Raw genomic sequence first — 112,904 nt, forward strand, 5'->3', positions numbered from 1 at the left:
GCTGAATCAAGTTTACATTTAGAATCCAAAGAACGACGAGCGCTCTTCAAAAATAAATCGGTGCCTTCTCGACGAGCCAATTTACATTTAGGGCCAATATAACGTGCCATGTTTCAATCACTCCTTTAAATACGACGTTTTTTAGGCGGACGGCAACCGTTATGAGGCAACGGAGTAACGTCGGTAATACTGGTAATTTTAAAACCAAGAGCGTTGAGTGCACGTACAGAAGACTCTCGACCGGGACCAGGGCCTTTTATACGAACTTCTAAATTTTTAACGCCATATTCTTGGGCAACTTTACCAGCTGCTTCTGCAGCCACTTGAGCTGCAAACGGTGTACTTTTACGAGAACCTTTAAAACCAGCGCCGCCAGAGGTAGCCCAAGACAATGCATTGCCTTGACGGTCAGTGATTGTAATGATGGTATTGTTGAAAGAAGCATGTACATGCACAATACCTTCGCTTACGGTTTTACGTACTTTTTTACGTACACGCGAAGCTGTGTTTGCTTTAGCCATTAATAAAATTCCTTAAAAATTATTTTTTACCAGCAATCGCTTTACGCGGACCTTTGCGGGTACGAGCGTTTGTGCGAGTGCGTTGACCACGACAAGGCAAACCTCGACGATGACGGAAACCACGGTAACAACCCATGTCCATCAATCGTTTGATGCTCATCGTTACCTCACGGCGCAAATCGCCTTCCACTTCATACTTGGCAACTTGTTCACGCAAAGCGTCTAATTGAGCCTCGTCCAAATCTTTTGCTTTTGTAGTGGGAGCAATATTTGCTGCCTCGCAAATTAATTTAGCACGAGTAGCACCGATACCATAAATAGCCTGCAAGCCAATTACGATATGTGCATTATTAGGGATATTTACCCCTGCAATACGAGCCATATTTTTTCCTTTAAACGGCAAAGTTCGTCACTATACCACAAAGTCTTGCTAAAAGAAAAGTTCCCTTAACCTTGACGCTGTTTGTGACGAGGATCAGTACAAATTACACGAACCACTCGATTACGACGGATAATCTTACAGTTGCGGCAAATTTTCTTTACAGACGGTTGTACACGCATTATCTTTCCTTATATCGTTTTATCTAGCTCGGAAGACAATCCGAGCTCGAGTTAAATCATAAGGTGTCAGTTCTACCGTCACCTTATCCCCAGGAGAAATCCGGATATAGTGCATACGCATTTTCCCGGAAATATGACCTAATACAATATGGTCATTCTCAAGCTTTACTTTAAAAGTTGCGTTAGGTAGAGTTTCAAGAATCTCCCCCTGCATTTGTATGGTATCTTCTTTAGCCATAATTCTACTTACGTGATAAAGATTTCATATCAAGACCGCTCATTAAACTCTCATATTGCTGAGTCATGCGGTAAGAGTTAATTTGGGTACTAAAGTCCATTGTCACCACGACTAAAATCAGTAAAGATGTACCACCCAAATAAAAAGGAACATTCAAAGCTGTTGTCAAAAATTCTGGAATTAAACAAATAGTTGTAATATATAATGCACCAAACAAAGTGAGGCGCAATACAACCTGCTCCAGATACTGAGAGGTTTGCTTACCAGGTCGAATTCCCGGCACAAAAGCACCGCTTTTCTTCAAATTCTCTGCCATTTCTTTTGGACTAAAAACCAAGGCTGTATAAAAATAGCAGAAGAAAATAATTGTCATTGTAAATAACAAAATATATAAAGCTTGCCCATGCTGAAGCAAACCAGCAATTTTATGCAACAAACTACCGGTATCATTAGAACCAAACCAGCTTAACAACGTGGATGGAAACAAAATAATACTTGACGCAAAAATAGGAGGAATGACGCCTGCCATATTCAACTTAAAGGGCATATGTGTATTAGAACCTTGCATTACACCACTACCAACTTGGCGTTTCGCATAATGCACGGGAACTTTACGCTGTGCACTTTCAAAATATACAACAATATAAATTAATAGCAATGCACCAATAACGATTGACACAGCCGTAGGCATACCAATTGATCCTTGACTCGTTAAAGCTAATAATCTTGCTATACCGGAAGGAATACCGGCAGCGATACCAGCAGTAATAATCAAGGAAATGCCATTCCCAATCCCACGCTCCGTAATCTGCTCACCTAACCACATCAGGAACATTGTACCTGTGACTAAGCTCACTACCGTAGAAATATGGAACTCCAAAGAATTAGTGACAACCACACCTTGCTGGAATACAAAGGTAGCTACACCAAAACTCTGTAAGATGGCTAATAGCACTGTACCGTATCTTGTATATTTTGTAATAACTTTTCGACCTGCCTCCCCTTCCTTTTTTAATGCCTTTAAAGAAGGAATAATTTCAGAGGCCAACTGAACAATTATTGATGCTGAAATATATGGCATTATGCCAATTGCGAATATACTAAAGCGCTCTAACGAACCACCAGAAAACATGTTCAACATGCCTAGTATGCCGTTCCCAGCGCTTTCGTATAATTTAGCTAAAGCAACAGCATCTACGCCAGGTACAGGGATATGGGCACCAATACGAAAAACAATTAACGCCCCTAAAAGAAACGTTAGACGTTTTTTCAAATCTCCAAATTTGGACAAGCCTGATAAAGATTGTTGATTAGCCACTATAATGCAAGCCTTATTCTTCCACTTTACCACCAGCAGCTTCAATTGCTGCTTTAGCCCCTTTAGTGGCTTTAATGCCCCTCAGGACAACAGCTTTTGAAAGCACACCAGAGGCAATAACTTTCACATTGGAAACAGTTGTAGGAACCAACTCGGCTTGCTTGAGAACTAATACATCAATCTCATTCACAGCGAGCAAGTTCAATTCACTCAAACGAATCTCAGCATTAGCAGCAGCAGTCAATGACTTAAAACCACGTTTTGGCAGGCGACGTTGTAAAGGCATTTGACCGCCTTCAAAACCTACTTTATGAAAACCACCAGAACGGCTTTTTTGACCTTTATGGCCACGGCCACCGGTTTTACCTAAACCGCTACCAATACCACGACCCACACGACGACGAGCGTGAGTAGCCCCCTCAGCAGGTTGAATAGAATTTAGAAACATATCAAGACTCCACTTTCAACAAGTAGCTGATTTTGTTAATCATACCACGGTTTTCAGGGGTATCTAAAACCTCTACTGTATGCTCACGATGGCGTAAACCTAAACCACGAGCACATGCACGATGAGATTCAATTGTACCAATCAGGCTCTTCACCAATGTAACTTTAATCTTTTTTTGCTCAGTCATGGTTTGCTCCCAAAATGTCTTCTACTGTTAGGCCACGTTTAGCAGCGATATCAGCAGGTGTATATAACTTAGACAAGCCATCTAATGTAGCTCGTACAATGTTATAAGGGTTTGTAGAACCATGCACTTTAGCAGAAATGTTATGAATACCCATAGCATCAAAAACTAAGCGCATAGGACCACCTGCCTTTACACCACTACCTTCTTTAGCGGGTTGCATAAAGACTTTAGTAGCGCCATGACGTCCAATAACCTCATGATGAATCGTACCATTTTTTAGAGGTACTTTAATCATAGAGCGACGAGCCTGATCCATTGCTTTTTGAACAGCTACCGGCACTTCTTTTGACTTACCTTTACCCATACCAATACGACCATCCCCATCACCAACAACAGTTAGCGCAGAGAAAGCCATGATACGACCACCTTTAACTACTTTAGTTACGCGATTAACTGCGACCATTTTTTCAATCAGGCCGTCACCACGTTCTTCAATTTCATGTTTTGCCATCTGAAAGTCTCCAATTATTAGAAGCTTAAACCATTTTCACGTGCAGCTTCAGCCAAAGCTTTCACTCGACCGTGATATTGGAAACCTGAACGATCAAAAGCAACTTTTTCTACGCCTACTGCTTTAGCTTTCTCAGCAATGCGCTTTCCTACTACTGCAGCCGCCTCGACGTTGCCACCAGATTTCAGACTACCACGCACTTCAGCTTCCAATGTAGAGGCTTGAGCCAATACTTTATCACCTTCAGCACTAATTACTTGAGCATAAATATGATTATTGCTACGGAACACACATAATCTTACCATTTTCAAGTCCGCAATACGTGCACGGGTTTTGCGTGCACGACGGAGTCGGGTTGTATGTTTATCCATTAGTGAACCTCAATTATTTTTTCTTGGCTTCTTTCATCACTACCACTTCACCTACATAACGAACACCCTTACCTTTATAAGGCTCAGGAGAACGGAATGCACGAATTTCAGCAGCGACTTGACCAACTACTTGTTTATCTGCACCAGTCAAAACGATCTCTGTTTGGCTAGGAGTTTGAACAGAAACACCTTCAGGCATTTCATATACGATTGGATGAGAAAAACCCAAAGACAAATTCAAAACTTTACCTTGAGCTTGAGCACGGTAACCCACACCAATCAATTGTAGTTTTTTCTCAAAACCTTCTGAAACACCTTTAACCATATTATTAACTAATGCACGAGCAGTACCTGACATAGCATTTGCCTGCTTACTGTCATTTTTTGCAGCAAAAGTTAATTTACCATCGTTTAATTCAATGGCGACATCAGAATGCAAAGGAAAGACCAACTCGCCATTCTTACCCTTGATAACCAATGCTTCTGTTCCAAATTTTACTTCTACACCAGCAGGAACAGTCACTGGGTTTTTTGCGACACGTGACATTTACTTTTCTCCACTAGGCTACGATGCACAACAACTCACCACCGACGCCCTCAGAGCGAGCCTTGCGGTCAGTCATCACACCTTTAGAAGTACTAACAATAGCGATACCCAATCCATTCATAACATTAGGAATTTCGCTAGAAGCTTTGTAAATACGCAAACCTGGACGTGAAACACGTTTAATTTGCTCAATCACAGGACGGCCTGCATAATATTTCAATTGAATTTCCAATACCGGCTTCGCATCAGCAGAAACCGAAAAATCCTCGATATAACCTTCTTCTTTCAAGACTTTTGCAATTGCACACTTTAATTTAGAGGAAGGCATGGCAACTGCTACCTTATTGGCACGTTGCGCATTACGAATACGAGTCAACATATCGGAAATAGGATCATGCATACTCATTATTAATACTCCTATTACCAGCTAGCTTTAACAACACCGGGAATCTCGCCACGCATAGCGATTTCACGGATTTTAATACGACCCAAACCGAATTTACGGAAAGTACCACGAGGACGACCTGTCAAAGCACAACGACGGCGTTGACGTACAGGAGCTGCATTACGCGGAATGGATTGGAATTTCAGACGAGCTTCAAAGCGCTCCTCTTCAGTTGCATTCGCATCATTAATAACAGCAAAAATTGCCTCACGTTTGGCTGCAAACTTTTTCGCCAGAGCTTGACGTTTCAGTTCACGATTAATAAGTGCTTTCTTAGCCATGATTATCCTTTAAACGGAAACTTGAATAGTGACAATAAAGCTTTAGCTTCCTCATCAGTTTTTGCAGTAGTTGTAATAGTAATATTCAAACCACGCAAAGCATCAATTTTATCGTATTCAATTTCCGGGAAAATGATTTGCTCGCGAACACCCATGTTGTAATTACCACGACCATCAAATGATTTGCCACTTACACCACGGAAGTCACGTACACGAGGTAATGCAATAGTAATCAAACGATCCAGGAATTCAAACATTTGATCACGGCGCAATGTTACTTTGCAACCGACAGGATAATTATCGCGAATCTTAAAACCTGCGATAGATTTACGAGCAACAGTAACGACTGGTTTTTGACCAGCAATTTTCTCTAAGTCAGATACCGCATGCTCCATAACTTTTTTATCAGCAACAGCTTCTCCGACACCCATATTTAAAGTAATTTTTTCAATACGGGGAACTTCCATTACTGACTTGTAACCAAATTGTTTAATCAGTTCAGGAACAACTGTATCTTTATAAAACTCTCTCAAACGAGCCATGTTATCTCCTTATGCTCCAATAACAGAGCCATTTGATTTGAAGAAACGAACGCGCTTAACTTTGCCTTCATTCTCAATCAGTTTAATACCAACACGGTCTGCTTTATTAGTTTCCGGATTCAGGATTGCGACATTAGAAATATCCAACGGCATTTCTTTGGAAACAATACCACCCTCAATACCACGCATCGGATTAGGTTTTTGGTGACGTTTTACAACGTTAATACCTTCAACAACAACTTTACCACCCAATACGCGAACTACTTGACCTTGCTTACCTTTATCCTTACCAGTGATCACAACAACTTGGTCACCTTTAATGATTTTATTCATCGCGCTATTCCTTATAACACTTCAGGCGCCAATGAAACGATTTTCATAAATCGCTCAGTACGCAACTCGCGGGTTACCGGACCAAAAATACGGGTACCCAGAGGTTCAAGTTTATTGTTTAACAACACGGCGGCATTGTTATCGAATTTAATCAACGCACCATCAGGACGACGCACACCTTTAGCAGTACGAACAACAACTGCATTGTATACATCACCTTTTTTAACACGACCACGCGGGGCCGCATCTTTAACTGCGACTTTAATAATATCGCCAACAGAAGCGTAGCGACGCTTAGATCCGCCCAACACTTTGATGCACATCACACGACGCGCACCAGAGTTATCAGCCACATCTAAGATGGTCTGCATTTGAATCATATTAGTACCTTTAAATTAACCAACTTAATTTACCATTTTCATATAACTCGCCCACTTATTTCAATTGAGCTAACTAAATGAAACCATCACGGTTCTAGTAAACCAGTCTTGGATCCCGAGGGGAAGAAACTTCCAGAAGAAACTGAAAGATAAGAAACGAAGTTTACACGCAAATTCACTTTGGCGCAACACTTCGTTTCTTATTAAAGCTAACTGTCTTAAATTTTAAACAGTACGTGCTTTCTCAACCAGTTCTTTAACAACCCAAGATTTGGTTTTTGACAGTGGACGAGATTCCGCAATTACTACAACATCGCCAATTCCATATTGATTATTTTCATCATGGGCATGGATTTTAGTTGATAAACGGATAATTTTACCGTACAGAGGATGTTTTACTTTACGCTCAACCAATACTGTCACAGTTTTGTCCATTTTGTCGCTTACCACTTTGCCTTGCAAAGTACGAACATTTTTATTTTCGCTCATTACTTAGCACCTTTTTCAGTTAAAATGGTTTTAATACGAGCAATATCGCGACGTACACGTTTTAATTCGCTTGGCTTACCCAATTGACCAGTTGCGTTTTGCATACGTAAGCCAAACTGAGCTTTCAACAAGTCCAACAAATCTGCATTTAATTGCTCAATAGATTTGTCTTTCAATTCATTTGCTTTCATTATTGACCTACCTGTCTTACTACAAAGGTCGTAGGAATAGGCAATTTGGCAGCAGCTAATTCAAATGCTTCACGAGCCAAAGCCTCTGGAACACCGTCCATCTCATACAACACTTTGCCTGGTTTGATTTCGGCAATGTAATATTCCACGTTACCTTTACCGCCACCCATACGAACTTGAATAGGTTTTTCAGTAATTGGTTTATCAGGGAATACACGAATCCAAATACGACCACCACGTTTAATGTGGCGAGTCATTGTACGACGAGCAGCTTCGATTTGGCGGGCAGTCAAACGACCGCGACCAACGGCTTTCAAACCGAACTCACCGAAACTTACTTTGTTACCGCGGGTAGCAATACCAGTATTGCGACCTTTTTGTTGCTTGCGGTATTTCAGTCTAGTTGGCTGCAGCATTACGTCCACCTGCCTTTCTTTGTTTCTTTTCATGCTCAGGTTTAGCTGAAGTCTTTACATTACCTTCAGTATAGACCCAAACTTTCAGACCCAGCACGCCATAAGTAGTATGAGCTTCGCTAGTTGCATAATCTACGTTTGCGCGCAAAGTATGCAGAGGTACTCGACCTTCACGATACCATTCGCTACGAGCAATATCTGCACCATTCAGACGACCTGAGGTCATAATCTTGATACCTTTTGCTCCTGAACGCATAGCATTTTGCATAGCGCGTTTCATAGCACGGCGGAATTGAACGCGTTTTTCCAATTGCTGAGCAATACCATCAGCAATAATTTGTGCATCCAATTCAGGTTTACGGATTTCTTCGATATTCACATGAACAGGCACGCCCATCAAGGCTTGCAAATCACGTTTCAGAACTTCGATATCCTCACCTTTTTTACCAATTACTACGCCTGGACGGGCAGAGTGGATGGTAATGCGTGCAGATTTTGCAGGACGTTCAATAACTACGCGACCAACAGAAGCATTCGCCAATTTTTTACGCAGGTAGTTACGAACATCAATGTCTTGTTTCAAAACAGCAGAAAAGTCGGTGCTTTTAGCAAACCATTTTGAAGCCCAGTCTTTAGTTACCGCCAGGCGAAAGCCTGTAGGGTTAATCTTTTGTCCCATAGCTTTTCCTTAGTTGCCCACTGTCACATTGATATGACAAGTTTGTTTTTCAATGCGGTTACCGCGACCTTTGGCACGAGCTTGGAAACGTTTCAAGCTTGGACCTTTGTCAACAAAGATAGTGACCACTTTCAACTCATCAATGTCGGCACCGTTATTGTGCTCGGCATTAGCAATAGCTGATTCCAATACTTTCTTAATTAACTCAGCACCTTTTTTAGGACTGAAAGTCAAAATATTCAAAGCTTGGGCAACGTCTTTACCGCGAATCAAATCAGCTACCAAACGAGCTTTTTGAGCTGAAATACGGGCATTTTTATGTTGTGCATTTACTCTCATGATTCACCTTATTTCTTTTTAGCCTTTTTATCAGCCAAGTGGCCTTTAAAGGTACGGGTCAATGAGAATTCGCCTAATTTATGACCAACCATGTTATCGCTGATAAACACGGGCACATGGGTGCGGCCGTTGTGTACAGCAATGGTCAGACCGATAAAATCAGGCAGAATGGTAGAACGACGAGACCAAGTTTTAATCGGGCGCTTGTCGTTGCTTGCACGAGCAGCATCTACTTTTTTCAGCAAATGCAGGTCTACATATGGGCCTTTTTTCAATGAACGAGCCATACTAATTAACCTTTATTTGAGTAACGACGACGAACAATCATGTTATCCGTGCGTTTGTTATTACGAGTGCGGTAGCCTTTAGCAGGAGTACCCCATGGGCTAACCGGTTCGCGAGCTTCACCGGTACGACCTTCACCACCACCATGCGGGTGATCGACAGGGTTCATGACAACACCACGAACGGTCGGACGAATACCGCGCCAACGATTGGCACCGGCCTTACCGATTTTCTTCAGGCTTTGCTCTTCGTTACCGACTTCACCGATGGTTGCACGGCAATCTACGTTGATTTTACGAACTTCGCCAGAGCGCAGACGGACTTGAGCGTATGCGCCTTCTTTAGCCAACAATACCGCAGAAGCGCCGGCAGAACGTGCAATTTGCGCACCTTTACCAGGTTTCATTTCGATACAGTGGATAGTCGTACCAACGGGAATGTTGCGGATCGGCAGGGTGTTACCTACTTTGATGGCAGCTTCAGCACCGGAAACCAATACAGCACCGGCTTGAATACCGCGAGGAGCGATGATGTAGCGACGCTCACCGTCTGCATAGCACAACAGCGCAATGAAGGCAGTACGGTTAGGATCGTATTCAATACGCTCTACTTTTGCAGGGATACCGTCTTTGTTACGTTTAAAGTCTACAACACGGTAATGGTGTTTATGACCGCCGCCTTTGTGACGGGTGGTGATATGACCATTATTGTTACGACCGGCAGTAGAATTTTTCTTTTCGAGCAAAGGTGCATAAGGCGCACCTTTGTGCAAACCTTCTGTTACCACGCGAACCATGCCGCGACGGCCTGCAGAAGTTGGCTTCATTTTAACAATTGCCATTTTGTTTATTCCTTATCTGCAGCTGCAGCAGCGGCTTCCAAATCCAACTCTTGACCGGCAGCCAAGCTTACATAAGCTTTTTTAACATTGCTGCGGCGGCCCAAAGTACGACCAAAACGCTTAGTTTTACCTTTAGTGGTAACGGTAGTTACAGAAGCAACTTGAACACCGAACAGCAGCTCAACAGCCGCTTTGATTTCAGGTTTGGTTGCATTTGCCAAAACTTTAAACGTCATTTGGTTGCGTTTTTCAGCCAATACGTTGCTTTTTTCAGAAACGATAGGTGCCAAAATCACTTGAGTCAAACGTTGTTGATTCATACCCATTGCTCCTCTAATTGTGCAACTGCATCTTTAGTGATGATTACTTTTTTGTAACGCAGCAAGCTGTAAGGATCAACTTGTTGAGCTTCCAAAACCAACACGTTTGGCAAGTTGCGTGAAGCCAAGTAAACATTCTCATCGAGCTGTTTGGTTACAAACAGCACTTGCTCCAGACCCAGATTTTTCACTTGTTCAGCAAAAACTTTGGTTTTAGGAGTTTCAGCAGTCAACGCTTCGATCGCAAACAAACGTTCGTCACGGGCCAATTGGGACAGGATAGTCGCCATACCGGCACGGTACATTTTACGGTTTACTTTTTGAGTAAAGTTTTCGTCGGGTTTGTTCGGGAACGCACGACCACCTTTACGCCACAGCGGAGAAGAAGTCATACCGGAACGGGCACGGCCGGTACCTTTTTGACGCCATGGTTTTTTGGTTGAGTGTTTTACTTCGGCGCGGGTTTTTTGAGCACGGTTGCCAGAGCGGGCGTTTGCTAGGTAGGCATTTACCAGCTGATGAACCAACGCTTCATTGTATTCGCGAGCGAACAAAGCATCAGAAACAGACAGACTGCCTGAAACTTGTCCTTTAGCGTCAATTACTTTCAATTCCATTACGCACCTACTTTCACGCTAGGACGAACTACAACATCGCTGTTGACCGCACCCGGAACAGCACCCTTAACCAACAGCAGTTGGCGTTCTGCATCAACACGTACAACTTCCAGTTTTTGGACAGTTGCTTTGGTGTTACCGTATTGACCGGCCATGCGTTTACCGGGGAACACGCGACCTGGGTCTTGCGCCATACCGATAGAACCTGGAACACGGTGAGAACGGGAGTTACCGTGGGAAGTACGTTGGGCACCGAAATTATGACGTTTGATCGTACCGGAGAAACCTTTACCTTTAGAGGTACCGGTTACATCGACCAATTGACCGACTTCAAACATGGAAACGGTGATTTCGTCACCGGCTTTCAATTCAGCCAGTTTTTCTTCAGTCAAAGCAAACTCGATCAAACCGCGACCGGCTTCAACACCTGCTTTTGCAAAGTGCCCAGCTTCGGCTTTATTGACACGGTTAGCTTTTTTCTGACCAAAGGTAACTTGAACGGCAGTATAGCCGTCAGCATCTTTGGATTTTACTTGTGTAACGCGGTTGGCAGACATATCCAAAACGGTTACCGGAACAGAAACACCCTGTTCGTCGAACACGCGGGTCATACCAACTTTGCGTCCAACCAGACCTAAAGTCATGATTATTTTCCTTTTAAAGTAAAGGGGCGGGCTACGATTGGCCTGCCTTCGGACAATGATAAAACTTGGCACAAATGCACCAAGTCCGCCATTATAATCGACAAATCAAGCAAATACCAATATTTTTTTAACACAGGGGCTTACTCGTGCTTTTTATCTCTATAAATTGATATTTCGCCGTCTATATACTCCAGGGAAGTGGCGTGTTGTTTACACACAAATCACCTTCCATATTTAACAAAAGGTCGTCTGAAAACCACAATCACAGGTTTTCAGACGACCTTTTTATCCTACCGATACATTCAAACGGCGGATTGCTTCGCTTTATCTCCGTTCCAAGGTGCAACTTTAAACAGCAGCAACATGCCCGGAATTCCCAACATGAAACACAGCCAGAAGAAATTGACGTAGCCCATCGCTTCAATCAGAAACCCTGCTGTCGCATTCATAAACGTACGCGGTACGGCGGATAGGCTGGACAGCAGCGCAAACTGCGTGGCGGTAAATGCGGTATTGGTTTGTTGCGCCATATACGACACAAATGCTACCGTACCTAAGCCCACACCCACTGCCTCGGCAGCAATGACGACTGCCAACATGGTTCGTTCTGATGCACCCACATGCTCGAAATGTCCGAAACTTGCCAGCCACGCAAAACCTAAAATCGTAACCCATTGCACCAAACCAAACAGCCACAATGCACGGTTCACGCCTAATTTGTTTACCCAAATGCCGCCGATAATCCCGAAAATCACCGCCGGCCACAACCCCGCATTTTTCGCAATCAAGCCGATGTCAGTTGCTGAGAAACCCATATCGATATAAAACGCGGGTGCCAGCGCAGTTGCCATGCTGTCGCCCAGTTTATACAGCACGATAAAAGCCAAAATAATCAACGCCTGTTTAACGCTTTGACGGGTAAAGAAATCGCGGAACGGCTCAACAACGGTATCTTTAAACCCTTTTGCACCTACGGGTTGTTGTGCCGGTTCTCGCGCCACGAATAAAGTGGCAAGCAACCCCGGAATCATGAATAGCGCGGTAATGATGAAGACGGACGACCAAGGCATCCTATCGGCTAAAATCAGACTTAATGAAGCGGGAATCAACGAGGAAATACGATAGGCATTCACATACAGCGAGTTACCTAAAACCAACTCTTCATCGGATAACACTTCGCGACGGAAAGCGTCGATCACAATATCCTGACTGGCAGAAAAAAACGCCACTACCAAAGACAGTCCCAAAATAATCGACAAATGTTCTTGCGGGCGGACAAACGCATAGGCAGCCAAAAGCAGCAAAAGCGCGATCTGCATCACCAGCATCCAACCGCGCCGCAAACCTAAAAACGGCAGGCGTACAGAGTCTAGAAGCGGAGACCAGATAAATTTCCAAGTATAGGGAAAACCAATCAGGGCAAACAGGCCTATGGTCTTCAAATCAATTTTTTCGAGGCGCAGCCACGCCGGAATCAGGCTGTATAGGAAATAAAGCGGCAACCCCGATGTGAAGCCCGTAAAAATACAGATCAGCATATTGCGCGAAAAAATCCGCTGCATCGTGCTTGGTTGGGAGTCAGTCATAATGGGAGAACAACATCAAAAAGAAAGGCGCATTGTAACAAATCCTGTTCAAACAAACTTTAAACTATGCATAATAATCAAAAAGGTCGTCTGAAAACCGTTTTTCCGTTTTCAGACGACCTGTCTTGGTTGCGTCAGCGGTTTACGCCGCTTTCTTTTCGCGTATCGGCAGGTTTAGCAAAGCCGCCGTCCCCGCCAACACCGCGTCGGCATACCACATCCAGCCGTAATCGTTGAACCGGTAAATCACGATGCCGCCGATATACGAGCCTAAAAAACCGCCGATTTGGTGGCTCAACATCGTCAGCCCGAACAGCGTCGCTAAATAGCGCGTGCCGAACAGTTTGCCCGTAATCGCAGCAGTCGGGGCGACGGTAGCGAGCCAAGTGAAGCCCAGCGCGGCGGCGAAAATGTAGAAATTGACGTCGGTTCTCGGGGCGGCAAGGTAGATCAGCACCATCGCCACGCGCGAGGCGTAGAGTCCGAACAAAACGTATTTGCCCAAAAACCGCCCCGTACACCAGCCCGAAAAAATGCAGCCCGCGATGTTCGCCAAACCGATAATCGCAATCGAAGTCGAAGCGACCGAAGCGGGCAGGCCGCAGAGCGCGATTTCGTTGGGCAGGTGGGTCACTAAAAACGCAATGTGGAAACCGCAGGTAAAAAAGCCTAAGTGCAGCAGGATGTAGCTGCGGTCTTTAAACGCCGCTTTGACTGCCTGCCCCAGCGATTGCCCGTTTTCAGACGACGTGTGGTGCGTGGCGACAGCGTTTTTGCCGCCCGCCAGCCACCATGAAACCGGCAGGATTAAAAGCGCGATCCCGCCCCAAACATAAAACGTCCCCGTCCAGCCGACGGCGGGCAACACCAGCAAACCCTGCACCAGCGGCGCAAACAGAAACTGCCCCGCCGAACCGCCCGCGTTGACCAGCCCCGAAGCCAAACCGCGTTTGTGCGGCGGCACTTTCGCCGCGACCTGCCCCATGATGATGGAGAAACCGCCCGCTCCCGTTCCGAATGCAAAAAGCAGCCCGATTGCCAGCATCAGCCCCCAATAAGTCGGCATCTGCGGCGCCATCAGGCAGGCACAAACCAACAGCAACGCGCCGCCGCCCAAAACCTTAAACGCGCCGAAGCGGTCGGCAAGCGCGCCGGAAAGCGGCTGGGACACGCCCCACATCAACTGGAAAACGGCAATAATCAGGCTGAACTCTTGGATACTCAGCCCGGTAGAGTCGACGACGGGACGGACAAACAGTCCCAAAGTCATGCGCATGCCGATGGTAATCAGCAGGATGGCGGCGGCAGCGGCGATTACCAGCCAAAGGTTGGGGGATTTTTGCTGTGTGTGGGTCATGGTTATTGTCTGTTTCTATTAAAAAATGCCGTCCAATCAAACGGCAGAATGACGGATTCTAGCAAATTAGGTTGATATCGACTAAATAACGCCTGATGCTTTGGATATAGCTAAAATCTCTATCCGCGAGACTTTGTCCGTTTTTTCTATCTGCGCGGCAAAGTATGGAATAAGAGTCAGGATAACCATATATGAAAAAACGTCGTCTGAAAACCTGAAACCTTATTTTCAGACGACCTTCGACCGCAAACACCTAACCAATCCGTGCCTTCGGCTCGAAATAACGTTCTCGGACAGTTGATTAAGGAGAAGCAGCATGAAAATAATCAGGGATATTGCAATATGGATAGCGATAACGGTTTGGATTAATTTTTATCCCGACCGTTACCGCTACGACACCGTTCCGCAAGGACGGCACGGATACTGGCACATCGATCATCCTTGGTATCCCTATGCCCGTTTTTTGTTGCCGCTGCTTCTTGCTGTCTGGATTGCCTATAAACATTGTCAAAAAAGAAAATAGGTTGGACTGCATACAAAAGGTCGTCTGAAACCGGATTTAGGGTTTCAGACGACCTTTTTGTCGATTCGGGCATCTTAACGATGCCCTCTTCTTTCAGCCTTCAGTCTTTGCGCGTTTCCACCAAAACCATTTCGGCGGCGGCGACGGGTTCGGCTTCGACTTTCGGCACATCCGCGCGGCGCAGGCCGGATTCGGGTTCGGGCTGAACCTGTTTGGCAAAGGCGGCGACGGCTTCGGGATTGGTTTCGACGAACACCAAACCGCCTAAGTCGGGCATCGCGGCAACGGCAGGGACAGTTTCTTCCGGCTCGGTCGCTTCCGCTTGGCCTGCTTCCGGCGCAGTTTGCGGCTCGGATTCCGTTGCTTGGGCGGCTGCTGCGGCTGCGGCGGCAAGGGCTTCGATGGCGGCGGCGGCTTCGCGTTCGGCTTTCCAAACGACCAGCTCTTCCTCCATTTCGGCGACGGCTTCGGCTTCACCTTCGGCAGGGACGGCGGTCATCGGTTGGTAGCCGTCTTCGGTTTCGATGGCGAACACGGAGGTCGGGGTTTCTTCAACGCTGCCGATGGCGGAGTCGATGATGCTGCATTCGTCGTCGGTGCTGTCTTCGATCAGGATGCCGCTGTCCGCTTCTTCGCCTTCGATGGAGAACACGAAGGCTTCTTCAGTGGCCGCAACGGGTTCGGAAACGACGACAACCAAAGGCTCGGCACTATCCTCGGGAGCGGGGATGGTTACGGCAAACGGTTCTTCTTCGACAGGCTCGCCCATGACATGCGCGGCGGCGAAGCGGACTTTGTCGGCGGTATCGTGAATATTCAGGTACTGCTCGATTTTGGCGGCAGACGGAATATTGCGTTTTTTACCGTTTTGACGGCGGTCGCGCTGATTGTTGCGTTCGCGGCGGTCGCGTTGGTTGTTGCGATCGCGTTGGCGGCGTTCGTTGCCTTTCGGTGCATCGTTATCGGCGGTTTGTACGCCCTCTTCCGCTGCGTTGTCCACTGCTTCGGACAAGGTTTCTTCCGCACGGATTTCCGCTTGTTCGCGGTTGCGTTCGTTGCGGTTGTTGTTGCGGCGGCGTTTGCTGCCTTGCGCCTGTTCGCCCGAACGGGATTCGTTTTCAGACGACGTTGCGGCGGGAAGTGCTTGGACTTCGAGGTTTTCGGCATCCGCTGCGGCGTTGCGCTCGTTTTGGCGGTTGCGGCTGCGGCGGTTGTCTTTGGCGTTGCGGGTTTCGTTTTCCGCCGCCTGATTGTCCGCTGCTTTGTCTTTGAAGTCCGCCACTTCGCGCACTTCTACCTTGCTGCCGTCGTGCCTATTGTTACGACGCGGGTTTTGGCGGCGGTTGTTTGCGCGGCGGTTGCCGGAATTGCCGTTGCGGTTGTTGCCGTTTGAAGTGCGTTTTTCCGCCACTTCGGCAACAGGCGCGGTTTCGGCTGCGGTATTGCCGCCGAAAATGCGTTTGAGCCATGCTTTGAAGGTATCCCACCATGAACCGCTTTTCTGCTCGGATACGGTCGGGGCAGGCTGGGTATGGCGCACACCTTTGACGGCGGGTTCGGGACGGGCGGCTTTGGCTCTTTCGCTGCCGAAAGGTTTGGCGGATTCGTCTTCTTCCGGCTCGGCAACGCGTTTGTAGCTCGGTTCGCCGTCTTCTTCTACGTCGTCGATGCGGATGCGGTTGATTTCGTAGTGCGGATTTTCCAAGTGGATATTCGGAATCAGGACGACGTTGACGTCCAAACGCTCTTCCATCGCAAACAGCTCGGCGCGTTTTTCGTTCAGCAGGAAGGTAGCAACATCGACGGGCACTTGGGCGTGCACTTCGCCGGTATTGTCTTTCATCGCTTCTTCTTGAATGATGCGCAAAACGTGCAGGGCGGTCGATTCGATGCCGCGGATGACGCCGGTACCGGCGCAGCGCGGGCAGGCGACATGGCTGCTTTCGCCCAAGGCGGGTTTCAGGCGTTGGCGGCTCAATTCCAAGAGGCCGAAGCGGGAAAGTTTGCCCATTTGCACACGGGCGCGGTCTTTTTTGAGCGCGTCGCGCAGGACGTTTTCAACATCGCGCTGGTGCTTGGGGTTTTCCATGTCGATAAAGTCGATGACGACCAAACCGCCCAAGTCGCGCAGGCGCATTTGGCGGGCGACTTCTTCGGCGGCTTCCATATTGGTTTTGAACGCAGTGTCTTCGATGTCCGCGCCGCGTGTCGCTCGGGCGGAGTTGACGTCAATGGAAACGAGGGCTTCGGTGTGGTCGATCACAATCGCGCCGCCGGAAGGCAGGCTGACGCTGCGGGCAAACGCGCTTTCGATTTGGTGTTCGATTTGGAAGCGGGAGAACAGCGGCGTGTGGTCTTCATAGAGTTTCAGACGACCTACGTTGCTCGGCATGACGTAGCTCATAAACTCGGCAACTTGGTCATAAACCTCTTGATTGTCCACCAGAATTTCGCCGATGTCGGGACGGAAATAGTCGCGGATGGCGCGGATGAGCAGCGAGCTTTCCATGAAGAGGAGGTAGGGTTCGTGGTGCGCCTTACCGGCTTCTTCGATGGCCTGCCAAAGCTGTTTGAGGTAGTTCAAATCCCATTCCAACTCTTCCGCGCTGCGGCCGATGCCGGCGGTGCGGGCGATGATGCTCATGCCGTTCGGAATGTCGAGTTCTGCCATAGCGGCTTTGAGTTCTTGGCGCTCTTCGCCTTCGATACGGCGGGATACGCCGCCGCCGCGCGGGTTGTTGGGCATCAATACCAGATAGCGTCCGGCCAGGCTGATGAAGGTGGTCAGCGCCGCGCCTTTGTTGCCGCGTTCGTCTTTTTCGACTTGGACGATGACTTCCATGCCTTCTTTGAGCACGTCTTGAATGCGCGCCCTGCCGCCTTCGTAATCTTGGAAATACGAACGCGATACTTCCTTAAACGGCAAAAAGCCGTGGCGGTCGGTTCCGTAATCTACGAAACACGCTTCCAGCGACGGCTCGATGCGGGTGATGATACCCTTATAAATATTACCTTTGCGCTGCTCTTTACCCAGCGTTTCGATGTCCAAATCCAAAAGGTTTTGCCCATCGACAATGGCAACGCGCAGCTCTTCGGCCTGCGTTGCATTGAACAACATTCTTTTCATAATCATTACCTCGCACAGGCGGGCAGCCTTTTCAGACGACCTGCCTGCTCTTTGTCAGACACTCTGCGAGGCGGGCGGGATTAGGCATAGCCCGCGCCCCTTTTCGGCGCGGGATGCAGAAACCCGGATGAGCAATCAGTTTTTGAATTGAAGTCCGCAAGGTTGCACGCCGCCCAAAACAATGCGGCCGTGTGCGGAAGGATACGGATAAAGAAGGCAATAAAGAACAATGCGGCGGAACACTCCGTCCGCCGCCGAAGTCCGGACGGTACAGGCCCGGCTTGGAAAACAGGTAGCCGACATCTTCTTATTATCGTTATGCCGGAAGTTTCGAACGGTGCGGCGCGGCAGGTTTGTCAAACACCCGCCCCTCGTCTTATGCCCGGTCAAATCGGCAAAATCAAATCAAACTTAATCACGCTCCTGCGTTTACGGGCTTTGGCATAAACGCAGGGAAAATGCTTTGCAGAGTGCGTTTTTAATATAAAATCTCGTTTTAACAATACCATCCGTCCCATACGGCCTGTTTGTACAGGTTTCTGCCGAAACGGATGTTCGGGATTATAGATGAAAACGCACGCAATAAGCAAAGATTCAGTCAGCCTGATTACCGTCGCCGAACACGAAGCCGGACAACGCCTTGACAACTATCTGATAAAAATCCTCAAAGGCGTACCCAAAAGCCATATCCACCGCATTATCCGCGCCGGCGAAGTGCGCCTGAACAAAAAACGCTGCAAGCCCGACAGCCGCATCCAAACAGGCGACCTGCTCCGCATCCCGCCCGTGCGCACCGCCGAAAAACAAAGGTCGTCTGAAAACCGCGCCCAAGCCGTACCCGCGCGCGAATTTACCATCATCTACGAAGACGACGCATTGCTCGTCATCGACAAACCCGCAGGCACCGCCGTCCACGGCGGCAGCGGCGTGAGCTTCGGCGTCATCGAACAAATCCGCCGCGCCCGACCCGAAACCCGCTATCTCGAACTCGTCCACCGCCTTGACAAAGACACCAGCGGCCTCCTGATGATCGCCAAAAAACGCAGCGCGCTCGTCAAACTGCACGAAGCCATCCGCAACGACCACCCCAAAAAAATCTACCTCGCGCTGGGCGTAGGCAAACTGCCGAATGACAGCTTCCACGTCAAACTGCCCCTGTTCAAATACACTGGCGCACAAGGCGAAAAAATGGTGCGCGTCAGCGAAGACGGACAATCCGCGCACACCATCTTCCGCGTGCTCAACCGCTTTTCAGACGACCTCCTGCACCAAGTCGGCCTCTCGCAGCTCACCCTCGTGCAAGCCACCCTGAAAACCGGCCGCACCCACCAAATCCGCGTCCACCTCCAATCACAGCACTGCCCCATCGCCGGCGACGAACGCTACGGCGACTACCAAGCCAACAAACGCCTCCAGAAACTCGGTTTGAAACGGATGTTCCTGCACGCCGCCGAGCTGCACCTCGACCACCCGCTGACAGGCGAAAAACTCATCTTAAAAGCCCCGCTGCCGCAAGATTTGGCACAATTCGTCCTGATGCTGGAAAACGCAGGGAAGGTCGTCTGAAACTTGTAGCGTGGGCTTTGCCCGCGACATGAGTGCAAAAACAACGGACGGATTCGGATTGCCAGACCACAAGTTTCGCGGGCATAGCCCACGCTACAACTCGCTCAAAAAATTAAATACCAACCGCTCCTCGAAAACACCCAAAGGTCGTCTGAAACCCGCAGCGTGGGCTTTGCCCGCGACATGAGTGTAAAGACGACAGACAGATTCGGATTGTCAGGCAGCAAGTTTCGTGGGCGTAGCCCACGCTACAACTCGCTCAATTAAATACCAACCGCTCCTCAAGAAACACCCAAAGGTCGTCTGAAACCCGTAGCGTGGGCTTTGCCCACGACATGAGTGCAAAGACACGGATGGATTCAGATTATCAGGCGGCAAGTTTCGCGGGCATAGCCCACGCTACAACTCGCCGTCCCGACAACCTTATCCCCGCCCGCCCACGCCTTTCAGACGACCTTTTTTTCCGCTACCATAACGCCCGACACAAACACGGACAAACACCATGACCCCGACACAGCAACTCCAATCAGGCATACAGGCATTAGGTTTGGACCTATCCGCAGAACAACAAACCCTGCTGCTCGCCTATACCGGTCTGCTCAAAAAGTGGAACAAGACCTACAACCTCACCGCCCTGCGCGACGAAGCGCAAATGGTCAGCCACCACCTGCTCGACAGCCTGACCCTGCTTCCCTACCTCCAAGGCGCGCAGACCATGCTGGATGTCGGCTCCGGCGGCGGACAGCCCGGCATCCCCGCCGCCATCTGCCGTCCCGACCTCAACATCACCCTTCTGGATGCCAACACCAAAAAAACCGCCTTCCTGCAACAAGCCGTCATCGAACTCGGACTAAGTAACGTCCGCGTCGTCAGCGGCCGCGTCGAAGCCGTTCAAGACCTCCAAGCCGACATCATCACCAGCCGCGCCTTCGCCGAACTCGCCGACTTCGTCAACTGGACGGCACACCTGCTGAAAGACGGCGGCCGCTGGATCGCCATGAAAGGCGTGTACCCCGAAGAAGAAATCGCCAAACTCCCTGACACCGTCGCCGTCGAACGCGTCGAAGCCCTCCAAGTCCCCGGCTTGGATGCAGAACGGCATATGGTGGTTTTGAAGAAGGTTTGAACATGACACAAGGTCGTCTGAAAACCTGAAACAGGGCTTTTCAGACGACCTTGTATGTATGCGGAAGCATAAGCGTGGGCGTTTTGCCATTTCAGTCCGCCATAAAAAACCGCCCTACTTGCAGGGCGGTTTTTTGATTTACCAAATATCGGATTTGATTTTGCGTTTCAAACCCGGATGTTCGGAAAGTTTGAAGACGGGGTCTTTGCCCATTTTCAGTTTCGCCGTGTAGTCTTTCAGCAGCAGGAAGGCAAGCGGAGAGAGGAGAAGGATGGCGACAAGGTTAATCCATGCCATGATGCCCATGGCCATGTCCGCCATATCCCAAACCAGAGGTACTTTGGCAATTGCGCCGAAGTACACCCATGCCAAAACCAGCATACGGAAAACGGCGGTAACCAGCCAATGGCTCTTGATGAATTGGACGTTGGACTCGGCATAGGCATAGTTGCCGATAACGGTTGAAAAGGCAAACATAAATAGGATGACGGCAAGGAAGCCCGCGCCCCATTCGCCTACCTGGCTGACGATTGCCGCTTGGGTCAGCGCCGCACCGCTCAGGTCTCCGTAAGGCTGTTGATAGGTCAAGACGATAAAGGCGGTGCATGAGCAGACGATGATGGTATCGACGAAAACGCCCAGCATTTGAATCATGCCTTGGGAGACGGGGTGCTTCACTTCGGCTGCGGCTGCGGCGTTCGGCGCGGAACCCATACCCGCCTCATTGGAATACAGGCCGCGTTTGATACCCTGCATCATGGTGGTCGAAATCAGACCGCCGAGGAAACCGCCTGCAGCCGAATCGAAGTTGAACGCGTTGGAAAAAATCTGACCGAACACGTCAGGAATCAGGGAAATATTGGTAACAATGATGAAGAGTGCTATGACGAGATATAAAACCGCCATCAGCGGAACGATGATTTCCGCGGCTTTGGATACGCGGCGGATACCGCCGAAGATAATCGGGGCAGTCAGAATGACTAGAGCGACGCCGACATAGTGTTGATCCCAGCCCCATGCCGCTTTGGTGGTATCGGCGATGGTATTGGTCTGTACGGCTTCAAATACAAAGCCGAAACAGAAAATCAGGCTCAGGGCGAACAAAACGCCCAGCCATTTTTGTCCCAGGCCTTGAGTGATGTAGTAGGCAGGGCCGCCGCGGAAATGATGGTTGTCGTAATCGCGGATTTTGAACAACTGCGCCAGTGAAGATTCGACAAACGCCGAACTCATGCCGATTAAGGCGGTTACCCACATCCAGAACACCGCGCCCGGTCCGCCGAGTTTGATGGCAATCGCCACGCCGGCGATGTTGCCCACGCCTACACGGCTGGCAAGTCCGGTAACGAAAGCCTGAAACGGCGTAATACCGTGCGGATCATCGCCTTGTTTGCGGCCGCCGAGCATTTCTTTGATACTGCGTCCGAGCAGACGGAATTGTACGAAACCGGTGGCAAGTGTGAAGAACAGACCTGCACCCAACAATACATACACCAGCCCTGCCCACATCGGATCGTTGATTTTCTGAACCCATTGGTGCAGCAATTCGGTAAAGTTATCCATAAAAAGCCTTTCTAGATACGGCTCTCTGAAGGGATAAACCTGTCAAAGTGCCGCAAAGCTGTTTTCAGACGACATCGGGATAATACCCAACGCCAAAACGCGCTATTCTAGCAGACTGTTGACAAACTGAAAAAACTTTACAGTTCCAGCATTGGCATAATCTTGATAAATATCATAGAGTTTCCTTGCATTACACGACACAGGCTCCAATTTGGGCAAGCAAAAAAAGGTCGTCTGAAAGCATATTGGCAGCTTTCAGACGACCTTGCTGTTTAAACGTCCATAAAAAACGGCATGGCAAAAGCCATACCGTTGTAGGGAATATATTGTCGACTAAGCTTTCCGATATGGGTTTTCCACACCTTCAATCAAGGCTTGCAGGTATTCGCGCAACTGTTTTTCACTGCAGCCCATCAGAAGCGCGTCTTCAAATGCGTCTTGTGCTGCTTGATAAAGCTCGGTCATGTTCTCGGTCATGACTTTTACTTTTTCGGTGCAGGATACGATTTGCCCGTCGTCGTCGTACCATTTGGGCATTTCAGGCATACTCACGTTGGTGCTTTCCTAGACTTAATTGAGAAAACGGGACGGATCGTTTTTCTTCACTCGGCGTGCAAAGGCGTATTTGGCGTTCCAGTATTTGTTGCTGAGGCTGGTGATTTCAATGCGTTTGCCGGTACGCGGAGCGTGGATAAAACGGTCGTTGCCGATGTAGAGTCCGACATGGGAAATCCTGCCGCGTCCCATCGTGCGGAAAAATACCATATCGCCCGGCTGTAATTCGCCGCGGGATACGCCGACGCCCATTTTTGCCTGTTCAGCGGAGGTACGGGGGAGGTTCAGCCCCATTGAGCGTCTGAAGATATGCTGCATGAAGCCGCTGCAATCGAAACCGGTAGATGCTGACGTGCCGCCGTAACGGTAGGCAACACCCAAAAGCCCCATCGCGCTGCCGATGAGTTCGTCGGCACTGTCTGAACTTCTCGATGCACGGACGGGGGCGGCCGGAGCTGAAGGAATGGAATGTACAACGGGAGTTGCTGCGCGCGCGGGTTGGAAATTTATCTGTGGAGCCTGTACAGGGGCAGGCTGTTTTGCATCTTCAAATTGGTTTAAAACCTGCTGCCTGTTTTTGACGAACACGTCCAGTTCGTCGGCGTTTGCAAAATGAATGCCGGACAGCATACAGGCCGAAACCAATAGTGCCGCCAGCCTGGATAAGGCTTTCATGTTTGACTGATTCCATTTTCAGACGACCAGTCTGCCGCCTGTTATTATGTTATTCTGTATCTAGGATATGCAGGCGATTGTATATAAAAAACAGGATGTTTGGCAAAAAAGCGTCTGTTATATTGCGTTAAAGCGTTGTTTATAAAAAAATTTGCGAAGACACTCAACCGATGATGATACCCACTCTGCTCGCCATGCGCGACTTTTCCAGAATGCGCGAAATTATTACCGTACTGACGAAATACGGCTTGGGCGGCTTTGTGCAGCGCATCCGTTTGGGCGCGGCGGGTGGGGACGAAGTGCATCCCGACAGCCGTTATATGAGTACGCCGCGACGCTTCCGCAAAGCGTTTGAAGAGCTGGGGCCGACCTTCGTCAAACTCGGTCAGGTATTGTCCACACGGGTCGATATTTTCGGGGCAGAGTGGATTGAAGAGTTCGAACAACTGCAAAGCAACGTCGCGCCGATACCGTCGTCTGAAATCTATACTTTGGTCGAAGCCTATCTGGGCAAACCCGTTTCCGAAGTGTTCCGCAGCATAGACCCGAAACCCGCAGGCAGCGCGTCGGTGGCACAGGTGCACCGCGCCGAACTTTTAGACGGAACCGCCGTCGCCGTCAAAGTCAAACGCCCCGACATCGAGCCGGTCATTCAGGCGGATTTGCGGATTTTGAACCACCTCGCCAGACTGATGGAATCCGAAATCCCCGAAGTGCGCCGTTACCAGCCCGTATTGATGGTCGCCTATTTTGCCAAGAGTTTGGCAAAAGAAACTGATTTATCAGTAGAGCTGCGCTATATGCAGCGCTTCGGTCAGACCTTTTCAGACGACCCCTTGGTTCGCATCCCTGCCGTCTATCCCGACATCTCCAACCGGCACATCCTCGTACAAGACTACATCGGCGGCACGCTCCTGAAAGACGCCGACCTCGAAACCATGCCCCACACCTTGCGCAGCGGACTTGCCGGACGGATTACCGACACCCTCTTCACCATGATGCTGCGGCAAGGTTTTTTCCATGCCGACCCCCATCCGGGCAACATCTTCATCAACGACAACGGCGGCATCACCTTCATCGACTTCGGGCTGGTCGGACACCTCGGCAACACCCGCCGCCGCGAAATCCTCAACCTTATCAACGCTCTGACCAACAACGACGCGCTGCTCATCCAATACGTCCTCAGCGACTGGGCGCAGGGCGATTTGCCCGACGAAAACCTGCTCGGCGCCGATGTTTTGGAAATGCTGCTCAACTACGAACACACGCCCATCCGCGACCTGCGCGTCAGCCAAGTCATCAACGACATCACTTCCATCATGCGCCGCCACGGGCTGACCCTGCCCGGCGACCTCGTGATGCTCTTCAAAACCCTCATCACCCTCGAAGGCGTCGTCAAACGGCTCGACGGCAGTATCGAACTGCTCGAACGCGCCAAACCCATCACCGAAGCCGCCGTCAAAGAACAAGCCTCCGCCGCCCACATCGCCCGCAACGCCAAAACGCAACTGCGCACCCTGTTGCAAATGGCAGAGTCGCTGCCGCAAGACTTCTTCAGGCTGACCAGAATGCTGCAAAAAGGCAAATTCGGCATCACCCTAGACCTCAAGCAGTCAGACCGCATCAGCCATCAAATCGACAGTGCCGCCAACCGCCTGACCATGGGCATCGTCACCGCCGCCCTGATTATCGGTTCGTCCATCGTCATGAGCATAGACACCGGCCCCAAGTTTATCGGCTTCGTCGGCTACCTTATCGCCTTCGCCAACAGCCTGTGGATTATCTGGTCGGTGTGGCGGTCGGGGAAGCACTAGCTGCACGTTTACTCAAATCATCAATCAGCTCAAAAACAAACAGGTCGTCTGAAAACCAAGGGCGCAGGATTCGCCAAAACGTTTTCAGACGACCTTGATTTCCCTGCGGACGCAACCATATAGCCGTCAATCCGTCATCCAGATATAACAGAGGAATTTATGCCGCAAACCCAGATCAACCACGCCGACATCCGCACCCGTTTCATCTTCGACGATATGCCCGTTCGCGGTCTGCACGTCCGCCTTGAAAACGTATGGAAACACATCGTCGGACAAAAACACTATCCCGCCGCCATCCGCCGCGCCTTGGGCGAACTCCTTGCCGCAGGCGCGCTCCTGTCCGGCAACCTCAAAACCGACGGCACGCTCATCGTCCAAGTTCAAGGGCAAGGTCGTCTGAAAATGCTCGTCGTCGAAGCCACTTCCGACCAAACCGTCCGCGCCACCGCGCGCTGGGACGAAACCGCCGAAATCAACGACGACGAAAGCCTGACCGACCTTCTCGGCAGCAACAGCGTCTTCGTCCTCACCCTTCAGCCCAAAGACGCAGAACCTTGGCAGGGCGTCGTCCCGCTCGAAGGCGGCAGCATCGCCCAAATGCTTATCAACTACACCAAACGCTCCGAACAGCTCGATACCCAAATCGTCCTTGCCTCATCAGACGATGCCTGCGGCGGACTTTTGGTGCAACGCCTGCCTGAGACAGAACCTGACGCGGCATCATGGGAACACGTCGGCACGCTGGTTCAAACCCTGACTCCCGAAGAACTGACTGGACTGGACGCACAACACGTCCTCTACCGTCTCTTCCACGAAACCCCTCCGCGCGTCTTCGATCCGGAAAGCATCGAATTCGCCTGCACCTGTTCGCGCGGGAAAGTCAGCGATATGCTGCTCATGCTGGGCGGCGAAGAAGTCGGCGGCGTGGTCGCCGAACAAGGCAGCATCCAAATCGACTGCGACTTCTGCCATGCCAAATACGTCTTCGACGAAACCGATGTCAACGCCCTCTTCGGTGCCGATGTGGTCAACGCCGTCTTAGACGAAGCCAAGCGTCTGCAATAAACATCAACGCTTAATATTAATTAAGCAAAGGTCGTCTGAAAACGATTTTAGGTTTCAGACGACCTTTCTTTTATTGATACGGTTCAGGCTTTAGGAGCAACAAGCCCGTAACGTGTGTTTGCCATAAACCCGAACCTTATCGCCCGCTTTAAAATAAAAAGCACATGGATACAAAAAGGCCGTCTGAAACCAAACATTCGGTTTCAGACGGACATCGATTTCAAATCTTACAATTATCTTACAATTATAAAGATTGTTTTTTGTTCAGAGAGTCGCGGATCTCGCGCAACAGCAATACTTCTTCGCTAGGAATTAGGGCTTCTTCTTCAACAGGCGCTTCGGCTTTTTTCATGGAGTTCAATGCTTTGATAACGGCAAAAATCGCAGCAGCAATGATCAGGAAGCTGATAACGGAGTTGATGAACAGGCCGAGGTTCAGGGTAACGGCACCGGCTGCCTGGGCTGCCGCCAAACTGGCATAGCCGCCTTCCGGAGCGGCTTGTGCGCCGTCTTTCAGGGTGATGAACAAATTCGAAAAGTCAACGCCGCCGATCAACAGGCCGATAGGGGGCATGATTACATCGTCAACCAAAGATTTTACGATGCCGCTAAACGCAGTCCCCACGACCAGACCGACTGCCAGGTCGATAACGTTGCCGCGCATAATAAACTGTTTGAATTCTGAAGCAATAGACATAAATGTCCTCCTGTATGTTTGTGGATAATAAAGTGAAATTTTTAAAAAAAGTGCGTCCGAAGCGACGGACGGGCTTTTTCAAACCGGCAGGCATGGTATCGTGTTATTTGTTAAACAAATTTTATAAAAGTTAAAATTTGTTTTTATGACAAAATTCCCGAAATATGCCGCCTTTTATATGCAAAAAGAACCGTCTGAAATCGGAGTGTAACTTTTTTACACCACTTATTCAGACGGATTTTTGAGTAATAAGTTGTCTTTTTCTACGAAATATTACAAATCATTACGCCTCTTCGTCGTTCAGGGCGTTGATGCTGTAACCGCCGTCAACGTAAGTGATTTCGCCGGTAATGCCTGAAGAGAGTTCGGAGAGCAGGAAGGCGGCGGTATTGCCCACTTCATCGATGGTTACGTTGCGGCCAAGCGGGTTGTGGGAAGCGACGTGTCCCAAAAGTTTGCTGAAATCGGCAATGCCGGAGGCAGCGAGGGTTTTGATCGGACCGGCGGAAATGCCGTTGCAGCGGATGCCTTCTTTGCCCAAGCAGGCGGCGGTAAAGCGGATGCCTGCTTCGAGGCTGGCTTTGGCCATGCCCATGACGTTGTAGTTCGGAATCGCACGAACCGCGCCCAAGTAGCTCAGGGCGACGATGGCGGAGTTTCTGCCGCGCATCATCGGACGGGCGGCTTTTGCCAATGCGGGCAGGCTGTATGCGGAAATTTCGTGTGCGGTGTTAAACGCTTCGCGGCTGATGCTGTCGAGGAAGTCGCCGCTCAAAGCTTCTTTCGGGGCAAACGCGATGGCGTGCACCAAACCGTCGAGGCCGTCCCAATGTTTGCCCAAGTCAACGAAAACTTGGTTGATTTCGTCGTCGCTGGCAACGTCGCAGCGGAACACGAGTTCGGAACCCAATTCGGCAGCCATTTTGCGGACGCGCTCTTCCAGTTTGTCAACAACGTAGGTAAACGCCAAATCCGCGCCTTGTTCGCGGCAGGCTTTGGCAATGCCGTAAGCGATGGAACGCTCGGAAATCATGCCGGTGATCAGGATTTTTTTACCTTGCAGAAAACCCATTTTTTGTCCTTTAAAGTGTGGTATTGCGGTTTGATGAAACTGAGCATTATAGCAAACTGAGGCGGTTTCGGTATAGAAAACAAGAGATAACCTGTCGTCTTGACGGAAAACGAAGGTCGTCTGAAACTTTTTCAGACGACCTTTGCACATCAAATCCCTTATAATGCCGCCCATTGTTTTCAACGGAAAAGGCTGTCTGAAATGACCCAAAACGCAAACAACCTCTGCTGGCTCGACATGGAAATGACCGGGCTTGACCCCGAACGCGAACGCATTATCGAAGTCGCCATGATTATTACTGACTCCGATTTGAACGTCTTGGCGCAGTCCGAAGTTTATGCCGTCCACCAAAGCGACGAACTGCTCGACGGCATGGACGAATGGAACACCGCCACCCACGAGCGTACAGGATTAACCCGGCGCGTGCGCGAATCGCAACTCACCGAAGCGGAAGTGGAACAAAAACTGCTGGACTTTATCGCGCAATGGATTCCCGAAAAAGCCACGCCGATGTGCGGCAATTCCATCCATCAAGACCGCCGCTTCATGGTCAAATACATGCCGCGTCTCGAAGCATATTTCCACTACCGTAATCTGGACGTGTCCACCCTGAAAGAACTCGCCAAACGTTGGAATCCACCCGTTGCCAAAGGCGTGGTGAAACGCGGTTCGCATCAGGCTTTGGACGACATTCTCGAAAGCATCGAGGAAATGCGCTACTACCGCGAAAACTTCTTGAAACTGCCTTAAATCCTTGCCAACACGAGCAACAATACAAAAAGGTCGTCTGAAAGCCTCAAACCCATTCTTTCAGACGACCTTTTTACATTTTGAAAGTCTGTGTAGCGCACTTACGTCAGTCATACACCCTCCCGAAATCTACGCATCTCCTGCCAAATACCGCCATATCAATGCAACAAACCGACAAAAATACCGGTTCCAAATTTCAAGATTCTGAACAAACGCTGACACACAATTACAGAAAACAGTATAATACACTACTCAAAATGCCTATTCCGATGCCATGACCATCATTCCAAAACGACTATCGCTGCAAGATATCGTCCCGACAGAACCCCCTTTCGAGGGCAATCTTCGGGACTTTTTGCCTTTACAGCAAATCATGGAAGACGGGAACGAAAAAGCGGTATACCGTATGTGCGGTATGCTGCTTGGCGGCAAGGAAAACCGCAGGGCATTATCAGGCGTAGAATACATCGCATCCGGAGGGTTTTCGTATACGGCATACAGGTTGCTGCATTGGAGCGACCGTTTCGGACTGTCTGCCGACAAACTGCTGGATGCTTACGCAGATTTCGGCGAACGCGGGTTCTCAGCGGCGCAAACCGCACTGATGCGTTATTACGCAGAACGCAACGACCTGCAATTTCTCTATTGGGCACAATGCGCCGCCCCGCAATCCCCTGAAGCGCAATACCTTATCGCGCGGCAGTATGCCCTGGCGGATAATTGGGAAAAGGCGCTAAATTGGTACAACCAGGCAGCCTCCCAGGGCTGGTCGCAGGCATGCCTGCAATTAGGGAAATCCTTCCTTTACGGCTGCGGCGTTTCTGCCGATTCTGCGCAGGCAGAAGTCTATTTGGAATATGCCGCCGAACACGGCTGGGTCGAAGCACAAATCCTGCTGGCAGATTTATTGGCGGCAAAAGGAAACAAAGACGCCCTGTCTTGGTACAGCCTTGCCGCCGTTCAGGGCAGCGCGGCGGCGCAAACCGCCTTAGCACGGCAATATCTGACCGGCAAGCTGACCGACCGCGACCCGTTACAGGCGTTCAAATACGCCAGAACCGCCGCAGACAGGCAGTTTCCGGATGCGTTATGCCTGATGGGCGACCTCTGCCGCTACGGACTGGGCATACGCCCCGATTTATCCGTCGCGCAACAATACTACCGCCACGCCGCCGCATTGGGCAGCATGGCTGCCGTACAGAAGCTGCTCAGCGAGGCCGCCCTGCACCAACCGGAACATTACGAAAAACTCAAATCCGAAGCCTTGCAGCGTCAGGAAACCGAGCAGCTTTGCCGCTCTGCCGCAGCCTGCCTTGACGGCATCGGACAAAAAAAAGACTACGCCCGCGCGCGACGGCTTTATCTGGAAGCCGTCGTCTTCAACCATGCCGATGCAGCAGCCGGTTTGGGCAAAATCTATTATTACGGCCTGGGCATTCCTGCCGATGCCGGTTCGGCGGCGTACTGGTTCGGCATAGCGGCGGAACAAAACCATCCTGAAGCGCAATATTATTCGGCATTCCTCCTCTACCACGGACAAGGTACCGCCATGAATGTTCCCGCCGCCTACGATTACCTTCAGGCAGCAGCAGACAACGGGTATGGCAACCCGCAGGAACTCAGGGCAATATTGGAGCAATGGCAGTGCGAACGTTGAAGATAAGCCGCCGTTGATTTCCGTCAGACAATAATATAGTGGATTAAATTTAAATCAGGAAAAGGCGACGAAGCCGCAGACAGTACAGATAGTACGGCAAGGCGAGGCAACGCCGTACTGGTTTAAAGTTAATCCACTAAAAAGGTCGTCTGAAAACCTTTTTCAGACGACCTTTTTTCCTTTACCGAACTCTTTTAATCGGATAATTCCGCTTTCGATTCTTTATCTGCTTTCGCCGACCAATAAGATGCGAGCAGCGAGCCGGAAATGTTGTGCCACACGCTGAACAGCGCGCTGGGTACGGCGACGACAGGGGCTGCGGCAAAATGCGCGGCCGCCAATGCCGCACCCAAACCGGAATTCTGCATACCGACTTCGATGGCGAGCGTTTTTTGCGCATCGTACGGCAGCTTGCAGATTTTGGCTGCAAAGAAGCCGAGCAGGTAGCCGATGGCGTTGTGCAACACCACAACACCGAAAATCAACAGCCCGCTCTCAATAATTTTGCCTTTGCTCGCACCGACGACCGCACCGATAATCAACACAATGGCAACCACAGAAACCAAAGGCAAGGCTGCGGCAGCGCGTTCGGTCTGTTTGCGGAACACAGTATGTGCAATCACGCCGAGCGCAATAGGCAGCAACACCATTTGAACAATGGAAACAAACATCGCCTGCGCATTGATGTCGAGCATTTCACCTGCCAAAAGCAGGAAAATAGCAGGCGTCAGCAGCGGAGCCAGCAAGGTGGAAGCCGATGTAACTGCGACGGACAAGGCAACGTTGCCGCGCGCCAAAAAAGTCATCACATTGGAGGCCGTACCGCCCGGACAGCAGCCGACCAAAATCACGCCCACGGCAACTTCAGCAGGCAAATTTAACAACTTGACCAAAAAATAGGCAGTCAGCGGCATAATGATAAACTGCGCTGCCACGCCGATAAGGACGGCTTTTGGATGACTGGCGACAATTTTGAAATCTGACGGCGTCAGCGTCAGCCCCATGCCGAACATGATGATGCCCAAAAGCCAAGTGATGTAAGGCAGTACCCACTTGAACAATTCGGGATCGAAGAAAGCAACAGCGGCGCACAATGCCGCCCAAAATGAGAAGGTTTTGCCGACAAAGCGGCTGATTCGTGCAATGGTGTCCATAAATAGTATGTGCGGTATCGGTTGATAAAATTATTGATTAGGAGGACAGTGAAATAAAGTAACACACAAACATCAAAATCTGTTTGGCCGTTGATATTTGTTTCACATCCGTCTAAACGCGAAGCATACACGGCTTTGTAACGGGATGTAAAGAAAAGGTCGTCTGAAAGCGTTTCAGACGACCTTTAAGCCATTCTGCCCTCACTCAAACAACCTGCCCTGCGCCAGCAACGCCTTCACGGGTGCGAAATCGCAGCGGTGTTCGGGCAGCACGCCGTATTTTTGCAGGGCGGCGAGGTGTTGCGCCGTGCCGTAGCCTTTGTGTTTGTCGAAACCGTATTGCGGATAACGTTCGGCAAGCGCGTACATTTCGGCATCGCGCGCGGTTTTGGCGAGGACGGAGGCGGCGGAGATTTCGATGATTTTGCTGTCGCCCTTGACGACGGCTTCGGCGGAAACACCCAAATCTTTCGGAACGCGGTTGCCGTCTATCAATACCTTATCCGGCACGACCGCCAAACCCTGGACAGCGCGGGTCATCGCCAGCATGGTAGCGTGCAGGATGTTGAGTTCGGCGATTTCTTCGGGCGACGCGGAGGCGACGCTCCACGAAACGGCTTGTTCTTTGATCAACAGCGCCAAAGCATCGCGCTTCTTCTCGCTGAGTTTTTTCGAATCGGTCAGGCCGTGCAGGTCGTAACGTTCGGGCAGGATGACGGCGGCGGCGAACACGCTGCCGACCAGCGGCCCGCGTCCTGCTTCGTCCACGCCTGCAAGGAGGATGGGAGACATAGCGTTTCAGTGATAAGGTTCGGTTAACGGGAGAGGTCGTCTGAAAAGGATTTCAGACGGCCTTTTGAATGATATGGCGGGCTCAAATAAAAAGATAGTGGATTAACTTGAAACCAGGACGGCGTTACCTCGCCTTGCCGTACTATCTGTACTGTCTGCGGCTTCGTCGCCTTGTCCTGATTTAAATTTAATCCACTATAATGTCGGGTTTACTGCCATTATTTTTATCTGCACAGGAGCAGCGACAGTTTTGCATGGAATCAAAGTCCGCCCTACCCTGTTTTATGCTGTGAAACGGTTTTCGTGGGCAAAGCCCACGCTACAAAAATGGGCCTGTCAGTTTCGGTCGGACAGACAAGCCATATAGCCGATTCACTTCATTTTTGATACGGCACCTATCGCCCGCCGTCATTCCCGCACAGGCGGGAACCCTGTCCTCAACTTTTCAGAACTATTTAAAGATTGTCATCATTTCAAACTTCTGGATTCCCACCTGCGCGGAAGTAACGGCGCGTGATTTTCTGATTTGAATTTACTGCAAAACCATCAGATTCATCCCACAGGTCGGGCATACTCTTTATCGGGCAATAAGTATCAGGGGTCGTCTGAAAGCGTAGAAGAAACGGGCGCAATGGGTTTCGCTAAAAGCCTGCTTCGGATAAAACGGCTTCAGCCGCCAATGCATCGGTATCTTTCTTCAACAGCAAATGCAGTTCGCGGAAATCCTGTTTCAGTGCAGCAGCGGCTTCGGGGTGGTCGTACCAATAGGCAACGGCGGCGGCGAGTTTTTCCGGTTCGGCATCGTGTTGCAAAAGTTCCGGCACGGCGACTTTGTCCAACAGGATATTGGGCAGGCCGACATGCGACACTTTGACTTTACGTTTCACATAAAAATAGGTCAGCGGCGAAATTTTGTAGCTGATGACCATCGGCCGTTTGCACAAGGCGACTTCGAGGGTGGCGGTACCGCTGGTTACCAACACGACATCGGCGGCGGTGCAGACGGTATCGGACTGTTTTTCGGTGATGGTAACGGGAATGGCGGAAAATTCGGGCTGCGCCAGAATTTCACCGATGCGCCTGCGTGTGGCGGCAGTGGCGGCGGGGAGCAGGAATTGCGCCTGCGAATAGCGTTTGAGCAGCAATAAGGCCGTCTGAAAAAACAAAGGAGCCATATAGTCGATTTCGCTGACACGGCTGCCCGGCAGCAAGGCGAGCACGACAGCTTCGTCGGCCACGCCCAACTTGGCGCGCGCGGCGGCACGGTCGTCGTCCAGCGGCATGGTTTGCGCCATCGGATGACCGACAAACTCGGCTCTGCCGCCCGCATCAAGGTAAAGCTGCGGCTCCATTGGGAACAGACACAGCACGCGGTTGACCTGATGCACGATTTTATTTACCCGTTCGCGCCGCCACGCCCACACCGATGGGCTGACATAATGGACGGTGGGGATGCCCGCCTTTTTGAGTTTTTCCGCCACACCCAGATTGAAATCGGGCGCGTCGATGCCGACAAAGACATCAGGTTTGATGCGGATAAGGTCGTTCACCAGCCCTTTGCGGATTTTCAGGATTTCAGGCAGGCGTTTGACCACTTCGACAAAGCCGCGCACCGCCAGTTTTTCCTGGTCGTACAGGCTCTCAAATCCTTCCGCCTTCATGCGTTCGCCGCCGATACCGATAAATTTCGCATCAGGGCGGCGTTGTTTGATGGCGCGGATAAGGTGCGCGCCGAGCAGGTCGCCGGATGCTTCGCCGACGCTGATGGCGATAAGTGGGGAATGGTTCATCATCGTTACAGGAAAATAGATTGAGGTCGTCTGAAAAGGTTTTCAGACGACCTTATGGAGATTATTCGGCAGGAATCGGCTCAAATTCGGCAGCGGATTGCGCGGAAGGTTCGGCAAAATCGGTTGCCCCGGGTGCATCGCTGTCCACCAATTCGTCGATGTCGATATTGTCGTCCTCGCCTTGCGGTAATGTTCCGCCGGTTTGGCGGCTGCGCACTTTCATGTAGAGGTCGCGGGTGTAGCTGTATTTGTCGATGGCTGCGCCTTCGAGGCTGTCGGTCAGGTCGAGCAGTTCTTTACGGGTGTTGATGGCCTGCAGGCCGATTGTGCCCCAGCGTCCTGCTCTGGTGTGGAAGACGGCGTTTTTAACTGGGTAGACGGTGGTAACGGCGTTGCCAATGGTATCGCGTACGGTAGATGGGCCGAACAGGGGGACAACGAAGTAGTTGCTGTTTTTCCAGCCCCATGAGGCGAAGGTGTCGCCGAGGGTGTTTTTATTGCTGGGTACGCCGCCTGCACCGGCTACGTCGATTAAACCGCCAAGGCCGAAGGTGGTGTTGATGCCGACGCGGACGAGGTCTTCGCTGGCGCGTTTGACGTCAAGGCGCAGAACATTGCTGCCGAAGCTGACGACATCGCGCAGGTTGTTGAAGAAGTTGCTCACGCCGGTGCGGACGGGCTTGGGCGTTATTTTGCGGTAGCCGCGTGCGACGGGGGCGAGGACGTATTGGTCGGCCTTGTCGTTGAATTTGAATACGGCGCGGTTGTAGCCTTCGTAGGGGTCGGCGGGATTGGTTTCGGCAAATGCGGGGGTTGAGGCCATGCCGATGAGGAGTAGGAGTGAAGCGGTGGTTTTTTTCATGGGTTTAACCAGTCTTTGATTTCGTAAAGCTCGGACAGGGTACGCACGGATTCGGGTATGCCTTGCAGGGTGATTTTTCCGTCCGGACGGCGCAGTGCGTCAAGCAGCAGGGACACGCAGGCGGAATCAGCGCGTCCGACGCCGCTCAAATCGACCGCGCGGGTGTCTTTCAGACGACATTGCTGCCTGAAGCGGGTAAAGGCGTCGGCGGTCAAGGTTTTGACGGTAATGTCGCCGCTGATGTGCAACGTGCCGTCGCGAAGTTCGGTTTGCATGGCTGTCTTGTCAACTTAATCTTGGATGATAAAACCTGAAGGTTATTGTGTGCGAAAGCCATGTCGTCTGAAAACGGACGGCATGACTTATCTTTGCATTATTTGCTGCCGTTTTTGGCTTTCAGTTCGGCAATCAGTCCGTCCACGCCTTTGGCTTTGATGGTTTCGCCGAATTGGTTGCGGTACACGGTTACCAAGCTTGCGCCTTCGATGGCGACGTTGTAGGCGCGGTATTTATTGCCGCTTTGGTAGGTGGTAAAGTCCATGTTGACGGGTTTTTGACCGGGTACGCTGACTTCGGCGCGGACGATGATTTCTTTGCCGCCTTTATTGACAACGGGGTTGTCTTTGACGTTGACGCTGGCGTTTTTGAATTTCAACATAGTGCCGGAGTAGGTGCGGATCAGCAGGGTTTGAAATTCTTTGGTCAACGCTTGTTTTTGCGCGTCAGACGCGGTACGCCAAGGGTTGCCGACTGCCAGCGCGGTCATGCGTTGGAAATCGAAATAGGGAATCGCGTAGGCTTCGGCTTTGTGGCGGGCGGTGTTGGCATCGCCGCTTTTTAAGATGCTCAATACTTGAGTGGCGTTTTGACGGATTTGGTTCACTGCGTCGGCAGGGGCGGCAACCGCCATGCTGATGCTCAAGATGCCGATGCTCAGTGCGCTGATGAAAGAGGTTTTTTTCATGATTAAGTGTCCTAGTATCAATATGATGGTGTACGTTTATTCGGTGGTTTTTGCTGCATCGTTGCCGCCCGCCGCGTTTTTCTCGGCGAAGCTGGTCATGAATTTACCGATCAGGTTTTCCAGAACCATGGCGGAGCTGGTAACGGAAATGGTATCGCCCGCAGTGAGGGGCTCCGTGTCGCCGCCTTGTTGCAGGCCGATATATTGTTCGCCCAACAGGCCGGAAGTCAGGATTTGCGCGGAAACGTCGCTGCTGAACTGATATTTGCTGTCCAAATCGAGGCGGACTTTCGCCTGATAGGATTTCGGGTCAAGCTCGATGGAACCGACGCGTCCGACCAATACGCCCGCGGATTTGATCGGCGCGTTGGCTTTCAGGCCGCCGATGTCGCTGAAATCGGCATATACGGTATAAGTCTTGCCGGAATTGCCGAATGCCGCGCCGCCCGCCACGCGGAAAGCGAGAAAGCCGACCGCTGCCACGCCGAGCAGGACAAACAGTCCGACCCAAAATTCCAATACATTTTTTTTCATTAAAGTTCCTTGAATATCCAATGTTCTTTGTTTCGTTTTCAGACGACCTGTCAATCCGTAAACATCAATGCGGTCAACACAAAGTCAATCGCCAAAATCGTCAGGGCGGACGAAACCACCGTACGCGTGCTGGCGCGTAAAATACCTTCCGAGGTCGGGACGCAGTGGAAGCCCTGATGCACGGCAATCAGCGTTACCGCCACGCCGAACGCGGCGGATTTAATCAGACCGTTGATTACATCGTAATGGATCGTGATGTTGTTTTGCATCTGAGACCAGAAAATGCCGCTGTCCAAACCCAGCCAAGTTACGCCGACCAAATACGCGCCGTAAATCCCTGCCACGTTGAAAATCGAAGCCAAAAGCGGCATGGAAAACACGCCCGCCCAAAAGCGCGGCGCAACCACGCGGGCGACAGGGTTGACCGCCATCACGTTCATCGCTTCGAGCTGTTCGGTCGTTTTCATCAAACCGATTTCGCTGGTCATCGCACCGCCCGCGCTGCTGGCAAACAGAATCGCCGCCAACACCGGACCCAGTTCGCGCAACAGCGAAGCCGCAACCATATAGCCCAAAATATCGGCGGATTTGAATTTCGACAACTGCGTATAGCCCTGCAACCCCAAAACCATGCCGACGAACAGCCCTGAAACGGCAACAATCAACACCGACAGCACGCCGGCAAAATACACTTGGCGCACGCTCAGGCGCGGACGGACGAAAGCCGTACCGGATTTCGCCAGAATGTTCAGCAGAAACAGCGTAATACTGCCGAGGGATTGAATAAAGCCGAGGGTTTTCGCCCCGACGGAACGGATAAAATTCATAGGTTTCCATTACGGATTAACGGGTTTCAGACGACCTTTTAGGATGATGATGGGTCGTCTGAAAAATGATTTCGGCTTCAGGCAACAACGGTTCAAACGTTTCAGACGACGTCTGCAAACCGAGGTCGTCTGAAAACTACCCAAGCAAATCTTGTTGCAACGACGTTTGCGCGGGATAGCGGTATGCAACGGGGCCGTCTGCCAAGCCGCCGACAAACTGGCGCACCCAAGGCGAATCCAGTTCGCGCATTTCCTGCGGCGAGCCGGAGAACATAATTTCGCCGTGTGCCAAGAAAATCACTTGATCGACGATTTCCAAAGATTTTTCAATGTCGTGCGTCACCATAATACTGGTCGAACGCAAAGCCTTGTTGACGCGGCTGATCAAGTGGGCAATCACGCCCAAGGAAATCGGATCAAGACCGGTAAACGGCTCGTCGTACAACATGATTTCAGGGTCGAGCGCAATCGTGCGGGCAAGTGCGACGCGGCGCGACATCCCGCCGGAGAGTTCGGACGGCATCAGGTTTTCCACGCCGCGCAGACCGACTGCGTTCAATTTCAACAAAACCAAATCGCGGATAACCGCTTCCGGCAGGCGCGTCAGTTCGCGCATCGGAAAAGCGATATTGTCGAATACAGACAAATCGGTAAACAGCGCGCCATGCTGGAACAACACGCCCATGCGGCGGCGGTGTTCGTACAATTCGTCAGCCGAAAAGCCCGCCAAATCACGTCCTTCAATCAAAACCTTACCCGACTGAGGATGAATCTGACCTGTAATCAGCCGCATCAGCGTGGTTTTGCCGCTGCCCGAACCGCCCATCACGGCGGCAAAGTTTCCTTGGGGAATGCTGAAATTGATATTGTTCAGAATCGGACGGTCGCCATACGCGAAGGCAACGTCTTTCATTTCGATGAAGGGTACGGAACTCATGAAAGGGAAGATAAGGCGGGATGTATTTTAATTACTTGCATTGTAAAGCTTATCAAGGTGTCGGGCAATTTTCAGACGACCTTATCAAGAAAACGTCTGTTAAGAAGCGTGAAAATCATGTGTTTGGCAGAAATTTTAAGACCATTGGAATGGTTAAGATTGAAGTCTTGCAACCTGTTGTCTTCATTTCAGAACGGGGCGCGTTACAGAACTTAATAATCCTAAACATACCGTTTTTCGCCGGCGCGTGAAATTTTAAATTTATGGCAAGATTTTGTAGGCAAAGACACAACATTCTACAAACAAAACTTACATTTCAAATAAATTTGTGAAAGTCCTCCCATTTAAAACAAACCGGTCTGCCTGCAAAACAAAGCTTGTTTCACAGGCAGACCGGTTATTGGCCGCGTCAATTAAGCAGCGATTTTTTCGCACTCTTTGATGCAGGCAAGGCAAGACTCATAGCATTGTTTACATTCTGCGTGGTGGCCTGCGTGTTGTTTGCACGCTGCGGCACATTGTTTGCACGCCTCAACACAGACTTTTGCCAAAGATGGGGTCAGCGGAGAGTTTTGGGCGGCAAGGTTTTGCAGCGCGCCGCACAATGCCAGCATTTGGTTGACACCTGTTGCGCAATCTTTCATGGAAGTATCGCCTTGGCTCAGCAGTCTGATGCAGTGTGCCAAACAGATTTGACCTGCTTCAACACAGTGGGCAGCCGCTTTTCTGGCTGCTTCATAGGTTTTGGACGCAGCAGCAGGGGCAGCGTGGGAATGGCCTTTATGGTCATGATGTCCGTGGGCGCGGGCGAATGAGGCGGCGGCTGCCAAAGAAACGGCTGTACCACCCAAGAATTGACGACGGTTCATACTGTATTTCCTTATGTAATCATTGATATGAAGTGAAACATAACGAATCGCTAAAATCGAAGACAGCAGCTTTCTGCTCATCATTGATGTCGTCTGAAATCAGCCGTTTATGAAATTTTGAGCGATTGAACTACACTTACCGCCGCAATCCTATCATTCAACGGTTCGACAGACAATAAATCGAAAGTCGAAAATATACTTAATGAAGTATAAAAAAGTGAAGCCTCCATATATTCCAAACTATAAAAAAACCTGCCAACGATGTGGCAGGCTTTTTTAATAGAATAAATTATTTGTCCGAATTATTTTGACGACGTAAAATAGCCGGAATTTCAAAATCGTCCAAAACAGATTGATTACTGAAATCTGCGGCAGTCAAATTCATTGAGCGGATGCCTCTGTTGGTACGAACCAAGCCATCCACATTACCAGCTTGCGCAGACTGAACGGCTTCGGCATTTCCGCTAACCAATTTTTGTGTACGGACTGCCGCACGCATTTGGTTTTCACTGCCGTTTTCTTTCAGACCGGTCGCAATAATGGTTACACGGATAGCGTCTTCGCCCATATTGTCGTCTTCGGCAGTACCGTATTTGCATTCTGCTTCAGGATGCGCATTCTCGTTAACCACTTTCATGATTTCACGGTATTCGGACATTTTCAGGCAATCCGGAGCGGTAGTGATGTTCACCAATACGCCGCGTGCGCCATCCAGAGTCACATTATCCAGCAACGGGCTGGAAATCGCTTGTTCGGTTGCCAAACGGGCGCGGTCGATGCCTTGAGCAAAACCGGAACCCATCATAGCGATACCTTTGATGCCCATTACGTTTTTAACGTCGGCGAAGTCAAGGTTAATGAAACCGGGACGGGTAACCACTTCGGAAATACCGGCCACCGCATCGCGCAGGACGTTGTCCGCCGCACGGAACGCTTCACGCATGGTCACGTCTTCGCCCAATGCAGTCATCAGTTTGTCGTTCGGGATGATAATCAATGAATCGACCTGACCTTTGAGCTGCTCCAAACCTTCTTGGGCAATATGTACGCGTTTGCCTTCGTAGCCGAACGGACGGGTAACGACCGCAACGGTCAGGATACCCATTTCTTTGGCAATCTCGGCAACCACAGGAGCCGCACCGGTACCGGTACCGCCACCCATACCGGTGGTGATGAACAACATATTCGCGCCGCGAATAGCATCTTCGATGGCTTCGCGATCTTCTTGTGCCGCAGCACGGCCGATTTCAGGATTGGCACCCGCACCCAAACCACGGGTCAGATTAGTACCCAATTGGATGCGTTTGGCCGCATTATTTTTACCTAAAGATTGCGCATCAGTATTGGCACTAATAAATTCAACACCTTGGATGATGTTGGCAATCATGTTATTGATAGCGTTGCAACCGCCGCCACCCAAGCCGATTACTTTAATGACCGCAGGGCTTGCGGCTGATTCAGCTACGTCGTAAACAAATTCCATTCAAATGACTCCTGCGCGCCCTGCATCGAGGACGGTCCAAAAATTAGATATTATCCGTATTATATAAGAAGTCTTCAGACACTGGCAAAATACTTCTTATTCATTCACCATTACCGTTATTTTTTTACTACATTTTTTAACGAAAGCATACAGGTTCTTAATTGTTGCAAGTAGTTTCATTCCGACCCGACAGCAACTCATTTTCCCTGTAAGCAAGTAACGGAACAATCAGAAATTGTCTTTAACGAATTTCATCAATCTTGCCCACAAACTGATTTTTTCAGCCTGGTCATGAACTACGATAGCGCCGGTCACCGGTGCGCCGTCTTCCTCTCCCCTTGCCGCCTGCAAAAGACCGATGGCGGTTGAATAGCGCGGATTGCGGATGCGTTCGGATACGCCGCCCATTTCTTGAGGTACGCCGATGCGTGCAGGCAAGGCGAATACTTCTTCGGCAAGCTCAACGATGCCGGTCAGCATAGATGCGCCGCCGGTCAGAACGATACCTGATGTGAGCACTTCTTCAGGGAAGCCGGAACGACGCAATTCGTTAAGGGTCAACTCTAGGATTTCTTCGACGCGAGGACCGATGACGCTTGCCAAAACGCGGCGGGAAATCTGGCGGGGTTGGCGGTCGCCGACGCTGGGAACTTCGACCATTTCGTCCAAGCCGTCCATATCGGGAATCGCTACGCCGTAGTGGATTTTGATGTATTCGGCAGCGCTGTGCGGGGTGCGCAGTGCTTGTGCCAAGTCTTTGGTAATCAAATCGCCCGCTACGGGAATCACGGCAGTATGGCGGATGGCGCCGTTGGTATAAACGGCAATATCGGTCGTACCGCCGCCGATGTCGATGACGCACACGCCCAAATCTTTTTCGTCTTCGGTCAAAACAGCCTGACCGCTCGCCAAAGGCTGAAGCATGATTTGGTCCATTTGCAGACCGCAACGATGGATACATTTTTGGATGTTTTGCAGGGCGGTATTGGCACCGGTAATAATATGCACGCGGGTATCGAGACGGACGCCGCTCATACCGATAGGCTCTTTGACACCGGGCTGGTTGTCGATGATGTACTCTTGCACCACGGTATGCAGGATATTGTGATCCGGCGGGATGTTGATGGCTTTGGCGGTTTCGATGGCGCGGTCGATGTCGGCTTGCGAAACTTCGCCGTCTTTGATTTTGACAACCCCTTGCGAATTCAAGCTGCGGATATGGTTACCCGCGATACCGGTCGTAACGTGGCTGATTTTGGTGTCCGCCATCAATTCGGCTTCATTGACTGCCTGCTGAATGGCTTGGGCCGTCGCGTCAATGTTGGTTACCATACCTGCTTTAAGGCCGCGAGACGGTGCCTGTCCGAGTCCGACGATGTGGATTTCGTTGTCGTCTTGTACTTCGCCAATCAGGGCGATGACTTTGGATGTGCCGATGTCGAGGGCACTGATATATTTACCTTGTTGTTCCATTATATTTGCTCGTTATTTCGCTGGAGTTATAACTATTTGTCTGTATTGGCAATAGTTTGCTTCACGCCGTTTGCTTGGCTTTAGTTGTCTGAAACATTTTCAGACGGCATCTCTGATGTGTAACGCACGGAAAATCCGTCTTTATACCGCATATCAACGTAGGATAACCGATTTTGATTTTTACGCAACAGCGTCGGCCAAATTTCGGCGAAAAGCTGTAGGCGTTTGATTTCGTTCTCTCTTCCCAGTCTGACGGTAATCCCATTGTCCAAGACCACCAACCAGGCGGAGCGCGGCGTATAAATCAGTTCTTTAATCGCCAGATTTTGCCGGCGGAGGATGCCGGAAAATTCTTCGTAGTGTTTGACCATGTCTTTGCCCGTACCCGGCTGTCCTTCAAAGATTGGCAGCTTGGCTTTGAGCTGGGCGTCAAACACATTGCCTTTGGAATCGACCAAACCGCCGCTGCGCCAATGCGCGACAGGCACGCGCTCGGTCAAATGGATTTCGACAGTATCGGGGAAGCGGCGGCGCACCATGGCGGAATCCACCCACGGCAGCTTTTGAAAGGCCGCCTGAATACCGTCCAAATCGGCACGGAAAATATTGCTGTGCGTGTGCTGTTGAGCGGCGCGCTGAAGTGCTTTCCCGTCCGAATAGGTCAGCTTGCCCTGTATGGACACTTGTTTGACGGGAAAATGATTGGAGTTGTATAGCCAGGCTATGCAGGTGCCGATGAGCAGCAATGCCATCAGCAGCAACAGCCAGCGGGTCAGCCGACCCAATGCGCTTGCGTCATCCCACATGTGCGGTTTTCAGAATTTCAATGCATAAATCGGCAAAATCCACGCCGGTATGGGCGGCAGATTTCGGTACTAAACTGTGGCTCGTCATGCCGGGCAGCGTGTTGATTTCCAAGAGGTACAGCTTACCGTCGGTATCTTTGAGGAAATCGACGCGCACGCACCCATCTGCCCCGATTGCCTGCGCCCCGCGGACTGCCAGAGAGCGCATCAGGTTTTCTTCAGCCTCACTCAAGTCTTCGGACGGACATTGATAAACAGTGTCGTCGCGGTTGTATTTGGCTTCGTAGTCGTAAAACTCGGTCGCGGGGATGATGTGTATGCTGGGCAGGCCTTTGCCGTTCAAGACGGGGCAGGAATATTCGCCGCCGCCGATAAATCGCTCGGCGATGATTTCACCTTGAAGGTGTTTCAATTCTTCGTAAACGCTTTTCAGACGACCTTTTTCTTTCACTTTCACAACACCGACGCTGCTGCCTTCGGCTGCCGGTTTAACAAACATAGGCAAGCCGAGTTGTTGTTCGACGGCATCGAAATCGGAATCTTCGTGCAAAACGGCAAACTCGGGAACGGGCAGCCCCAAAGCTTGCCAAATCAGTTTGCAGCGGTATTTGTCCATGCCGATGGCAGAAGCGGCGACACCGCTGCCGGTATAAGGAATGCCCAACAATTCCAACGCGCCCTGAACGGCACCGTCTTCGCCGTAAGTACCGTGGAGGATATTGAAAGCAGTTTGGAAACCTTGGGTTTTCAATTCCGCCAAGGGCGTTTCTTTAGGATCGAAGGCGTGTGCGTCTACGCCTTTGCTTTTTAAGGCATTCAAAATGGCGGCACCGCTATCCAGCGAAATTTCGCGTTCACTGGAAAAGCCGCCCATCAATACGGCTACTTTGCCAAAATTCTGCATTGTTTTTGTTCTTTCTTGATTGCTTCTTTGTTTGATACAGGTCGTCTGAAAACGAATCGGGTTTTCAGACGACCTTAATCTTGCTTGCCCACCCGATGGGACATCGCTTCATCGGGCAGCTATCGCGGCATCACGATAAAATTTCCGCCTCAGGCTTTTTTCGACAACTCCAGCATCGCGGCAGGTACACGGTTGATGCTGCCTGCGCCCATATTCAACACGATGTCGCCGTCCTGTAAAACGTTCAACAGCATTTCAGGCAAGTCGGCGACGTTTTCGCAGTAAATCGGCTCGAGTTTGCCCAATACGCGGATGGCGCGGGCAAGGGCGCGGGAGTCGGCGGCGGCAATCGGCTCTTCGCCGGCGGCATAAACTTCGGTCAACACCAGCGCGTCAACGGTATTGAGGACTTTGGTGAAGTCTTCGAACAAATCGCGCGTGCGGGTATAGCGGTGCGGCTGGAAGGCGAGCACCAAACGTTTTTCCGGATACGCGCCGCGTGCGGCGGAGAGGGTCGCCGCCATTTCGACGGGATGGTGTCCGTAATCGTCCACCAAAAGCGCGGTTCCGCCGTTGGGCAACTTGATTTCGCCGTATTTTTGGAAGCGTCGGCCGACACCTTCAAAACCGAGCAAGCCGCGCTGAATCGCTTCGACGGATGCGCCGACTTCCAGCGCCACGCCGATGGCTGCCAAGGCATTGAGGACATTGTGTCTGCCAGGCATGTTCAACACGACTTCAAACGGCGCTTGTTCACTCCCTTTCATTTGGACATGAACGGTAAATTTCATTTGCGCGCCAACGCTTTCGATGTCGGTCGCGTAAATATCGGCGGTATCTTCTAAACCGTAAGTGGCGTAAGGTTTGCTCACTTTGGGCAAAATCGCGCGGACATGTTCGCTGTCGATACACAAAAATGCTTTGCCGTAGAAAGGCATACGGTGGATAAAATCGACAAACGCCTGATGCAGTTTTTCGACGCTGTGTCCGTAGGTATCCATGTGGTCTTCGTCGATATTGGTGACGACGGACATAATCGGGGTCAAATGTAGGAAGGACGCATCAGACTCGTCAGCCTCAGCGACGATGTATTCGCCTTTGCCCAAACGGGCGTTGGTACCTGCGGCATTGAGTTTGCCGCCGATAACGAAAGTGGGGTCGAGACCTGCCGCACCGAGAATGGAGGCGGTCAGACTGGTGGTCGTGGTTTTGCCGTGCGTACCGGCAATGGCGATGCCGTCACGGAAGCGCATCAGTTCCGCCAGCATCAGGGCGCGGGGAATGACGGGGATTTGCTGCTCCAGCGCAGCGACGACTTCGGGATTGTCTTTTTTGACGGCGGTAGAGGTAACGACGACATCCGCACCGTTAACATGTTCGGCGGTATGACCGGGATAAACTTGAATACCCAAGCTGCTCAAATGCTCGGTAACCGCATTGCGCGCCTGATCCGAACCGGAAACTTTAAAGCCCAAATTGTGTAAAACTTCGGCGATACCGCTCATGCCGACGCCGCCGATACCGACAAAATGGATGTTGGTGACTCGATTTTTCATCATGATGTTGCGTTCCGGTGGATTTTCGATGCGTAAAGGCGTTATTTTAAAGGGCTATCCGCTTCTGCGCCATAGTTTTCTTGTAAATTAAAGATGTTTTGGCATACAGGATTTCACATTGGTGGCAATATGGGTGAAAAAGAGGTTTCGTTCAGCGGCAAATTACCCATTTTTAAACTCGACCTCAACTACCAAAATACCAGCAAAAACAAAACATAAGGTCGTCTGAAAACCGTTTTCAGACGACCTCGCGCATCTCAACTTAACGGCACTTGTATCCTCATCAAGCGCATATCCAATTTGCGCCGCCCCCGCGCAGTCGCATACACAAGGCGCAAGAGCCACGGATAACGCGGTTTGCAGACGCTGCTCAAGCCCGCTTCTTCGATGATTTCCACACCCGGCATCAGCCATCGGATGTCGTCCGTTCCGCTTATCACCCAGCGGAACTCGGGCGGCTTGTCCATTTTGCCGAGCGCGTCGTGGCGTTTGCTTTGTCCGGCAAGGGCTTTGGGAATGGTGTCGAAGGCAAGCTGGGCGTGCGGCAGACGGCGGGCAACCTGTTTAAAAAAGTCCTGCACCTGCGCTTCTTCAAAATACATCAACACGCCTTCAATCACGAGCAACACGGGTTTGCCGTGCGCGGCGACGGTGTTCATCCACGCTTCGTCGAACATGGACGCGCCCAGATAATGATTGTCCGACTCGGGCAGCAGCATACGCCGCACTTCAATCACTTCCGGCAAATCCAAATCATACCAGGCGGTAATGCGCGGCTTGCCCAAGCGTTCGTAACGCGCATCCAGCCCCGCGCCGATTTGCACGACGACGGCATCGGGATGTTCGGCGATAAAGTGCCGGGTCATATCGTCCAACAGCTTCGCCCGACCGCAACAGCCGACCTGCGATGCTTTGGCTTTGGCAAACTTGCCGAAGTCGTAGTCAATCTTGTCCAACATCCGCACGGCTTCGTCATCGCGCAAAAGCGGCTGCGCCCTACCCTGCTCCACCGCCTTCGCCCACAGGGGAATCAGCATGGTACTGGACAGGACGGAAACGGTTTCGGGAGAGATTTTTTCGGACATAGCAGCCTCCAATGAGAGAAATTCCTATTTACATCATACTCCCGCACAATACGGCTGCCAAGTTGCAAAAAGGTCGTCTGAAACCCGTTTCTTGGTTTTCAGACGACCTCTGTTTCGTTTATCGCATTATATCATCATGCCGTACACGCGATGGCGGCTTCCGCCACGTCGTCCGCGCTGTGCGGCAGTGCCAATGTGCGGGCGTTTTCCGCCCATTTGAGGCATTTTTCGCGGTTTAAGCCGCCGAGGATTTCGGCGAGCTTTTCCGCTGTCAGCTGGGTTTGCGGCAACAACAATCCTGCCTCTGCCTGCACCATAAAACGCGCATTGGCGGTTTGATGGTCATCGACAGCGTAAGGATACGGCACCAGCAGCGCACCCAGCCCCGCCGCCGTCAACTCGGCAATCGTCAGCGCGCCGGCACGGCAAATCACCAAATCGGCATCGCGGTAGGCGGACACCATGTCGGTAATAAATTCCACGCATTCGGCTTTCACGCCCAACGCGTCGTAATCCGCCTGCAAGCTGCCCAGCTTGCCCCGACCCGATTGGTGGTACATCTGAGGGCGCGCATCGTCGGGCAGCAAAGCCAATGCCTGCGGTACGGTTTTGTTCAACACGTCTGCGCCCAAACTGCCGCCGACCACCAAGATTTTCAGACGACCTTCACGCCCTTGGAAGCGTTCGGCAGGCGCGGGCAGGTTGGCAATATCGGCGCGGACGGGGTTGCCGACCAGGCCGCCTTCGTGGCTGAACGCTTTCGGAAAAGCGTATAACACCCGCTTCGCCCAGCGCGACAGTTGGCGGTTGGACAACCCTGCCACAGCGTTTTGCTCGTGAATCACAATCGGCACGCCCAAGAGCTTCGCAGCCAAGCCGCCGGGGAAGGTAACGAAGCCGCCGAAACCGATGACGCATTCGACGCGGTGTTTGCGGATAATCCGCTGCGCTTCGCGGACGGTTTTATACAAAGTAAACGGCAGTATCAGCTTGCGTTTGGTGCCGTTGCCGCGCACGCCTTTAATTGCCAGCGTTTCGAGCAGGATGTCGTATTGCGGCACGATGCGCTCCTCCATCGAGCCTTCGCTGCCCAGCCAAATCACATGATGGCCGCGCGCGCGCAATGATTCCGCTACCGCCAACGCGGGGAAAATATGGCCGCCGGTGCCGCCCGCCATCAACATGAAAGTTTTACCGCCCATGATTTACTCCACTTGGTAACCGCGCATTTTTTTGCGGTTTTCATAATCGACGCGCAACAATAAGGTAATGCACACCAGCATGACCACAACCGCCGAACCTCCATAAGACATCAACGGCAACGGCAGCCCCTTGGTCGGCAAAATGCCGATGTTGACGCCGATATTGAAAAAACTCTGAATACCTATCCAAACACCGATGCCGTTGGCGACATACGCGCCGAAGGTCAAATCCAAATCGCGCGCCTGCCGTCCGATGGAAAAGGCGCGGACGACCAGCCAAACATAGCACGCAACCAAAATACACATACCAAAAAAGCCGAATTCCTCGCCGATGACGGCAAAGATAAAGTCGGTATGTGCCTCAGGCAGGTAGAAGCGTTTTTCCAAGCTCGCGCCCAAGCCCTGACCGAACCATTCGCCGCGCGCAATCGCCATCAGCGAATGCGTCAACTGGTAGCCTTTGCCCAAAGGGTCCGCCCACGGATTCAAAAACGCCGACACGCGTGCCATGCGGTAAGGCGCGAGCATAATCGCCGCCGTCATAAATGAAGCCAGAATCATCCCCAGCATGATGAAATACTTGGCAGGGAAACCCGCCAAAAACACCATAGCCATCGTAACGCCGACAATGACGACGAACGAACCGAAGTCGGGCTGGAACATAATCAACACCAAACCCGCGGCAATCAGCCCGCCCGGAAACATAATCTTCTTCACGCTCTGCAACACTTCCGCCTTGCGCGTGAACAGGCTGGACAAATACAAAACGACGGCAAGCTTGAACAACTCCGTCGGCTGGATATTGACCGGTCCCGCGTGAATCCAGCGGGTTGCCCCGTTAATCTCCCGCCCCAAAAACAAAACCAGCAGCAGCAAAAGTCCCGAGAAGCCGAAATACCAGGGCATAAGCTTTTTCCAAGTGTTCATGCTGACAAAAGACAGGCCGATGCACACCAACACACCCACTGCGACAAACAAAGCCTGCTTGCCGACAAAAGAAAACTGCGTACCGCCCTCCGCCGCCGCGTACGCAATCGAAGCGGAATAAATCATCACCAGGCTGAACACGGTCATCAACACCGTCATCCACAAAAGCGATGTATCGAATTTCTGACCGCTGCGGGAAATCGGGCGGTCGAGAATCTTGGAAAGACTAATCATGAACAAACATCCGTTACGGAACAAACGTTTCAGACGACCTTTTGGATATACGGGTCGTCTGAAAATATCGAAAATCAGAAAAACGTCATTCTAAAGGTTTCTTGGCAAAGCAACAATTCAGATTCTTTAAAGACAGTCGGATTCCAGGGTTCTTTGCGCCCTCCCCTACCCATCACACACGCAAAAAAAGTCGTCTGAAAACGCTTTTATGTTTTCAGACGACCTTATCTCAATCTTTTCCTCAGGCAAACAGACCGCTTTTTATCCAATGCAAACCCTAAACCAACTGCGGTATTTCCGCCCACGGCTGTATCTGTTCCAACTGAGCGGCGAGGCGGAGCAGCGTGTCTTCGCGCCCGTGTGCGGCGGCGAACTGGGTGCCGACGGGCAGACCGTTATGCCGGTAAAGCGGCACACTCATGGCGGGGTTGCCGCTCATGTTCAGCGGCGATGTATAGCCGACGTATTGCAGCGCGGCGGCGGCTTCTTTTTCTAAAAACGGGTTGTTTTTCAACAGAAAACCCAAACGCAGCGTGCCGAACAGCAGGCGCATGGCTTTTTGTGCGGAGGGCGGCGGCATCATCTCGCCGATTTTCGGCGTGGTGCGCGGGCAGACGGGCGTCATCAACACGTCGTAGCGCATGAAAAATGCTTTGGCGGCACGTTCCTGCGCCAGCATCACGTCGCGCGCCCATGCCATTTCGCCCGCGCTGATTTGCCGCCCCTGCACAATCATTGCCCACGTTGTCGGCTCAAGCAGGCGGTGCGGCAGTTTTTGTCCGGTTTCGTATTGATATTGGTAGAACAGTTTTGCCGTTTCGCCCATGACGATGATGCGGGCGGCGCGGTTTAATTGTTCGGGCGGCGCAAAATCGGGCGTAGCTTCTTCCAATTCGTGTCCCGCGTTTTGCATCAGTTTCAAACTATGGGCAAACGCGGCTTCCGTGCCTTCGTCGTTGCCGCCGCCAAACCATGCCTGTTTCCAAAAAGCGATTTTCAGACGACCTGTTTCTTGTTTCAGGCTGTCTGCAAAACCGTTTTCGGGCGGCGGCGGGCAAGCATACAGGGCGCGGGCTTGGGTTTGGGCGGCGATGTCCAGCAAAACCGCGCTGTCGCGCACGCTGCGGGTCAGCACATGGTCGCATACCAATCCTTGCCATGCTTCCGATGCGTTCGGCGCGTAACTGCTGCGGCCGCGCGTGGGTTTCAGCCCGAACACGCCGCAGTTGTGTGCAGGTAAGCGGATGGAACCGCCGCCGTCGCTGCCGTGCGCTGCGGGGACGACGCCCGAAGCCACTGCCGCCGCCGCGCCTCCGCTGCTGCCGCCTGCGGTGTAATCCAAATGCCACGGATTGCGCGTGATGCCGTAAATTTCGGTTTCGGTAACGGCATATGCGCCCCATTCGGGCGTGGTGGTTTTGCCGAACACGCGCAGCCCCGCATCGAGATAGGCTTGGGTTAAGTCGCTGTTTTGCTTGGCAATGTAATGCTGCATCATGCGCGAACCCGACCATGTCGGCGCGCCTTCCCAATCTGCCAGCAGGTCTTTGAGCAAAAACGGCACGCCCGCCAGCGGCGTATCGGCATTTTCAGACGACCCCTGCCACGCCGCCGCGCGTTTGCGCAAATCGTGCGCCAACAGATTGAGCTTGGGATTGACTTCGTCCAAGCGGTTTAAAGCTGCCTGTAACACTTCATCGGCGGACACTTCTTTTTTGCGGATCAGCTCTGCCAAACCGACGGCATCGTAACGAATGTATTCTTGAAAATTCATGGGTTTTCCTTTCGGATTGATAAACACACGTTTTGTCAGTCAGGCATGGCTGCCCGCCGCCTCGCCGTTTGCCCGCATAGGCAATTTTTAAGAAACAGTAACACCGTATAAAGGAAAGAAACAAGTTTGCCGTTGCTGCAAAAAGGTCGTCTGAAACTGCCTTAACGTTTTCAGACGACCTTTGAGACAATGACACACAAGGTTTACGGTAAAACCAACCCTCTTTTCATGTTTCAGACGACCTCACAAAGCCTTAAACGCCTCGATAAACACTTCCGAACGGTGCGCATAGCCTTTAAACATATCAAAGCTCGCGCAGGCGGGGCTGAGCAGCACGATATCGCCCGCTTTAGCTTGGGCGTATGCCGTCTGAACTGCTTCTTCCAAAGTGGCGCAGTCGGTCAGGTTCAAGCCGCAGCCATCCAAATCGCGACGGATTTGCGGCGCATCGACACCGATCAGGAACACGCCTTTTGCCTTGCCGGCAAGCGCGGTACGCAGGGGCGTGAAGTCCTGCCCTTTGCCCATGCCGCCCAAAATTACGAAGAGCGGATTTTGCAAACCGGCAATCGCGGCGGCGGTCGCGCCGACGTTCGTGCCTTTGCTGTCGTCGATAAACACCACGCCGTTTTTCTCGCCGATTTTTTCCACGCGGTGCGGCAGGCCTTGGAAAGTTTTGACGTGTTCGAGCAATGCTTCGCGCGGCAAACCGACGGCTTCGCACAAGGCGACGGCAGCCATGACGTTGGCGGCGTTGTGTAAGCCTTGCAGCGGGATGTCTTGCGTGGCAATCAAATCTTCATTGCCTTGTTTCAGACGACCCGTCTCGCGTTCCAGCCAAAAATCGGTCTCGTGTTCCAACGAAAACCATTTCACCTCGCGCCCGGCACGCTTCATGGCGCGGCAGAACACGTCGTCTGAATTTAAAACCTGCACACCATCACCACGGAAAATCTTGGCTTTGGTATGCGCATAGTCGAGCAAATCGTCGTAGCGGTCGAGATGGTCTTCGGAAATGTTCAGCACCGTCGCCGCAGTCGGGCGCAGGCTTTCGGTGTTTTCCAGTTGGAAGCTGGAAAGCTCCAACACCCACACGTCCGCCTTCTTGCCTTCACGCTGCAATTCCGCCTCCAAAACCGGCGTGCCGATATTGCCCGCGATGACGGTATCCAGCCCGCACTTGATGCAGAGATAGCCGACCATGCTCGTTACCGTGGTTTTACCGTTGCTGCCGGTAATCGCAATCACCTTGTCGCCGCGGCGGTTCACAATGTCCGCCAGCAATTCGATGTCGCCCAACACGCGCCCGCCGTTTTGTTTGAACGCCTCGATATCCGGCTGACGCTCGCTGATGCCGGGACTGAGCGCCAGAATATCGAACCCGTTGTCCAACGCATCTTTCAGACGACCCGTGTAAAACACCAGCCCGTCAAACATCTTGCCGATTTGCGACACGCGCTCCGGTTTCAGCTCCGCATCATAAGCGGCAACCTCCGCGCCGTTTTTGCGCAGATAGGCAATCATGGAAATACCCGTGCCGCCAAGTCCGGCGACGAGGATTTTTTTGTTTTGGAAAGTCATTTTGGTTTTGTCCTAAGTTTTTTCAGACGGCCTTTAGAAAAATTCAATATCCTGCCTAATTCAATTTTTGGTAAACATCACAACTTTGCTTGTCTCCATTAGCACAAGCCCTCTTAAACCATTCTTTAGCAACTATTTTACTTTGACGTACACCTTGCCCTTTTAGATACATTACACCTAAATTGTATTGTGCAATGATATTTCCCTGAGCTGCCGCTTTGCGATACCATTTAAATGCCTGTGCGTAATCTTGGTGAACACCTTGCCCATTAGCATACTTCATACCTAAATTATTTTGAGCTTCAGCATACCCTTGTTCCGCCGCCTTACGATACCAATGCACTGCCTGTGTATCATCTTGACGAACTCCTTTACCTTTTACATACGCCACACCCAAATTATATTGGGCATCGGCCAATCCTTGTTCTGCCGCCTTGCGATACCACTGCACCGCCTGTATATAGTCCTGACGAACTCCTTGCCCATTGTAGTACATCACACCCAAATTATATTGGGCTTTTGCATGCCCCTGTTCTGCCGCCTTGCGATACCACTGCACTGCCTGTGTATAGTCCTGACGAACTCCTAGCCCATAGGAATACATTCCACCCAAATTAGATTGGGCTTTTGCATCCCCTTGTTCTGCCGCCTTGCGATACCATTTGACCGCTTCAGCATAGTCTTGACGGACACCTTGTCCGTTACGATACATCTGACCAAGATTGTATTGGGCAGCAACAACACCTTGTTCTGCCGCCCGCAAGGTTTCCTTAAAATTCGGCACATCATCAGCCCAAACTGCTTGCCCTATGCCCAAAGCCAGCAAAGCAACCATCATTTTTTTCAGTAAGGTGTTCATCTCAAAATCCTTTTTTTATTCAGAAGGTTTTTGGGTTTGTATATGTATTTCAGACGACCTTGGAATAAAGATTCAATATCCTGCCTGATTCAATTCTCGGTAAGCATCGCAACCTAGCTGTATTCCATTATCACAAGCCTTACCAAACCACTCTTTGGCAATCTTATAGTTCTGACGAACACCTTCTCCTTTGGCATATATCACACCCAAATTATATTGAGCTTCTGCAAGCCCTTGTTCTGCTGCCTTGCGATACCACTGCACTGCCTGTGCATAGTCTTGACGGACTCCTCGTCCTTCCTCATACATCACACCCAAATTAGATTGGGCATCGGCATACCCTTGCTCTGCCGCTTTGCGATACCACTGCACCGCCTGTGTATAGTCCTGACGAACTCCTAGCCCATTGTCGTACATCACACCCAAATTATATTGGGCTTTTGCATATCCTTGTTCTGCAGCCTTGCCAAACCACTGCACCGCCTGTGTATAGTCCTGAGGAACTCCTTGCCCATTGTAGTACCTCACACCCAAATTATATTGGGCTTTTGCATGCCCTTGTTCTGCAGCCTTGCGATACCACTGCACTGCCTGTATATAGTCCTGACGAACTCCTAGCCCATTGTCGTACATCACACCCAAATTATATTGGGCTTTTGCATATCCTTGTTCTGCAGCCTTGCCAAACCACTGCACCGCCTGTGCATAGTCTTGACGGACTCCCTGTCCGTTGATATACGCCACACCCAAATTATATTGGGCTTTTGCATGCCCTTGTTCTGCAGCCTTGCGATACCACTGCACTGCCTGTGCATCGTCTTGACGAACTCCTCGCCCATTGTCATACATCAAACCCAAATTAAATTGGGCTTTAGCATACCCTTGTTCTGCCGCCTTGCGATACCACTGCACTGCCTGTGCATCGTCTTGACGGACTCCTTGCCCATTGTCGTACATCGAACCCAAATTAAATTGGGCTTCTGCATCTCCTTGTTCTGCCGCCTTGCGATACCACTGCACTGCCTGTGTATAGTCCTGACGAACTCCTAGCCCATTGTCGTACCTCACACCCAAATTAAATTGGGCATCGGCATTTCCTTGCTCCGCTGCTTGAAGCATTTCCTTAAAATCCGGCACATCATCCGCCCAAGCTGCTTGCCCTATACCCAAAGCCAGCAAAGCAACCATTATTTTTTTCAACCATGTATTTGTATTCATTTCAAACTTCCCTGCTGTATGTTTAATAAAGGATCACGACATTTTCAGACGACGGTCGAGGTCGTCTGAAAATGTCGTAATTCTATCCTGACTGCATTTAAAACACTATTTTGCCACTTTGCCTGACTATTACCGGCAGAAATATCGTTATTGGGATTCTCCGCCATTGATTGAGTGCAACGGCTGCCACTTTACAACAGCAGCCCTTTTATCAAACAGGAAAAACGGGAAGGGATTCGCTTTTTTCAGACGACCTCAAGCCGGGAAGGTTGGGAAATAACCGTCCACGCCGTATTGCTTCAAGACGTTTTTCAGCTCGGGAATTCGGATTGTGGGATCGACTGCCATCGGCGGCATGGGCGGTTCTACGCCTTCTTCGTTTTGGTTGCGCATCCAGTCCGCCATCGCAAAAATTCGGATAAGGACGGGCTCGGCGAGGTCTTTGCTGATTTCCAGTTCGTTCATGGCTTGGGCGAAGCAGGCGATCCATTCGTCGCGCACCTGCATATTCACGGCAAAGGGCATATGGCGCGCCCGCAGCATGGGATGGCCGTATTTCTGCTCGAACAAGGGCGGGCCGCCGAGCCAGCCGCTGAAAAATTCGTAGAGTTTTTCGCGGATCAGCGTCATGTCTTCGCCGTGCATCTGGCGCAAGGCGCGGTATTGCGGCTCGAGTTCCATCAAGTCGTAAAAGCGGTCGGTCAGGTTGCGTACGCCTGCCGCGCCGCCGAATGCGTGATACATATTTTTCTTTCTTTAAAGGTCGTCTGAAACAGGGATTTTAATAGACTGAACCGCCTGCGTCATGCACGAGGTCGTCTGAAAACGCGGCCGGGGCAAAATCAAACCGGCAAACGGGTTTTCAGACGACCCCAAGGGCGTTATGATTCAATTATTAACAAAGATTCATAATCCGCCCGTCTGCAAAGCGGCAAACCATAGAGGAAACCCGACCCATGCACACCATCCGCGCCTTGCTCGTCCTGCTCGGCTGTCTCGCGCTCGGCGAAGCCGCCGCCTACCTTACGGGCATCAAATTGCCCGGCAGTATCATCGGCATGGGCATTTTGTTTGCCATGCTTCAGGCGGGGTGGGTGAAAGCCGAGTGGTTGCAGCAGCTTACCGACGCGCTGATGTCAAACCTGACGCTCTTCCTTGTGCCACCTTGCGTCGCCGTCATCAGCTATTTGGATTTGATTGCCGACAGTTGGCTGTCGATACTCGTCTCCGCCGCCGCCAGCACCGTGTGCGTCCTGTTGGTAACGGGCAAGGTACACCAATGGATACGGGAGAAAATCTGATGGACGGCATCCTTTCCCTGTGGCAGCAGCCCAGCGTCCTGCTTTTCCTGACACTGGCGGTGTACGCGTTGGCACTCATCCTCCGCGCGCGGACGGGCTACCTGCTGCTCAACCCCGTCTTAATCAGCACCGTTACCCTGATTGCCTACCTCAAAATCCTCGACATCGACTACGCCGTGTACCACGATGCCGCGCAGTTTATCGACTTCTGGCTCAAGCCCGCCGTCGTCGCGCTCGCCGTCCCGCTCTATCAAAACCGTCAAAAAATCTTCAGCCAGTGGCTGCCCGTCATCGTCTCGCAGCTTGCCGGCAGCGTTACCGGCATCATCACAGGCATGTATTTCGCCAAATGGCTGGGCGCGGAACGCGAAGTCGTCCTCTCGCTCGCCGCCAAATCCGTGACCACCCCCATCGCCATCGAAATCACCCGCACCATAGGCGGCATCCCCGCCATCACCGCCGCCACCGTCATCGTCGCCGGACTGGTCGGGCAGATAGCCGGTTATACCGTACTTAAAAACACCGTCGTCATGCCCTCGTCGGTCGGCATGTCGCTCGGCACCGCCTCACACGCCATGGGCATCGCCGCCTCGCTCGAGCGCAGCCGGCGCATGGCGGCATACGCAGGGCTGGGACTGACCCTCAACGGCGTACTGACCGCCGCCATCGCCCCGATTATCATCCCCGTATTAGGATTCTGAACACTTTTCAGACGACCCCGATGAACCAAAAGGTCGTCTGAAAACCAAATCAACAACAACCCCAAACAAAGGAGCAACAAAATGGCAGTCAACCTCACAGAAAAAACCGCAGACCAACTGCTGAACATCGACGGCATCCAACTCTTCACCGCCCGCGCAGGCATCAAACAAACCGACCGCGCCGACCTCACCCTGATGGTACTTTCCGGCGGCAACACCGTCGGTGCCGTCTTTACTACCAACCGCTTCTGCGCCGCCCCCGTCCACATCGCCAAATCACACCTCTTCGACGAAGACGGCGTGCGCGCCATTATCATCAACACCGGCAACGCCAACGCCGGTACAGGCGCGCAAGGCAGAATCGACGCCATCGAAACCTGCGCCGCCACCGCCGGACAAACCGGCTGCAAACCCTCGCAAGTCCTTCCCTTCTCCACAGGCGTTATCCTCGAGCCTCTGCCCGTCTATAAAATCGTCGCCGCCCTGCCCAAAATGCAACCCGCCGATTGGGCAGATGCCGCACGCGCCATCATGACCACCGACACCGTGCCCAAATCCGCCTCGCGCGAAGGCAGCGTCGGCGAAAAACACACCGTCCGCGCCACCGGCATCGCCAAAGGCTCCGGCATGATCCACCCCAACATGGCGACCATGCTCTCCTTCATCGCCACCGATGCCAAAGTTTCCCAACCCATCCTCCAGCTGATGACCCAAGAAATCGCCGACGAAACCTTCAACACCATCACCGTTGACGGCGACACCAGCACCAACGACAGCTTTGTCATCATCGCTACCGGCAAAAACAGCCAAAGCGAAATCGACAACATCGCCGACCCGCGCTACAAACAGCTCAAAGACCTGCTCGGCAGCCTCGCCCTCGAACTCGCCCAAGCCATCGTCCGCGACGGCGAAGGCGCGACCAAATTCATCACCGTCCGCGTCGAAAACGCCAAAACCCGCGACGAAGCCCGCCAAGTCGCCTACGCCGTCGCCCACTCGCCCCTCGTTAAAACCGCCTTCTTCGCCTCCGACCCCAACCTCGGCAGACTGCTCGCCGCCATCGGCTACGCCGGCATCGCCGATTTGGACGCCGACATCCTCGAAATGTATCTGGACGACGTATTGGTTGCCGAAAACGGCGGCCGCGCCGCAAGCTACACCGAAGAACAAGGACAGGCAGTGATGGCGAAAGACGAAATCACCGTCCGCATCAAACTCCACCGCGGACAAGCCGCCACCACGGTCTATACCTGCGACCTGTCGCACGACTACGTCTCCATCAACGCAGACTACCGCTCGTAAGGACAGATTGTAAGTTTTGGGTTTTCAGACGACCTAGTGCGTCGGAAATCCAATCCACAGGCAAAACCCGCGCTAAATCAAGGGAAATATGATCGAAAGGAACGATATTCCGGCAGTTTTCAACTGGTAGCGTGGGCTATGCCCGCGAAAATATAAAAGGTCGTCTGAAACCTGTATGCAGGCTTTCAGACGACCTTTGCTTTCCAAAAAACAATCCGTGGGCAAAGCCCACGCTACGGCCGGCTGTTTTGCAAACACCCGTTGCATAGGGCTTCCAGTGGATTCCCGCCTGCGCGGGAATGACGGAATGTAACCTTTACCATCATCTTAGCGCGTGTGTCGTCCTCAAAATATAGTGGATTAACTTTAAACCAGTACGGCGTTGCCTCGCCTTGCCGTACTATCTGTACTGTCTGCGGCTTCGTCGCCTTGTCCTGATTTAAATTTAATCCACTATACCTCCGCTGAAAAAATGCAAAAAGGTCGTCTGAAACCCTATTCCCAAGTTTCAGACGACCTTTGTTCCAATCAACCCTACAACACAGCCGCCGCTTTCTTCAACACCTGCCAGGCATATGCCTTCAGGCGCGGTTGGCGCAGCAGGCGGGCGGGGTGCGGGATGGTGAAATACGGTATGCCGCCGCACAATTCGTCCATGACCACCATCATTTCTTTCTGTTCGAAAACCTGACCTAAAAACAATACCGCACGGGCTTGGGACGATTCCAATTCATGCTTCAGGGCAGGCAATTCGGCATGGATTTGAGCTTCCGAAGGATGCGGGCTGAACACGGGGGCGGCTTTCACCCAACTGGTTTTGTGTGCCTGCTGCGGGCTGAGGCGGATGGCGGCGAGCATATTGTCCAGCAGGACGCCGGTTTCGCCGTGGAACAATTCGCCGTGCAGCGTATCTTCGGTCGACGGGCAGATGCTGACCACCATCAGGCGCGCGGTTTTGACTGTGGCGGACAGGCGCGGGAGGTCGTCTGAAAGGTGCGGGGCGGCAGGCAAATTTGCCGTGTTTTGGATGCTGCGGGCTTGTTTTTCCGCAGGCGTTTCCTGCTTGGGTTTCGTGTCGGGCTGACGGGCCGCTTCGACAGCCGCGGTTTGCGGAGATGGCATTTCGCGCTTGGGTACGTCCTGTTGGTTTCCGCCGTGTACGGCCGCCATTGCCGACAGACGCGCCTGATGCGCCCCTGCCGACAGGGTGCGTTCCTGACGGGGGATGGTCGTCTGAACCGACGCTGCCGCGGGTTTGGGCATACCGGTTTCGGGAGCGGTCAAAGCAGCGGGAACGGTTTTTGCCCCGCGCTTGAGCCACATCGGCCCCAGTCCCAAGGCTTCGTGCAAATGGAGGTAACGGCTGCTTAACATGATTTTTCCATCAAAATTGCGTCTTCATATCCGCCCTCGGGCAGGGGATAATAATTTTTCCGCCGGCCTGTTTCGATAAAACCGTATTTGCGGTAGAGGCCGATGGCGGCGGCATTGCCTGCGCGTACTTCCAACAACAGGCGGGATACGCCTTGGCTTGAGGTCATCTGAAACCAATATGCCAAAAGTTTTGAGGCGATGCCTTGGCGGCGGTACTCGGGGGCGGCGGCAATCAGGTGCAACTCGGACTCGCCGCAAATTTCGCGCCAGACGGCAAAACCGCAGATTCCGCCTCCGCGTTCGCAGACGCAAACGGTATCGGCAGGATTTGCTACCGCTTCGAGAAACTGCCGCTCCGACCAAGGCGAGGGATTGCCCGCCGCATCGATTGCGGTCAGGGCGGCACAGTCATCAAAGCTTGCCCGACGGATGTTCATGGTTTCGCCTTCCTTTCTGCCTGCTCTTTCGCCGTCAGGGCGATTTTGTCGCGGACGTATAACAATTCGGCATGTGCGGCGTCTGCCGCAGGATAACGCCCGCTCAGTGCCAGCTCGAGAAAATCGGCGGCAGTCGGCATGGACGGTATGCCGTCGAAAGGCGGCTTGTCAGCCAAGGCAAAGGCGTTGCCCACACCCGCTCCGAAGGTTTGTCCTTGCGGCAAAACGATTTCCGAAGCCTTGCCGACATGATAATCGCCCAAACGCGTATGGGATCGCGTGTCAAACCACGCATAAAACACTTCGCCCATACGCGCATCGGCCGCCGCCAATACGCAAGGGCAGTCGGGAACCAGATAAGCCGCCGCGTCCAGACTCGGCACGCCGACAACGGGCGTGTCGAAAGGGGTTGCCAAACCCTGCACGACACCCACCCCGATACGCAATCCGGTGAACGCGCCCGGTCCTTGCGCATAAACGATGCCGCCCAAATCCGACGCGCCTATGCCCGCCTGTTCGAACAACACGCGAATCTGCGGCAGGATGAGTTCTGACTGGCGCGTACCGACGTTTTCATGATACAGGCGCACCTCGCCGTCCGCACGCAAAGCGAGTGAGAGAAAAGAGGTACCGGTATCGACGGCAAGAATGGGACGTGAAGTATCGATGAGCATGGAATCTGTCCGTAATGTGTTGAAACGGCATTATAACATTGCCCGCAGAAGCAGTTGCTTGGTATAGTTTGCCCGTTTTCAGACGACCTATCCCCAAAGGTCGTCTGAAAACCCTGCCGCAACGCAGTCAAAATGGGCACGGCAAGTCCCGTCCAAACCGATTTCCAACAACCCGCTCCAATCCCAAAACCATGACGGCAACCCTACCAACCGACTATATCGGACGCTTCGCCCCCAGTCCCACCGGCCTGCTCCACATCGGCTCGCTGCTGACCGCGCTTGCATCCTACGCCGATGCGCGCGCAAACCGGGGCAAATGGCTGGTCCGCATGGAAGACCTCGACCCGCCGCGCGAAATGCCCGGTGCCGCCGCGCATATCCTGCACACGCTCGAAGCCTTCGGTTTCGAGTGGGACGGCGAAGTCGTTTGGCAGAGCCGCCGCCATTCGCTGTACAGGGACGCCTTGGGTCGTCTGAAAGAAAAAGGCCTGCTCTATCCCTGTTATTGCAGCCGCAAAGACTGGCAGGCGGCTGCCGCCCAAGGTGCCGACGGATTCGTTTACAACGGACGCTGCCGCCGCCCCGAAGACCGCCCCCACACCGACAAACCGCCCGCATGGCGCATCCGCGTCAACGACGAAACCATCGGATTTGACGACGGTATCGTCGGACATTACGCCCAAAACCTCGCCCGCGACATCGGCGACTTCGTCCTCTTGCGCGCCGACGGATTTTGGGCGTACCAGCTTGCCGTCGTCGCCGACGATGCCGACCAAGGCATCACACACATCGTACGCGGGCAAGACCTGCTCGTTTCCACCCCGCGCCAAATCTACCTGCAACGCTGCCTCGGCTTCGCTACCCCGCATTACGCCCACCTCCCGCTTTTGGTCAACAAACACGGGCAGAAATGGTCAAAGCAGACGCTTGCCCCCGCCTTGGACGAAAACCATAAAGAACAATTACTCCGCCAAGTCCTGCAATACCTCAACCTCCCGCCCGCACCCGAAGTTTCCCGCCCACAGGCACTTTTATCTTGGGCGATAGAACACTGGCAGCCGCATAAAATACCAATACATGATATAGTTACGGAGTAGATTGGCGTGATTGCAACAAATTACTCGAGATATTATTCGAATGTAATTATTTTTTTACATAACCCGCACATTAATACTTCATATTTACTATAATCGCCGTAACCAAATGCATAATGGGAAGACGGCTATCCGTGCCGACTTTTCTCCCGACTGTCAAAAACTTAAAAATAACAAAAGTAAATCATTATGTTAAGTGTCATTATTGTTGAAGACGAAGTGCTCGCCGCAGAACGCCTGCGCATCTTGCTAGAAGAGTGCAACGTCGTGATTCTCAACGTATTCCACCACGCACAACCCGCTTTGGACTGGTTGAGTATGCACGAAGTCGATATCGTATTTGCCGACATCGGGCTGCCCGAAATTACCGGACTCGAGCTGGTCGAACGCATCAAACGCGTTGCCAAACGCCAACCTGAAATCATCTTTACCACCGCCTACGAAGAACACGCCTTGCGCGCCTTCGAACTGGCGGCAGCCGACTATCTGCTCAAACCCATCCGCTCAACCCGCCTACAGGCGGCATTGGACCGGGTCAGCGAAAAATACCGCGAAAAAGCCGACGACTTTACCCATTTCCAGGTCTTCAGCCGCGACCGCATGATCGAAATCCCGTGGCAGCAGGCGCGTTATCTGATGGCGGAACACAAAACCGTCTTTCTGGTTACCGGCGACAGACAAAGCTACGAACTGCCCAAAACCCTGGTCTATTGGGAAGAATTGTTGGGCGAAAAAATCATCCGCCTCCACCGCAACGCCCTCGCCTTCCGCCATACCTTAGACTACCTGATACGGCTTGACGACGATGACGACAGCGATTCCGCCTGGGGCGCGCAGATATTGGACATCCCCAAGCCCCTGCCTGTCAGCCGCCGCCAACTTTCCGCCATCCGCAAAATCCTCAAAAGCAAGGTGTAGATTTGCCGATAAACCCCGAACCCTGCCTTTCATGCGCAGGGTTTTGTTTTTCGGGTTCAACCTGCTGTTCATCAGGTGCATTCATTAAAGTAAAAAAAATCGTAAGCCAAAATGAAAACAGGACATTTGCCGACCGTCATGCCTGCTCAGGCGAGAATCTAAATCTCGGCATTTCGAAAATATTTCAAGGCGGCTGCAACTTTACATTTCCAGATTCCCGCCCGCGCGGGAATGACGGCTTTGGCAGATCACCCTTTAGGACTTGACGGCAAATAATCGCCGCCCGCCATCAAATCCCACTCTAGCGGGGAAGGCGGCAAAGTCGCCGTGACGGAAAAAAGGTCGTCTGAAAACAAACGCAGCAGGTTTTGTTGAACCTGAAGCCGTTTTCAGACGACCTTTTATAGTGGATTAAATTTAAATCAGGACAAGGCGACGAAGCCGCAGACAGTACAAATAGTACATCAAGGCGAGGCAACGCTGTACTGGTTTAAATTTAATCCACTATATACTATATCTTGTTTGGAAAGCTGGCGTATTAAATTTAAATCAGAGCGGGCAGGGCAACGTTGCACGGAGTTGAACTTAACCCATACCCTTCAAAACAAAACGGGCGGCTTGGATTGCCGCCCATTTGATTGTCCCGTTGTTTATTTGATGATTTGGTTCAGCTCGCCTTTGGCGTAGCGGGTTGCCATTTTCTCAAGGGAAACGGGTTTGATTTTGCCTGCCTGACCTTCGCAGCCGAATGCGAGGTAGCGGTCGAGACAGATTTGTTTCATGGCTTCGACGGTTTTGCTCAGGTATTTGCGCGGGTCGAATTCGGACGGGTTTTCTGCCATGAAGCGGCGGATGGCGCCGGTGGAGGCGAGGCGCAGGTCGGTGTCGATGTTGACTTTGCGCACGCCGTGTTTGATGCCTTCGACGATTTCTTCTACGGGTACGCCGTAGGTTTCGCCGATTTTACCGCCGTGTTCGTTGATGACTTTCAGCCATTCTTGCGGTACGGAGCTGGAGCCGTGCATGACGATGTGGGTGTTGGGCAGGGCTTGGTGGATTTCTTTGATGCGGTCGATGCGCAATACGTCGCCGGTGGGCGGACGGGTGAATTTGTATGCGCCGTGGCTGGTTCCGACGGCGATGGCGAGCGCGTCCACGCCGGTGTCTTTAACGAAGCGCACGGCATCTTCGACGCTGGTGAGCATTTGGTCGTGGGAGAGTTTGCCGACTGCGCCTACGCCGTCTTCTTCGCCTGCTTCGCCGGTTTCGAGGTTGCCCAAGACGCCGATTTCGCCTTCGACGGATACGCCGCAGGCGTGGGAGAAGTTAACGACGGTACGGGTGGCGTTGACGTTGTATTCGTAGGTGGACGGGGTTTTGCCGTCTTCGAGCAGCGAGCCGTCCATCATGACGGAGGAGAAGCCCAGTTGGATGGAGCGTTGGCACACGTCGGGCGATGCGCCGTGGTCTTGGTGCATGACGACGGGGATGTGCGGGAATTCTTCAACGGCTGCCAGAATCAGGTGGCGTAAAAACGGCGCGCCTGCATATTTGCGCGCGCCGGCGGATGCTTGGACGATAACGGGAGCGTTGACTTGGTCTGCGGCTTCCATGATGGCGCGCATTTGTTCGAGGTTGTTGACGTTGAATGCAGGCAGGCCGTAGCTGTTTTCGGCGGCATGGTCGAGCAGTTGGCGCATGGATACGAGTGCCATTTAAATCTCCTTGGTGAGGTAGCGGGATGGTGATGTGGGAAATTATAATGTTTTTCTTATTAAAAGACTACACGGGGCTACATCGGTTTTATATGTTAATGAGATTTTTTGCGGCTGCGGCGGGCAAGCGGTGCGGTCGGTATTTGTCTGACATGGTTTATAATAACGGTTTGTTTTCGGGGTCGTATGAAACGGCGGTGTGAGGTGTGTGATGGGTAAGTTTGCAGTTTCGGATGTGGATGCGGTATTGTTTCAGACGACCTTGCGCGTGCAGGTGGGCGATGTGAATTACGGCGGCCATTTGGCGAACGATGCCGTTTTGCGCTTGTGCCATGAAGTGCGGATGCGTTGGCTGGCGGGTTTGGGCTGGAGTGAAACGGACGCGGGCGGCGCGGGGCTGATTATGGCGGACGCGGCGGTGCAATATTTGGCACAAGGCTTTTACGGCGATGAACTGTCGGCGGAAATGGGCGTCGAGGATATCGGCAAGGGCGGGTTCGCGCTGCTGTTCCGCCTGACGCGCATCGCGGACGGCAAGGTGCTGGCGCGGGCGCGCACAGGCATGGTGTGTTTCGATTATGCGCGCCAAAAGGTTTGCCGGTTGCCAGAAGCTTTGAAAACCGTGTTGGAGGTCGTCTGAAAATGTTGGCGCGCGATTTCGGACTGTCTTTGGACGGCTATTTGAAAATGTTGGGGCAACAGGGCAAGTCGGCGCACACGCTGTCTGCCTACGGGTGCGATTTGACCGAACTCGTGCGGCTTTTGACGGAAGGGTCGTCTGAAACGGCGCAGGATTTGACGCGGCGCGATTTCGTGGCGGCGTTGAAACGGCTGTCGCAACAAGGCTTGAGCGAACGGACGCTGGCGCGCAAATTATCGGCGTGGCGGCAATATTGCGGCTGGCTCGTGCAGTCGGGCATGATGGACAACGACCCGACCTTCAACCTGAAAGCCCCGCGCCTGCCCGAACGCCTGCCCAAAGCCCTGCCGCAGGAAGAGTTGAACCATATGCTCGACAGCGCGCCTGCCGACGACAGTTTGGCGGTGCGCGACCATGCCTTGTTTGAACTGATGTACGGCAGCGGCCTGCGCCTGAGCGAGATACACGGCTTGGATTTGGGCGATGTGTTGCTGGACGAAGGCTGGGTGAGCGTAACCGGTAAAGGCAGGAAAGAGCGGCAAATCCCGCTGTCGGGCAAAAGCGTCGAAGCCTTGCGTGCCTACCTGTCCGAACGCGTGGCAGCAGATGGCGAAACCGCGCTCTTTACCGGCAAAAACGGCACGCGGCTCGGGCAGCGGCAAATCCAAAAACGCCTTCAGGCATGGGCGGTGCAGCAGGGCAGCGGACAACACATTTCCCCGCACATGATGCGCCACAGCTACGCCAGCCACCTTTTGCAATCCTCACGCGACATCCGCGCCGTGCAAGAGCTGTTGGGACACAGCAACCTCTCGACCACGCAGATTTACACCAAGCTGGATTTCGACCATCTGGCCAAGGTTTACGACGAGGGGCATCCGCGGGCGAAACGGAAAAAGTAATTCAATAAAATCAACAGAAAACATCATGATCAGCATTTTCGACATTTTCAAAATCGGCATCGGCCCTTCCAGCTCCCACACCGTCGGCCCCATGAAAGCCGCCGCCGCCTTTTCAGACGACCTCAAACAATCAGGGCTGGACGCGCAAACCGAACGCATCGTTATCGACATTTACGGCTCGCTGGCGCTGACAGGACGCGGACACGGCACATTCGACGCCCTCCTGCTCGGCTTGGAAGGCAGCCTGCCGCACGACATCCCCCTCGCCGACATCCCCGACCGTCTCGAACGCATCCGCACGCAACACATTCTCCGCCTCAACGAACGCGAAATCAGCTTCAACCCCGACAGCGACCTGAACATACGCGGCGACCAAGTGTTGCCCAAACACCCGAACGGACTGAATTTCACCGCCTACGGCAAAGACGGCGGCAAACTCAAAGAACAAATTTACTACTCCGTCGGCGGCGGCTTTATCGTTACCGATCAAGAGTTTGACCAACAAGCCGAACAAACGCGCCCAGTCCCCTACCCTTATACCAGCTGCGCCGAACTGCTCGCCCAATGCCGCATGAACCAGCTCGACATTTCCGAAGCCGTGTTGGCAAACGAAGCCGCGCTTGCCGGTTGCAGCGAAGCCGAAATCCGCCACCGCGTCGCCGGCGTTGCCGACGTTATGGAAGGCTGCATCAAACGCGGGCTGGCGGCAGACGGCGAACTGCCCGGCGGCTTGAACGTCCGCCGCCGCGCCCCGCAGCTCGCCGCCAAACTCAAAGCCCTGCGCGAAACCGAAATCGTCAACACCCAGCTTTGGCCGATGGTTTACGCCATGGCGGTCAACGAAGAAAACGCCGCCGGCGGACGCGTCGTGACCGCCCCGACCAACGGCGCCGCCGGCATCATCCCCGCCGTCCTGCACTACTTCCGCAAGTTCAACCCGCACGCCACGCAAGAGCGCGTCGAAAACTTCCTGCTCACCGCTGGTGCCATCGGCATCCTCTACAAAACCAACGCCTCCATCTCCGGCGCGGACGTCGGCTGCCAAGGCGAAGTCGGCGTCGCCTGCTCGATGGCGGCGGGCGCATACGCCGAAGTCATCGGCGGCACGCCCAAACAAGTGGAAAACGCCGCCGAAATGGCGATGGAACACCATCTGGGCCTGACCTGCGACCCCGTCGGCGGATTGGTGCAAATCCCCTGCATCGAACGCAACGGCATCGCCGCCGAAAAAGCCCTCAAACTCGGCACCCTCGCCCTGCTGGAAGACGGCACGGACAAAAAAGTCTCGCTCGACGAAGTCATCCAAACCATGCTGCAAACAGGGCGCGACATGAAGTCCACCTACAAAGAAACCTCGCTTGCCGGACTCGCCATCACCCTCCAGAAAAAAGCCGTCCCCGTATCTGTCCGCGTTGTGGAATGTTGAAAACGGAAAAAATATGAAAAAGGTCGTCTGAAACCGAGTACGAACAGGTTTCAGACGACCTTTCCGCCCACCCGAAACGCTGAATTTTCCAGCAAAATCAGGTATAATAACGGTCTATTTCCGTCCGTCGGACAGCTTGACCGTCCGGGTGGCGCGCCCAACTGTCGTTCAGACGACCTCAGCAGAAATTCTTTTAAAAAAATCTTACAGATAAAGACCATGACTGACCAAAAACACGAAGAATACGGCGCCGACAGCATACAAGTGCTGGAAGGCTTGGAAGCGGTACGCAAACGCCCCGGTATGTATATCGGCGACACGCAGGACGGCAGCGGCCTGCACCACATGGTGTTCGAAGTATTGGACAACGCCATCGACGAAGCCCTCGCCGGCCATTGCGACAAAATCACCGTAACCATCCATGCCGATAATTCCGTCAGCGTGGCCGACAACGGGCGCGGTATGCCCACCGGCATCCACCCGAAAGAAGGACGCTCCGCCGCCGAAGTCATCATGACCGTATTGCACGCGGGCGGTAAGTTCGACAACAACAGCTACAAAATCTCCGGCGGCCTGCACGGCGTGGGCGTATCCGTCGTCAACGCGCTGTCCGACTGGGTCACGCTGACCATCTACCGCGACGGCAAAGAACACTTCGTCCGCTTCGTGCGCGGCGAAACCGAAGAGCCGTTAAGGGTTGTCGGCGATTCCGATAAAAAAGGCACGACCGTGCGCTTCCTCGCCAGCACGGAAACCTTCGGCAACGTCGAATACAGCTTCGACATCCTCGCCAAGCGTATCCGCGAACTTTCCTTCCTGAACAACGGCGTGGACATCGAATTGACCGACGAACGCGACGGTAAACACGAAAGCTTCGCCCTTTCCGGCGGCGTGGCTGGGTTCGTACAATACATGAACCGCAAAAAAACGCCGTTGCACGAAAAAATCTTCTACGCGTTCGGTGAGAAAGACGGCATGAGCGTCGAATGCGCGATGCAGTGGAACGACAGCTATCAGGAAAGCGTGCAGTGCTTCACCAACAACATCCCGCAACGCGACGGCGGTACGCACCTGACCGCGTTGCGCCAAGTGATGACGCGCACCATCAACAGCTACATCGAAGCCAACGAAGTCGCCAAAAAAGCTAAAGTTGAAACGGCCGGCGACGATATGCGCGAAGGTTTGACCTGCGTGTTGTCCGTCAAACTGCCCGACCCCAAATTCTCATCCCAAACCAAAGACAAACTGGTTTCCAGCGAAATCGGCCCCGTCGTCAACGAAGTCATCAACCAAGCACTGACCGACTTCCTCGAAGAAAATCCGAACGAAGCCAAAATCATCACCGGCAAAATCGTCGATGCCGCCCGCGCGCGCGAAGCCGCCCGCAAAGCCCGCGAAATCACCCGCCGCAAAGGCGTGATGGACGGCTTGGGGCTGCCCGGCAAACTCGCCGACTGCCAAGAAAAAGACCCTGCCTTGTCAGAACTTTATCTGGTCGAGGGCGATTCCGCAGGCGGCTCCGCCAAACAAGGCCGCGACCGTAAATTCCAAGCCATTTTGCCGCTCAAAGGCAAAATTTTGAACGTCGAAAAAGCCCGTTTTGAAAAAATGCTCGCCAGCCAAGAGGTCGCCACCCTGATTACCGCGCTGGGCGCAGGCATCGGCAAAGAAGAGTTCAACCCCGAAAAACTGCGTTACCACCGCATCATCATCATGACCGATGCCGACGTGGACGGTGCGCACATCCGCACCTTGCTCCTGACCTTCTTCTACCGCCAAATGCCCGAGCTGGTCGAACGCGGCTACATCTACATCGCCCAGCCGCCGCTTTACAAAGCCAAATACGGCAAGCAGGAGCGTTACCTCAAAGACGAACTTGAAAAAGACCAATGGCTGCTCGGCCTCGCTTTGGAAAAAGCCAAAATCGTTTCAGACGGCCGCACAATCGAAGGCGCAGAACTTGCCGACACCGCCAAACAATTCCTGTTGGCGAAAACCGTTATCGAACAGGAAAGCCGCTTCGTGGACGAACTCGTCCTGCGCGCCATGCTGCACGCATCGCCCATTGATTTGACGTCGTCTGAAAACGCCGATAAAGCCGTTGCCGAACTTTCCGGTTTGCTCGACGAAAAAGAAGTCGCCCTCGAACGCATCGAAGGCCACGAAAGCAACCGCTTCATCAAAATCACCCGCAAGCTGCACGGCAACGTCATGGTCAGCTACATCGAACCCAAGTTCCTCAACAGCAAAGCCTACCAAACCCTCACCCAAACCGCCGCCGCGCTCAAAGGCTTGGTCGGCGAGGGTGCCAAGCTTTATAAAGGCGAGAACGAGTACGACGTGGACAGCTTTGAAACCGCGCTGAACATCCTGCTCCAAAACGCCCAAAAAGGCATGTCCATCCAGCGATACAAAGGATTGGGCGAGATGAACCCCGAGCAGCTTTGGGAAACCACGATGGACCCCGCCGTGCGCCGTTTGTTGAAAGTGCGCATCGAAGACGCCATCGCCGCCGACGAAGTGTTCGTTACCCTGATGGGCGACGAAGTCGAACCGCGCCGCGCCTTCATCGAAAACAACGCCCTGATTGCGCAAAATATCGACGCTTGATAGGGGGTGAAGCATGAAAAGGTCGTCTGAAAATGGGGATTTCCGGTTTTCAGACGACCTTTTTGATTGGTGGGAACCAAGACAGATAAAACAAATACGGCGGATTCATTTATTTTTTGATACGACACCTGCCGTCTCCCTGTACGGACAGAGATAGGCATTTCAGACGACCTTCAAACAGGCTTAGCTACAATACCGCAGGGGCAAATCAAGACCCAACGAATTCTTTTCATTCCAATGTCTTGTCGGTTTTACCAACCCGCCCTGCTCCACCCGTAAGCCGAAAATTCCTGCCCGACACCCGTAACAAAAAATAAACCCTGTTGCAATATCATAAATTACGGTAAATTTACAAAGGAAAACACTTACCCTCCAACTATCAAGGAGTAAGTCATGCGTTTGATTATCGCCGCCCCTGCCAACGGGACAACATTAAAAGACGCGCTCAAGGCGCATTTGCAAAACGATCCGCGAATTGACAGCCTAACCGATTTATCCTCGCCGAATGGCACCTATCCGCAGCTTTCATTTGCTGCGGCGCAAGAAGTAGCGGCAGGGCGAGCCGACCGCGCTATTTTGATTTGAGGTACAGGAATCGGTACGGCGATTGCAGCCAATAAAGTCCGCGGCATACGGGCAGCAACGGCGCATGATTTAATCACTTTGCGCGGTTCTGTAGAAAACTACGATGCGCAGGTATTGTGCATGGAGCAAAACGTCATCGCTACCCCTGCTGCATGGGCATTGGTGGATATTTGGCTGGATTTGCGCCACGACACGGGTAGCGGATACGCTCCGAAAGTCGGCGAAATCGAAGCCTACGAATGCGGTAAGTAGTACGGTTTTTGCAAAAGGTTAGTCTAGACTCGCCATTCTCGCCCCGCTTGTATGAGGATGGCCCGTCGCAGCATGAGCTTTACCCGCAGATTATTTTTGAGGTGAGGTCGCCTGAAATTCCCTCCTACCGCCGTCATTCCCGCGCAGGCGGGAATCTAGAAATTTGAAGTTGCGGCATCCTTGAAATCTTCCCAAAATACCGAGGCCTGGATTCCCGCCTGCGCGGGAATGACGAAATTGCAGCCCTATTGTTTTGACCTGCCATATTTCGCGGCCAAAACCCACGGATTAAGTTTTATCCAAAAAAACGGTCGTCTGAAAAGCCTGCGTACACAGGGATTCAGACGACCTTTTATTTAACGGATTAAAATAAAACAGGATATTTTCAACAGCTACTTCCGTGCAGAGAGAAGCAAAAATGGCAACATGGACGGAGTTTTTTGCCAGTCATAAATGCGAACCGACTTGAGACCAGCATACTGACGTATCCTGCATTTTATCCAAACAGACAAAAAGAGCCTGCATAAAGCAGGCTCTTTTTCAGACTAACCGTATCAGATTAGAATTTGTGACGCAGACCAACTGTACCAGCAGTTTTCTCGTATTTGTTGTCGCCTTTGCCTTCTCTCAACCAACCGGCAGAAATCAGGGCAGAAGTGCGTTTAGAGAAGTCGTAGTCAGCACCGACGATTACTTGGTTGTATCGGCTGTTGCCTTGTTTTACGCCATTTTCTTTAGCTTTGAAGCCGTGAGCGTAAGATACGCGGGGCATTACATTACCCATGCGGTAACCTGCAGTTGCAGCAACTTCAGTACGTTCGTTTTTCTTAGCATCAGTTACGTCAGCTTTGAAACCTTCGTATTGACCTGCAACAGAAACCAATACATTGTTTGCATCGTAACCAGCTACCAAACGGTGTACTTGGTGATCTTTATAAGTATCAGCAGCCAAAGTAGTATTTCTGTTGAACGAATTCAAGTAATCTTTGTCCAGAACAGAATGTTTAGCAAAAGAACCAGCATAGCGACCGAAGAAGCCGGCATTCTCATAGTTCAGACCCAAACCGTAAGAGTCACGGCTTTTCACATCGTGAGTAAACTTGTCATCAGGATTAGCATTGTCACGCGGTTGGTATTGTACGCTTGCGCTGAAACCAGAAAATACAGGTGAATCGTAGCGTGCAGACACTTTACGATCTTCTACACGTTCAAGTTTGCCTAATGACAAAACATCTGCGTTTGCATCACTGGCTTCCCAAGGATCGATGCTGTCGCTGCTGTCTTTCAGAGGGGTATTCAGTTTACCCGCACGGATTTTACCGAAGCCGCCTTCCAAACCGATGAAGGACTCGCGAGTTCCCCAACCTTTGTCAGTACCGGCAACAGAAGTATTTTGCTCTACTTGCCAAATAGCGTTCAGGTTATTGCTCAGGTGCTCATGGCCTTTGAAACCGATGCGTGAACCGTAGTCAGCAATTTCAGTAGCAGTTTTGGTTGTATCCTTGGTAGTTACACCGTTAACTGTAGTTTTTTCTTTAACTCGGGAAATGTCAACACCGGCTTTAACTTGACCGTACAGAGTAACGTCAGCCATAGCTGCAACAGGCAGAGCTGCCAAAGTCAGAGCAATCAGAGATTTTTTCATTGCTGTATTCCTTTTTCTATCGTGAAGAAATAACTTAAGCAGACCCGGACAGAATCCGCTTAGGCTTTACATTATCGCTGGAATCAGCGATTCCATGACTCTCACTATAATTGTTCCTTTCTAAAAAAACAAACTTTATTCACTTCCCCTTCTTGCCCCCTTACGCCATACCACCCTGCAAACAACATAAAATTCAAAACATTTCCTTTATAAATCATATAGTAATAACAAATTACCCGTTGTTTGCATTTTTACAACACAGATTTTCCGAACGGTAGTTTTTTAGGACTGGCTGTTGTTTTTTGGCTAATTCAGGCAAGCGAGGAAACTGGAAACATCGTTCAGGTATTCATGCCTGCATTTACCCTGATAGGGTTTGCCGGGCATAAATATCTCCCGATCTGCGGTAGCTGTCATTCCAGCTCCGTAGTACAGGCTTTATCTGCGGGTTGGGCTATCGAAAAGAGCGAAGGTCGTCTGAAAGAATGCGTATAGATTTCAAACGACTTTTTATAGTGTATGAAAATAAAGACAGGATATTTCAAATCTCATTCCTGATGTGAAAGAAATACAAGAGCTTGAGTACGGTAATTTTGAATATTTCTAAAAATCAATGCTTAGATTCCTGTCGGCGCGGGAATGGCCAGACCTTTCTTTATTGAAGGGGAAAATAAGGCTTGACAGTATTTCAGACGACCTCACAGCCATTCGGGCATTTCGGGACGGATGATGCCGAACTCGGGCGGATAATCCACGCCGGTTAAGTACAATCCGTCAGGCATAAAGGTCGGCGGGGCTTTGAGGCGGCTGCGTTCTCCAATTAAGGTTTGAAATCCGGAAACACTAAGCCTGCCGCTGCCGACATAAACCAATGCGCCCATAATATTACGCACCATATGGTGCAGAAAGGCATTGCCGTGTAAATCCAGTTTGAGGAATTGCGGCGTACCGCTGATTTTTGCACTGTATAGGGTTTTGATGGGGGATTTTGCTTGGCATTCGGCAGCGCGAAAGCTGGAGAAATCATGTTCGCCTTCTAATAATAAGGCCGCCTGCTGCATTTTGTCAGGATCGAGCTTGAGATGCGTCCACCCTACCCTGCCTTGCAATATCGGGGAACGGACGGGAGATGATTCTAAAAGGTAACGATACCTTCTACCGTATGCGTCAAAGCGGGCGTGAAAATGGGAGGCCACTTGCTGTGCGAACAATACAGACACACCTTCGGGAAGATGGGCATTGACGCCCCGCACCCATGCCCGCTCGGGACGGACTACTGTGGTATCGAAATGGACGACTTGTGCAGTGGCGTGTACGCCTGTGTCGGTACGCCCGGCAACTATGGTTCGGATGTTTTCACTCGCAATTTGACTGAGTGCATATTCTAAGGTCGTCTGAACAGTAGGCAAGTCGCCAGCTTGTTTTTGCCAGCCGTAAAATCGGCTGCCATCATAAGACAAGATTAATGCCCAACGGCAAACTGCGGGCTGCTTTGAAGAAGGAAACATCATAATCGGTGAAGGCTCGATATTCGAACAAAATCATACGAAAATTGCTTATCCGACAGTATAGCAATAAAAAAGATGCCGCTTTTAGAAACGGCATCTTTATTTTTCTTTCCCCAAAGGGATTGTCAGATTAATCAGCCTAACTCTGCCAACAAGGCTTTGGTTTTATCCAAGATATCGCCGGTAGCCTCTTCCATCAGCTCTTGCAAAGTTTCACGGGCTGCACCAGGGTCTCCAATTTCGACATACATTTTTGCCAATTCGTATTTGGCTTCTAAAGGAGCGGTCATTCCGACGGATTCGGAAATAAAGCCTGAGTCAAATGCCGACTTGCTTACTTCTTCATCAACTGTTAGGTTTTCCCATTCGATGGTCTCTTCTACTCCGTTACCTTGGGAATCAGCCAATCCGAAATCTTCGTCGCTTTCTTGGAAGGTAATGCCTTCATCTTGTTTGATTTCAAAAGGCTCTTCGGCTACGGCTTCATCGGCTGAGGTATCAACGGAAGCAAACTCTAAAGCCTCGTCCCCATTTAATTTTTCAGACGATGTTTGCTCAGATGTTGTGAACTCAGGCAGCGGCTCGATAGGCTGGGATTCGGTTTTTTCCGAGAAGAAGTCCCATCCTTCTTCTGCTTCTTCAAAGTCTTTGACATTTTCTGCGCTAACAGTCTGCTCCTGCTGTTGAACCTCAGAAGCGTCGGAGGCTTCGTAGTCAAACTCCAAATCAGAAACTTCTTCCGCAACGGCGGATTCGGTATAAGAATACTCTTCCTCACCTACTGAGGCATCCGCCTCTTTGGTTTCTTCACTAGCGTCATGGAAAGACGTGTCAAAGTTTGATTGGACCTCATCAAATTGCTGAATATGGGCCGTATTATCAGGCTCTTCTACTGACTCCTCTTGATGTCTGCTTTCTATAACTACTGAAACCGGTTGATACGGATTCTCCGGCTCGGGCTCATAGACGCTTTCTGTCGATTCAACAGAGTCCCAATCCAAATCACGGCGTTTTTCCGTTTCCTCATCCACGGTAACTGCGCTGGATACGATGCCGACGTGCTTATCGTCAATATCGTCAATATTAATATTGATCTCATCTTCAGCGGCTTCTTTGGCGGCATTGGGCTGCACAAAGAAAGCTTCGTCGTCAAAATCATCCTCGATAGACAGTCCGTCAGGCTCTTCTTCAGGAACAACTTTCGCTTGAACAAACTGTTCAGGCTTCACCTCGTCGGCTATCACGGTTTCTGCAAAGCTAATGTCGTCATCTTCTTCGTCATATCCTGCAGAAGGAACAGGTAGGGCAGGAGCGACAGCTGCTGCTTTTCGTTTGCCCAAAGCTTTCAGCAACAGCAACAATGCCAACAGCGCACCGCCGCCGATTAACAGCCAGCGCCACAATCCGCCATCTTCAGACGACTCTTCTACTGCTTCGTTTTGAGTATCGGAATTTTGCTGGGCAGCCAAAGCTTCTTCAACTTGGGCTTCCTGCGTAGATTTTGCCGTTTCACTTGCAGCGGTTTGTTCTGCGATGCCGGGTTGCAATACTTCCTCAGTGCCTACGGATGAAGCAGCTTGTTCTTGTGTTGCACCCTGTGGGGCGGAAGCGGCTGCTTGCGCCGGCTGTTGTTCAAGCTTGGCTTCTTTATTTGATTTGACCCCTTCACCAGCCTTATCTTCACCTGCCTTATTTTCCGCAGATGCATTAGTTTTGGCGGCTTCTGGTTTTTCAGACGATGCCTTAGATGCTGCTGCGGTTTGCGGCTGCTGTTTGTCAGAAACAAGAGGTTTCTCGGCAGCCTGTTTGGCGGCTGCCTGTTTCATGTCGAATTGGGTCGGGATATTCAATACTTTTCCAGCCAACATATGGTCGGCATTTTTATTGATGAACACACCGGGGTTGGCTTTTACCAATGCCTGTATTGCCTGCTCGACCGTCATACCTTGAGGACGGATACGGGTCGCAATTTCAGTTAGGGTTTCACCTTGTTTGACTAAATGTCGTTTGCCATAGCGCGGCTCGCCCTGTACAGAAGGGGCTGCATTTTGCGTCTGTTTAGGCTGCACTTGGACATTTTTTGTTTTTTTATTGTCGATTCCTTCTTTACGCGTATTATTCGCAACATCTGCAGATGCATTTCCACTACGCAGCGCACGGTTAATCCGTTCGCGCGCGGCTTGACGGTCTATCTGCTGGGAAGCATATGCGGGAGGCGGCTCCTGACGAACGCGGGGCGTACTGTCGCCCTTGACCGAGTAATCAGCCGGATCGATGATTGCGGTATATTCTCGAGATTGAGAGCCGGTACTGACTTGGAAAATCAGCACAGGGTCTTTGATGGCTTTAGCCGAACGGATATTGATGACGGCACGATCGCCCGCTCTGTGGACGCTGGTTCTGAGGTTGGCATTGGATACGGAAGCTTTGCCGCCGTTAAACAATGCCTGTGCTTCTTCTCCAGTTACGGTGATGTTGCCGGAAAACGGCTCACCCAAATGCGATTGAACATTTAAACCGCCCAATCCTGCGTTTGCACCCACCGAAACCGCCAAGGCAACGGAGGCTGCGATAAGTTTGATTTTGTAATGTTTTTTCAAAACTTGTCCCCTATGAAATGAATCCTGCAGTACTGCCGAGTACTTAACCGTCTATTACGATATATTACGTTATGATATAGTCTAAGTCCCTAATCTGCCAAGTAACACTGTCATTTATGTTATCAAAAATGTCATAAACCGTTACTGTTTGCATCGGTGTGTTTCTTTTTTGCAAATCTATCGGGAACTTATTTTATCATTCCGTTTGCATTTTTAAAACCCTACAACAAACTGATGGCATATCAAACAAACCAAAGTTTCAGATTTGCGGTAATGCAAAAAACCGCAGCTGCCTGTATGATTGCCGTTTGATTGTTTGGTTTCCTCATTTTTGTTTTTTATATATGAAAATTCTGAGTGATTTATTGGCGGTAATTTTGTTTTTTCTGACTTATACGGTTACGAAAGACATGATTGCCGCGACAGCCGTAGCTTTGGTAGTCGGTGTTTTGCAGGCAGCCTTTACCTATTGGAAATTTAAAAAGCTGGATACGATGCAGTGGGTCGGATTGGTTTTAATCGTGGTATTCGGCGGGGCGACCATCCTGCTGAAAGATCCGCGATTCATCATGTGGAAACCGACCGTATTGTTTTGGATAGGCGCACTGGTCTTACTTTTCAGCCACCTTGCCGGAAAAAACGGACTTAAGGCTACAATGGGCAAGGAACTCGAATTGTCCGATACCGTCTGGAATAATCTGACCTATGCTTGGATAGCGTTTCTCGTATTTATGGGCATAGCCAACTGGTTTGTATTCACTCATTTTGAAAGTCATTGGGTGAATTACAAGATGTTCGGTTCGACCGGACTGATGTTCGCTTTCTTTATCGCTCAAGGTATTTATTTGGGCAAACATTTACCAAAGGAGAATTAAGCAATGGAGTATTATATGCTTTTGGCCACTGATGCAGACGACGTACATGAAGCCCGTATGGCTGCACGTCCCGATCATCTGAAACGTTTGGAAGCCCTGCAAGCCGAAGGGCGCCTTTTGACAGCCGGACCGAATCCTCTGCCCGACAATCCCGAACGCGTCTCCGGCAGCCTTATCATCGCCCAATTCGCATCGCTTGACGAAGCCCAAGAATGGGCGGAACAAGATCCTTATGTCGCTGCGGGCGTATATGAGGAAGTTTTGATTAAGCCCTACAAAGCTGTTTTTAAATAATGGATATGCGTTCAGCAATAGAAGGTCGCCTGAAAACTCTAAATCCTCAGATATTCGAGTTTCAAGACGACAGCCATTTGCACAAAGGACACGCAGGCAATAAAGGCGGGGGGCATTATGCTGTAACCGTCGTCAGCGAGGCTTTCACCGGGATGAAACGTATTGAACGCCAACGCATGGTTCAAAACCTGCTCCAAGACCTGTTTGCCGGCGGTTTCATCCATGCCTTAAGCATTAAGGCGGCAACGCCCGACGAATATTTCCATTGAATTATCCGTAGTGTTTCAAATTAAAGAGAAGATTATGAGAAAAACCCATTTTACAGCCGCATTGGTTATGGCCGCCCTATCCTGCAGCCTGTTTGCCCAAACTTTGGTTACCGTCAACGGACAAACCATCGACAGCAGCGTGATTGACGGACAAGTTGCCGCCTTGCGTGCTGAAAACAAACAAATCCAGGATTCTCCACAACTGCGACAAGAGCTGGCCAACCGCCAAGTTATCAGCACGGTTATCGCGCAAGAAGCCAGACGCCGCAAACTGGACCAAAGTGCGGAATTCAAAAAAGCCCTCGAACAAGCCCGTGCAGATGCGAAGAAACAAGGTGCGGACAAAAAACCGTCCTTCAAAACAGAATGGGCGGCATTTGAAGACGACCTGCTCGGACAAGCTCTGGCCATCGACGTATTGCGCAAAAATCCTGTCAACGAACAAGAAATTAAAAAATCCTACGATGAATTTGCCAAATTCTACCAAGGCAGTCAGGAAGTACGCCTAGGGGAAATCGTCACCCGAACTAAAGCCGACGGACAAAAAGCTGCTGCCGATTTGAAGGCGAAGAAGGCTTTTGCCGCAGTATTGAAACAATATTCGATTGATGAAGAAGCCAAAAAAGCAGGCGGTATTCCTCAAGCTTATGTTCCGCTGAAAGACTTGCAAGAAGCCGCACCGCCGTTGTACGCAGCAATCAAAGACCTGAAAAAAGGCGAAGCGACATCCGAGCCGCTGCAAGACGGTAATTCTTACGCCGTGTTTTACGTTGACGACCGCCGCGATGTCAAAGTCCCTGCCTTTAACGAAATCAAAGGCAGCATAGCCCGCGACCTGAGTACTGCCCGCATTGACGACACTATGCGTGCGCTCTTGCAAAAAGCTGACATCAAACCTGCCAAATAACCTTTAAGCTTCCTATAACGGATAAGTAAAGGAAATTAAGCCGGATTCTTTTTGCTGCATTGATGCAATCCACCTAAAGGTCGTCTGAAACCATAACGTTTTTCAGACGACCTTTTCTACCTGCATTGCTGTTGAAACACTTGTGTATCTGAATCCGCCGTCAACCAATCTTTTGAATAGAGATAAAAAACCGCTATGCGAGCCGTCATCCAAAAAGTGAGTTGTTCCCGCGTCGATGTATTGAACGGAAATCATAAGGAAACCTGCGCAGAAATCGATAACGGGTTGATGATATTGCTCGGCGTTACCCACGACGATACCGAATTAGATGCGCGCTACATTGCCGACAAAGCCGCCAATCTGCGCATTTTCGAAGACGATGCCGGCAAATTGAACCTGTCCGTCAAAGATGTCGGCGGCTCAATCCTGCTGGTTTCACAATTCACGTTGTATGCCGATGCACGAAATGGCCGCCGCCCGTCTTTCTCGGCAGCCGCCCCTGCCGAACAGGCGCAAACGCTCTATCTGCATACCGCAGAACTATTGCGCGGACATGGTTTGAACGTACAAACCGGCCACTTCCAAACACATATGCAGGTCAGCCTGTGCAACGACGGCCCCGTTACCCTGCTGCTGGACTCGCAAAAACTGTTTTGACGAAAATCCTGCTGCAAGATATAGTGGATTAAAATAAAAATGAGACAAGGCGCCAACGTCCGCCGTGTACAAGGTAGTACATAAGGGCGTTGGCAACGCCGTATCATTGCAATTTTAATCCACTATAAAACAAGTATTGCCCTTGCCTAATATAATCCAAAGGTCGTCTGAAAAACCAAAAATTGGGTTTTCAGACGACCTTTTTCTATTCGCTTCTGACTCGAAGCCGACTCTATATCCTGCCGCTATTCCAACGTTCCACCCACTACCCGCGCGCCCAACGCTTCATTCAAAGGCAAAGCATTCAAGCGTTGCAAGGTCGTCTGAAATTCGGCGAACGGTATCGATTCCGAACCGAAACGATGCATATGCAGGGTATCTTGCTGACAGTCAATCAACTCGATGCCCAGTTCGGCAAGAAACGGGACGGCTCGCGCAAAGGCGATTTTGGAGGCATCCGGCTCAAGGGCGAACATGGATTCTCCGTAAAACACCCGTCCGATTTGTACGCCGTAAAAGCCGCCCGCCAGTTTCAGACGACCTGTTTCATCGGGATAGAAACATTCAAACGAATGCGCATGACCCAAGCGGTGCAGCTCGGTATAAGCGGCTTGGAACTCGGGAACAATCCATGTACCGTCCTGACCGGGGCGCGGAAAGGCGGCGCAATGCGCAATGACGGTTTCGAAACATTGGTTGACCGTTACCCGATAGGGTTTGTTGCGCAAGGTTTTCGCCAACGAACGCCCGATATGCAGATTTTCAGGCACGATGACGGCGCGCGGATCTATGGTGTACCAAAAAAACCAACCGTTTTCGCTGAACCAAGGAAAAATCCCCTGCCGATACGCCGACAGCAGCCGTCCCGTATCCAAATCGCGGCTGATACCGACCAAGCCGTCGCGTTCTTCCAGCGCGTAAAACGGGTCGGGGAAAGTGTAATCATTAGGGTAAAGCAAGGGGATACTCATCGGAAATCCTAAAATATTTTCTAGTTCTCAGTAGTACGCTGTTCACGTTCCGCAAAAAATTTCAGACGACCCCAAATTCTCATCCGAGGTCGTCTGAACATCAAACATCTTTTAAAACGGGAATCAGCGTTTGCTCTTCGCTTGGCATTCGCCGCACACGCCGTACATATAAAGCGCATGGTCAACGATGCGGTAGCCGTTTTCTTCCGCGATTTTGTCTTGCAAGGCTTCGATTTCGGGATTGTGGAATTCCGTTACCTCGCCGCATTTCACGCAGACGATATGATCGTGGTGGTCGCCTTTGTCCAATTCGTAAACCGCCTTGCCGGTTTCAAAATGGTGGCGCTGCAAAATGCCTGCCTGCTCGAACTGGGTCAATACGCGGTAAATCGTCGCTACGCCGATTTCCACACCCTCTTCCAGCAAAATACGGTACACATCTTCAGCACTCAAATGCTCTTCAGCATGCGACTCGAACAAATCCAAGATTTTCAAACGCGGACCGGTAACCTTCAAACCGCTGTCTTTCAATTGCGCAATATTGCTGAATTTTTCCATAATATTCAATATCCCTGTGAAGTAATAGACGTTATAATACGCAATTTCAGCCCGCTTGCCCACTATTACGCCATAGCGGTTTGCAATAAAACCACAAGTTTTGTTTGCATACAAACGATAGCCGGCTGAAATTATAATCAAAGAGATGATTATCGTTTGCTTTTTCAAAAAATTCAAGCAATGATACCCTTCCACCCGAACTCGAACAGAAAGGCATATCCGTGAACAAACCCCTCTGTCTTGCCCTCGCCGCCCTCATCGGACTTTCCGCATGCAGCGCCGAACGCGTTTCCCTGTTCCCCTCTTACAAACTCAAAGTCATCCAAGGCAACGAACTTGATCCCCGCGCCGTCGTCTCCCTCCAAGCAGGCATGAGCCGCGACCAAGTCCAACTCCTGCTTGGCACCCCGCTGCTGCGCGACGCATTCCATGCCGACCGTTGGGACTACACCTTCAATACCAGCCGCAACGGCATCATCAAAGACCGCAGCAACCTCACCGTTTATTTTGAAAACGACGTCCTTGTCCGAGCAGAAGGCGATGCCATCCAAAAATCCATCGAAACCCTCCAAGCCGAACAAAAAGCAGCCCAAACTGCACAATAATCACTAAGGAAACCGCATGAGCGCATTAAAAATCGCCATCGCCGGCGTCAACGGCCGCATGGGGCGCGTACTGGTTGAAGCCGTCAACAACCATCCCGACACCGTCCTCTCCGGCGCACTCGAACACGCCGGCTCTGAAGTCTTAGGCTTGGACGCAGGTTTCGCCTCCGGCATCAAAACCGGCATCGCCATTTCAGACGACGTTGACGCCGTCCTCGCCCAAAGCGACGTACTCATCGACTTTACCCGCCCAGAGCCGACCCTGAAACACCTGCAAAAATGCGTTGAAAAAGGCGTCAACATCATCATCGGCACCACCGGTTTCGACGACGCAGGCAAAGCCGCCATCCAAGCCGCAGGCGAAAAAACAGGCGTCGTCTTCGCCGCCAACTTCAGCGTCGGCGTCAACCTCACCTTCCACATCCTCGACACCGTCGCCCGCGTCCTCAACGAAGGCTACGACATCGAAATCATTGAAGGCCACCACCGCCACAAAGTCGACGCCCCCAGCGGCACCGCCCTGCGCATGGGCGAAGTCATCGCCGACGCACTCGGCCGCGACCTCAAACAATGCGCCGTTTACGGCCGCGAAGGCCACACCGGCCCGCGCGATCCGTCCACCATCGGCTTCGCCACCGTCCGCGCAGGCGACATCGTCGGCGACCACACCGCCCTCTTCGCCACCGACGGCGAACGCGTCGAAATCACCCACAAAGCCAGCAGCCGCATGACCTTCGCCGCCGGAGCCGTCCGCGCCGCAGTTTGGGTCAACGGCAAAACAGGTTTGTACGATATGCAGGATGTTTTGGGATTGAAAAACCGCTAAAGCCGTTTTCATCCGTATGACACAAAAAGGTCGTCTGAAAAAAGTTTTTCAGACGACCTTTTGATTATTTACAGCATTTAACTCTCTGCGAAGCAAATAATCACAAAAAATATCCAACGCATATTCCTTATGTAGTGAATATTTTTCTGATGCTATTCCGCGCAAGATTTTAAAGCCAATGCCTTTCTGACAGCTTCCTTCTCTCCTTTCACATTAGCAAGCTCTGTGGCTTTAACTCCGTCACCTTGTCCATATCCGAACCATGTCGCCTGCTTCTCACTGTTTTTTACGCGTTGCTCTTGGGCAACAACTAAAACTGATTCTCGTCGTGATATGGAATCAAGCTCGGTTTGCAGTTGATGGCAATCAAATAAACTGTACTTCGCACTTGAGATATAAGCTGGCGCAATCTGTGATGATGGTGTAGCCATGTTTGGATAAACGCAGCCCGAAACAAGCAATAAAATCAATACCGACAATGCAATCTTATTCATTGAAAATTCATCCTTTTGTTTTGACTATACAAGGTTGTAATCAGGATTAATCTTGTTTGATAAAATGTCAGGTGGTATTAATCAGTCTCCATCTAAATTTTATAACAACGCCCTTTTATTCCTTCACAAAACTTACGCCGTGAAGATGGGAATTGAGGATGGCAGTCCGCAAGGCAGTCAATGCTTTGGGGCGAACGAAGTTCCGACGGTATGCCAAAACGACGCGGCGGTGCGGTACGGAGCCTGAAAACGGAATGATGCTGAACAGCAAATGGTCGTTTTCGGTCAACGCGGTAGCAGGCATGACGCTAATGGCGAGACCGCTGGCAACCATGTGGCGGATGGTGTTAATGGAGCTGCCTTGCAGGGTGTTGGTCAGACCTTGGATTTTCTGCTTGGCGGCCAGCTCGGAACAGCTTGATAAAACTTGGTCGCGCATACAGTTGCCTTCCGTCAGCAACAAAACCTGCTCTTCGCCCAGCATTTGCGGGGTAACGGCATCGAGTTCTTCGAAATGGTGTCCTTTGGGGACGATGACGAAGAAAGGTTCGTCATATAAAGGCTCGGTAACGATGCCAGGCTCTTGGAAGGGTTCTGCGACTACGATGGCATCGACGTCGCCGCGCTTGAGCGATTCAGTCAGGATGTGCGTGTAGTTCTCTTCAAGCATCAGGGGCATTTTCGGCGCGGTTTCGCGCAGGGAAATGATGAGCTTGGGCAGAAGGTAGGGGGCGACGGTAAAAATCAGACCGAGTTTGAATGCGCCTTCCAATTCGTTTTGCTCTTCGCTGGCAAGGTGCTTGATCAGCTCGGCTTCTTCCAGCACGCGGCGGGCTTGGGCAACGATGCGCTCGCCCGCTTCGGTGGTGATGATGTCGTTGCTGCTGCGGTCAAACAGGGACACCGACAGCTCTTCTTCCAGCTTTTTGATGGCGATGGAAAGGGTGGGCTGGCTGACAAAGCAGCGGCGCGCGGCACGTCCGAAATGACGCTCCTGCGCGACGGCTACGATGTAACGCAATTCGGTCAAGGTCATGTGTTAAGCCTTTTTCTGTTCCGTTTTTTGTTCAGGCAGGGTGATGTTCAATTCGAGAACATCCATACCGTCCTGCTTTTCTTGGGAAATGCGGATGTCGTCCAAAGAAACGTTGACGTATTTGGACAATACTTCCAGTAATTCTTTGCGCAGGGTCGGCAGGTAGTCGGGAGCCTTTCCTTCTTGAGCGCGTTCTTGGGCAATGATGATTTGCAGGCGGTCACGCGCGACGGCGGCGGTTTTCGGCTTTCTGCCGAACAACATATCTATTAATGACATGGCTTAGCCTCCGAACAGTCGTTTGAAGAAGCCTTTTTTCTCAGCTTCAAGGAAACGCATTTCGCGGTTTTCACCCAAGAGGCGCGCGATGACGTCTTTGTAGGCTTCGGCAGCGGAAACGCTGTTTTGGTGGATGACGGGTTCGCCGGCATTGGATGCTTGCAGGACGTTTTGCGATTCGGGAATGACACCGATGAGCGGGATGCGCAAGATGTCGCAAATATCTTGTACGGACAGCATTTCGCCTTTGTTGACGCGTTCGGGAGAATAGCGGGTAATCAGCAGGTGTTCTTTAACTGTGCCGCCTTGTTCGGCTTTGCGGGATTTGCTTTGCAGGATGCCCAAGATACGGTCGGAGTCACGGACGCTGGATACTTCGGGGTTGGTTGTAACGATGGCTTCGTCGGCGAAGTAGAGTGCCATCAATGCGCCCTGTTCAATACCGGCGGGAGAGTCGCAGATGATGTATTCGAATCCCATTTTGTCACTGCTCAATTCCTGCATGACTTTCTCAACGCCTTCACGGGTCAGTGCGTCTTTGTCGCGGGTTTGCGATGCAGGCAGAATGAAGAGGTTTTCGCAGTTTTTGTCTTTAATCAGTGCCTGAGTGAGCGTGGCTTCACCCTGGATGACGTTAATCAGGTCATACACAACGCGTCGTTCGCAACCCATAATCAGATCGAGGTTACGCAAACCGACGTCAAAGTCGATAACGGCAGTCTTGTGGCCTCGCAATGCCAATCCGGCTGCAATACTGGCGCTGGTCGTGGTTTTACCTACGCCGCCTTTACCTGATGTTACTACGATGATTTTTGTCACGATATTTCCTTTCAAATTTTGGAACGGTTAATCTGTGTCGATTGCGCTGATAACCAAACGGTTGTCTTGCAATGAAACCTGTACGGCTTTTTTGTGCAGGTGGTCGGGCAGGTCTTGTTCGAAATTGCGGTAGATGCCCGCTACGGAGACCAGCTCCGCCTGCATGGAGTGAATAAAGATGCGCGCGTTGGTGTTGCCTTTCGCGCCTGCCAGCGCCCTGCCGCGCATGGGTGCATAGACGTGAATGTTTCCGTCGGCAATGAGTTCCGCACCTTCACTGACGATGCCGGTTACGATAAGGTCGCCGTTTTCCGCATAAACCTGCTGTCCGGTGCGGACGGGGGTGCTGATGAGGACGGTCGGGTTATTGATGACGGTTGCCTGAACGGGGGCAGGCTCTTGGTTGATTTTGGGTTGTTGCGGCTCGGATTTGTCGCTGCGGCTGAAAACCAAATGATAACGTGCAGCAAAAGACGACCAACTTTCACTTTCATGGCGCAGCCCTAAAATCTGCATGCCATAACGGGCAAAAAGGGTCAGCATAGCTCCGATGTCCAATGACTCGGGATAATCGAAATCCTGTACGTCTAAAACAAAAGGAACAATATCCAATTCTTGATACTGACCGGCGCGCTGGCGCAAAAATTCTTCCAGTTCGGTCAAGTCTGCGGTATGCAGGTGAATAGCCAGTACGTCAAGCCGGGCTGACTTTATGTCGAAGGCGGGTTTCATAGTGAGTAAATCATAAAATTTTTTAATTGTATAAGTTTACCGTGTAAATCTTGGCTATTCAATCCGTTTGGGTCGTCTGAAGTGAAATTTCCCATTCTCTTCTGAATTTCATGAGAAATCGATATAGGTTAATCAAAGTTACAAAGTGGTACAAAAACGACAAAGGTCGTCTGAAAACCAATCTTCCGGTTTTCAGACGACCTTTTCTTTATTATCTGCCTACCTTATTCGGGACGCATTTGCGGGAACAAAATCACGTCGCGGATGGTTTGCGAATCGGTCAGCAGCATCACCAGGCGGTCGATGCCGATGCCGCAACCGCCTGTCGGCGGCAGGCCGAATTCCATCGCGCGGATGTAGTCGGCATCGTAGTGCATGGCTTCGTCGTCGCCCGCGTCTTTTTGCGCCACTTGCGCTTTGAAGCGTTCGGCTTGGTCTTCGGGGTCGTTCAACTCGGAATAGCCGTTTGCCAATTCGCGACCGACAACGAACAATTCGAAACGTTCGGTCAGGCCTTTTTTCGTATCCGAAGCGCGTGCCAACGGGGAAACTTCGACCGGGTAATCGACGATGAAGGTCGGGTTCCACAGTTTGCCCTCGGCGCAACCTTCAAACAGGGCAAGTTGCAGGCTGCCGATGCCGGGGGACGGCGGCAGGCTTTCGCCGTGTTTGACGATTTCTTTTTTCAGCCACTCCGCATCGTTCAACTGCTCGTCGGTGTAGTGCGGATTGTATTTTTTGATGGCTTCGAGAATGGTCAGGCGCTCAAACGGGCTTTCCAAATCGACTTCTTTGCCGTTGTAGCTGATTTTCGCCGTGCCGTTTACCGTGCGCGATGCGTTGCGGATGATGTCTTCCGCCATCTGCATCATGCGTTCGTAGTCGGAGAAGGCTTCGTAGAATTCAATCATGGTAAATTCGGGGTTGTGGCGCACGGACATGCCTTCGTTGCGGAAGCTGCGGTTGATTTCAAACACGCGCTCCAAACCGCCGACCACCAGGCGTTTCAGATACAGCTCGGGGGCGATGCGCAGGTAGAGCGGGATGTCCAAAGCGTTGTGATGGGTCACGAACGGTTTCGCCGTCGCGCCGCCGGGAATCGGGTGCATCATCGGGGTTTCGACTTCGAGATAATGCTCGTTCACCATGAAATTGCGCACGGATTGGATGATTTGGCTGCGTTTGATAAACGTATTGCGCGATTCTTCGTTGGCAATCAAATCGACGTAGCGTTGGCGGTATTTGGTTTCCTGATCGCTCAAGCCTTTGTGTTTGTCGGGCAGCGGGCGCAGGGATTTGGACAACAGGCGGATGTCGGACACGCGCACGGTCAATTCGCCGTGGTTGGTTTTGAACAAAGTGCCTTCCGCGCCGACGATGTCACCCAAGTCCCAATGGTTGAAATCGTCCAAAACTTCCTGACTCACGCCTTTGTTGTTCAGATAAAGCTGGATTTGGCCGGTCACGTCTTGGATGGTGGCAAAGCTCGCCTTGCCCATTTGGCGTTTGAGCATCATGCGGCCGGCAATTTTGACGGGAACGGCTTGCGGGTCGAGTTCTTCTTTGCTGATTTCGCCGTATCGGGCGTGCAAATCGGCGGCAAAGCTGTCGCGCTTGAAGTTGTTGGGATAGGCAATGCGCTGTTGGCGGATGTTGTGCAGTTTTTCGCGGCGCAGGGCGATGATTTGGTTTTCGTCCAACTGCGGCTCGGTTTGCGGATTGTTTTGTTCGCTCATGGTGTTTTCCGGAAAAATAAATCAGGCGCAATCTGTTTCAGACGACCTGATTGAATCACAAAATTTGCGCATATTTTACGCGATGTCGGTGTTTTTTTCTATAAAGGCAAAAATGCCGCCCGAAACCCGAAAATCGGTTGCAGGCGGCATTTCGTTTAACTGAGGCTAATATCGGTAGTTAAATATTGGTTTCCAGATAAACGACTTGGGTTTGCAGATATTCTTCCAAACCGTGTTTGCCGTCCGCGCCGCCGATACCGGATTTTTTCCAGCCCGCATGGAAGCCCTGCATGGCTTCGAAGTTTTCGCGGTTGATGTAGGTTTCGCCGAATTGCAGGCGGCGGGTGACGTAGAAGGCTTCGTTCAGGTTGGTGGTGTACACGGAGCTGGTCAGACCGAATTCACAGTCGTTTGCCAAGGCGATGACTTGGTCGAGCGTGTCGAAAGTGGCAACTGGCAGGACGGGGCCGAAGGTTTCTTCCTTCATGATGTCCATGTTGTTGTCGGTATCGGTCAGCAGGGTCGGCTCGAAGAAGTAGCCGCGTCCTTCGGCGCGTTTGCCGCCGCAGACCAGCGTCGCACCTTGTTTGATGGCGCGTTCCACTTTTTCGGCAACGGCTTTGACGGCGCGCTCTTCAATCAGCGGACCCATTTCCAGCGCGCCTGCTTCCGCTTCGGCAGGGTTGCCGTAGCGCACGCCTTTCATGGCGGCGGTCATTTTTTCAATGAACGCGTCTTTCAGGCTGCTGTGGACATAGACGCGCTCGGCGCAGTTGCAGATTTGACCGGTGTTGCCGACGCGCGAAGCCAAGATGGATTTCACTGCCAAGTCCAAATCCGCGTCTTTCAAAACGATGGCGGGGGCTTTGCCGCCGAGTTCCAGCGAGACTTTGGTGATGTTGGCGGAAGCGGCTTCCATCACTTGGCGGCCTGCTTCGACGGAGCCGGTCAGGCTGACCATATCGACTTGCGGATGGGCGGACAAGGCATTGCCGATTTCCGCGCCGGGGCCGTTCACCACGTTGAACACGCCTGCGGGCAGTCCGACCGCATCGACGATTTCGGCGAAAATGTGGCAGTTGATCGGGGTCACGCTGCTGGGTTTGACGACGATGGTGTTGCCCGTGACCAAAGCAGGGCCCATTTTGCGGGCAATCAGGAAAAAGGGAAAGTTCCACGGCAGGATGCCTGCCACGACGCCCAGCGGGCGTTTGAACAATAAAATATTTTCGCGCGGGCGGTCGCTTTGGATGATTTCGCCTTCATAACGGCGCGCCCATTCGGCTTGGTAATCGAGATAGTCGGCGGTGAACATGACTTCCACGCGCGCCAAGTCTTTGGTTTTGCCGCCTTCGGCAACGATGGTGTCGGTCAGCTCGTCGGCGCGTTCGCGTATGCCTTGGGCGATTTTGCGCAAATACGCGCCGCGTTCGACCGCAGGCAGCCGCTCCCATGCAGGTTGCGCCGCGCGCGCCGCCGCTACGGCGCGGTCAACGTCAGCTTTGCCGCCTTTGGGTTCGCGGGCGATGGCCTCTTCGGTGGACGGGTTCAATACATCACGCCATTCGCCGTTGAAATCGTTTTCAAAGCGTCCGTTGATGTACATGGCCAATTGTTTCATTTCAAATTCTCCTGTTGTTGTATTCGTGTGTAGTTTTAGTTTATGCTCAAATTGTCTGGCATACAAGTATATTTTTAGTAGAAATAGATTATTGCGAAAAATAAAATATGGATTATTGTTATAAAATTTTTTAAGCCATTACTTGAAGTCCGATACTGTATATTTTCCATTATCGCGAACACAAAACCGGCACATTTTTGAAAGCGAGAATCCACGCGTTTTATTCATCAATTTGGTTCGATATTCTTTTTTTATTTACCTGAAGCTATGAAAAATAGAAGGATAACCAAATAGGTCAAATAGGAAAAAGTTATTCACACAGATTTTCAGCGGGCGCAGGAATAATTACCGAATAGACACATACCGGCTGCTATTCCATTCTCTCTGCCAATGCACACCCGTGGCCTGATAGTGGATGAATACGGCAAAATAGCCAAAGAGCTGTACAAAATGGGACATAAGACCGAAGCACGTATCATCAGCCGGTTGGCCAAAGAAACCGCCGCTCAGCCGCGTGATACTAAGGCGCAGCAACAGTTTGATGCAGCTGTCAACAACGGCATGACTGCTGAAAAACTGACCCAAAACCTGAAGCATCAACTTGATGAAAGCGAGCAATTCAGCAATCTGGCACGAAAATTGTCGGAAAGCGGACATAAAACGGAAGCGAAACTTATGCAGGATATTTCCGTTGCGGCAGCCGGTCGATCCATTCGGAGGAACATCAGTGGAACGCAGCAATACCCAATCGGCAGAAAAATCGTCCCTATATCAAGAACACGGGGATGACGGATTGACGCGGTAGTTTTGGATCCGGACATACGACAAACCATATTTGCAGAAACCATACGGCGACGACGCTTTAGCCGGCGCGCTGGCATCGGAGGGGCGGAAGCGGCCGCACCCGTCATCGGCAAATGGCTGTACGGCAAAGGCGACGGCGGCAGCCTGAGTGTGGAGGAAAAAGAGACCGTTTCGGCGATCACAAGGATGCTGGGCTGCGGGAAAATCGTCTGCCGATGTAATGCGGGGCGGGATGGCAGCCGATGGAGCGGTGGAGAATAATTTCTATCTGACGCAGGAGGCTTTAAAACGGGACGAACATACAGCCCGTAAAATTTATTCCGTCATAAAAGAGCAAGCCGAGAATGAATGCAGTTCCAAAGGAAGAATTACCGAATGTCGTCAAAATATAGGACGCATTATCGAGTTTACCCAAGACAAACGCTTTGACAGTAGGTTTAAGGACTTGAAAAAAGAATCCTTATATTACTTAAATCAACATCCTGATTTAGTAGCCTCTTATTTGAAGGCTGAATACGAAAAGCTGGATAGGGAAGACAAAAGTATCCTGCACCGCTACATCTCACCTGGGGCTGAAATCGTTTCGGGCAGTTTGGGGTTTGTGCTTTCCAGTGCAGCAGCAGGCGGAGCCTGTGCCGAGACTTTCGGCTTAGGCTGTGCCGTCGCTTTGGTCGGCATACCGTCTTCCTACGATCATGTCGTTACAGGAACGAAGAACTTCGGAAAAAAAGCCAGCGAACAACGACCGACGATTACGGTTCAGACCTTGAAGCAGTTGGGGCTGTCGGAGCAGGCTGCAGAATATGTTCAGTTCTCTATAGATTTGTTCAGTGTGGGTAAATCGGTGGCCGGTATGCCTAAGGCTAAGCCTGTGTCTTATGTGAAACCGAGATGGGAGGTTGATAGGAAGCTTAATAAATTGACAACTCGTGAACAGGTGGAGAAAAATGTTCAGGAAATAAAAAATGGAAATAAAAACAGTAACTTTAGCCAACATGCTCAACTAGAGAGGAAAATTAAAAAATTAAGAACTTCAGAAGGAAAGGCAAATTCTGCATCTGCAGCTTGATTGAAACTTGATTTGAAGACATCTCAAGCTGCTAATCAAGTTGTTGAAAGTTTGAGAAGTACAGGTAAGCTTCCTTCTAATTATATTGCTAAATCTCAGGCGATAAGTATGGGATGACGTCCAGGAAAAGCCTTGGGTAATACAATAAAAAATGGACAATTAGGGGAAGATATTTTTGCAAATTCTACAAATATTTTACCTGCTAAACAGGGTAGGATATGGTATGAAGCGGACATTGGCTTAATAAATACCATGTCAAGATCGAACCAGACTGGTACTAGATTGTTATATTCTAACGATGGATTGCTATATATAACAACTGATCATTATATCTCTGCAACACAAATTGGAACTTGGAAATAGGAGTATAACTTATGCAAATAGAGATTATCGGTAGTAAAATTTATACGGGACAAGATTTTCATAATCAAATTTCAAAAATATTTTCTATACAAGATTATTATGGGAACAATCTTGATGCTTTGTGGGATTTATTGAGCACAAATGTAGAACGACCGATTACTTTGGTATGGAAAGATGCTATGTTCTCAAAAAATCAATTAAAAAGTATATTTATTGAAATAGTAAAGGTTCTAGAAAGAGTAAGAAACAAGATGAGGATTATGGATTCGAAGAAAAATTTAATTATATTTTAGAGTAAGCAAACCCTAATTACATTACGTACACAGGCTTAAAACTCCTCGGAGCCAATTAAACAAGCCGTAGCCTATAACTTAAACTCAACAAGTAGCATGTGTGCAGAACGCACGCATGCAGTTTTCAAGCTTTGAGCCAAAAAGGTCGTCTGAAACAACAAATACGGTTTCAGACGGCCTTTCTTTCAACAAGCCGCCACAGCAATCAGACAAAAGCAACCACCCACCGCCACACCCGTATCGGCAGCACGGCTAGCAAAATCATTATCCGAAGCGGTGTAGACACAACTACTCTAAGACGGCAAATTTTGAACGACATAGCCTTTCGGGTATGACATTAAAGGCCGATATGATCAAACAGCTCGAAATCCATCTGGCCATACCCGCACAAACTAATAAGGAGCAAAGATTGCAGTTGCAACGCGTGGTAGAGTATGAAAAAAATCTAAACATTAAAGTCAAAATTACGGAGATCGAATAAATGACTTTCAATCAAGAACAAGATTATTGGGCCGGCTATAAGGCAAACGAAAGAGCCTTGATTATTCAAACATGGTCAGGATTTGGGCGATATGCTCCAGACCACCTATATCCCCCCATATCCTGCCATTGGACACCGACAATGGAACTTTAGGCACGACAGTCTTGCAAGCATTGGCGAACAGCAGGACGTTAGACAACGAAGCTGAACGTATTGATTTTTTAAAACAGGAAAGTTTTAAACCACGTTATGAAGATTGGGTTGCCAACCTATGCGGGAACTTGGGCTATAAAACCAGACGTGCACTATTCAAAAACATGATGAACGGAAATATTCGGCTGCACAACGGCTGTCTGAAAATCAGAGCATGCCGCTCTGGCTCCTGAACTTTTGCACGGACACGCGGCTTTATTGGACAGTGTCGGTCTTAGTTTCGACACAAAACAGGCACACCCCGAGATAAGCGGTGGTAAAGAAAAAAGCCTAAACGACTGTTTAGGCTTAGGGAAAGTGGTGGGTCGTGAGCGATTCGAACGCTCGACCAACGGATTAAAAGTCCGCTGCTCTACCGACTGAGCTAACGACCCGATAAGCTGTGAATTATATTGGCCGACATCCTGCTCGTCAATAAGTTTTTTGAATTTTTTTTTCAATAAAAGTAAACAGCCTGTTATTTGCCCTTAAACTGCCCTATTTTACTGGTCCGTTATGTTATGATTCCCACGCCTGCCTGAAAAGGGATAGGCGTTTTCCAGATTAAGAAAGGATAAAACATGAAAAAATTACTGATTGCTGCGATGATAATGGCTGGTTTGGCTGCATGCTCTCAAGAGGCCAAACAACAAACCCAAGAGGCTGCTTCTGCCGTAGCTTCTGATGCCAATGCTGCTGCTTCCGAAGCAAAAGATGCGGCTGATAAAGCAGTTTCCGAAGCAAAAGATGCGGCTGCCGATGCCAAAGACGCTGCCGAAAAAGCCGTTTCTGATGTTAAAGATGCTGCTGCCGATGCTAAGGCAAGCGCAGATAAAGCCTTATCAAATGCAACCGAATCCACAGGAAAAGCAGTTGAAGAAGCTGCCAAAGATGCAAAAAATGCTGCAAAAAATGCTTTGGACAAGGCCGCTGATGCAACCCACAAAGCAGCAGACAAAATGAAAGATGCTGCAAATAAGTAGTTAATTTAAAAGCATATAAACAAGCTGTCGAAATTATTCCGTACGGCTTGTTTTGTTTACCTCGTTTTATTTTTCAGACGACCTCTTGTGTTAAGATGACGGTTTTACCGTGCAGGAAATCTGTTATGACCAATATTCTGAATAAAATCCTTGCAACCAAAGCCCGGGAAGTCGCCGCACAAAAAGCTTCTGTCTCTTTGGATGAAATAAAAAAACAGGCAGATGCCGCCTTACCCGTACGCGGTTTTTTTGACTCTATCCGTACCAAACACGAGCAAAAGCGCCCTGCCGTCATTGCTGAAATTAAAAAAGCCAGTCCGAGCAAAGGGCTGATCAGACCGGATTTCCATCCTGCACAAATTGCCCGCGCTTATGAAAATGCCGGAGCTGCGTGCTTGTCGGTATTGACTGACGAACAATATTTCCAAGGCTCTCCCGAATATTTGAAAGCGGCACGTGCGGCAGTCGGGCTTCCCGTTTTACGAAAAGACTTCATCATTGATGAGTATCAGATTTATCAGGCGCGTGCATGGGGTGCCGATGCCGTCTTACTGATTGCCGCCGCGCTTGAGCAAGAACAATTAGAACATTTTGAAGCAGTAGCCCATCAATTAGACATGAGCGTATTGTTGGAACTGCATGATGCTTCCGAATTGGGAAAATGCCGAAATCTGACAACACCCTTATGGGGCGTAAACAACCGTAACCTGCGGACATTCGACGTATCTTTACAGCAGACTCTGGATTTATTGCCTGCGTTGACAGGTAAAACCGTCGTTACTGAAAGCGGCATCAGCGGCAAATCCGATGTCGATTTTATGCGCAGCCACGGCGTACATACCTTCCTTATCGGCGAAACTTTTATGCGCGCCGACGATATTGAAGCGGAAGTGCGGAAGCTGTTTTAAGGTTTCATATTGCGCAATCATGTAAAAAAGTCGTCTGAAAACAGATTTTGGTTTTCAGACGACTTTTTCTTCAAACTCAAATAACGCAAAACCCTCCTTATATCCAAATATAGTGGATTAACTTTAAATCAGGACAAGGTGACGAAACCGCAGACAGTACAGATAGTACGGCAAGGCGAGGCAACGCCGTACCGGTTTAAAGTTAATCCACTATAAAAACTCAAACGGCGTCATTCCAACTACGCCATACCAATAATCCCGTTTCTCAAGAAACTTGCCGTATGGGTTCTGCCTGCAAGGATAATAAAAAAGAGGTCGTCCGAAACCTGAAACCAAGGTTTTCAGACGACCTCTGTAATTGTCCGACCAACAATCAGTCCTTCAACTTCGCCAACTGATTTTGAACTTTCGCCATTTTGTCTTCCAATTCCGCCAAATCGGCTTTGTCTTTTTCCACCAAATGCGCCGGGGCTTTTTCGGTGTAACCGGGTTTGGAGAGTTTGGCGTTGAGTTTGTCCAAGGCTTTTTGCAGCTTCTCGGCCTCTTTGCTCAAACGGGCGGTTTCGGCGGCTTTGTCGATTTCGACTTTCAGCATCAGGCGCGCGCCGTTGCAGACGGCGACGGGCGCGTCTTCGCTTTCGGGCAGCCCGTCCACTGTTTTGGCTTCGGTCAGGCGCGTGAGGGCGGGCAGGTATTTCAGCAGCGCTTCAGGCACACTGCCTTCCACAAACAGCGGCGCTTTCACGTTCGGGGCAATGCCCATTTCGCCACGCAGGTTGCGCACGGCGCCAATCAGGTCTTGCAGTTGCGCCATTTGGTCAAAAGCAGCCTGCACGATTTTTTCCGGGTCGGCTTTGGGATAGGCGGCCAGCATAATGCTGTCGGCGGTTTTGGCGTTGGCCAGCGGGGCGACGGCCTGCCACAGCTCTTCGGTGATGAACGGGATAATCGGGTGCAGCAGGCGCAATGAGGCTTCCAGCACGCGAACCAAGGTGCGGCGCGTGGTGCGCTGGGTGGTGGGGCAGCCGGTTTGGATTTGCACTTTGGCCAATTCGATATACCAGTCGCAATAGTCGTTCCACACGAATTCGTACAGCGTTTGCGCGGCCAGGTCGAAGCGGTAGGTTTCAAATGCTTCGGCAGCGGCGGCTTCGGTTTGTTGCAGGCGGCCGATAATCCATTGGTCGGCGAAGGTGTAGGCCAGCGGCTGGGTTTCGTCTTGGCCGCAGTCTTGGTTTTCGGTGTTCATCAAGACGAAGTTGGTGGCGTTCCAGATTTTGTTGCAGAAGTTGCGGTAGCCTTCGGCGCGTTTGAAGTCGAAGTTGACGCTGCGCCCCAAGCTGGCGTAGCTCGCCATGGTGAAGCGCAATGCGTCCGCGCCCATGCTGGGGATGCCTTCGGGGAAGAGTTTTTTCGTGGCTTCTTCCACTTTCGGCGCGGTTTCGGGTTTGCGCAGGCCGGTCGTGCGTTTCACCAGCAGCTTGTCCAAGTCGATGCCGTCAATCAAATCGACGGGGTCGATGACGTTGCCTTCGGATTTGGACATTTTTTTGCCTTCGTGGTCGCGCACGATGCCGTGGATGTACACGTCTTTAAACGGCACTTTGCCGGTGAAGTGGGTGGTCATCATAATCATGCGCGCCACCCAGAAGAAGATGATTTCGTAGCCGGTTACCAAGACGTTGGACGGCAGGAAGGCTTTGAGTTCGTCGGTTTCAGACGGCCAGCCGAGCGTGGAAAACGGCACGAGCGCGGAGGAGAACCATGTGTCCAATACGTCTTCTTCGCGGGTCAAACCAGTTTTGCCGGCTTGTTTTTCGGCTTCCGCCTGATTGCGGGCAACGTAAACATTGCCTGCTTCGTCGTACCACGCGGGGATTTGATGCCCCCACCACAGTTGGCGCGAGATGCACCAGTCTTGGATGTTGTTCATCCATTGGTTGTAGGTGTTGACCCAGTTTTCAGGGATGAAGCGTACCGCGCCGCTGTCGACGGCTTTTTTGGCTTTTTCAGCGAGGCTCAAGCCTTTGTATTCGCTGTCAGGTTCGCCGCCGTTCGGTGTGGCAGACATGGCGACAAACCATTGGCTGGTCAGCATCGGTTCAATTACCGAACCTGTGCGGTCGCCTTTCGGCGTCATCAGCGTGTGCGCTTTGATTTCGACCAAGAAGCCTTGTTCCTGCAAATCGGCAACCATTTGTTTGCGCGCGGCAAAGCGGTCTAAGCCTGCGTATTTTTCAGGCAGGGCAAAGCCTTGTTGCGCTTCGCCTTTGAAGTTGAACACTTCGGCGTTTGCCAGCACTTTGGCTTCTAAATCGAACACATTAACCAAGCGCGTGTCGTGGCGTTTGCCGACTTCGTAGTCGTTGAAGTCGTGCGCAGGCGTGATTTTCACGCAGCCGGTGCCGAAGTCTTTTTCAACGTATTCGTCGGCAATCACGGGGATGGTGCGGCCGGTCAGCGGCAGGATTAGTTCTTTGCCAATCAAATGGGTATAACGTTCGTCTTCAGGATTGACGGCAACGGCCACGTCGCCCAGCAGCGTTTCGGGGCGGGTGGTCGCCACGATAACGGCTTCGGCAGGATTGTCCGCCAGCGGATAGCGGATGTGCCACATAGAGCCGTGTTCTTCCACGCTTTCCACTTCCAAATCCGATACCGCCGTGCCGAGCACGGGATCCCAGTTCACCAAGCGTTTGCCGCGGTAAATCAAGCCTTGCTCATACAGGCGCACGAACACTTCGGTCACGGTTTCGGCGCGCACGTCGTCCATCGTGAAATACTCGCGTGTCCAGTCGGCAGAGCAGCCCACGCGGCGCATCTGCTGCGTAATCGTGCCGCCGGAAACTTCTTTCCATTCCCACACTTTTTCCAAGAATTTTTCGCGGCCCAAGTCATGACGGGATACGTTTTGCGCGGCAAGCTGGCGCTCGACTACGATTTGCGTGGCAATGCCCGCGTGGTCGGTGCCGGGAATCCAGGCGGTGTTGCAGCCTTTCATGCGGTAGTAGCGGGTCAGGCCGTCCATAATGGTTTGGTTGAAGGCATGGCCCATGTGCAGCGTGCCGGTTACGTTGGGCGGCGGCAGTTGGATGGAAAAAGACGGTTTGGTCAAATCCATATCGGGCTGGAAATAACCTTGGGTTTCCCAGTTTTGATAGTGTTTAGATTCGATTTCGGCGGGATTGTATTTGTCTAACATGGTAAAAAATGCTGTCTGTAAAAGGGTTTGCGGGCAAACGTCTGTTTAAAAAATAATTGCGGATTATAGCGCAAAAAGGTCGTCTGAAACGGAATATCGTTTCAGACGACCTTTTTGAAACAAATCGAAACGGGCTTATTTGCCTTTGTCGGATTTGGCTTCTTTTTTCAAGGAAGCGTACAACTCAGGGTCGCGGTTTTTCAGCAGGGAGGCAATCGCCAAATCGTCGCGGTTTACTTTTGCCAAGTCAACGCGTTCGATGTGTACCAAGCGCAGCAGCTCGCGTACAGGTTTGGGCATATTGCGGCCGGATTCGTAACGTGAACCACCGGACTGAGTTACGCCGATACGGCTCCAAAAGTCCATTTGGTTCAAACCGAGTTTTTTGCGGATATCGCGGATGTTGTCAATTTTCTCAAACGACTTCATGAAAATTCCTTTTTCTTCTGTATTGTTTGTTGATAAGCAAGAATCTGCTTCTTCACATTGGGATGCGGAAGCCTTCAACACAGACCAATCGTTACACGAATGACAATCGGCTGCGCGATAGAAAACTATCTATACTGAATGTTTAGACAGTATATTCGAAAGAAGTTTTGTCAGATTCTTGATAATTTGCAAAAATATTTCCAAGTTAAATAATTTCAACGGATTTCTCTTTACAAATCAGTAAAATATATTTTAATCATCAGTAATATTTTACAAAAATAAACAATCCAAACAGGAATATTTCATCCGCAATTATCAATTTATCATAATATTTTGCACAAAAAATACGCAATAGAACCATATTCCAATGCGTATTTTCAGCTATTCGGCCTCAAAACGCTGCCTAGCGCTTTCTCGGATAAAAGGTAATCGGCTGGACGATGGAGCGTGTCAGCTGTTTCGGCAAGGTCATCATTGCAATCATCCACACGCCCACCGTGTAACACAATATCCCGCCGTTACGCATCCCTCCCAATGCAGTACTGCCTAAAACTGCCTCCAGCATCAAGCAAACGGCGGCAGCCGCACAAGCTGCCATGCCGGCAAGAAACAGCGCATGGCGGGCATATCTGCGCAACATTTTTTTCAAAGCCGCTTTGACCAAAACGGCAGCAATCAACAGATTGAAAAAGAAAAACACGCCTGCAACCAGCCACACTGCCGAATCGTTCCAACCTTTCGCCACAAACCATCCGCCACCCTGCCGGCTAAACAGCAATCCGCCGCCACCTGCCATCATGGCAAACACATCATGAATCAATAACGCCAGCGGCAATACGGCAAAAATCAATGCCGTCAGCAAAGGCCGATAAGGTTTTTCCTGTTCGAGATACATCATGCCGTTCCAAAATCGAAAACAACGGCAATTATAGAACAATCGCTTTGCGGTATCAGCCTGAAGCGGAATCAGATCAGAAATGAAACAACACCAAGCTCAAGGCAATCACCGCCATGCCGGACGTCAACCCGTAAACGGTTTCGTGTCCGTCGGAATAACGCTTGGCGGCGGGCAGCAATTCGTCCAACGCAAGAAACACCATCACGCCCGCAATCATGCCAAACACTGCACCGAACACGAAAGGCGATAAAAACGGCTTGAGCATGGTGTAGCCCAAAACCGCGCCCAAGGGTTCGGCCAGTCCTGAGGCGAGACAGGCGAGGACGGTTTTTTTGCGGTTGCGGGTGGCGAAATAAACGGGCGCGGCAATGGAAATGCCTTCGGGAATATTGTGTATCGCAATCGCGAGCGCCAGCGGCATCCCGACCGCGGGGTTTTCCAGCGTGGCGAAAAACGTTGCCAAACCTTCGGGAAAGTTGTGCGCGGTAATCGCAAACGCCGCCATCATGCCGACTCGGGCGATGTGGCGGCGTTTGTTTTCCTGAAAGGCGGGGTCGTGCGGGTCGAGCGTTTCATGCGGGTTCGGCACAAGGCGGTCAATCAGCGCAATCGAGCCCATGCCTGCCAGAAAAGCCAGCGTCGCGGCGGCGAAGGCTTTGTCTTTGTCGTAAACCTGCCCGAAGGCTTCGCTGGATTTGTTGAAAATCTCTGTCAGCGACACATACACCATCGCCCCGCCCGCAAACGCCAATCCGAACGACAATACGCGCGGGTTGGGCGTTTTGGAAAACATCACCAGCCCGCTGCCCAATACGGTAAACAATCCGGCGGCAAGGGCGATGCCGAAGGCGGTGATAAGGTTGGGCAAGGCAATATCAAGCATGAAAATCGGTTCTTCAGTGAATGTAATGCCATCAGGCTAACACATATTTCCACAAAAGAGAATAGTTATTATTTTCATAAATAAAGATTAAGATGGAAAAATATTGAAACTGTCATTCCCTACCCGCTTACGCGAAGGCGGCTGCGCAGGCATGACGGCACAGGATTTTCATTTCACTTTAACGTAACAAAAAGGTCGTCTGAAACCTGATTTCCGGTTTCAGACGACCTTTTCTTCTTTAATCCTTACAAGCGTTTTACTCAACTCAACAGCATTTCCTGCATCAGCTTCATGCCCCATTGCCAGCCGCCGAGTGCACTGTTGAGCGTGCCGGAATGTGGCGACAGGAGGAGGCGGGCGTTCCACAGGTTTGCCCGTTCTTCCGCCCAGTTGTGCGGTGTGCCGTTTTGTTCGGCGATGACAAGCGCGGTGCGGCAGGGGCAACGGACGCGCCGGAGGGTGTGTATTTCATCGTCGGGGAAGGCTTCGGGGTGCGGCGACACAAGGATGATGTTGACGATTTTTTTCTGCGTCAGGATGTCGGTTTGGTAGAGCCACGCCAAAAAAGCGGACACGCCTGCGCCGTGGGCGACGACGGCGATGTGTTCGCCGCTGATGCCTTCAAACGCTGTTTGAATATTTGCCTGCCATTGGGCGATGCTTTGATTGGCGGAAGCGGCGGCGGTTTGGACGACGGGATAGCTGACCGCCCAGCGGTCTATCCACATTTCCGCCTCGTCCGCGTCGCGTATCAAGAAAAGCGTCAGGTCTTCGAGTTCGAAAGTTCGCATTTCAGACGACCTATTTGAGCAAATCGTTGAGCGTAAAGGTAATCAAGAGCGCGGCTGGGACACTTAAAACGGCACAGGTGGCGAGGCAGATCAGGATGTTGGCAATCAACCGCCAGCCTTTCCAGCCGAAACACTTGGCGGCAATCATGAGGCAGGGCAGCGAAAACAGCAGCCACACCCCCGCCCAAAGCGGATTGGCGCGGGTCATTTCAACCCAGCCGGACATCCGCGCCAGCATGAATATCGTCCACACCAGCATAGGCAGTACAAACGCGGCGACCACCCATGCCGCACCTATGCCGGTTTTACCGTTCACATTCCAATCGTATTTGCCGAAAACTTTATTGGGCAGCATAGTCGTACTCCACGACCAAAGGTGCATGGTCGGAAAATTTCTCGTCTTTATAAACATGTGCGGACACCGCTTTGGCGGCGAGTTCGGGTGTAACCATCTGATAGTCGATGCGCCACCCGACATCTTTCGCATACGCTTGTCCGCGGTTGCTCCACCAAGTGTAGCCCGGATTGTCGGGATAAAGCGTGCGCCACATATCCGTCCAGCCGAGCGTATGGATGACTTTGCCTATCCATTCGCGCTCTTCAGGCAGGAAGCCTGAGTTTTTCTGATTGCCTTTCCAGTTTTTCAAGTCGATGTTTTGGTGGGCGATGTTCCAGTCGCCGCAGACGACGATGTCGCGCCCTTCCGCCTTCATGGCTTCAAGCATGGGGTAGAACGCGTCTAAAAAGCGGTATTTCAATTCCTGCCGTTCCGGCGCACTGGTGCCGCTGGGCAGATAAAGCGAAATCACCGACAGCTTGCCGAAATCGCAGCGCACAAACCGCCCTTCCCTGTCGAATTCTTCAATGCCCATACCGATTTGCACATTGTCAGGCGCGCGTTTGCTGTACACCGCCACGCCGCTGTAACCGCGTTTTTCGGCGCAATGCCAATGGCCGTGCATCCCGTGCGGATTCTTCATATCGGCGGACAAATCGGCTTCCTGCGCTTTGAGTTCCTGCATGCAGACGATGTCCGCACCCGATGCGGCGATGTATTCGTAAAATCCTTTTTTGTAGGCGGAGCGGATGCCGTTGACGTTGGCGGAGATGATTTTCAGCATAATTTTGTGCTTTGGAATATTGGTTTGAGAAGAAAAAACGGATTGTAACCGATAGCGGCAAAGGTCGTCTGAAAAACAGGTTCGGACAAATCCATCCTATTCCCGATACTCAAACGCCGCACCTAAAAACTGGGCCAACGCCGAAACATGGGAACGCTGCGGATTCTTGACGGCGGTCAGCAGCCATACCCTGCCGTTTTGCTTCTCCAACTCAAGCAGGCGGGCTACGGCGCGCTGTTGCACCTCACCCTGCAATTCTTCGTGATAGCGCGTAACGAAGCCGTCGAAATTCTGCTCCGGGTTTTCATGATACCAACGGCGCAGGGCGGTACTCGGCGTAATGTCTTTGAGCCAGAGGACAGAGGCGAACTTTTCCTTCGTCACCCCGCGCGGATAAAGGCGGTCGATAAAGACGGCGGTTTGTCCGTCTGCGGGGAGGTAACGATAAATGCGTTGTACGGTAAACATCGTTTTTCTGCTCCTATATCTTGGGTTCAATCAAACGGCACCGAGTCCTTTCAGACGACCTTCCACCCTCAAACGTCGTCTGAAACCCGTTTCCACTCCAATGCCAAATCGTACAAGGCTTTTTTGCCTTCGCCGGTAATTTTGGCGGCAAGTTCGGCAGCCTGCTTGGTAGGCAGTTCGGCAGCGAGGATTTTCATAACGTTTTGCGCGGCTTCGGGCAAGGTATCGTGTTTTTCACGGGGAGCGGGATGGAGGATGAGCACCATTTCGCCGCGCGCCTGATTGCCGTCGTTTTTCAGGGTCGTCTGAATTTCAGTAACCGTGCCGCTGAGGAAGGTTTCGAAGGTTTTGGTGATTTCTCGGGCAAGGGTCAGGCTGCGTTCAGGGAAGAGAGCCGCCATGTCGGCAAGGGTGGCTTCGATGCGGTGCGGGGTTTCAAACATCACGACGGGGAAATCAGCCTGCGCCCATTTGGCAAGTAGCTTCTGCCGTTCGCCGGATTTCGGCGGCAAAAAACCGTTGAAGTAGAAATTGGGTTCGGTAACGCCTGCGACGCTCAATGCACCCATGACCGCGCTCGCGCCAACAACGGGGACGACTTTGAACCCTGCCTCGCGCACGCGGCGGGCGAGTTTCGCCCCCGGATCGCAGACGGCGGGCGTCCCTGCGTCGGAAACTTGTGCGACAGTGAGGTCGTCTGAAAGATGGTTGATGATTTTGTCCGCCATTTGCTGTTCGTTATGCTCGCGCACGCTGACGAGTTTGCCCTGTATGCCGTATGCACTCAGAAGCTGTGCGGTAACGCGCGTATCTTCGGCGCAGATGATGTCGGCTTTTTGCAGGACGGCGAGCGCGCGCAGTGTGATGTCCGCCAAATTGCCGATGGGCGTGGCGACAACGTATAATGTCCGTTTTTCAATACTGTCGGCGGCTTTTTGAAGGTGTTTTTGAAACATGGCTTTATCAGGTCGTCTGAAAACAATATAACGATATTATACGGGGTAAACCTCCATGCGTCTGAACCACAAACAAGGGGTGGCGGGCGAAGATGCCGCGCTAGCGTTTCTTCTTTCGCAAGGCTGCAAACTCGTGGCGCGTAACTGGCACTGCGCTTACGGCGAAATCGATTTGATTGTCAAAAACGGTAACATGATTCTGTTTGTTGAAGTAAAATACCGCAAAAATCAGGGTTTCGGCGGTGCCGCATACAGTATTTCGCCGTCTAAGTTATTGAAACTGAAACGGTCTGCGGAGTATTATCTGCAACAAAACGGCATGACGGATACCGCGTGCCGCATCGATGCGGTGCTGATAGAAGGAAACCGCCCGCCCGAATGGATAAAGAATATTACAGGTTGACGATATGACGACTTTACAAGAGCGCGTTGCCGCCCATTTCGCCGAAAGCATCCTTGCCAAGCAGGAAGCTGAAAAAGTGCTGGTCGAGCCGACCGCTCAAGCGGCGGAACTGATGCTGCAATGCCTGATAAACGACGGCAAAATCTTAGCCTGCGGCAACGGCGGTTCGGCTGCCGACGCGCAGCACTTCGCCGCCGAAATGACCGGACGCTTTGAAAAAGAGCGGATGGAACTTGCCGCCGTCGCGCTGACGACGGACACTTCCGCGCTGACCGCCATCGGCAACGACTACGGCTTTGACCATGTGTTCAGTAAACAAGTGCGCGCGCTCGGACGTGCCGGCGACGTTTTGGTCGGCATCTCCACCTCCGGCAACTCCGCCAACGTTATCGAGGCCATCAAAGCGGCACACGAACGCGATATGCACGTCATCGCCATGACCGGCCGCGACGGAGGTAAAATCGCCGCCATGCTCAAAGACACCGATGTACTGCTCAACGTCCCATACCCGCGCACCGCCCGCATTCAGGAAAACCATATCCTGCTGATACATGCCATGTGCGACTGCATCGACTCCATGTTGCTTGAAGGAATGTAAGCCTTTTTCAGACGACCTCTTTTAAAGGTCGTCTGAAACATATCCGCCGAACTCATCATCAAGGAAAAAAATATGAACATCAAACGTCATACCGCACCCGTTCTGACCGCCCTCCTCCTCAGCCTGACACTCAGCGGCTGTGTCGGCGTACTCCTCGGCGGCGCGGCAGTCGGCACCAAATCCGCCGTCGACCGCCGCACCACAGGCGCACAAACCGACGACAACGTAATGGCAGTGCGCGTCGAAACCACTGCCCGCTCCTACCTGCGCCAAAACAACCAAGTGCAGGGTTACACCCCCAAACTCAACGTCGTCGGCTACAACCGCCACCTGCTGCTGCTCGGACAAGTCGCCACTGAAGGCGAAAAACAATTCGTCGAACAAATTGCCCGCGCCGAGCAGGCCGCCGAAGGCGTGTACAACTACATCACCGTCGCCCCTCAAGGACGTACTTTCGGCGACATAACCAACGACACATGGGGTACATCCAAAGTCCGCACCGCCCTTTTGGGCCTCAAACCCGCCACACAGGCTCGTGTCAAAATCGTAACTTACGGCAACGTTACTTACGTCATGGGCGTACTGACACCCGAAGAGCAAGAGCAGGTAACCCGCCGCGTCAGCACTACCGTCGGCGTACAAAAAGTCGTTACCCTGTATCAAAACTACACCCAACCCGAATAACGCAGCCCTAATCCAGAGGGCGGGAACAACATCCCGCCCGTCCCCATCCACCTTTTCACACATCGATCTATGTCCAAAAAACAAAACGAATCTTTCCAACTCAAACCTAAACACCTTATCCGCGCTGCTTTCGTCATTTCCATCATCGCCATCGGCGCACTGATTGTCGGCGTTATCGGTACGCTCAATACCAAACCCGACACCAGCAACACCCAATCCGCCCAAACCGCGCCCAAAGACGAAGGTGTGGAAGTTTGGCGTCCGAACGGCACCGTCGAACCGAAAAAAATCATAGTAGGCTCTGAAGACAAAACAAACGAACAAGAAAAAACCGCTTCTCAAAACCCCGTTATTCCGCCGCAAAACCAATCCGAAAACCGTCGTGCCAAAGCACAGCCTGACAATAAGAAAAATAAAGATAAAAACAACGACCAGCACGACCAAATACCGCCCGCGCCGACAGAAACAGCGGAAACCAAAGCCAAACCTGCCCAAAGTACCCCTGCGGAGCAGCCTCAAGCCCAAGCTCCCGCCCAACCTGCCAAAACCGAAGTACACGAAACGAAGGGCGAACCCAAACCCACGCCGCAACCTGCTCCCAAGCTGGCTCAGCCTAAACCCGCTCAACCTAAACCGGTTCAGCCCAAACCTCAGTCCAAAGATGTCATGGACAATCTGTTTTAACCAGACAACCCGCCGGCCTGCGGCCGCCTTATCCGTAATCTGCATCCTCTTCCCTTTCAGACGACCTTTGTGCCGCAACAAGGTCGTCTGAAACCATCAAGGAAACAACATGAACGAAATCATCATCAAAACCCCCGAAGAAATCGAGAAAATGCGCGAACTGGGCAAACTCGTCGCCGAAGCCCTCGACTACATCGGACAATTCGTCAAACCCGGCGTAACCACCAACGAAATCGACAAACTCGTTTACGACTACCACGTCAACGTCCAAGGCGGCTATCCCGCCCCCCTGCACTACGGCAACCCGCCCTATCCCAAATCCTGCTGCACTTCCGTCAACCACGTCATCTGCCACGGCATTCCCGACGACAAGCCGCTCAAAGAAGGCGACATCATCAACATCGACCTGACCATCAAAAAAGACGGCTTCCACGGCGACTCCAGCCGCATGTTTACCGTCGGCAAAGTCTCCCCCATTGCCCAACGCCTGATTGACATCACCCACGAATCCATGATGGCGGGCATCGCCGCCGTCAAACCCGGCGCAACCTTGGGCGACATCGGCTACGCCTGCCAACAAGTTGCCGAAAACGCAGGCTATTCCGTCGTACAAGAATTTTGCGGCCACGGCATCGGACGCGGTTTTCACGAAGCCCCGCAAGTCCTGCACTACGGCAGAAAAGGACAAGGCGTCGTCCTAAAGCCCGGCATGATTTTCACCATCGAACCGATGATCAACCAAGGCAAACGCCACCTGCGCATCCTAAACGACGGCTGGACGGTCGTGACCAAAGACCGATCCCTCTCCGCCCAATGGGAACATGAAGTTTTAGTGACAGAAACCGGCTACGAAATCCTGACTGTCAGCCCGGCTACCGGCAAACCCTAATCTGTCAAACCATCCCGCCTGCAATACAAAAAGGTCGTCTGAAAACTTGGAAATCACGTTTTCAGACGACCTTTTTATCTTTCAGACTTTATCTTTCAGGTTCAATCAACCTTTAGTACGCTCCAACAGCTCTTCAGCCAAGGCGAGGTAGGCTTTGGTGCCTTTGGCGTTGGCGTCGTAGGCGAGCGCGGGCATGCCGTGGCTGGGGGCTTCGGCGAGGCGGACGTTGCGGGGGATGACGGTTTGGAACATCAGGTTGCCGAAATGTTGGAAAAGCTGTTCGCTGACTTCGACGACGAGGCGGCTGCGGCTGTCGTAGAGGGTGCGGACGATGCCGGTGATGTCGAGGCACGGGTTAATTGCCTGACGGATTTTGCGCACGGTGGCGATGAGGTCGGAGATGCCTTCGAGGGCATAGTATTCGCACAACATGGGGACGATGACGCCGTTGGCGGCGACGAGTCCGTTGAGCGTGAGCAGGGTCAGCGAAGGGGGGCAGTCGATGAGGACGAAGTCGTAGTCGTTTTCGACGGTTTGCAGGGCGTTTTTGAGGCGGATTTCGCGGGCGATTTCTTGCACCAGCTCGATTTCGGCACCGGCAAGCGCGCGGTTGGCGCCGAGTACGTCGTAGCTGCCGCCCCCGCTGCGGACGACGGCGGTTTTGATGTCGGTATCGCCCAATACGACTTGGTACACGCCTTCTTCGAGGCGGGCTTTGTCTATGCCGCTGCCTGTGGTGGCGTTGCCTTGCGGGTCGAGGTCGATGACGAGGACGCGTTTGCCTTTGGAGGCGAGCGATGCCGCAAGGTTGACGGTGGTGGTGGTTTTGCCGACGCCGCCTTTTTGGTTGGCGACGGCGAGGATTTGTGCGCTCATGTTTTTGCTGCTGTCGGATGGATTAATGGAGGAATTTTAACGTTTTTTGCTTGAAATGGGTATAAGGTCGTCTGAAAAGGCAGCGGCGGCGGGCAGAGGCGTCTTTGTCGCATTTCTGCCTGAGTTTCGGTAAATTCTCTTTAAATCCAGACAAGGCGGGGTATGCCGGCTGACTTAAAGTGAACTTGCTATACAATATGCCGTTTATTTAACTGCCCTAGAGATATACCGTGAAAAAATCTTTCTTTGCCCTGATGCTTGCCGCTGTTTTGCCTGCTGCCAATGCGGCTTCGGTTGCCGAATTGGAGGAAAGAATCGAAGTTTTGGAAGCCCGCGTCGCCAGCTTGGAACGCATTATCTTATCGGGTTCGCGCAACCCGAATCGGTTTTATGTGTGCAGCGTCAAGCCGTTCCAAAAGTTGTTTGAGGCTTCGGGGAAAAACGAATGGGAAGCGCGCCGCGCCGTCCGCCGCGCCTGCAATGCGGAAACTTCAACGATGTTCTGCGAAGATTCTGCCATCCGTTGCGAAAAATACGAATAACGCGATTTGAAAAATAAGGGTTTTCTTTTTTACCTGCAACCTGCCTTCTTACCCGTCCGGCGGGAGAGGGCTGGGGAGAGGGTGAATCTACGCGCTGCAAGAATTTGTTTGACCTAAACCCACAAAACCACCCCCATCCTAACCTTCCCCCGCCGGCGGGGGAAGGGATAAGTTACCGTTGCAGCAACCCGTAGCGTGGGCTTTGCCCAAGAGATAAATAACAGACACGGTTTCCCGATTCGGGTTGTCAGATAGTGGATTTCGAAGGCAAGGCCCGCGCTACAAATTTGAGTTATCCCAAACCTGCGTTGATTGAATAAAAGGTCGTCTGAAAACGAACGTGAACGGGTCTCTCTAAAAACCCTGATCTCAAAGTTTTCAGACGACCTATTTCAACAGGTTTTTCAAAGCCAAGCGCACGCCTTCGCCGACTTCCGTGCCTTTTGGAATGCCTTTGATGGCGGCTTTTGCTTCGCGTTCGTTATAACCCAGCGCAATCAGGGTGTTGACGATGTCGTCCGTTTCGTCGGCGGCAGGCGCGGCGGTGAAAAGCCCGTCGGCAGCGGTATGGGAAACCAGTTTGCCGCGCAGTTCCAAAACCATGCGTTCGGCGGTTTTTTTGCCGATGCCGGGCGCGGAGGACAGGCGTTTGATGTCTTCGTCGGCAACCGCGCGGGCAAGCTCGTCGGCGGACATGGCGGAGAGTATGCCCAGCGCGGTTTTCGCGCCGATACCGCTGACTTTGACCAACTGGCGGAACGTCGCCCGCTCGTCGGCAGTCGCAAAGCCGAACAATAAATGCGCATCTTCACGGACGACAAGCTGGGTGTAAAGCTGCACGGTTTCGCCCAAGGCGGGCAGGTTGTAGAAAGTCTGCATGGATACGTCGGCTTCGTAGCCGACGCCGTTGACGTCAATGACGATTTGCGGCGGGTTTTTCTCGATGAGCCTGCCAGTCAGTCTGCTGATCATGGGGATTCCGTTAGGGGGTTGGGTAAAAAGGCCGTCTGAAACATAGATGCCGATTGGCAACAGGGTTTCAGACGACCATGATTGTAGCAGTTTCTCAAGGGCGCATCGGCCAAACTGCGTTGCGGCAAAGGTCGTCTGAAACCTGAATCTTGGTTTTCAGACGACCTTTCGCGTATGGATAAGGTTTAATCTTATTTGCCGATGCAGAAGCGCGAGAAAATCACGCCCAGCAAATCGTCGGCGGTGAATTCGCCGGTGATTTCGCTGCACGCGTTTTGGGCGAGGCGCAGGTGTTCGGCGAAAAGCTCGATTTGGTTGTTGTCGCAGAGGGCGGCATTTTCCAGCTCGGTTTCGGCTTCGTGCAAGGCGTTGAGGTGGCGGCTGCGGGCGAGGAACAGGCTTTCGCTTTCGCCCTGCCAGCCGACTTCCTGCAACAGTGCGTGTTTGAGCAAGTCGAGACCCGCGCCGGTTTTGGCGGACAGGCTGATGACGGTGTCCGCGCCGGTTTGCGCGAGGCCGTCTGGACGGACGGCGACGGGTTCGCCGGTCAGGTCGGCTTTGTTGTGGATTTCGATTTTTTTCAAACCTGAGGGCAGGCTGTTCAAAATGGCTTGGGTTTTGGCGTTCACACCTTCGCGCGGGTCGATGAGAATCAGGGCGACATCGGCTTCGGAAACGGCCTTGCGGCTGCGTTCGATGCCGATTTGTTCGACCACGTCGTCGGTTTCGCGCAGGCCGGCGGTGTCTATAATGTGAATGGGCACGCCGTCGAGGGTGATTTGTTCGCGCACGGTGTCGCGGGTGGTGCCGGCGATGTCGGTTACGATGGCGATGTCGTCGCCCGCCAAGGCGTTGAGCAGGCTGGATTTGCCGACGTTGGGCGCGCCGACGAGGACGACGTTCATGCCTTCGCGCAAAATCGCGCCTTGTTCCGCGCTGGCGAGGACGGTTTTCAGACGACCTTGCAGGGCTTGGAGCTTGCCGCGCGCGTCGGCGGCTTCGAGAAAGTCGATGTCTTCTTCGGGGAAGTCCAGCGTGGCTTCGACCAGCATCCGCAGGGTGATGAGGTCGTCCACCAGCTCGTGTATGTGTTGTGAAAACGCGCCTTTGAGCGAACGCAACGCCATGCGTGCGGCAGACTTGCTGGAGGCGTCGATGAGGTCGGCAACGCTTTCGGCTTGGGCAAGGTCGAGTTTGTTGTTGAGGAAGGCGCGTTTGGTAAATTCGCCCGGCTCCGCCATACGCGCGCCCAGTTCGAGGCAGCGCGAGAGCAGCATGTCCATCACGACGGGGCCGCCGTGTCCCTGCAACTCAATCACGTCTTCGCCGGTAAAGCTGGCGGGGGCGGCGAAGTAGAGCAGGATGCCGTTGTCTATCGGCTGCCCGTCGCCGCCGAGGAAGTCGGTGTAAAGCGCGGTACGCGGTTTGGGCGTTTTGCCGCCGCTGAGGGTTTGCGCCAAAGGCAGCAGGTTTTTGCCGGAAAGACGGATCACGCCGACGCCGCCGCGTCCGGGTGCGGTGGCGATGGCGGCGATGGTGGGTTGGGATGCGGACATGGCTGGCTCGTATCGGGAATTTAATGGACGGTATTATATAGTGATTTCACAATGATAAAGGTCGTCTGAAAACGGGAGACAGGCGGGATTTATTTGCTACCGTAGCGAATCGGTAAAAAGAAAGAAATTGCCGAATTTCTAGAAAGAAGTGTGGAACAGACGCCGGGCAAGGCTCGAAATCACTTGCACACGCTCTCGGACACCCTGTCGGGTAGGCTGCGGTATCGGGATTTTCATTGCTTTTCCGACGTCTGCACGGGATAATATAAGTAGATTAAATTTAAATCAGGACAAGGCGACGAAGCCGCAGACAGTACAGATAGTACGGCAAGGCGAGGCAACGCCGTACTGGTTTAAAGTTAATCCACTATATCATGATTACATTCAGAATAAACAATATTTCGGAAGGACAAAACCCGCTTCTTAAATTTCAAAGCAGGCAACCTTCTGTCAGTTTCACGACAAAGCTAAAGTCATAGGATTTTATAATCTCCAATCTCGGCAATCATCATAAGCTATTTCATTTCCATCAATCCGAATCACAAAAGGTCGTCTGAAAACAGGAGATTTAAAGTTTCAGACGACCTTTTGTATCGACATTGCCGCTGACGCAAATCAAGTGCAGGCAAATCCCGCCTTTACCGATGCGCCCCGTTCGCGGATAATTGAGAACATTCCCATTTCCGTTTCCAACCTTCACAAAGGATACATCATGGCATTTCTGAAACTGACCGAACAAAACGTGCAGGGCAAAACCGTCCTCATCCGCGCCGATATGAACGTGCCGTTCAAAGACGGCAAAATCAGCGACGACACCCGTATCCGCGCCTCGCTCGCGTCCATCAAATACTGCCTGGACAACGGCGCGTCCGTTATCGTGATGACCCACCTCGGCCGTCCGACCGAGGGCGAGTTTCATCCTGAAGACGATGTCGCCCCCGTTGCCGCGCACTTGGGCAGCCTGTTGGGCAAAGACGTGAAAGTATTGAACGACTGGCGTGAAAACAAACCCGCTCTGAACGCGGGCGATGTCGTCATGCTGCAAAACGTGCGCATCAACAAGGGCGAGAAGAAAAACGATTTGGAACTGGGCAAAGCCTATGCCGCTTTGTGCGACGTGTTCGTCAACGACGCGTTCGGCACCGCCCACCGCGCCCAAGCCTCGACCGAAGCCGTCGCCCAAGCCGCGCCCGTTGCCTGCGCCGGCGTATTGATGGCGGGCGAACTCGACGCCTTGGGCAAAGCCCTGAAACAGCCCGCGCGCCCGATGGTGGCAATTGTCGCCGGCAGCAAAGTGTCCACCAAACTGACCATCCTCGAATCTCTGGCGGACAAAGTCGACCAACTCATCGTCGGCGGCGGTATCGCCAACACCTTCCTGTTGGCGGAAGGCAAAGCCATCGGCAAATCGCTGGCGGAACATGATTTGGTGGAAGAATCCAAAAAAATTATGGCGAAAATGGCGGCCAAAGGCGGCTCCGTACCGCTGCCGACCGATGTCGTCGTTGCCAAAGCCTTTGCCGCCGATGCTGAAGCAGTCGTGAAAGACATTGCCGACGTTGCCGAAGACGATATGATTTTGGACATCGGCCCGAAATCCGCCGCCGCACTTGCCGAACTGCTCAAAGCCGCAGGCACGGTGGTGTGGAACGGTCCGGTCGGTGTGTTCGAGTTTGACCAGTTCGCGGGCGGCACGAAAGCCCTTGCCGAAGCCATCGCCCAAAGCAAAGCGTTCTCGATTGCGGGCGGCGGCGACACGCTGGCGGCGATTGCCAAATTTGGCGTTACCGACCAAATCGGCTACATCTCCACCGGCGGCGGCGCGTTCCTCGAATTCTTGGAAGGCAAAGAGTTGCCAGCCGTAGCCGCTTTGGAAAAACGCGGCGCGTAAGCGGTTTGACGTAAAAAAGAGGTCGTCTGAAAACCTATTTTTGGGGGTTCAGACGACCTCTTCTTCTTTTCGCGGATTATTCCGCCGCACGGTTCAGTGCCGAACGAATCAGCATCTGCGTGCCGAACCAGCCCCAGTAAATGCGGTGATGGACGATTTTTCCGCCGGCAATCTGCATGAGTTCCAAAATATCCACTTGATCGCCGCCGGGCGTTTCGCGCGGGTATTCCCAAACCAGCGTGTCCCCCGTCGTGAAATGCGTGCCGTTGCGATACCAGCGTACCAGTTCATTCGGTCGGCGGCGCGTTCCTTCTTCTAAAAAAGCCAGAATGTCGGCTTTGCCGCGCAAAATGCCGCTTTGCTGCTGCATGATAAGGGGAACGAGCGGGCTTTCGAAAACGGCGTTGTCATCATACAGGCCGATCAGTCGGGTGGTGTCGCGGTTTTTGGCAAACTCGTGCCAGTCGTTGTAAATGCGTTCGAAATCGTTCATGACAGTAATTTTTCGGTCAGGTTGTTTGCCGGAGCCCTAATTTTTCCGCGCAGTAACAAATTCCGCCAAGAGCCGCAAATGCAGGGCTTTTGCGCCGAAGGGTTCGAGCAGGGCGGCGGCTTCGGCGGTCAGGGTTTCGGCGTAGGCGCGGGCGGCTTGCAGGCCCATCAGTTTGACGTAGGTCGGTTTGTCGTTGTCGCTGTCTTTGCCGGCGGTTTTGCCTAGGGTGGCGGTGTCGGCTTCGCAGTCCAACACGTCGTCGATGACTTGGAATGCCAAGCCGAGTTTGGCGGCGTAGTTGTCCAAGGTGCGGACGTCGTCTGAATTCAAATCGGGGCAGGCAAGCGCGCCCAATACGACGGCGGCGCGGATGAGGGCGCCGGTTTTGAGGCTGTGCATCTGCTCCAACTGCGCCTGATTCATGGCTTTGCCGACGTTGGCAAGGTCGATGGCTTGTCCGCCCGCCATGCCGAGGCTGCCGGATGCTTTGGCGAGCGTGGACAACATGGCGATTTGGCGTTCGGCGGGCAGTCCGGTCGGACGGCTCAATACGTCGAAGGCTTGGGTTTGCAGCGCGTCGCCGACTAAGAGGGCGGTGGCTTCGTCATATTTCACATGGCAGGTCGGTTTGCCGCGCCGCAGGC

General features: G+C 51.8%; 123 protein-coding genes, 1 tRNA gene and 7 pseudogenes (2 of these 131 running past the window's edge). 42 read left to right on the top strand and 89 right to left on the bottom strand.

Features of this window, described 5'->3' with window-relative positions:
- The 28 genes from rpsD to RSJ68_09370 all read right to left on the bottom strand — a co-directional run.
- Positions 1-110, bottom strand: the start of a protein-coding gene (rpsD, locus tag RSJ68_09235) for a 30S ribosomal protein S4 (GenBank protein WNU96608.1). It extends 511 nt beyond the left edge of the window; the window shows 110 of its 621 coding nt (coding positions 1-110); it begins with the start codon at positions 108-110; the stop codon falls past the left edge of the window.
- 15 nt (positions 111-125) lie between these two features.
- Positions 126-521 (bottom strand): 30S ribosomal protein S11, encoded by a 396-nt coding sequence (gene rpsK, locus RSJ68_09240; protein ID WNU96609.1) that lies wholly within the window; start codon positions 519-521, stop codon positions 126-128.
- A 19-nt stretch (positions 522-540) separates the two neighbouring features.
- The gene (gene rpsM, locus RSJ68_09245) at positions 541-903 is read right to left on the bottom strand and encodes a 30S ribosomal protein S13 (GenBank protein WNU96610.1); all 363 of its coding nucleotides are present in this window, start codon (positions 901-903) and stop codon (positions 541-543) included.
- Positions 904-968: 65 nt separating this feature from the next.
- Positions 969-1,082: a 50S ribosomal protein L36 gene (gene rpmJ, locus RSJ68_09250; protein WNU96611.1), complete on the bottom strand. Its 114-nt coding sequence runs from the start codon at positions 1,080-1,082 to the stop codon at positions 969-971.
- 19 nt (positions 1,083-1,101) lie between these two features.
- Positions 1,102-1,320 (bottom strand): translation initiation factor IF-1, encoded by a 219-nt coding sequence (gene infA / locus RSJ68_09255; GenBank protein WNU96612.1) that lies wholly within the window; start codon positions 1,318-1,320, stop codon positions 1,102-1,104.
- A gap of 4 nt (positions 1,321-1,324) precedes the next feature.
- Positions 1,325-2,638 carry a preprotein translocase subunit SecY gene (gene secY, locus RSJ68_09260; protein WNU96613.1) on the bottom strand — a complete coding sequence of 438 codons (1,314 nt, stop codon included), beginning with the start codon at positions 2,636-2,638 and terminating at the stop codon, positions 1,325-1,327.
- Between the two features lie 13 nt (positions 2,639-2,651).
- Entirely contained in the window at positions 2,652-3,086 is a 435-nt protein-coding gene (gene rplO / locus RSJ68_09265) for a 50S ribosomal protein L15 (GenBank protein WNU96614.1), read from the bottom strand.
- Between the two features lies 1 nt (position 3,087).
- Positions 3,088-3,273 carry a 50S ribosomal protein L30 gene (gene rpmD / locus RSJ68_09270; GenBank protein WNU96615.1) on the bottom strand — a complete coding sequence of 62 codons (186 nt, stop codon included), beginning with the start codon at positions 3,271-3,273 and terminating at the stop codon, positions 3,088-3,090.
- Positions 3,266-3,784, bottom strand: coding sequence for a 30S ribosomal protein S5 (gene rpsE, locus RSJ68_09275; protein ID WNU96616.1), 519 nt, complete (start codon positions 3,782-3,784; stop codon positions 3,266-3,268). The genes rpmD and rpsE overlap by 8 nt, the downstream gene beginning before the upstream one ends.
- Positions 3,785-3,801: 17 nt before the next feature.
- Complete coding sequence (gene rplR, locus RSJ68_09280) at positions 3,802-4,155, bottom strand: 50S ribosomal protein L18 (protein ID WNU96617.1); 354 nt, start codon at positions 4,153-4,155, stop codon at positions 3,802-3,804.
- 13 nt (positions 4,156-4,168) lie between these two features.
- A complete protein-coding gene (rplF, locus tag RSJ68_09285) occupies positions 4,169-4,702 on the bottom strand; it encodes a 50S ribosomal protein L6 (GenBank protein ID WNU96618.1) in 534 nt (177 codons plus the stop codon).
- Positions 4,703-4,715: 13 nt separating this feature from the next.
- Positions 4,716-5,108 carry a 30S ribosomal protein S8 gene (gene rpsH, locus RSJ68_09290; GenBank protein ID WNU96619.1) on the bottom strand — a complete coding sequence of 131 codons (393 nt, stop codon included), beginning with the start codon at positions 5,106-5,108 and terminating at the stop codon, positions 4,716-4,718.
- A 14-nt stretch (positions 5,109-5,122) separates the two neighbouring features.
- Complete coding sequence (gene rpsN / locus RSJ68_09295) at positions 5,123-5,428, bottom strand: 30S ribosomal protein S14 (GenBank protein WNU96620.1); 306 nt, start codon at positions 5,426-5,428, stop codon at positions 5,123-5,125.
- 2 nt (positions 5,429-5,430) lie between these two features.
- Positions 5,431-5,970 (bottom strand): 50S ribosomal protein L5, encoded by a 540-nt coding sequence (gene rplE, locus RSJ68_09300; GenBank protein WNU96621.1) that lies wholly within the window; start codon positions 5,968-5,970, stop codon positions 5,431-5,433.
- Positions 5,971-5,979: 9 nt separating this feature from the next.
- Positions 5,980-6,303, bottom strand: a complete 324-nt coding sequence (gene rplX / locus RSJ68_09305) for a 50S ribosomal protein L24 (protein ID WNU96622.1) — start codon at positions 6,301-6,303, stop codon at positions 5,980-5,982.
- Positions 6,304-6,314: 11 nt separating this feature from the next.
- On the bottom strand, positions 6,315-6,683 hold the full coding sequence (rplN, locus tag RSJ68_09310; protein WNU96623.1) for a 50S ribosomal protein L14: 369 nt from the start codon (positions 6,681-6,683) through the stop codon (positions 6,315-6,317).
- Between the two features lie 225 nt (positions 6,684-6,908).
- On the bottom strand, positions 6,909-7,172 hold the full coding sequence (gene rpsQ / locus RSJ68_09315; protein WNU96624.1) for a 30S ribosomal protein S17: 264 nt from the start codon (positions 7,170-7,172) through the stop codon (positions 6,909-6,911).
- Positions 7,172-7,363, bottom strand: a complete 192-nt coding sequence (gene rpmC, locus RSJ68_09320; protein ID WNU96625.1) for a 50S ribosomal protein L29 — start codon at positions 7,361-7,363, stop codon at positions 7,172-7,174. The genes rpsQ and rpmC overlap by 1 nt, the downstream gene beginning before the upstream one ends.
- Positions 7,363-7,779 (bottom strand): 50S ribosomal protein L16, encoded by a 417-nt coding sequence (gene rplP / locus RSJ68_09325; GenBank protein ID WNU96626.1) that lies wholly within the window; start codon positions 7,777-7,779, stop codon positions 7,363-7,365. Before rplP ends, rpmC begins: the two co-directional genes overlap by 1 nt.
- Complete coding sequence (gene rpsC, locus RSJ68_09330; protein ID WNU96627.1) at positions 7,763-8,458, bottom strand: 30S ribosomal protein S3; 696 nt, start codon at positions 8,456-8,458, stop codon at positions 7,763-7,765. Before rpsC ends, rplP begins: the two co-directional genes overlap by 17 nt.
- A gap of 9 nt (positions 8,459-8,467) precedes the next feature.
- A complete protein-coding gene (gene rplV / locus RSJ68_09335) occupies positions 8,468-8,797 on the bottom strand; it encodes a 50S ribosomal protein L22 (protein ID WNU96628.1) in 330 nt (109 codons plus the stop codon).
- Between the two features lie 8 nt (positions 8,798-8,805).
- Positions 8,806-9,084 carry a 30S ribosomal protein S19 gene (gene rpsS, locus RSJ68_09340; GenBank protein WNU96629.1) on the bottom strand — a complete coding sequence of 93 codons (279 nt, stop codon included), beginning with the start codon at positions 9,082-9,084 and terminating at the stop codon, positions 8,806-8,808.
- A gap of 5 nt (positions 9,085-9,089) precedes the next feature.
- Positions 9,090-9,923 (bottom strand): 50S ribosomal protein L2, encoded by an 834-nt coding sequence (gene rplB, locus RSJ68_09345; GenBank protein ID WNU96630.1) that lies wholly within the window; start codon positions 9,921-9,923, stop codon positions 9,090-9,092.
- Positions 9,924-9,928: 5 nt separating this feature from the next.
- The gene (gene rplW / locus RSJ68_09350) at positions 9,929-10,243 is read right to left on the bottom strand and encodes a 50S ribosomal protein L23 (protein ID WNU96631.1); all 315 of its coding nucleotides are present in this window, start codon (positions 10,241-10,243) and stop codon (positions 9,929-9,931) included.
- Positions 10,240-10,860: a 50S ribosomal protein L4 gene (gene rplD / locus RSJ68_09355; GenBank protein WNU96632.1), complete on the bottom strand. Its 621-nt coding sequence runs from the start codon at positions 10,858-10,860 to the stop codon at positions 10,240-10,242. The genes rplW and rplD overlap by 4 nt, the downstream gene beginning before the upstream one ends.
- Entirely contained in the window at positions 10,860-11,504 is a 645-nt protein-coding gene (gene rplC / locus RSJ68_09360; protein ID WNU96633.1) for a 50S ribosomal protein L3, read from the bottom strand. The genes rplD and rplC overlap by 1 nt, the downstream gene beginning before the upstream one ends.
- A gap of 302 nt (positions 11,505-11,806) precedes the next feature.
- Positions 11,807-13,066, bottom strand: a complete 1,260-nt coding sequence (locus RSJ68_09365; protein ID WNU96634.1) for an AmpG family muropeptide MFS transporter — start codon at positions 13,064-13,066, stop codon at positions 11,807-11,809.
- 166 nt (positions 13,067-13,232) lie between these two features.
- Positions 13,233-14,447 carry an MFS transporter gene (locus RSJ68_09370; GenBank protein WNU96635.1) on the bottom strand — a complete coding sequence of 405 codons (1,215 nt, stop codon included), beginning with the start codon at positions 14,445-14,447 and terminating at the stop codon, positions 13,233-13,235.
- Between the two features lie 316 nt (positions 14,448-14,763).
- Between RSJ68_09370 and RSJ68_09375 the strand changes: the two genes are divergently transcribed.
- Positions 14,764-14,970: a hypothetical protein gene (locus RSJ68_09375; GenBank protein WNU96636.1), complete on the top strand. Its 207-nt coding sequence runs from the start codon at positions 14,764-14,766 to the stop codon at positions 14,968-14,970.
- Between the two features lie 100 nt (positions 14,971-15,070).
- Here RSJ68_09375 and RSJ68_09380 read toward each other — a convergent pair whose 3' ends face one another.
- Entirely contained in the window at positions 15,071-18,097 is a 3,027-nt protein-coding gene (locus tag RSJ68_09380) for an Rne/Rng family ribonuclease (GenBank protein ID WNU96637.1), read from the bottom strand.
- Between the two features lie 567 nt (positions 18,098-18,664).
- Here RSJ68_09380 and RSJ68_09385 point away from each other — a divergent pair.
- The 4 genes from RSJ68_09385 (at position 18,665) to rsmG (ending at position 20,789) form a co-directional block, all read left to right on the top strand.
- Positions 18,665-19,663 (top strand): RluA family pseudouridine synthase, encoded by a 999-nt coding sequence (locus RSJ68_09385; protein ID WNU96638.1) that lies wholly within the window; start codon positions 18,665-18,667, stop codon positions 19,661-19,663.
- Between the two features lie 58 nt (positions 19,664-19,721).
- Positions 19,722-19,850 carry a hypothetical protein gene (locus RSJ68_09390; GenBank protein WNU96639.1) on the top strand — a complete coding sequence of 43 codons (129 nt, stop codon included), beginning with the start codon at positions 19,722-19,724 and terminating at the stop codon, positions 19,848-19,850.
- Positions 19,851-20,016: 166 nt separating this feature from the next.
- Positions 20,017-20,169: a hypothetical protein gene (locus RSJ68_09395; protein ID WNU96640.1), complete on the top strand. Its 153-nt coding sequence runs from the start codon at positions 20,017-20,019 to the stop codon at positions 20,167-20,169.
- Positions 20,166-20,789 (top strand): 16S rRNA (guanine(527)-N(7))-methyltransferase RsmG, encoded by a 624-nt coding sequence (rsmG, locus tag RSJ68_09400; GenBank protein ID WNU96641.1) that lies wholly within the window; start codon positions 20,166-20,168, stop codon positions 20,787-20,789. Before RSJ68_09395 ends, rsmG begins: the two co-directional genes overlap by 4 nt.
- 138 nt (positions 20,790-20,927) lie before the next feature.
- On the opposite strand, the gene RSJ68_09405 is transcribed toward rsmG, so the two are convergent.
- The 3 genes from RSJ68_09405 to RSJ68_09415 form a co-directional block, all read right to left on the bottom strand.
- The gene (locus RSJ68_09405) at positions 20,928-22,352 is read right to left on the bottom strand and encodes a sodium:alanine symporter family protein (GenBank protein ID WNU96642.1); all 1,425 of its coding nucleotides are present in this window, start codon (positions 22,350-22,352) and stop codon (positions 20,928-20,930) included.
- Between the two features lie 333 nt (positions 22,353-22,685).
- Entirely contained in the window at positions 22,686-22,904 is a 219-nt protein-coding gene (locus RSJ68_09410) for a hypothetical protein (protein ID WNU96643.1), read from the bottom strand.
- An 18-nt stretch (positions 22,905-22,922) separates the two neighbouring features.
- Entirely contained in the window at positions 22,923-23,582 is a 660-nt protein-coding gene (locus tag RSJ68_09415) for a C40 family peptidase (GenBank protein ID WNU96644.1), read from the bottom strand.
- Positions 23,583-23,752: 170 nt separating this feature from the next.
- Between RSJ68_09415 and RSJ68_09420 the strand changes: the two genes are divergently transcribed.
- Together RSJ68_09420 and hslO are read left to right on the top strand one after the other, a co-directional pair.
- Entirely contained in the window at positions 23,753-25,396 is a 1,644-nt protein-coding gene (locus RSJ68_09420; protein WNU96645.1) for an AarF/UbiB family protein, read from the top strand.
- Between the two features lie 159 nt (positions 25,397-25,555).
- Positions 25,556-26,461 (top strand): Hsp33 family molecular chaperone HslO, encoded by a 906-nt coding sequence (hslO, locus tag RSJ68_09425; GenBank protein WNU96646.1) that lies wholly within the window; start codon positions 25,556-25,558, stop codon positions 26,459-26,461.
- 244 nt (positions 26,462-26,705) lie between these two features.
- Here hslO and mscL read toward each other — a convergent pair whose 3' ends face one another.
- Both mscL and fabI read right to left on the bottom strand, forming a co-directional pair.
- Positions 26,706-27,158 (bottom strand): large conductance mechanosensitive channel protein MscL, encoded by a 453-nt coding sequence (gene mscL / locus RSJ68_09430; protein ID WNU96647.1) that lies wholly within the window; start codon positions 27,156-27,158, stop codon positions 26,706-26,708.
- 283 nt (positions 27,159-27,441) lie between these two features.
- Entirely contained in the window at positions 27,442-28,230 is a 789-nt protein-coding gene (fabI, locus tag RSJ68_09435) for an enoyl-ACP reductase FabI (protein ID WNU96648.1), read from the bottom strand.
- A 201-nt stretch (positions 28,231-28,431) separates the two neighbouring features.
- Here fabI and orn point away from each other — a divergent pair, with 201 nt between their 5' ends.
- Positions 28,432-28,980, top strand: coding sequence for an oligoribonuclease (gene orn / locus RSJ68_09440; GenBank protein ID WNU96649.1), 549 nt, complete (start codon positions 28,432-28,434; stop codon positions 28,978-28,980).
- 373 nt (positions 28,981-29,353) lie between these two features.
- Positions 29,354-30,637, top strand: a complete 1,284-nt coding sequence (locus tag RSJ68_09445) for a tetratricopeptide repeat protein (protein WNU96650.1) — start codon at positions 29,354-29,356, stop codon at positions 30,635-30,637.
- Positions 30,638-30,831: 194 nt separating this feature from the next.
- Here RSJ68_09445 and RSJ68_09450 read toward each other — a convergent pair whose 3' ends face one another.
- The 23 genes from RSJ68_09450 to RSJ68_09560 all read right to left on the bottom strand — a co-directional run bounded on the left by RSJ68_09450 (position 30,832) and on the right by RSJ68_09560 (position 55,212).
- Positions 30,832-31,791, bottom strand: a complete 960-nt coding sequence (locus RSJ68_09450) for a bile acid:sodium symporter family protein (GenBank protein WNU96651.1) — start codon at positions 31,789-31,791, stop codon at positions 30,832-30,834.
- Between the two features lie 201 nt (positions 31,792-31,992).
- The gene (gene rnhB, locus RSJ68_09455) at positions 31,993-32,583 is read right to left on the bottom strand and encodes a ribonuclease HII (protein ID WNU96652.1); all 591 of its coding nucleotides are present in this window, start codon (positions 32,581-32,583) and stop codon (positions 31,993-31,995) included.
- A 641-nt stretch (positions 32,584-33,224) separates the two neighbouring features.
- Positions 33,225-34,376 carry a lipid-A-disaccharide synthase gene (gene lpxB, locus RSJ68_09460; protein ID WNU96653.1) on the bottom strand — a complete coding sequence of 384 codons (1,152 nt, stop codon included), beginning with the start codon at positions 34,374-34,376 and terminating at the stop codon, positions 33,225-33,227.
- A gap of 58 nt (positions 34,377-34,434) precedes the next feature.
- Complete coding sequence (locus RSJ68_09465; GenBank protein WNU96654.1) at positions 34,435-35,235, bottom strand: MlaA family lipoprotein; 801 nt, start codon at positions 35,233-35,235, stop codon at positions 34,435-34,437.
- Positions 35,232-35,510, bottom strand: a complete 279-nt coding sequence (locus RSJ68_09470; protein WNU96655.1) for a lipid asymmetry maintenance protein MlaB — start codon at positions 35,508-35,510, stop codon at positions 35,232-35,234. The genes RSJ68_09465 and RSJ68_09470 overlap by 4 nt, the downstream gene beginning before the upstream one ends.
- A 98-nt stretch (positions 35,511-35,608) precedes the next feature.
- A complete protein-coding gene (locus tag RSJ68_09475; GenBank protein WNU96656.1) occupies positions 35,609-36,199 on the bottom strand; it encodes a phospholipid-binding protein MlaC in 591 nt (196 codons plus the stop codon).
- 36 nt (positions 36,200-36,235) lie between these two features.
- Positions 36,236-36,733, bottom strand: coding sequence for an outer membrane lipid asymmetry maintenance protein MlaD (gene mlaD, locus RSJ68_09480; protein WNU96657.1), 498 nt, complete (start codon positions 36,731-36,733; stop codon positions 36,236-36,238).
- A gap of 50 nt (positions 36,734-36,783) precedes the next feature.
- Positions 36,784-37,560, bottom strand: a complete 777-nt coding sequence (gene mlaE / locus RSJ68_09485) for a lipid asymmetry maintenance ABC transporter permease subunit MlaE (protein WNU96658.1) — start codon at positions 37,558-37,560, stop codon at positions 36,784-36,786.
- A gap of 136 nt (positions 37,561-37,696) precedes the next feature.
- Complete coding sequence (locus RSJ68_09490) at positions 37,697-38,497, bottom strand: ABC transporter ATP-binding protein (GenBank protein ID WNU96659.1); 801 nt, start codon at positions 38,495-38,497, stop codon at positions 37,697-37,699.
- Positions 38,498-38,910: 413 nt separating this feature from the next.
- Positions 38,911-39,366: a four-helix bundle copper-binding protein gene (locus RSJ68_09495; protein ID WNU96660.1), complete on the bottom strand. Its 456-nt coding sequence runs from the start codon at positions 39,364-39,366 to the stop codon at positions 38,911-38,913.
- Positions 39,367-39,655: 289 nt separating this feature from the next.
- The gene (ftsZ, locus tag RSJ68_09500; protein ID WNU96661.1) at positions 39,656-40,849 is read right to left on the bottom strand and encodes a cell division protein FtsZ; all 1,194 of its coding nucleotides are present in this window, start codon (positions 40,847-40,849) and stop codon (positions 39,656-39,658) included.
- A gap of 228 nt (positions 40,850-41,077) precedes the next feature.
- Positions 41,078-42,322, bottom strand: a complete 1,245-nt coding sequence (gene ftsA / locus RSJ68_09505; GenBank protein ID WNU96662.1) for a cell division protein FtsA — start codon at positions 42,320-42,322, stop codon at positions 41,078-41,080.
- An 80-nt stretch (positions 42,323-42,402) separates the two neighbouring features.
- Complete coding sequence (locus RSJ68_09510; GenBank protein WNU96663.1) at positions 42,403-43,128, bottom strand: cell division protein FtsQ/DivIB; 726 nt, start codon at positions 43,126-43,128, stop codon at positions 42,403-42,405.
- Positions 43,118-44,032: a D-alanine--D-alanine ligase gene (locus tag RSJ68_09515; GenBank protein ID WNU96664.1), complete on the bottom strand. Its 915-nt coding sequence runs from the start codon at positions 44,030-44,032 to the stop codon at positions 43,118-43,120. Before RSJ68_09515 ends, RSJ68_09510 begins: the two co-directional genes overlap by 11 nt.
- Positions 44,033-44,181: 149 nt before the next feature.
- On the bottom strand, positions 44,182-45,591 hold the full coding sequence (gene murC / locus RSJ68_09520) for a UDP-N-acetylmuramate--L-alanine ligase (protein WNU96665.1): 1,410 nt from the start codon (positions 45,589-45,591) through the stop codon (positions 44,182-44,184).
- A 254-nt stretch (positions 45,592-45,845) separates the two neighbouring features.
- A complete protein-coding gene (locus RSJ68_09525; GenBank protein WNU96666.1) occupies positions 45,846-46,673 on the bottom strand; it encodes a class I SAM-dependent methyltransferase in 828 nt (275 codons plus the stop codon).
- 134 nt (positions 46,674-46,807) lie between these two features.
- On the bottom strand, positions 46,808-47,875 hold the full coding sequence (gene murG, locus RSJ68_09530; protein ID WNU96667.1) for an undecaprenyldiphospho-muramoylpentapeptide beta-N-acetylglucosaminyltransferase: 1,068 nt from the start codon (positions 47,873-47,875) through the stop codon (positions 46,808-46,810).
- A gap of 3 nt (positions 47,876-47,878) precedes the next feature.
- On the bottom strand, positions 47,879-49,036 hold the full coding sequence (ftsW, locus tag RSJ68_09535) for a putative lipid II flippase FtsW (GenBank protein WNU96668.1): 1,158 nt from the start codon (positions 49,034-49,036) through the stop codon (positions 47,879-47,881).
- Positions 49,037-49,313: 277 nt separating this feature from the next.
- Positions 49,314-50,810, bottom strand: coding sequence for an amidase (locus RSJ68_09540; protein WNU96669.1), 1,497 nt, complete (start codon positions 50,808-50,810; stop codon positions 49,314-49,316).
- Positions 50,811-51,053: 243 nt separating this feature from the next.
- Positions 51,054-52,391 carry a UDP-N-acetylmuramoyl-L-alanine--D-glutamate ligase gene (murD, locus tag RSJ68_09545; GenBank protein WNU96670.1) on the bottom strand — a complete coding sequence of 446 codons (1,338 nt, stop codon included), beginning with the start codon at positions 52,389-52,391 and terminating at the stop codon, positions 51,054-51,056.
- A 55-nt stretch (positions 52,392-52,446) separates the two neighbouring features.
- Positions 52,447-53,250 carry a tetratricopeptide repeat protein gene (locus tag RSJ68_09550; GenBank protein ID WNU96671.1) on the bottom strand — a complete coding sequence of 268 codons (804 nt, stop codon included), beginning with the start codon at positions 53,248-53,250 and terminating at the stop codon, positions 52,447-52,449.
- 72 nt (positions 53,251-53,322) lie between these two features.
- Positions 53,323-54,468: a hypothetical protein gene (locus RSJ68_09555; protein WNU96672.1), complete on the bottom strand. Its 1,146-nt coding sequence runs from the start codon at positions 54,466-54,468 to the stop codon at positions 53,323-53,325.
- Between the two features lie 255 nt (positions 54,469-54,723).
- Positions 54,724-55,212 (bottom strand): group II truncated hemoglobin, encoded by a 489-nt coding sequence (locus tag RSJ68_09560; protein WNU96673.1) that lies wholly within the window; start codon positions 55,210-55,212, stop codon positions 54,724-54,726.
- A gap of 212 nt (positions 55,213-55,424) precedes the next feature.
- Here RSJ68_09560 and RSJ68_09565 point away from each other — a divergent pair, with 212 nt between their 5' ends.
- The 3 genes from RSJ68_09565 (at position 55,425) to argJ (ending at position 57,772) form a co-directional block, all read left to right on the top strand.
- The gene (locus RSJ68_09565) at positions 55,425-55,769 is read left to right on the top strand and encodes a CidA/LrgA family protein (GenBank protein ID WNU96674.1); all 345 of its coding nucleotides are present in this window, start codon (positions 55,425-55,427) and stop codon (positions 55,767-55,769) included.
- Positions 55,769-56,470 carry an LrgB family protein gene (locus RSJ68_09570; protein ID WNU98387.1) on the top strand — a complete coding sequence of 234 codons (702 nt, stop codon included), beginning with the start codon at positions 55,769-55,771 and terminating at the stop codon, positions 56,468-56,470. Before RSJ68_09565 ends, RSJ68_09570 begins: the two co-directional genes overlap by 1 nt.
- 81 nt (positions 56,471-56,551) lie before the next feature.
- Positions 56,552-57,772: a bifunctional glutamate N-acetyltransferase/amino-acid acetyltransferase ArgJ gene (gene argJ, locus RSJ68_09575; GenBank protein WNU96675.1), complete on the top strand. Its 1,221-nt coding sequence runs from the start codon at positions 56,552-56,554 to the stop codon at positions 57,770-57,772.
- Positions 57,773-58,062: 290 nt separating this feature from the next.
- On the opposite strand, the pseudogene RSJ68_09580 reads toward argJ, so the two are convergent.
- The 4 genes and pseudogenes from RSJ68_09580 to tsaB form a co-directional block, all read right to left on the bottom strand.
- A pseudogene (locus tag RSJ68_09580) lies at positions 58,063-58,239 on the bottom strand (IS5/IS1182 family transposase).
- Between the two features lie 67 nt (positions 58,240-58,306).
- Complete coding sequence (locus RSJ68_09585; GenBank protein WNU96676.1) at positions 58,307-59,146, bottom strand: uracil-DNA glycosylase family protein; 840 nt, start codon at positions 59,144-59,146, stop codon at positions 58,307-58,309.
- Positions 59,140-59,583: a ribosomal protein S18-alanine N-acetyltransferase gene (gene rimI, locus RSJ68_09590; GenBank protein WNU96677.1), complete on the bottom strand. Its 444-nt coding sequence runs from the start codon at positions 59,581-59,583 to the stop codon at positions 59,140-59,142. The genes RSJ68_09585 and rimI overlap by 7 nt, the downstream gene beginning before the upstream one ends.
- Positions 59,580-60,257, bottom strand: a complete 678-nt coding sequence (tsaB, locus tag RSJ68_09595) for a tRNA (adenosine(37)-N6)-threonylcarbamoyltransferase complex dimerization subunit type 1 TsaB (GenBank protein WNU96678.1) — start codon at positions 60,255-60,257, stop codon at positions 59,580-59,582. Before tsaB ends, rimI begins: the two co-directional genes overlap by 4 nt.
- 191 nt (positions 60,258-60,448) lie before the next feature.
- Between tsaB and gluQRS the strand changes: the two genes are divergently transcribed.
- The 3 genes and pseudogenes from gluQRS to RSJ68_09610 all read left to right on the top strand — a co-directional run bounded on the left by gluQRS (position 60,449) and on the right by RSJ68_09610 (position 62,785).
- Positions 60,449-61,354: a tRNA glutamyl-Q(34) synthetase GluQRS gene (gluQRS, locus tag RSJ68_09600; GenBank protein WNU98388.1), complete on the top strand. Its 906-nt coding sequence runs from the start codon at positions 60,449-60,451 to the stop codon at positions 61,352-61,354.
- 186 nt (positions 61,355-61,540) lie between these two features.
- Positions 61,541-62,269 carry a response regulator transcription factor gene (locus RSJ68_09605; protein ID WNU96679.1) on the top strand — a complete coding sequence of 243 codons (729 nt, stop codon included), beginning with the start codon at positions 61,541-61,543 and terminating at the stop codon, positions 62,267-62,269.
- Between the two features lie 396 nt (positions 62,270-62,665).
- Positions 62,666-62,785, top strand: a pseudogene (locus RSJ68_09610) (IS5/IS1182 family transposase).
- 134 nt (positions 62,786-62,919) lie between these two features.
- Here the strand turns inward: RSJ68_09610 and fba are convergent.
- Complete coding sequence (gene fba, locus RSJ68_09615) at positions 62,920-63,984, bottom strand: class II fructose-bisphosphate aldolase (protein ID WNU96680.1); 1,065 nt, start codon at positions 63,982-63,984, stop codon at positions 62,920-62,922.
- A 211-nt stretch (positions 63,985-64,195) separates the two neighbouring features.
- Between fba and RSJ68_09620 the strand changes: the two genes are divergently transcribed.
- The 5 genes and pseudogenes from RSJ68_09620 to RSJ68_09640 all read left to right on the top strand — a co-directional run bounded on the left by RSJ68_09620 (position 64,196) and on the right by RSJ68_09640 (position 70,399).
- Positions 64,196-64,624, top strand: a complete 429-nt coding sequence (locus RSJ68_09620) for a thioesterase family protein (GenBank protein ID WNU96681.1) — start codon at positions 64,196-64,198, stop codon at positions 64,622-64,624.
- A 2-nt stretch (positions 64,625-64,626) separates the two neighbouring features.
- Positions 64,627-65,526: a tyrosine-type recombinase/integrase gene (locus RSJ68_09625; protein ID WNU98389.1), complete on the top strand. Its 900-nt coding sequence runs from the start codon at positions 64,627-64,629 to the stop codon at positions 65,524-65,526.
- 25 nt (positions 65,527-65,551) lie between these two features.
- Positions 65,552-66,952, top strand: a complete 1,401-nt coding sequence (locus RSJ68_09630; GenBank protein ID WNU96682.1) for an L-serine ammonia-lyase — start codon at positions 65,552-65,554, stop codon at positions 66,950-66,952.
- A gap of 219 nt (positions 66,953-67,171) precedes the next feature.
- Positions 67,172-69,562 carry a DNA topoisomerase (ATP-hydrolyzing) subunit B gene (gene gyrB, locus RSJ68_09635; GenBank protein WNU96683.1) on the top strand — a complete coding sequence of 797 codons (2,391 nt, stop codon included), beginning with the start codon at positions 67,172-67,174 and terminating at the stop codon, positions 69,560-69,562.
- Between the two features lie 393 nt (positions 69,563-69,955).
- Positions 69,956-70,399 (top strand): annotated as a pseudogene (locus RSJ68_09640) (RpiB/LacA/LacB family sugar-phosphate isomerase).
- A 559-nt stretch (positions 70,400-70,958) separates the two neighbouring features.
- Here RSJ68_09640 and porB read toward each other — a convergent pair.
- From porB to RSJ68_09655, 3 genes are all read right to left on the bottom strand, one after another.
- Positions 70,959-72,044 (bottom strand): trimeric porin PorB, encoded by a 1,086-nt coding sequence (gene porB / locus RSJ68_09645; GenBank protein ID WNU96684.1) that lies wholly within the window; start codon positions 72,042-72,044, stop codon positions 70,959-70,961.
- A 698-nt stretch (positions 72,045-72,742) separates the two neighbouring features.
- Positions 72,743-73,555, bottom strand: coding sequence for a tRNA pseudouridine(38-40) synthase TruA (truA, locus tag RSJ68_09650; protein ID WNU96685.1), 813 nt, complete (start codon positions 73,553-73,555; stop codon positions 72,743-72,745).
- 131 nt (positions 73,556-73,686) lie between these two features.
- Positions 73,687-76,152, bottom strand: coding sequence for a FimV/HubP family polar landmark protein (locus tag RSJ68_09655; protein ID WNU96686.1), 2,466 nt, complete (start codon positions 76,150-76,152; stop codon positions 73,687-73,689).
- Positions 76,153-76,496: 344 nt separating this feature from the next.
- Here RSJ68_09655 and RSJ68_09660 point away from each other — a divergent pair, with 344 nt between their 5' ends.
- From RSJ68_09660 to dtd, 5 genes are all read left to right on the top strand, one after another.
- On the top strand, positions 76,497-77,027 hold the full coding sequence (locus RSJ68_09660; protein ID WNU96687.1) for a septation protein A: 531 nt from the start codon (positions 76,497-76,499) through the stop codon (positions 77,025-77,027).
- 3 nt (positions 77,028-77,030) lie between these two features.
- Complete coding sequence (locus RSJ68_09665) at positions 77,031-77,321, top strand: YciI family protein (GenBank protein WNU96688.1); 291 nt, start codon at positions 77,031-77,033, stop codon at positions 77,319-77,321.
- A complete protein-coding gene (locus RSJ68_09670; protein WNU96689.1) occupies positions 77,321-77,590 on the top strand; it encodes a BolA family protein in 270 nt (89 codons plus the stop codon). Before RSJ68_09665 ends, RSJ68_09670 begins: the two co-directional genes overlap by 1 nt.
- Before the next feature lie 34 nt (positions 77,591-77,624).
- A complete protein-coding gene (locus RSJ68_09675; protein WNU96690.1) occupies positions 77,625-78,497 on the top strand; it encodes a peptidyl-prolyl cis-trans isomerase in 873 nt (290 codons plus the stop codon).
- Between the two features lie 195 nt (positions 78,498-78,692).
- Positions 78,693-79,154, top strand: a complete 462-nt coding sequence (gene dtd, locus RSJ68_09680; GenBank protein ID WNU96691.1) for a D-aminoacyl-tRNA deacylase — start codon at positions 78,693-78,695, stop codon at positions 79,152-79,154.
- Positions 79,155-79,399: 245 nt separating this feature from the next.
- Here dtd and aat read toward each other — a convergent pair whose 3' ends face one another.
- Positions 79,400-80,125: a leucyl/phenylalanyl-tRNA--protein transferase gene (gene aat, locus RSJ68_09685; protein WNU96692.1), complete on the bottom strand. Its 726-nt coding sequence runs from the start codon at positions 80,123-80,125 to the stop codon at positions 79,400-79,402.
- Positions 80,126-80,248: 123 nt separating this feature from the next.
- Positions 80,249-80,746, bottom strand: a complete 498-nt coding sequence (gene fur, locus RSJ68_09690) for a ferric iron uptake transcriptional regulator (protein WNU96693.1) — start codon at positions 80,744-80,746, stop codon at positions 80,249-80,251.
- A 158-nt stretch (positions 80,747-80,904) separates the two neighbouring features.
- Here fur and RSJ68_09695 point away from each other — a divergent pair, with 158 nt between their 5' ends.
- The gene (locus RSJ68_09695) at positions 80,905-81,288 is read left to right on the top strand and encodes an outer membrane protein assembly factor BamE (GenBank protein WNU96694.1); all 384 of its coding nucleotides are present in this window, start codon (positions 80,905-80,907) and stop codon (positions 81,286-81,288) included.
- A gap of 16 nt (positions 81,289-81,304) precedes the next feature.
- On the top strand, positions 81,305-82,114 hold the full coding sequence (gene dapB, locus RSJ68_09700) for a 4-hydroxy-tetrahydrodipicolinate reductase (protein ID WNU96695.1): 810 nt from the start codon (positions 81,305-81,307) through the stop codon (positions 82,112-82,114).
- Positions 82,115-82,266: 152 nt separating this feature from the next.
- Here the strand turns inward: dapB and RSJ68_09705 are convergent, their stop codons facing one another.
- The 7 genes from RSJ68_09705 to aldA form a co-directional block, all read right to left on the bottom strand.
- The gene (locus RSJ68_09705) at positions 82,267-82,608 is read right to left on the bottom strand and encodes a hypothetical protein (GenBank protein WNU96696.1); all 342 of its coding nucleotides are present in this window, start codon (positions 82,606-82,608) and stop codon (positions 82,267-82,269) included.
- Positions 82,609-82,723: 115 nt separating this feature from the next.
- A complete protein-coding gene (locus RSJ68_09710; GenBank protein WNU96697.1) occupies positions 82,724-83,644 on the bottom strand; it encodes a hydrogen peroxide-inducible genes activator in 921 nt (306 codons plus the stop codon).
- A gap of 3 nt (positions 83,645-83,647) precedes the next feature.
- Complete coding sequence (gene minE / locus RSJ68_09715) at positions 83,648-83,923, bottom strand: cell division topological specificity factor MinE (GenBank protein ID WNU96698.1); 276 nt, start codon at positions 83,921-83,923, stop codon at positions 83,648-83,650.
- Positions 83,924-83,926: 3 nt separating this feature from the next.
- A complete protein-coding gene (gene minD, locus RSJ68_09720) occupies positions 83,927-84,742 on the bottom strand; it encodes a septum site-determining protein MinD (GenBank protein ID WNU96699.1) in 816 nt (271 codons plus the stop codon).
- A 27-nt stretch (positions 84,743-84,769) separates the two neighbouring features.
- A complete protein-coding gene (gene minC / locus RSJ68_09725) occupies positions 84,770-85,474 on the bottom strand; it encodes a septum site-determining protein MinC (protein WNU96700.1) in 705 nt (234 codons plus the stop codon).
- A gap of 224 nt (positions 85,475-85,698) precedes the next feature.
- A complete protein-coding gene (gene lysS, locus RSJ68_09730; protein ID WNU96701.1) occupies positions 85,699-87,210 on the bottom strand; it encodes a lysine--tRNA ligase in 1,512 nt (503 codons plus the stop codon).
- 178 nt (positions 87,211-87,388) lie between these two features.
- Positions 87,389-88,831: an aldehyde dehydrogenase gene (gene aldA, locus RSJ68_09735; protein WNU96702.1), complete on the bottom strand. Its 1,443-nt coding sequence runs from the start codon at positions 88,829-88,831 to the stop codon at positions 87,389-87,391.
- Between the two features lie 411 nt (positions 88,832-89,242).
- On the opposite strand from aldA, the gene RSJ68_09740 reads away from it, so the two are divergent.
- The 5 genes and pseudogenes from RSJ68_09740 to RSJ68_09760 all read left to right on the top strand — a co-directional run bounded on the left by RSJ68_09740 (position 89,243) and on the right by RSJ68_09760 (position 92,203).
- Positions 89,243-89,620, top strand: a complete 378-nt coding sequence (locus RSJ68_09740) for a hypothetical protein (protein ID WNU96703.1) — start codon at positions 89,243-89,245, stop codon at positions 89,618-89,620.
- An 865-nt stretch (positions 89,621-90,485) separates the two neighbouring features.
- Positions 90,486-90,674 (top strand): annotated as a pseudogene (locus tag RSJ68_09745) (septum formation inhibitor Maf).
- Between the two features lie 162 nt (positions 90,675-90,836).
- Positions 90,837-91,067 carry a ribonuclease domain-containing protein gene (locus tag RSJ68_09750; protein WNU96704.1) on the top strand — a complete coding sequence of 77 codons (231 nt, stop codon included), beginning with the start codon at positions 90,837-90,839 and terminating at the stop codon, positions 91,065-91,067.
- 11 nt (positions 91,068-91,078) lie between these two features.
- A pseudogene (locus RSJ68_09755) lies at positions 91,079-91,365 on the top strand (barstar family protein).
- Between the two features lie 476 nt (positions 91,366-91,841).
- Positions 91,842-92,203 (top strand): annotated as a pseudogene (locus tag RSJ68_09760) (contact-dependent growth inhibition system immunity protein).
- 149 nt (positions 92,204-92,352) lie between these two features.
- On the opposite strand, the gene RSJ68_09765 reads toward RSJ68_09760, so the two are convergent.
- Positions 92,353-92,428, bottom strand: a tRNA-Lys gene (locus RSJ68_09765).
- A gap of 186 nt (positions 92,429-92,614) precedes the next feature.
- Between RSJ68_09765 and RSJ68_09770 the strand changes: the two genes are divergently transcribed.
- On the top strand, positions 92,615-93,016 hold the full coding sequence (locus tag RSJ68_09770; GenBank protein ID WNU96705.1) for a hypothetical protein: 402 nt from the start codon (positions 92,615-92,617) through the stop codon (positions 93,014-93,016).
- Between the two features lie 125 nt (positions 93,017-93,141).
- Positions 93,142-93,924 (top strand): indole-3-glycerol phosphate synthase TrpC, encoded by a 783-nt coding sequence (gene trpC, locus RSJ68_09775; GenBank protein WNU96706.1) that lies wholly within the window; start codon positions 93,142-93,144, stop codon positions 93,922-93,924.
- Between the two features lie 373 nt (positions 93,925-94,297).
- Here the strand turns inward: trpC and RSJ68_09780 are convergent, their stop codons facing one another.
- The 9 genes from RSJ68_09780 to rsmI all read right to left on the bottom strand — a co-directional run bounded on the left by RSJ68_09780 (position 94,298) and on the right by rsmI (position 102,672).
- Complete coding sequence (locus RSJ68_09780) at positions 94,298-97,126, bottom strand: valine--tRNA ligase (GenBank protein WNU96707.1); 2,829 nt, start codon at positions 97,124-97,126, stop codon at positions 94,298-94,300.
- 135 nt (positions 97,127-97,261) lie between these two features.
- Positions 97,262-97,555, bottom strand: coding sequence for a transcriptional regulator (locus RSJ68_09785; GenBank protein WNU96708.1), 294 nt, complete (start codon positions 97,553-97,555; stop codon positions 97,262-97,264).
- Positions 97,556-97,958: 403 nt separating this feature from the next.
- The gene (locus RSJ68_09790; protein WNU98390.1) at positions 97,959-98,450 is read right to left on the bottom strand and encodes a hypothetical protein; all 492 of its coding nucleotides are present in this window, start codon (positions 98,448-98,450) and stop codon (positions 97,959-97,961) included.
- Positions 98,451-98,526: 76 nt separating this feature from the next.
- The gene (zupT, locus tag RSJ68_09795; GenBank protein WNU96709.1) at positions 98,527-99,336 is read right to left on the bottom strand and encodes a zinc transporter ZupT; all 810 of its coding nucleotides are present in this window, start codon (positions 99,334-99,336) and stop codon (positions 98,527-98,529) included.
- 260 nt (positions 99,337-99,596) lie between these two features.
- The gene (locus RSJ68_09800) at positions 99,597-100,127 is read right to left on the bottom strand and encodes an alpha/beta hydrolase (GenBank protein ID WNU96710.1); all 531 of its coding nucleotides are present in this window, start codon (positions 100,125-100,127) and stop codon (positions 99,597-99,599) included.
- A gap of 10 nt (positions 100,128-100,137) precedes the next feature.
- Positions 100,138-100,482 carry a hypothetical protein gene (locus RSJ68_09805; GenBank protein ID WNU96711.1) on the bottom strand — a complete coding sequence of 115 codons (345 nt, stop codon included), beginning with the start codon at positions 100,480-100,482 and terminating at the stop codon, positions 100,138-100,140.
- Positions 100,469-101,248 (bottom strand): exodeoxyribonuclease III, encoded by a 780-nt coding sequence (locus RSJ68_09810; protein WNU96712.1) that lies wholly within the window; start codon positions 101,246-101,248, stop codon positions 100,469-100,471. The genes RSJ68_09805 and RSJ68_09810 overlap by 14 nt, the downstream gene beginning before the upstream one ends.
- A 96-nt stretch (positions 101,249-101,344) precedes the next feature.
- Positions 101,345-101,716, bottom strand: coding sequence for a DUF488 family protein (locus RSJ68_09815; protein WNU96713.1), 372 nt, complete (start codon positions 101,714-101,716; stop codon positions 101,345-101,347).
- A gap of 68 nt (positions 101,717-101,784) precedes the next feature.
- Positions 101,785-102,672 (bottom strand): 16S rRNA (cytidine(1402)-2'-O)-methyltransferase, encoded by an 888-nt coding sequence (gene rsmI, locus RSJ68_09820; GenBank protein ID WNU96714.1) that lies wholly within the window; start codon positions 102,670-102,672, stop codon positions 101,785-101,787.
- A gap of 55 nt (positions 102,673-102,727) precedes the next feature.
- Here rsmI and RSJ68_09825 point away from each other — a divergent pair, with 55 nt between their 5' ends.
- From RSJ68_09825 to map, 5 genes are all read left to right on the top strand, one after another.
- A complete protein-coding gene (locus RSJ68_09825; GenBank protein WNU96715.1) occupies positions 102,728-103,075 on the top strand; it encodes a YraN family protein in 348 nt (115 codons plus the stop codon).
- A gap of 4 nt (positions 103,076-103,079) precedes the next feature.
- Positions 103,080-103,673, top strand: coding sequence for a phosphoheptose isomerase (locus RSJ68_09830; protein WNU96716.1), 594 nt, complete (start codon positions 103,080-103,082; stop codon positions 103,671-103,673).
- Between the two features lie 72 nt (positions 103,674-103,745).
- Positions 103,746-104,357, top strand: a complete 612-nt coding sequence (locus RSJ68_09835) for a BON domain-containing protein (protein WNU96717.1) — start codon at positions 103,746-103,748, stop codon at positions 104,355-104,357.
- A 69-nt stretch (positions 104,358-104,426) separates the two neighbouring features.
- Complete coding sequence (locus RSJ68_09840; protein WNU96718.1) at positions 104,427-105,041, top strand: hypothetical protein; 615 nt, start codon at positions 104,427-104,429, stop codon at positions 105,039-105,041.
- Positions 105,042-105,150: 109 nt separating this feature from the next.
- Positions 105,151-105,930 carry a type I methionyl aminopeptidase gene (gene map, locus RSJ68_09845; GenBank protein ID WNU96719.1) on the top strand — a complete coding sequence of 260 codons (780 nt, stop codon included), beginning with the start codon at positions 105,151-105,153 and terminating at the stop codon, positions 105,928-105,930.
- Positions 105,931-106,035: 105 nt separating this feature from the next.
- On the opposite strand, the gene RSJ68_09850 is transcribed toward map, so the two are convergent.
- The gene (locus RSJ68_09850; GenBank protein ID WNU96720.1) at positions 106,036-106,806 is read right to left on the bottom strand and encodes an AAA family ATPase; all 771 of its coding nucleotides are present in this window, start codon (positions 106,804-106,806) and stop codon (positions 106,036-106,038) included.
- A gap of 254 nt (positions 106,807-107,060) precedes the next feature.
- Here RSJ68_09850 and RSJ68_09855 point away from each other — a divergent pair, with 254 nt between their 5' ends.
- Positions 107,061-107,348 carry a hypothetical protein gene (locus RSJ68_09855; GenBank protein WNU98391.1) on the top strand — a complete coding sequence of 96 codons (288 nt, stop codon included), beginning with the start codon at positions 107,061-107,063 and terminating at the stop codon, positions 107,346-107,348.
- Positions 107,349-107,735: 387 nt separating this feature from the next.
- Here the strand turns inward: RSJ68_09855 and ruvA are convergent, their stop codons facing one another.
- Together ruvA and mnmE are read right to left on the bottom strand one after the other, a co-directional pair.
- Positions 107,736-108,320, bottom strand: coding sequence for a Holliday junction branch migration protein RuvA (gene ruvA, locus RSJ68_09860; GenBank protein ID WNU96721.1), 585 nt, complete (start codon positions 108,318-108,320; stop codon positions 107,736-107,738).
- A gap of 191 nt (positions 108,321-108,511) precedes the next feature.
- A complete protein-coding gene (gene mnmE / locus RSJ68_09865) occupies positions 108,512-109,876 on the bottom strand; it encodes a tRNA uridine-5-carboxymethylaminomethyl(34) synthesis GTPase MnmE (protein WNU96722.1) in 1,365 nt (454 codons plus the stop codon).
- Positions 109,877-110,144: 268 nt separating this feature from the next.
- Here mnmE and RSJ68_09870 point away from each other — a divergent pair.
- Together RSJ68_09870 and RSJ68_09875 are read left to right on the top strand one after the other, a co-directional pair.
- Positions 110,145-110,249, top strand: a pseudogene (locus tag RSJ68_09870) (IS5/IS1182 family transposase).
- A gap of 339 nt (positions 110,250-110,588) precedes the next feature.
- Positions 110,589-111,767, top strand: a complete 1,179-nt coding sequence (locus RSJ68_09875) for a phosphoglycerate kinase (protein WNU96723.1) — start codon at positions 110,589-110,591, stop codon at positions 111,765-111,767.
- Positions 111,768-111,843: 76 nt separating this feature from the next.
- On the opposite strand, the gene RSJ68_09880 is transcribed toward RSJ68_09875, so the two are convergent.
- Positions 111,844-112,260: a nuclear transport factor 2 family protein gene (locus RSJ68_09880; protein WNU96724.1), complete on the bottom strand. Its 417-nt coding sequence runs from the start codon at positions 112,258-112,260 to the stop codon at positions 111,844-111,846.
- A gap of 36 nt (positions 112,261-112,296) precedes the next feature.
- Positions 112,297-112,904, bottom strand: the 3' portion of a protein-coding gene (locus RSJ68_09885; GenBank protein ID WNU96725.1) for a polyprenyl synthetase family protein. 289 nt of this gene lie beyond the right edge of the window; only the last 608 of its 897 coding nucleotides appear in the window; the start codon falls outside the window, past its right edge; the stop codon is at positions 112,297-112,299.

This window comes from Neisseria sp. DTU_2020_1000833_1_SI_GRL_NUU_006 (assembly GCA_032388755.1).
Classification (GTDB): Bacteria; Pseudomonadota; Gammaproteobacteria; order Burkholderiales; family Neisseriaceae; genus Neisseria; species Neisseria sicca_C.

Coding starts and splice junctions, on each gene's coding strand:
- RSJ68_09705 (WNU96696.1), bottom strand. CDS start 82,608: ATGAATAAGATTGCATTGTCGGTATTGATTTTATTGCTTGTTTCGGGC.
- RSJ68_09550 (WNU96671.1), bottom strand. CDS start 53,250: ATGAACACCTTACTGAAAAAAATGATGGTTGCTTTGCTGGCTTTGGGC.
- gyrB (WNU96683.1), top strand. CDS start 67,172: ATGACTGACCAAAAACACGAAGAATACGGCGCCGACAGCATACAAGTG.
- porB (WNU96684.1), bottom strand. CDS start 72,044: ATGAAAAAATCTCTGATTGCTCTGACTTTGGCAGCTCTGCCTGTTGCA.
- RSJ68_09660 (WNU96687.1), top strand. CDS start 76,497: ATGAAAATTCTGAGTGATTTATTGGCGGTAATTTTGTTTTTTCTGACT.
- RSJ68_09780 (WNU96707.1), bottom strand. CDS start 97,126: ATGTTAGACAAATACAATCCCGCCGAAATCGAATCTAAACACTATCAA.
- RSJ68_09370 (WNU96635.1), bottom strand. CDS start 14,447: ATGACCCACACACAGCAAAAATCCCCCAACCTTTGGCTGGTAATCGCC.
- RSJ68_09800 (WNU96710.1), bottom strand. CDS start 100,127: ATGCGAACTTTCGAACTCGAAGACCTGACGCTTTTCTTGATACGCGAC.
- RSJ68_09570 (WNU98387.1), top strand. CDS start 55,769: ATGGACGGCATCCTTTCCCTGTGGCAGCAGCCCAGCGTCCTGCTTTTC.
- zupT (WNU96709.1), bottom strand. CDS start 99,336: ATGCTTGATATTGCCTTGCCCAACCTTATCACCGCCTTCGGCATCGCC.
- rplO (WNU96614.1), bottom strand. CDS start 3,086: ATGTTTCTAAATTCTATTCAACCTGCTGAGGGGGCTACTCACGCTCGT.
- RSJ68_09875 (WNU96723.1), top strand. CDS start 110,589: ATGGCATTTCTGAAACTGACCGAACAAAACGTGCAGGGCAAAACCGTC.
- RSJ68_09565 (WNU96674.1), top strand. CDS start 55,425: ATGCACACCATCCGCGCCTTGCTCGTCCTGCTCGGCTGTCTCGCGCTC.
- RSJ68_09540 (WNU96669.1), bottom strand. CDS start 50,810: ATGAATTTTCAAGAATACATTCGTTACGATGCCGTCGGTTTGGCAGAG.
- minE (WNU96698.1), bottom strand. CDS start 83,923: ATGTCATTAATAGATATGTTGTTCGGCAGAAAGCCGAAAACCGCCGCC.
- RSJ68_09790 (WNU98390.1), bottom strand. CDS start 98,450: ATGTATCTCGAACAGGAAAAACCTTATCGGCCTTTGCTGACGGCATTG.
- mlaD (WNU96657.1), bottom strand. CDS start 36,733: ATGAAAAAAAATGTATTGGAATTTTGGGTCGGACTGTTTGTCCTGCTC.
- RSJ68_09465 (WNU96654.1), bottom strand. CDS start 35,235: ATGAAAAAAACCACCGCTTCACTCCTACTCCTCATCGGCATGGCCTCA.
- tsaB (WNU96678.1), bottom strand. CDS start 60,257: ATGCTCATCGATACTTCACGTCCCATTCTTGCCGTCGATACCGGTACC.
- rplE (WNU96621.1), bottom strand. CDS start 5,970: ATGGCTCGTTTGAGAGAGTTTTATAAAGATACAGTTGTTCCTGAACTG.
- RSJ68_09450 (WNU96651.1), bottom strand. CDS start 31,791: ATGGACACCATTGCACGAATCAGCCGCTTTGTCGGCAAAACCTTCTCA.
- rpsS (WNU96629.1), bottom strand. CDS start 9,084: ATGGCTCGTTCATTGAAAAAAGGCCCATATGTAGACCTGCATTTGCTG.
- rpsE (WNU96616.1), bottom strand. CDS start 3,784: ATGGCAAAACATGAAATTGAAGAACGTGGTGACGGCCTGATTGAAAAA.
- RSJ68_09805 (WNU96711.1), bottom strand. CDS start 100,482: ATGCTGCCCAATAAAGTTTTCGGCAAATACGATTGGAATGTGAACGGT.
- RSJ68_09555 (WNU96672.1), bottom strand. CDS start 54,468: ATGAATACAAATACATGGTTGAAAAAAATAATGGTTGCTTTGCTGGCT.
- rplX (WNU96622.1), bottom strand. CDS start 6,303: ATGAATAAAATCATTAAAGGTGACCAAGTTGTTGTGATCACTGGTAAG.
- rplP (WNU96626.1), bottom strand. CDS start 7,779: ATGCTGCAGCCAACTAGACTGAAATACCGCAAGCAACAAAAAGGTCGC.
- rpsQ (WNU96624.1), bottom strand. CDS start 7,172: ATGAGCGAAAATAAAAATGTTCGTACTTTGCAAGGCAAAGTGGTAAGC.
- RSJ68_09415 (WNU96644.1), bottom strand. CDS start 23,582: ATGAAAGCCTTATCCAGGCTGGCGGCACTATTGGTTTCGGCCTGTATG.
- RSJ68_09620 (WNU96681.1), top strand. CDS start 64,196: ATGGGTAAGTTTGCAGTTTCGGATGTGGATGCGGTATTGTTTCAGACG.
- dtd (WNU96691.1), top strand. CDS start 78,693: ATGCGAGCCGTCATCCAAAAAGTGAGTTGTTCCCGCGTCGATGTATTG.
- rpsC (WNU96627.1), bottom strand. CDS start 8,458: ATGGGACAAAAGATTAACCCTACAGGCTTTCGCCTGGCGGTAACTAAA.
- hslO (WNU96646.1), top strand. CDS start 25,556: ATGCCGCAAACCCAGATCAACCACGCCGACATCCGCACCCGTTTCATC.
- RSJ68_09560 (WNU96673.1), bottom strand. CDS start 55,212: ATGTATCACGCATTCGGCGGCGCGGCAGGCGTACGCAACCTGACCGAC.
- rplB (WNU96630.1), bottom strand. CDS start 9,923: ATGGCAATTGTTAAAATGAAGCCAACTTCTGCAGGCCGTCGCGGCATG.
- RSJ68_09770 (WNU96705.1), top strand. CDS start 92,615: ATGAAAAAATTACTGATTGCTGCGATGATAATGGCTGGTTTGGCTGCA.
- rsmI (WNU96714.1), bottom strand. CDS start 102,672: ATGTTTCAAAAACACCTTCAAAAAGCCGCCGACAGTATTGAAAAACGG.
- truA (WNU96685.1), bottom strand. CDS start 73,555: ATGATGTTTCCTTCTTCAAAGCAGCCCGCAGTTTGCCGTTGGGCATTA.
- RSJ68_09525 (WNU96666.1), bottom strand. CDS start 46,673: ATGTCCGAAAAAATCTCTCCCGAAACCGTTTCCGTCCTGTCCAGTACC.
- murG (WNU96667.1), bottom strand. CDS start 47,875: ATGGGCGGTAAAACTTTCATGTTGATGGCGGGCGGCACCGGCGGCCAT.
- mlaE (WNU96658.1), bottom strand. CDS start 37,560: ATGAATTTTATCCGTTCCGTCGGGGCGAAAACCCTCGGCTTTATTCAA.
- RSJ68_09495 (WNU96660.1), bottom strand. CDS start 39,366: ATGAACCGTCGTCAATTCTTGGGTGGTACAGCCGTTTCTTTGGCAGCC.
- rpsH (WNU96619.1), bottom strand. CDS start 5,108: ATGAGTATGCATGATCCTATTTCCGATATGTTGACTCGTATTCGTAAT.
- mscL (WNU96647.1), bottom strand. CDS start 27,158: ATGTCTATTGCTTCAGAATTCAAACAGTTTATTATGCGCGGCAACGTT.
- RSJ68_09585 (WNU96676.1), bottom strand. CDS start 59,146: ATGTTAAGCAGCCGTTACCTCCATTTGCACGAAGCCTTGGGACTGGGG.
- RSJ68_09785 (WNU96708.1), bottom strand. CDS start 97,555: ATGAAGTCGTTTGAGAAAATTGACAACATCCGCGATATCCGCAAAAAA.
- fba (WNU96680.1), bottom strand. CDS start 63,984: ATGGCACTCGTATCCATGCGCCAACTGCTCGACCATGCCGCCGAAAAC.
- rpmD (WNU96615.1), bottom strand. CDS start 3,273: ATGACTGAGCAAAAAAAGATTAAAGTTACATTGGTGAAGAGCCTGATT.
- orn (WNU96649.1), top strand. CDS start 28,432: ATGACCCAAAACGCAAACAACCTCTGCTGGCTCGACATGGAAATGACC.
- RSJ68_09605 (WNU96679.1), top strand. CDS start 61,541: ATGTTAAGTGTCATTATTGTTGAAGACGAAGTGCTCGCCGCAGAACGC.
- rnhB (WNU96652.1), bottom strand. CDS start 32,583: ATGTCTCCCATCCTCCTTGCAGGCGTGGACGAAGCAGGACGCGGGCCG.
- RSJ68_09365 (WNU96634.1), bottom strand. CDS start 13,066: ATGCAGCGGATTTTTTCGCGCAATATGCTGATCTGTATTTTTACGGGC.
- RSJ68_09445 (WNU96650.1), top strand. CDS start 29,354: ATGGAAGACGGGAACGAAAAAGCGGTATACCGTATGTGCGGTATGCTG.
- trpC (WNU96706.1), top strand. CDS start 93,142: ATGACCAATATTCTGAATAAAATCCTTGCAACCAAAGCCCGGGAAGTC.
- lpxB (WNU96653.1), bottom strand. CDS start 34,376: ATGATGAACCATTCCCCACTTATCGCCATCAGCGTCGGCGAAGCATCC.
- rplR (WNU96617.1), bottom strand. CDS start 4,155: ATGGATAAACATACAACCCGACTCCGTCGTGCACGCAAAACCCGTGCA.
- ftsZ (WNU96661.1), bottom strand. CDS start 40,849: ATGGAATTTGTTTACGACGTAGCTGAATCAGCCGCAAGCCCTGCGGTC.
- RSJ68_09380 (WNU96637.1), bottom strand. CDS start 18,097: ATGAAAAGAATGTTGTTCAATGCAACGCAGGCCGAAGAGCTGCGCGTT.
- aat (WNU96692.1), bottom strand. CDS start 80,125: ATGAGTATCCCCTTGCTTTACCCTAATGATTACACTTTCCCCGACCCG.
- RSJ68_09405 (WNU96642.1), bottom strand. CDS start 22,352: ATGGATAACTTTACCGAATTGCTGCACCAATGGGTTCAGAAAATCAAC.
- rplN (WNU96623.1), bottom strand. CDS start 6,683: ATGATTCAAATGCAGACCATCTTAGATGTGGCTGATAACTCTGGTGCG.
- RSJ68_09420 (WNU96645.1), top strand. CDS start 23,753: ATGATGATACCCACTCTGCTCGCCATGCGCGACTTTTCCAGAATGCGC.
- RSJ68_09515 (WNU96664.1), bottom strand. CDS start 44,032: ATGCAGAATTTTGGCAAAGTAGCCGTATTGATGGGCGGCTTTTCCAGT.
- rimI (WNU96677.1), bottom strand. CDS start 59,583: ATGAACATCCGTCGGGCAAGCTTTGATGACTGTGCCGCCCTGACCGCA.
- dapB (WNU96695.1), top strand. CDS start 81,305: ATGAGCGCATTAAAAATCGCCATCGCCGGCGTCAACGGCCGCATGGGG.
- argJ (WNU96675.1), top strand. CDS start 56,552: ATGGCAGTCAACCTCACAGAAAAAACCGCAGACCAACTGCTGAACATC.
- RSJ68_09395 (WNU96640.1), top strand. CDS start 20,017: ATGGATTCAGATTATCAGGCGGCAAGTTTCGCGGGCATAGCCCACGCT.
- aldA (WNU96702.1), bottom strand. CDS start 88,831: ATGAAACAATTGGCCATGTACATCAACGGACGCTTTGAAAACGATTTC.
- fabI (WNU96648.1), bottom strand. CDS start 28,230: ATGGGTTTTCTGCAAGGTAAAAAAATCCTGATCACCGGCATGATTTCC.
- rplD (WNU96632.1), bottom strand. CDS start 10,860: ATGGAATTGAAAGTAATTGACGCTAAAGGACAAGTTTCAGGCAGTCTG.
- murD (WNU96670.1), bottom strand. CDS start 52,391: ATGACTTTCCAAAACAAAAAAATCCTCGTCGCCGGACTTGGCGGCACG.
- RSJ68_09830 (WNU96716.1), top strand. CDS start 103,080: ATGACGACTTTACAAGAGCGCGTTGCCGCCCATTTCGCCGAAAGCATC.
- RSJ68_09675 (WNU96690.1), top strand. CDS start 77,625: ATGAGAAAAACCCATTTTACAGCCGCATTGGTTATGGCCGCCCTATCC.
- RSJ68_09375 (WNU96636.1), top strand. CDS start 14,764: ATGAAAATAATCAGGGATATTGCAATATGGATAGCGATAACGGTTTGG.
- rpsM (WNU96610.1), bottom strand. CDS start 903: ATGGCTCGTATTGCAGGGGTAAATATCCCTAATAATGCACATATCGTA.
- RSJ68_09815 (WNU96713.1), bottom strand. CDS start 101,716: ATGTTTACCGTACAACGCATTTATCGTTACCTCCCCGCAGACGGACAA.
- RSJ68_09840 (WNU96718.1), top strand. CDS start 104,427: ATGTCCAAAAAACAAAACGAATCTTTCCAACTCAAACCTAAACACCTT.
- rplV (WNU96628.1), bottom strand. CDS start 8,797: ATGAGAGTAAATGCACAACATAAAAATGCCCGTATTTCAGCTCAAAAA.
- RSJ68_09835 (WNU96717.1), top strand. CDS start 103,746: ATGAACATCAAACGTCATACCGCACCCGTTCTGACCGCCCTCCTCCTC.
- infA (WNU96612.1), bottom strand. CDS start 1,320: ATGGCTAAAGAAGATACCATACAAATGCAGGGGGAGATTCTTGAAACT.
- RSJ68_09625 (WNU98389.1), top strand. CDS start 64,627: ATGTTGGCGCGCGATTTCGGACTGTCTTTGGACGGCTATTTGAAAATG.
- ftsW (WNU96668.1), bottom strand. CDS start 49,036: ATGATTAGTCTTTCCAAGATTCTCGACCGCCCGATTTCCCGCAGCGGT.
- RSJ68_09710 (WNU96697.1), bottom strand. CDS start 83,644: ATGACCTTGACCGAATTGCGTTACATCGTAGCCGTCGCGCAGGAGCGT.
- RSJ68_09825 (WNU96715.1), top strand. CDS start 102,728: ATGCGTCTGAACCACAAACAAGGGGTGGCGGGCGAAGATGCCGCGCTA.
- ftsA (WNU96662.1), bottom strand. CDS start 42,322: ATGGAACAACAAGGTAAATATATCAGTGCCCTCGACATCGGCACATCC.
- RSJ68_09880 (WNU96724.1), bottom strand. CDS start 112,260: ATGAACGATTTCGAACGCATTTACAACGACTGGCACGAGTTTGCCAAA.
- rplC (WNU96633.1), bottom strand. CDS start 11,504: ATGACTTTAGGTCTGGTTGGACGCAAAGTTGGTATGACCCGCGTGTTC.
- murC (WNU96665.1), bottom strand. CDS start 45,591: ATGATGAAAAATCGAGTCACCAACATCCATTTTGTCGGTATCGGCGGC.
- lysS (WNU96701.1), bottom strand. CDS start 87,210: ATGAGCGAACAAAACAATCCGCAAACCGAGCCGCAGTTGGACGAAAAC.
- RSJ68_09490 (WNU96659.1), bottom strand. CDS start 38,497: ATGAGTTCCGTACCCTTCATCGAAATGAAAGACGTTGCCTTCGCGTAT.
- rplF (WNU96618.1), bottom strand. CDS start 4,702: ATGTCACGTGTCGCAAAAAACCCAGTGACTGTTCCTGCTGGTGTAGAA.
- RSJ68_09630 (WNU96682.1), top strand. CDS start 65,552: ATGATCAGCATTTTCGACATTTTCAAAATCGGCATCGGCCCTTCCAGC.
- rplW (WNU96631.1), bottom strand. CDS start 10,243: ATGAATCAACAACGTTTGACTCAAGTGATTTTGGCACCTATCGTTTCT.
- RSJ68_09510 (WNU96663.1), bottom strand. CDS start 43,128: ATGTGGGATGACGCAAGCGCATTGGGTCGGCTGACCCGCTGGCTGTTG.
- map (WNU96719.1), top strand. CDS start 105,151: ATGAACGAAATCATCATCAAAACCCCCGAAGAAATCGAGAAAATGCGC.
- RSJ68_09855 (WNU98391.1), top strand. CDS start 107,061: ATGCTTGCCGCTGTTTTGCCTGCTGCCAATGCGGCTTCGGTTGCCGAA.
- rsmG (WNU96641.1), top strand. CDS start 20,166: ATGACCCCGACACAGCAACTCCAATCAGGCATACAGGCATTAGGTTTG.
- gluQRS (WNU98388.1), top strand. CDS start 60,449: ATGACGGCAACCCTACCAACCGACTATATCGGACGCTTCGCCCCCAGT.
- RSJ68_09385 (WNU96638.1), top strand. CDS start 18,665: ATGAAAACGCACGCAATAAGCAAAGATTCAGTCAGCCTGATTACCGTC.
- RSJ68_09665 (WNU96688.1), top strand. CDS start 77,031: ATGGAGTATTATATGCTTTTGGCCACTGATGCAGACGACGTACATGAA.
- mnmE (WNU96722.1), bottom strand. CDS start 109,876: ATGTCCGCATCCCAACCCACCATCGCCGCCATCGCCACCGCACCCGGA.
- ruvA (WNU96721.1), bottom strand. CDS start 108,320: ATGATCAGCAGACTGACTGGCAGGCTCATCGAGAAAAACCCGCCGCAA.
- rpsN (WNU96620.1), bottom strand. CDS start 5,428: ATGGCTAAGAAAGCACTTATTAATCGTGAACTGAAACGTCAAGCTCTG.
- RSJ68_09850 (WNU96720.1), bottom strand. CDS start 106,806: ATGAGCGCACAAATCCTCGCCGTCGCCAACCAAAAAGGCGGCGTCGGC.
- minC (WNU96700.1), bottom strand. CDS start 85,474: ATGAAACCCGCCTTCGACATAAAGTCAGCCCGGCTTGACGTACTGGCT.
- RSJ68_09470 (WNU96655.1), bottom strand. CDS start 35,510: ATGCAAACCGAACTTCGCGACGGCACGTTGCACATCAGCGGCGACATT.
- rpmC (WNU96625.1), bottom strand. CDS start 7,363: ATGAAAGCAAATGAATTGAAAGACAAATCTATTGAGCAATTAAATGCA.
- RSJ68_09670 (WNU96689.1), top strand. CDS start 77,321: ATGGATATGCGTTCAGCAATAGAAGGTCGCCTGAAAACTCTAAATCCT.
- rpsK (WNU96609.1), bottom strand. CDS start 521: ATGGCTAAAGCAAACACAGCTTCGCGTGTACGTAAAAAAGTACGTAAA.
- RSJ68_09475 (WNU96656.1), bottom strand. CDS start 36,199: ATGAAAAAAACCTCTTTCATCAGCGCACTGAGCATCGGCATCTTGAGC.
- RSJ68_09810 (WNU96712.1), bottom strand. CDS start 101,248: ATGCTGAAAATCATCTCCGCCAACGTCAACGGCATCCGCTCCGCCTAC.
- rpmJ (WNU96611.1), bottom strand. CDS start 1,082: ATGCGTGTACAACCGTCTGTAAAGAAAATTTGCCGCAACTGTAAGATT.